The following is an 84,659-nucleotide window of genomic DNA, read 5'->3' on the forward strand; positions in this document are numbered from 1 at the left end:
TGCGCCGCATGGCCTTGCCGGGCAGTTGCGACAGGTCGCCCAGCGGCAGGGACTCCGCAGCCTGACGCAGGCCGTAGGCGGCGCGGCGAACCAGGGTGGCGGGGGAGAAGACGCCGACGAAGCCGTGGCCCACCGACACTTCGGTGTTGGCCAGCTCGCGCTTGAACCGGTAGTCGCCGGGGCCGAGATCCAGGCGGTGATAGGGCGTCGTCTCCATCCAGCGCAGGATGTCCTGGAAGAGAAGCAGGCCCGGCGAATAGCGCTCCGCCTCGGGATCGTGGGCGATCAGCCAGCCGTGGATGGTGCGCCGGCCGCGCAGGTGCAGATGGGCCGCCGCCAGGCGCTCGCCGAAATGCAGGGTGAAGAGCGTGCCGCCGAACTCCGGATCGCGGCTGGCGAAGAGATCGCGCACCAGGCGCTGGGTCCAGCCGGGGGCGAAGATGTCCGACTGGTGGGTGGCGCGCAGCTGGGCCCGTTTCCAGGCGATCAGCTGGTCGAAATCGGCGGCCGCACGGCTGAAGGCGGTGAAGCGGACAGGTCCCAGCTCGCGCTCGGCCTTGCGCCGCTTCTTGTCGCAATCCTTCAGCAGACCGACCCCGGCCGCGCGCCGTTCGGCGGCGTAGGCCTCGTAGCTCCCGCCGATATCAACGACGTGGGAGGCCATGTGTCCGCGGGCGAAGGGGGCGAAGGGGGCGCTGGCCTCCAGCATGTGGCAGAAGTCGAACCGCTGCACGCCCAGGGCGGCGACGATCTCGCGCGGGGCGACGGTGACCCCGGCCTCAGCCACCAGGCCCTGATAGTCGCACATGGGCGCGCCCGCCGGCAGGGCGGTGACGCCGGCGCCCTGCAGGGCCATGAAGCCCACATCGGCGCCCTCGCGGCGCAGCACCGCCACCCGCACGCCGTCGCGGCCCTGGGCGCGGTCGACCGCGCGGGCCCAGTGGGGCGAGAGGAAGGGGCTGTCGAAGACGACGTCCTGCTGGGCCTGCAGCTGCGCCCAGCGCTCCAGCCGCGCAGGCGTCAGGTCCTGCGGACGGACGACCTCGATCTGCAAGGCGGACATGGGCGCGATGATGCTCGAACAGGTTGAGACGTCGCCAGCCTACGCGCCGAAGAGTTTCCGGCAGGTTGCCGGCCGGCTCAGGCTGCGCCGTGGCGCTCCCAGTCCGGGTCGAACTCCGAGACCAGATGGCCGGGCGCCACCTCGGTCAGGCGGGGGATGTAGATCGGGGCCGTCGGATCGACCGTCACCTTGGAGGGCAGGAAGCGCAGGGCGGCGCCGGGATCGAGCGGGCTGGGCGGCTCGCCCGTCAGCTTCAGGCGCTTGCGGCTGCGCTCGTAGTCGGGGTCGGGGATCGGCGCGGCCGACAGCAGGGCCTGGGTGTAGGGGTGCTGCGGGTCGGAATAGAGCCTGTCGCGCTCGGCCATCTCCATCACCCGGCCGAGATAGAGCACCATGACCCGGTGGCTGATCTCGCGCACCACGGCCAGGTCGTGGCTGATGAAGATCATGGCCAGGCCCATCTCCTTCTGCAGCTCGATCAGAAGGTCGATGATCTGGGCGCGGATGGAGACGTCCAGGGCCGACACGGCCTCGTCGCAGATGACCAGCCTGGGCTTCAGGATCATGGCCCGGGCGATGCCCACGCGCTGGTTCTGGCCGCCCGACAGCTCGTGCGGGTAGCGGTTGATCAGTTCGGGCGCGAGGCCGGCGCGCACCATCATGGCCCGCACTTCGCCGTCCCGTTCGTCGCGGCCCATGCCGGGGCGGAAGATCTTCAGCGGCTCGGCGATGGAATCGCCGATGGTCATGCGCGGATCGAGGCTGGCCAGCGGGTCCTGGAAGACGATCTGCATGTCCTTGCGCGCCGCCCGCAGGGTCTCGCGCTCGGCATGGGTGATGCCCCGGCCCATCAGGGTCACCGCGCCGTCCGTCGGCTTGATCAGGTTGAGCACGGCGCGCGACAGGGTGGACTTGCCGCAGCCGCTCTCGCCGACGACGCCCAGGGTCTCGCCCTGGCGGACCTCGAAGGAGACGCCGTCCACCGCCCGCAGCTGGCGCTCGCCGCCGAACAGGCCCTGGCGGATGGGGAACCAGACCTTCATGTCCTTGGCCGCCACGATCACCGGCGCGTCATCGGGCACGGGCGCGATCGTCGGCCGGCCGCCGCGGTCGGCGCGGTCCAGGCGCGGAATGGCCTCGAGCAGGTCGCGGGTATAGTCGGTCTTCGGCGCGGCGAAGATCTCGCGCACCGGGCCTTCCTCCACATACTGGCCGTCCTTCATCACGCAGACGCGGTCGGCCAGGCGGGCGATGACGCCCATGTCGTGGGTGATCAGCACCATGGCCGTGCCCGTCTCGCGGCCCAGCTCGGCCATCAGGTCGAGGATCTCGGCCTGCACCGTCACGTCGAGCGCCGTGGTCGGCTCGTCGGCGATGAGCAGCTCGGGCCCGCCGGCCATGGCCTGGGCGATCATCACCCGCTGGCGCATGCCGCCGGACAGTTCGTGCGGATACTGCTTCAGCCGGCGCGCGGCGTCGGGGATGCGGACATGGTCGAGCCACTGGCGGGCGCGGGCCATGGCGTCGGCCTGGGACAGGCCCAGATGCAGGCGCAGGGGTTCGGCGATCTGCTCGCCGATCCGCACGTGCGGGGTCAGCGCCGTCAGCGGATCCTGGAAGATCATGGTCATCTTCGAGCCGCGGATGCGGTTGAGAGCGCGGGGCTTCAGGCCCAGGATCTCCTGGCCCTGGAAGCGGACCGAGCCCGTCGCCCGGCCGTTCTGGGCCAGGAGGCCCATGACCGTCATGAAGGTCTGGCTCTTGCCCGAGCCGCTTTCGCCGACCACGCCCAGCGTCTCGCCCCGGGCGACCTTCAGGGAGACGCCCCGAACCGCCGGGACCGGACCGTCATGGGTGTCGAAGGTGACCTTCAGATCATCGATCGCCAGGACGGGCGGGGCGGCTTCAGACGCGGACAAGGGCGGACTCCGGAAATTGAGCGGTCGACCATAGACCTCGCGGCCCGCCTTGTGAAACAACCGCGCCGCCCAAGCCGCCCTTCGAGCCAGACCATGCCCGTTTCCGCCGAGAAGCCGACGCGTCCCGCCCTCTTTCTCGACCGCGACGGGGTGCTGAACCTCGATCACGGCTATGTCTCGCGCTGGGAGGACTTCGCCTGGGTCGAGGGCGCGCGCGAGGTGGTCGCCGCCTTCAACCGCGCCGGCTGGTGGGTCTTCGTGGTCACCAACCAGTCGGGCATCGGCCGGGGCTACTACACCGAGGACGACATGCACGCCCTGCACGCCCGCATGGGCGAGGCCCTGGCGGAGGCGGGCGCCCGGATCGACGCCTTCTACTGGTGCCCCCATCATCCGGAGGCGGCGGAGGCGCGGTTCCGCCATCCCGATCCGCCCGACCGCAAGCCCAATCCCGGCATGTTGCTGCGGGCCATGGACGAGTGGCCGGTCGACCGTGAGGCCTCCTTCATGATCGGCGACAAGCCCGGCGACATGGAAGCCGCCCGCCGCGCCGGCGTGCGCGGCCACCTGTTCGAGGGCGGCGATCTGCGGGCCTTCCTCGAGGGGCTGGGCCTGCTGCCCTAGGAGCGGAAAGCTGCGCTCCCCAAGGCTCGCCTTGCTCGCGCCTCCAGGATGAGGGGCTAACGCCCCTCCATCTTCTCCAGCATGCGTTCCAGCGTCGGCAGTTCGTCGGCCTCGCCCGGCGGCTTGTCCCAGCGGATGCGGCTGATGCGGGGGAAGCGCATGGCGACCCCGGACTTATGGCGGGTGGAGCGCTGCAGGCCCTCGAACGCCACCTCGAACACCAGCCCCTTGTGCGGCTCGGCGCGCACCGAACGGACCGGTCCGAAGCGTTCGATGGTGTTGTCGCGGACGAACTTGTCGATCTCCTTCAGCTCCTCGTCGGTGAAGCCGAAATAGGCCTTGCCGACCGGGGTGAGCATCCGCCCGCCGTCCGGAGCCTGCGTCCAGACGCCGAAGGTGTAGTCGGAGTAGAAGCTGGAGCGCTTGCCGTGGCCCCGCTGGGCGTACATCAGCACCGCATCGATCAGGAACGGGTCGCGCTTCCACTTGAACCAGGGGCCCTTGGGCCGTCCGGCCTCGTAGATCGAGGTCTTTTCCTTGAGCATCAGCCCCTCGGCGATCTGCGGATCGCCCGCCGGCGGGTTCGCGCGCAGGTCGGCGAGCTCGCCCCAGCTCTCGAAGGGCTGCAGGGGCGACAGGTCGATGCGGTCCGATCGCAGGCGGCCGATCAGCGCCTCCAGCCGCGCCCGGCGCTCGACGAAGGAGAACGTCCGCAGGTCCTCGCCGTCCAGCGCCAGCAGATCGTAGGCCCGGACGCCGGCGGGGAAGCCGCGCAGCATCTTTGCATCGACCGTCTTTCGGTTCAGCCGCTGCTGCAGGTCGCCGAAGGGGGCGACCACGCCCTCGCGCCGGACGAGCAGTTCGCCGTCCAGGGCGCCTTCGAAGTCCAGCGCCGCGACCACGTCGGGAAAGACCGCCGAGATGTCGTCGCCCGTGCGGCTGTAGAGCCGCTTCACCCCCGCCTCGCTGACCGCCTGGATGCGGATGCCGTCCCATTTCCACTCGGCGACATAGTCCGCCGGATCGAGCCTGGCGAAATCGACCGCCTCGTCGATCGCCTGGGCCAGCATGACCGGCCGGAAGCGCCCCGGCGCGTCGGGAGAGGGCCGCTCGCCATGGCCCTCCAGCCAGGCGAACAGGTCCTCGTAGGGCGCGTGCAGGGCGTGCCAGACCTCCTCGATCTGGGCGATCTCCACCCCGCCCAGGTCGGCGCAGGCCTGTTTGGCCAGCCGCGCCGACACGCCGACCCGCAGGCCGCCGGTCATCAGCTTGAGCAGCGCCCAGCGCGAGGTGGGCTCCAGGGCGTCCAGCCAGCCTTCGATCAGCCGCTGCACCTCGGCCCGGCTGGCCCCGCGCAGGGCGTCGACCACCTCCGAAAGCTCCGGCTCGCGGTTGGCGCCGGGGCGCTGCGGCCAGACCAGGGCCACGGTCTCGGCCAGGTCGCCGACATAGTCGTAGGACCAGCGGAAGAGGGTGGCGTCCATCCGCGCCTCCACCGCCTTGCGGATGAAGGCCGGCTTGGCCGCGGAAAAGGCGAGGTCGCCGGTCAGCGCCGCCAGAGCCCAGCCGCGGTCGGGGTCGGGCGTCTTGCCCAGATAGTCGCGCACCAGGGTCAGCTTGGCGTTGCGCGAGGCGGTGTAGGACAGGCGGTCGAGCAGGTCGGCGAAGGCGCGCATGGAAGGTCAGGCGCCTCCCGCTCGGCAAGGCGCGCGCACGCGGCTATAGCCGAAGAGGTCCCGAGCCCCGGAGGAGCCCCGCCCATGGCCGATGTCCAGGTCACCTGCGCCGTGCGCCAGCCGCGCAAGAACCCGCACGAAGGGATCACCCACCTGGGCGGCCACGGCTGGAAGAAGACCAAGGCCGAGATGATCGCCGCCATCGAGGGGCGCAGGGACACCTTCCACCTGATGGCGGGCGGCGAGCGGGCGGAGATCGGCGTGCTGAACGGCCCGAACGGCAAGTATCTGCGCGCCTACGCCCAGGGGCAGTGGAACGACGCGCTCCTGAAGCTGCCCATGTGCATCTAGAGGACGCCTCACTCGCCCTCCTCCTCTTCATAGCCCACCAGGGCGAGCGCCCGGGCCGGGATTCCGTGCAGCTCGGCCCAGCGGGCCAGCGCCTCCTCCCGGCCATGGGTGATCCAGAGTTCGCCAGGACGGATCTCGTCCACCGTCGCGGTCAGTTCGTCCCAGTCGGCGTGGTCGGAGATGATCAGCGGCAGCTCCACGCCCCGCTGGCGGGCGCGGGCCCGCACCCGCATCCAGCCCGAGGCGAAGGCCAGCACCGGATCGGCGAAGCGGCGGCCCCAGCGGTCGGCCAGCGCCGAGGGCGGGCCGATGACGATGGTCCCGGCGAAATCCTGCTTCTTCTCCGTCGTCGCCGGACGAAGCTCGCCCAAGTCGATCCCGTGGGCCTCGTAGAGCCGGTTCAGCCGCTCGAGCGCGCCATGGACGTAGATGGGCTGGTCCCAGCCGGCCTCCCGCAGCAGGGCGATGACCCGCTGCGCTTTTCCGAGCGCATAGGCCCCGACCATGTGCGTCCGCTCAGGGAACTGGGCGACCGAGCGCAGAAGGCGGGCGATCTCCTCCCTGTCGTCGGGATGGCGGAAGACCGGCAGGCCGAAGGTCGCCTCCGAGATGAAGACGTCGCAGGGAACGGGCTCGAAGCCTGCGCAGGTGGGATCGCGCCGTCGCTTGTAGTCGCCGGAGACCACCATGGTCAGGCCCTTCCACCGGACCACCGCCTGGGCCGAGCCCAGGACGTGCCCGGCGGGGACCAGCGTCACCTCCACGTCGTCGCGGGCCACGCTCTGGCCGTAGGCCGCCGGCTGGCGGGCGCGGGCGAAGCCTTCGCCGTAGCGCTCGCCCATGATGGCCAGGGTCTCCGGCGTGGCCAGCACGGCGCCATGGCCGGCGCGGGCGTGGTCGGAATGGCCGTGGGTGATCACCGCCCGGTCCACCGGCCGGACGGGGTCGATGTAGAAGTCGCCCGGCGCGCAGTAGAGGCCCTCGGGCTTGGGGCAGAGCAGGTCCTGCGGCTTGATCATGGCCATCTCAGATGGGCCCAGGCGCGTCCGCGCGCCACATTACGAACCGTCCACTTCATTACACAGTATTCATATTGTGAAATCGAGCTCATGACCAAGACTTAACAAGCATTCCGGAGATGTCGGAACTATACACACGGTCATCGGAACGCGGCGACGCGCTCCACCACATCAGACCCGAAAGAGACACCGACATGACCCGCCTCCCCGTCCTCGGCTTCGCCAACCTCGCCCTGGCCGCCACGCCCGTCCTGGCCCTCGCCCTGGCCGCCTACACCAACGCCCTGCCGCTGTTCTGATGAGCGGCGGGGCCCCGCCCCCCGCTCCTTCCCCAAACGCCCGAGCTTCGCTTTTCGTTGACCGCCGCGACGGCGCCTGTTTAGGGGCTTAGGCCATGGCCGAGCCCCCCGACTTCTTCCAAGCCATGAGCGGCGCCCTCGACGAGGACGCCGCCCGCCAGATGGTGATGCGCACGCCGCAGACCGAGGCCCTCGGCTTTCAGTTCCTCTCCGTCAGCCCCGGACGCGGCGCCATCCGCGCGCCCTGGCGCGCCGAACTGGTGGGCGATCCGGAGACCCAGGTGATCGCCTCGGGCGTCGTCACCACCCTTCTCGACCATGTCTGCGGCCTGTCCATCCGGGCCGCCGAGGCCGTGCCCCAGGGCACGCTCGACCTGCGCATCGACTATATGCGCCCGGCCCGGGCCCGCGCCGACCTGGTGGCCGAGGGCCATTGCTACAAGCTCACCCGCACCATCGCCTTCGTCCGCGCCCAGGCCCATGACGGCGATCCGGACGATCCGGTGGCCACCGCCCAGGCCGCCTTCGCCCTGCGGGAAGGAGGCGCCGCATGGGGGAGGTGAACCTGCCCGCCGAGCGGCTGGCCGCCTTCCTGGCGCGCACGCCCTACGTCGCCTTTCTGGGCATGAAGGCCGAGCTGGCCGGCGACGAGATGACGGCCGTCCTGCCGTTCTCGCCGCACCTGATCGGCAACACCCTGCTGCCCGCCCTGCACGGCGGGGTGCTGGGCGCCTTCATGGAGATGACGGCGCTCGCCCAGCTGGCCGTGCTCACCGGACAGCCGCGGCCGGCCAAGACCATCGACGTGACCATCGACTATCTCCGGCCGGGCCGGGCCATGGCCACCTATGCCCGCGCCGAGGTGAAGAAGGCCGGGCGGCGCATCTCTTCCGTCCACGTGGAAGCCTGGCAAGAGGCCCGCGCCAAGCCCGTCGCCGCCATCCGCGGCCACTTCCTGATGCAGGGCGAGGGCTGAGGGCGGCAACCCCCGCGACAAATGCCGCTTGAGGCGCCGGCGGCGGCGCGCTACCGCCTCGGACCATGCTGTCCGGACTCTCCCATCAGGCCCAGGGGGCCAAGAGCTGGCCCTTCGAACAGGCCCGCCTCATCCTCGCCCGCATCCTGCGCCTGCGTCTTTCCGACGCCGAGCGCGACCTGGCTTCAAGCCTGATCCACGAGGGCAAGGCGGCGGAGGCCGTCGCCACCTTCCCGGCGCTCGCCAAGCCCGTCGTCTTCCAGTGCGGCTACGGCGCCAGCGGCCTGCCACACCTGGGCACCTTCGGCGAGGCGACGCGGCCGACCATCGTGCGCACCGCCTTCCGGGCGCTGACGGCCGACGCCATCCCGACCACGCTGATCGTCTTCTCCGACGACATGGACGGCCTGCGGAAGATCCCCGACAACGTGCCCAACCGGCAGATGCTGGAGGAGGATCGCGACAAGCCGGTCACCCGCGTGCGCGATCCCTTCGGCGAGCACGAGAGCTTCGGCCACCACAACAACGCCCGCCTGCGCGCCTTCCTGGACGGCTTCGGCTTCGACTACACCTTCATGTCGGCCACCGACTGCTACACCTCGGGCCGGTTCGACGCGGTGCTGCTGCGCGTCCTGGAGCGCTTCGACAAGATTCAGGCGATCATGCTGCCGACCCTGGGCGAGGAGCGGCGCGCCACCTATTCGCCCTTCCTGCCCATCAGCCCCAAGACCGGCAAGGTGCTGCAGGTCCCGACGCTGGAGCGCAATCTCGAGAAGGGAACCATCGTCTTTGCGGACGAGGACGGGACGCGGACCGAGGTCCCCGTCACCGGCGGCCATGTGAAGCTGCAGTGGCGCCCCGACTGGGCCGCCCGCTGGACGGCGCTGGAGGTCGACTTCGAGGCCTCGGGCAAGGACTTGGTGGATTCCGTGCGGGTCTCCAACAAGGTCTGCCAGGCGCTCGGCGGCACGCCGCCCGAGGCCTTCCACTTCGAACTCTTCATGGACGAGAACAACCAGAAGATCTCGAAGTCCAAGGGCAACGGCCTGACCATCGAGGAATGGCTGCGCTACGGCGCGCCCGAAAGCCTCGCCTACTACATGTACCAGTCGCCGAAGTCGGCCAAGCGACTCTATTTCGACGTCATTCCCAAGGCGACGGACGAGTATCTGCAGCAGCTGGATGCGCTCAACCGCAAGCGGGCCGAGGGCGACGACGCCGCCCAGCTCGACAATCCGGCCTGGCACGTCCACCGCGGCGATCCGCCGGAGAAGGGCTCGCCGGTCAGCTTCTCCCTGCTGCTCAACCTCGTCTCGGCGGCCGACGCTTCGACGGCCGACATCCTGTGGGCCTTCATCAGCCGCTACATCCCCGGCGCGACGCCACAGAGCGAGCCCCTGCTGGCCAAGCTCGTCGGCTATGCGCTGAACTATTACGAGGACTTCGTGAAGCCCACGAAGGCCTTCCGCGCGCCGACCGACCAGGAGCGGGCGGCGATCGAGGACCTGGCCGCGCGGCTGCGGGCCCTGCCGGCCGGCGCCGACGCCGAGGCGATCCAGAACGAGGTGTTCGAGGCGGGCAAGGCGGGCGGCTTCGAGCCCCTGCGCGCCTGGTTCCAGGCCCTATACGAAGTCCTGCTCGGCCAGAGCCAGGGCCCCCGCTTCGGCTCCTTCGTGGCCATCTTCGGGATCGAGCGGACCCTGGAGCTGATCGACAGGGCGCTCGCCGGGGACCTGGTGAAGGGCTGAGGCGGAGCGGCCGCAGACTCCCTCAGTCGCTTCGCGACAGCTCCCCCTGGAAGGGGGAGCGTCTTCGCACGGGGTCCCTCAAAACTGCTGAGCAGATCCTCCCCCTTCTTCAGGGGGAGGTGGCCCGGAGGGCCGGAGGGGGTCAGCGGCCTCTCCGCCTTACGATCCCCAGTCGCCGTCGATCCAGCCGCCGGCGCCGATGGGCATGCCCGGAGGCGCTTCGGGGCGGGTCTCCTTGGCCTTGGCGAGGCGGCGGAGCTCCTCGGGATCCTCGATCAGGGCGATCAGCCGCTCGCGGTGGGCGCGGGTGACGGCGTCGCCGCTGCGGCCCGCGAGCTTGGCGGCCGCACGGTCCAGCGCCGCCAGGGCGAGCGCCGCCACCGCCGGCGGGGTCTCGGGCTCGCCGGCCAGCCGGCCGAGATCGAGCACCGCGCGGGCCTGGGTGCGGTGGGCCACCGGCAGGAGGGCGGCCTCGGCCGGGTTGTTGAAGACCTGATCGACCAGGGCGTTCAGCACCTCGGCCCCGCCGGGCAGGGCCGGATCGAGGCGGTTCTGCTCCACCAGGCGCGCCAGGCGCTTGGGGTTCAGCAGGACGTCGAGGGTGAGGCCCGCGGCCGTCTCGGCGGCGGCGAGATTGTCGAAGACCGGGCCGCCCAGGGTCGGGAAAACCTCGATCTCCGTCTGCCGGTCCCAGGCGCCTTCCTGGCCGGCCGACAGCAGCGGCAGGAGGCCGGCGGGCGTGGTGAGCGCCGCAGGCTCCAGCGTCGCCAGCAGGGCCGACACCGCCTGCCGCTGGGCCGCCGCCGGGACGGGGGGCGAGGCCTCGGTCCCGTCGCCGATGACCGAATAGGCGTAGTCCACGCCGCCGACCAGCTTGCCGGCCGCCTCGATCTGATAGCGGTGCAGCAGGAAGATCGGCACGTACTTGCGCCGCAGCATGGAGACCGGCTCGCCCGGGTGCAGGGCGGCCAGGCCGAAGTTGGACAGCGCCACGCGGCGCACCGCCATCATGCGCGAAAGCTCGGCGGCCGGATCGGCCCCGTCGTCCCACAGGCTGGCCCAGGGTTGGCCGACCGCCAGGCCCCGCGCATCGGCGTCGGAGATGTAGCGCAGGCCGCCCTTGGCGTTCTGGTTCAGCAGGGCCTGCCCCGCCTCGCCGCCGGGCCCGTACAGCCAGGCGATGGAGAGCTTGTCCCAGTCGCCGATGCCCACGGCGTAGGCGTCGGAGAGGTCGATGCGGCCGTCCTTCAGCAGAATGCGCGGCGGCGGATAGTCCATGACGCTGGCGCGCCCCTGGGTGCTGGCGGCGAAGTTGTGGGAGAGGCCGAGCGAATGGCCCACCTCGTGGGCGCCCAGCTGGCGCAGGCGGGCGAGCGCGGCCTGGGCGGGATCATTTCCGCCGCCGGTCCCGACCTTGTCGGCGCCGACCAGGCCTTCGAAGATCAGCATGTCCTGGCGCACGCGCAGGGCGCCCAGCACCACCGAGCCCTTCAGGATCTCGCCCGTGCGGGGATCGGTCACCGCCTGGCCGTAGGACCAGCCGCGGGTCGCCCGGTCGGCCCAGTTGATCATGCTGTAGCGCACGTCCAGCGGATCGGCGCCCTCGGGCAACAGTTCGACGCGGAAGGCGTCCTTGTAGCCGGCGGCCTCGAAGGCCTGGGCCCACCAGCCGGCCCCCTCCATCAGGGCGCTGCGGATCGGCTCGGGCGCGCCGCGGTCCATGTAGAAGACGATGGGCTTCTTCACCGTCGAGACCGCCGCCGTCGGATCGGTCTTCTCCAGGCGGAAGCGGACGGCCGTCTGTTCGACGATCGGCTGGCCGAGCGGGGCGGCGAAATCCAGGTGGAGCTGCGAGAAGGAGCCGCCGCGCGGATCGAAGGCCAGCGGCTGGTAGCCGGGCTCGGGCAGCTTCACGAAGGAATGGCGCACCGCCACGGTGAAGCGCCCGGCCTCGGGGGCGATGTTGGCGACCTCGTCGCCCGGCTCGTCGGAGGCGAAGGTCTGGCGCGCCTCCAGTTCCACATTTTCAGGGAAGGCCCTGGCCGCGGCGGCGTCCACGAGGGTGAGGTCGGCGACCTGGCGCCAGCCCTTCTCGCCGGCGGCCTCCAGGGCCTTGGTCACGCCGTTGGCGTCGGCGGTGAGGAAGCTGGAAATGTCGATCAGGATCCGCCCGGCCGCGTCGGTGGAGACGATGTCGCCGGCCCAGACGGTGGAGGGCGCGAAGGCCTCTCGCGCGGCGGCCTGCTCCTCGGGCGGGGCGCCTTCGGCGCGGAAGCGGTGGTTCTCGTACTCGGCCACGACCTTGCCGCCCATCCGGCGGAAGGCGAGGATGCGGCCCGGCTCCACCCGTCCGCGGTCGAGGCCGATGGGCGCCGAGCCCAGCCCCGTGCGCAGCGAGGCCATATGGATGTAGCGGCCGCTGACGCCGTTGGCGTCGGGCGGCGGCAGCAGCATCAGAACGCGGCCCTTCTCGGCGTCGACATAGAGGGGAATGAGGCCGTCCAGGCGCTGCAGGCCGGCCACAGCCTGGGCCATCGGCTGGGGCGCGGCGAGGCTCGGAGCCGGCGCGCAGACGAGGACAGCCGCCGCCGCAGCAGCCGCGAAGAGAGAATTCCGGAACACCTGTACGCCCCCCGATCAGAACCGCGGCCAGCCTAGGCGGCGCCGCGCGGCGGCGTCCATGCCCGCGGCGCTGGAAGGGCCGCCAAACCTGCGGTTGCCTTGACGTTGACGTAAGATGCCACTTACATCGTCAGCCAAAATCAGGACGCCGAAAACAGGCCCAAACCGGAGACGCCCACCATGCCCACCGACCTGCGCCGCCCGCAACGCACCTATACGATCCGCCAGCTCTGCCTGGAGTTCAAATGCACGCCGCGCGCCCTGCGCTTCTATGAGGACAAGGGTCTGCTCGCCCCCGCCCGCGACGGCATGAACCGGGTCTATTCCTACAAGGACCGCGCCCGCCTGAAGCTGATCCTGCAGGGCAAGCGCGTGGGCCTGTCTCTGGCCGAGATCGGCGAGATCCTCGACCTCTACGACCTGGACGACGGCGGCGCGGCCCAGATGGCCAAGTCGCTGCGCAAGTTCAAGGAACGCATCCTGGCCCTGGAATCCCAGCGCGAGGACATCGACCGGGCCATCAACGAACTGAAGACCGGCTGCGACAACCTGGAGCAGAAGCTGGCCGCCACCCGGCCCGACCTGCTGCCGCGCGCCGCCGACTACGACCAGATGCTGCGCCAGCGCCTCGACGGCCTGGAGCATGTGGGCGCCAAGTAAGGCCCCGCCTCGTTCAGACACCTGATTGCGTCGGGCCGGACCGCCGGCCCGACGCCTTTCGCTGGAGTTTCCATGCCCTACAAGCCGCCTGTCGCCGACCACCTCTTCCTGCTGCGCGACGTCCTCGGCATCGGCCGCTACGGCGATCTGCCGGGTTTTGCGGAGGCGTCGATGGACACGGTGGCTCAGATCGTCGAGGAGGCGGGCCGCTTCACCAGCGAGGTGCTGGCGCCCCTGAACAGCGTCGGCGACAAGCAGGGCTGCACCTGGCGTCCGGACAACACGGTGACCACGCCGGACGGCTTCAAGGCGGCCTACAAGGCCCTGGTCGAAGGCGGCTGGCCGGCCCTGGGTTCGGAGACGGAGTTCGGCGGCCAGGGCCTGCCGCACGTGGTCAACCTCGCCTTCTCGGAGATGTCCTCCTCGGCCAACATGGCGTTCTCCATGTATCCGGGCCTGACGCACGGGGCCTATTCGGCGATCCTGAACGGCGGCTCGCCCGAACAGAAGGCGCTCTACCTGCCCAAGCTCGCCTCGGGCGAGTGGTGCGGGACCATGAACCTGACCGAGCCGCACTGCGGCACCGATCTTGGCCTGCTGCGCACCAAGGCGGTCCCGCAAGCCGACGGCTCCTACCGCATCACCGGCCAGAAGATCTGGATCTCGGGCGGCGAGCACGACATGGCCGACAACATCGTCCATCTGGTCCTGGCCAGGGTCGAGGGCGCGCCCGCCGGCACGCGCGGCATCAGCCTGTTCATCGTGCCCAAGTTCATTCCCGACGCCGACGGCAAGCCGGGCGCGCGCAACAGCGTCTTCTGCGCCGGCCTGGAAGAGAAGATGGGCATCCACGGCAACGCCACCTGCGTGATCCAGCACGAGGAGTCGCAGGGTTGGCTCGTGGGCGAGGAGAACCAGGGCCTGCGCCTGATGTTCGTGATGATGAACGAGGCCCGCATCGGCGTGGGCCTGCAGGGCATCGCCCAGGCCGAGGCCGCCTACCAGGCCGCCGCCCAATTCGCCAAGGAGCGGCTGCAGGGCCGCTCGCTCACGGGGCCGAAGAACCCCGACGGCCCGGCCGACCCGATCATCGTCCATCCTGACGTGCGCCGCATGCTGATGGACAGCCGCGTCATCATCGAGGGCGGCCGCGCCTTCCTGTTCTGGACCGCCCTGCACGGTGACCTGGCGCATGGCAGCCCGGACGAGGCGGTGCGCCAGAAGGGTTCGGACTACATGGCCCTGATGACGCCGGTGGTGAAGGGTTTCCTCACCGACCGGGGCTTCAAGGTCTGCTCCGACGCCATGCAGGTCCACGGCGGCTCGGGCTTCACCGAGCACTTCCCGGTCAGCCAGTACCTGCGCGACTGCCGCATCGCCCTGATCTACGAAGGCACCAACGGCGTCCAGGCGCTGGACCTGGTGGGCCGCAAGCTCGCCGCCGATGGCGGCCGCGGCGTCATGGGCTTCTTCGCCGAGATCGACGCCTATGTGGCCGCCCACGAGGACGACAAGGCGCTGGCGCCGATCATCGCAGGCCTCGCCAAGGCCAAGGAAGAGCTGCAGGACGCCACCATGTGGCTGATGGCCAACGGCCTGGCCAATCCGGACAACGCGGGCGCGGCCTCGACCGACTACATGCACCTCTTCGGCCTCACCGCGCTCGCCTACATGTGGGCGATGATGGCCCAGGCCGCGCAGGCCAGGATCGCGGCCGGCGAAACGGACGCCTTCTATGCGACCAAGCTGACGCTCGCCCGCTACTACGCCGAGCGCATCCTGCCGGAGACCTCGGCCCATCTGGCCAAGCTGAAGGCCGGCGCCGACACCCTGATGAGCCTGCCGGCCGAGGCCTTCTGATGGCGACCTATCGTGCGACCGTGGACTGGCGGCTGACCGAGGGCGAGGACTTCCTCGCCGGCCGCTACAGCCGCGGCCACGACCTCGCCTTCGACGGCGGAACCAAGGTGGCGGGCACGGCCTCGCCCCACGTGGTCGGCAACAAGTGGTCGGTGGCCGGGGCGGTGGATCCCGAGCAGATGCTCGTGGCCTCCCTCTCGGCCTGCCACATGCTGACCTTCCTGCACCGGGCCCGCCTCGCGGGCTTTGCGGTCAGCGCCTATGCGGACGAGGCCGAGGGCGTGATGAGCGAGATCGCGCCCGGCCGTCAGGCGGTGACCAAGGTCACCCTGCGTCCGAAGATCGAATGGTCCGGCGCGGCCCCCGACGCCGAGACGCTCGAGCGCCTGCACCACGAGGCGCACGAGGAATGCTTCATCGCCAACTCGGTGAAGACCGAGGTGGTGGTGGCATAGGCGCATCACCGGCAGCCTTGCGCGCCGCAGGCGCAGCAGGCGCCGCCAAGTGGTGACACGAAGGGCACGAAGGGGCGCGAAGGACACAGAGCGGGCGGCGTCACCCTTCGTGCGCTTCGTGAGCCCTTCGTGTCCTTTGTGTCACCTCTTCGACTCGCCCTGGCGGGCGGCGGGCCGAAGCGGCGCTGAGTCCAGCAGCGCTTTGAGGCGGGCCTTCAGCGCCGCCTCGTCCTTCATCTCGCACTCCCAGACCGTCTCGACCCGCCAGCCGGCGGCCTCCAGGGCCTCGCGAGCCGCAGCGTCGCGCGCGCGGTTGCGGCCGACCTTGGCCAGCCAGTAGTCGCGGTTGGCCTTGGGCACGCGGCTTCCGCGGGCGCAGTCGTGGCCGTGCCAGAAGCAGCCGTGGGCGAAGACCACGAGCCGGCGCCCCGACAGCACGATGTCGGGCGAGCCGGGCAGGTCCTTGCGATGCAGGCGGTAGCGGGCGCCGAGCTGCGTGAGCATACGCCGCAGCGTCTTCTCGGGCGCGGTGTCCCGCCCCTTCACCCGGGCCATGACGGCCGAGCGCTTTTCCGCGTCGTAGACGTCGGTCATGACGTCGCCGATCGGGCGCCCGGTCGCCGCAGGCCTCAGATTCCCTCGAAGAGGGCGGTCGAAAGGTAGCGTTCGGCGAAGCTCGGAATGATGGCCACCACCGTCTTGCCGGCCATGTCGTCGCGGCTGGCGACGTGGAAGGCGGCCGTCAGCGCGGCGCCGGAGGAGATACCCACCGGAACGCCCTCTTCCCGGGCCACGCGACGGGCCATGGCGAGGCTGTCGTCGTTGGAGACCTGGACCACCTCGTCGATGACGCTGCGGTCGAGGATGGAGGGCACGAAGCCCGCGCCGATGCCCTGGATCTTGTGCGGGCCCGGCTGGCCGCCGGAAAGGACCGGCGAGGCCTCCGGCTCCACGGCGATCATCTTCACCGAAGCCTTGCGGCCCTTCAGCACCTGGCCGACGCCGGTGATGGTGCCGCCGGTGCCGACGCCGGCGACCACGGCGTCCACCTTGCCGTCCGTGTCGTTCCAGATCTCTTCGGCCGTGGAAACCCGGTGAACCAGGGGATTGGCGCCGTTGTCGAACTGCTGGGGCATGACCGCGCCGGGCGTGGCCTCGACGATCTCGCGCGCCCGGGCGACCGCGCCGGCCATGCCGCGCTCGGCCGGGGTGAGCTCCAGCTTGGCGCCCATCAGGGCCAGCATCTTGCGCCGCTCGATGGACATGCTCTCGGGCATGACCAGGGTGAGCGGATAGCCCTTGGCCGCCGCCACGAAGGCGAGCGCGATGCCTGTGTTGCCGCTGGTCGGCTCGACGATGGTGGAGCCGGGCTTCAGCACGCCCTGGACCTCCAGCGCCTCGATCATGGAGACGCCGATGCGGTCCTTCACCGAGGCGATCGGGTTGAAGAACTCAAGCTTGGCCAGGACCTCGGCCTTGGGCTTCAGCGCCGCGGTCAGGCGCGGCAGCCGGATCAGCGGCGTGTCGCCGATGGTGTCGATGATGGAGTCGTAGACCTTGCCCCGCCCGGCGCGCTTGTAGCGCGCGGCGTCGTAGGTGGTGTCGGTAGCGCCGTCCATGAGACTGCCCTTCGAAAATTCGCGTTCTGAGGCCCTTTGAACGCGAACTTAGGGGTTCGGGACGCAAATGAAAGCCGCTCATTCGGCGGCGAGCGCCGATCCTTCCGCCGCGAGCAGCGGGCGCAGGAGGTTTTCCGACAGCCAGCGGACCACCGGAACCGCCACGCCGTCGCCGACCACGTGCAGGGCCTGGGTCGCCGAGGCGGGCAGGGCGTAGGCCTCCGGCAGGCCCATCAGCCGGGCTCCCTCCCGCGGCGACACCAGGCGCGAGCGAAGACCGGCCTCGTCGCCCACCAGCAGCATCTGGCGCGAGGACCCGCCCGCCGGCGTGCGCAGGCAGCCGGCCAGGCCGTCGAGGCGCACCTCGGCCCGCTGCACCCGCACCCCATCCTCCACGCGGATCCGGCGATAGGCGGCGCCGACGGCGCGACCCTTCGAGGCCTGCTCGGCCTCGAAGCGGCGGCGGTGCAGGGGCGACATCTGGGCGAGAAGCGCCTGGGTCTGGAGCGAAGAGCGCCAGGTCACCGCCTCGTCGGGCTCCAGCAGGGCGGCGAGATCGGTGTTGCGGGCGGGCGGCGCCGGCAGCCGCCACCAGATCCAGCGGCGGGCCAGATCGTCCGGCAGGCGGGCCTGAGCCTGGCGCACGCCGCGGCCGTGGAAGGCGCCCTCGCCCTGCAGGCCGGCCGGCGGCGGTCCGCGTACGGCGACGACGAAGACGCGCGGACGCGACTGCGGAACGAAGGCCGCGGCGTCCATCTCCAGCGCCCCGAAGCTGTAGCCTTCCTCCGCCAGGGCCCGGCAGAGCGCCTCGAAGTCGGCGCCCCCGTGCGAGGTGAGCAGGCCGACGACGTTCTCGATGACGATGGTCCGCGGCGCGCGGCCCTGCGCGTTCAGGGCCTGCATCAGCTTCCAGAAGCCGAAGAAGGCCGAGGAGCGGCCGCCCGCCAGTCCCGCCCGCGCGCCGGCGAGGCTGAAGTCCTGACACGGCGAGGAGGCCCAGGCGAGGTCGGCCTGGCCGGGCAGGTCGCCGGCCGTCAGCTTCCACACGTCCCCCTCGCGGAAGTGCTCGGCGGCGTCGGCGAAATTGGCCCGGTAGGCGGCGGCCTTCACCGGGTCGAAATCGTTGGCGAACAGGCAGTCCCAGCCTTCGCCCAGGCCCAGGCGCGCCATGCCGCCGCCGGCGAAGAACTCATAGAAGGCAGGGCGGCGGTTCCGACTCATGGCCGGTGAGTCTAGCCTGACCCGGCCCACAGGAAAGGAGCTACGGCATGCGCATCTTCGCCACAGCCCTGATCGGCGGTCTCGCCGGCGCCGCCCTGGCCGCCTGCCAGCCCCAGTCCCCCGACGGATCGGCGGCTCCGCCCCCGGCCGACGCCCCGCCGGCGGCCAGCACGGCGGCCGCCGTGCCCGAAGCCTTCCAGGGCGAGATGCTGGCCCGCGGGACCGAGCCCTTCTGGCTGATCCGGATCGGGCCGGAGACGATCACGCTTGAGCGGCCCGACTTCGATCCCGTCACCGCCCCGAACCCGGGGGCGGTCATGGAGGGTCCGGCCGCGGTCTGGCGGGCGACGACCGCCGACGGCCGCCGGCTTTCCGTCATCCTGCGCCAGGGCGAATGCTCCGACGGCATGTCGGACCTGCGCTACGCCTATGTGGCCGAGGCGAGCCTGGCGGGCGAGACCCTGCGGGGCTGCGCGGGCAAGGCCGACGCCATGCCGCGCGAGGGGGCCTGAACACGGCGAAGGCCGCCTCCCCGGGGAAGCGGCCTTCGGCGCGCCTAGCCGAGATCGAGGGTTGCGATCTGCGGCTCCTGTTGCGGTTCGGCCGTGGTTCTGGGCGTTGGAAGCGCGAAACCGACGACCACCGCCGCAAGCGCGGCGACGATCAAAAATACCTTGAGCGCCATGACTTGGGTCCTCCGATTCTCTTCGGACTTGGGCTCGGGCTCAACTGCATGAGCATTGGTTACGAAACGTCCCCGAAATGGGCGGGTTCCGGCCCGTCTTGTCGCGGGGCCCGGCGCCAGCCCCTTGACCTGCGGGCGCATTGAGGCGGCTAATTCCCCCAAGGACGGGCGAAAGACCCGCCGGACTGGGAGGCAGGAATGGAACGGGCTTACGATCTCGTCGTGCGCGGCGGGACGGTGGCGGACGGCACGGGCGCGCCGCTCTTCGAGGCCGATGTGGGGGTGCGCGACGGCCGCATCGCCGCTGTGGGCGAGATCTCCGGCCGGGGGGCGGAGGAGATCGACGCCCGCGGCCGTCTGGTGACCCCCGGCTTCGTCGACATCCACACCCATTATGACGGCCAGGCCACCTGGGACGAGCGGATGCAGCCCTCGTCCTGGCACGGCGTGACGACCGTGGTGATGGGCAATTGCGGCGTCGGCTTCGCCCCCTGCCGACCCGGCGACCACGACCGCCTGGTGCGTCTGATGGAGGGGGTGGAGGACATTCCCTTCCCCGTCCTGACCGAGGGTCTGCCCTGGAACTGGGAGAGCTTCCCCGACTATCTCGACGCGCTGCAGGCGCGCCGGTTCGACGTCGACATCGGAACCCAGCTGCCGCACGCGGCCCTGCGCGTCTATGTGATGGGCGAGCGCGGCGGCGCCCGCGAGCCGGCCAGCGAGACCGACATCGCCGCCATGGCCCAGCTGGCCGAGCGCGCCGTCCAGGCCGGCGCCCTGGGCTTCTCCACCTCGCGCACGCTGAACCACCGGACCAGCGACGGCCAGCCGACGCCGACGCTCACGGCCGGGGAGGACGAACTGACGGGGATCGCGCTCGGCATGGCCCGGGCCGGCAAGGGCGTGCTGCAGGTCGTGTCCGACTTCGCCGATCCGCAGGCCGAGTTCGCCATGCTGCGGCGGATCGTCGAGCGCTCCGGCCGGCCGCTCTCCTTCTCCCTGACCCAGCACGCCCGCGCCCCGCAGTCCTGGCGCATCCTGCTCGACGCCCTGGCGGAGGCGACCGCGGCGGGCCTGCCCATGAAGGCCCAGGTCTGCGGCCGGCCGGTGGGCGTGCTGTTCGGCTTCGAGCTGACCCTGAACCCCTTCAGCCACCACCCGGCCTGGAAGGAGATGGCCGGCCTGACGCTGGCGGAGAAGGTCGCCCGCCTGCGCGAACCCGCCGCCCGCGCCCGCCTGCTCTCCGAGCCGCCGGCGGCGGAGCCGGGCTTCGCGACCACCATGACCCGCAACTGGGCCAACATGTACCTGATGGGCGAGACGCCGGACTACGAGCCGACCCCCGACCGCACCGTGGCGGCCCTGGCGCTCGCCCGCGGGACGACGCCGTCGGAGGTCGCCCTCGACCATCTGCTGTCGAACGACGGCCGCGGCATGCTCTACCTGCCCTTCCTCAACTATGCCGAAGGGTCGCTGGACCCCAGCTACGAGATGCTGGGCCATCCCGACGCGGTGCCCGGCCTGTCGGACGGCGGCGCCCATGTGGGCATGATCTGCGACGGATCCTTCCCCACCTCCAACCTCACCCATTGGACGCGGGACCGCACGCGGGGGCCCCGTTTCGACCTGGAGGCCATGGTGCGGATGCAGACGAGAGACACCGCCCGCGCCGTCGGCCTCTACGACCGCGGCATGGTGGCGGCCGGCCTGCGCGCCGACCTGAACATCATCGACTACGACCGCCTGACGCTGGAGGCGCCCAAGGTGGCCTACGACCTGCCGGCCGGCGGTCGGCGGCTGGTCCAGCGGGCGCGCGGCTATGTGGCGACGATCGTCGCCGGCCAGATCACCTATCGCGACGGGGAGCCCACCGGCGCCCTGCCCGGCCGCCTGCTGCGCGGCGCCCAGGGCCAGGCCATGGCCCTGGCTGCGGAATAGGGGCGAAGGGGCGCGGCCGGATCCCTAGGCCGCCGCCCACTGGTTGGGATCGAGGGCGACCGGATCGTCCAGGGCCATGTCGTCCCAGTCGAGGTCCGGCGGGGGCGAGGAGGCGGCGGCGATCACCGCCTGCAGTTCGGCCGCCGAGGTGACGCCGACCAGGACCGTGGTCGCCTCGGGACGGGAAAGCGCGAAGCCCAGCGCCGCCTGTAGCGGGTCGGAGCGGCCCTCGGCGATCATGCGCCGCGCGCGCGAAATGCGGCTGGCCGCCGCCTTCAGATGGGCGGGAGCGCGGTCGGGCGGCAGGAAGATCAGGCCGTTCAGGAAGATGGAGCGCAGCTGCACCTCCACGCCCATGCCAGCCAGGGTGGCGAGGGTGCCGTCGATCAGCAGCCGCTGGTCGAGCAGGCTGGCCGGCGCCTGGATTACGTCGGGCCGGAAGCGGCGGGCCAGGCCCACAGGATCGTCGGAGGCGAAGACCGAGACGCCGATGCGGCGGCAGACGCCGGCGTCGCGCAACTGCTGCAGGCGCGTCCACATGGCCATGCCGTGCGGCCCGAACAGCTCCGAGGCCGAGGGCACCAGGATGCTGTCGGCCTGGGCGACGTTCAGCCGGCGCAGGGCGGCGTGAATATCGGCCTCCACCGCGTCGGCGCCGCGGTCGGCCCGGATGGTGGTGACCGAAACGCGGAACGGGTTCGGCTGGGGCAGGGCCTGGCCGATCGTGGTCTCGCCCTGGACCGAGCGGCCGGCGACATCGAACACGGGCACGCCGGCGCGCGCGGCCACCGAAAGGATGTCACGCACCTCGGCCTGGACGGGGCGCCCGCGGACGGTGGCCTGGTCGAGGACGAACTGGCCCGAACCGAGGCCGAGCTTGCTGAGCGGAGAGGTCATGGGCGGGCGCACGCTCGAAGGACTGCACTTGTCGGCCGCCATGCTTATCTGTCAGGCCTAAAGAACCCGTATCTGGAACCTTTCGCCGGGGTTAATCCGTATGATGAACGAGGCCTTACCAGAGTGGCCCGCCTTCGGCCTCGCCGACGACGTCCGGCCCGCCCTGCGCGCGGCGGCGGCGACCGGAAAGCCCCTGGTCCTGGCCACGCTGACGGCGCTCGGCGGCGGCGGTCCGCGGCCGGTCGGAACCCAGATGGTCTTCGGGCACGGGGTGGTTTCCGGTTATTTTTCCGGCGGATGCGTCGAGTCCGACGTCGCCGCCCACGCTCAGGCCTGTCTGGCGGACGGCGCCCCGCGGACGCTCGTCTATGGCGAGGGCAGTCCCTGGCCCGACATCCAGCTGCTCTGCGGCGCGCGGATCGAGATCTTCCTGGAGAGGGTCGCCGCCGACGACCCGGCGCTCGCCGAACTGCTGGCCGCCCAGAATGGGCGCAGACCCTGCGTCTGGCTGAGCGACGGGCGCGTCCGCCGGTGCGTGGCCCCCGAGGCGGCCCAGCCCTGGGCGGGCGCCATCCGCCGCGACCACGAGCCGACCCCGCGCCTGGCGGTGGTCGGAAGCGATCCCGCCGCGCTCGCCATCGCCGGCCTGGGCGCGCAGTCGGGCTTCGAGACGACCCTGATCCGGCCCAAGGGTCCGGAGACGCCCCCGCCCCTGGCCGGCGTCGCCTATCGCCGCGAGGAGGCCGGCCAGGCGCTGGCCGATCTGGGCCTCGACCCCTGGACGGCGGTGGCGGTGGCGAGCCACGACCTCGTCACCGACCAGTCGGCCCTGCTGGCCGCCCTGCCGTCGCGCGCGGCCTATGTGGGCCTGCTCGGCGCCCGTGCGCGGCTGCCGGAGCGGCTGGCGAAGCTGCGGGCGCTGGGGGTTTCGGAGCCGGCCATCGGCCGGCTGCACGCGCCGATCGGGCTCGACATCGGCGGCAAGGCGCCCTGGGAGGTCGCCGTCTCGGTGATCGGCGAGATCATGGCCCTGCGTCACGCCCGCCTGAGCGGCAGCACCTCGACGAGCCCGCCTGCGGGAACGGCCGCCGCGCCCGGCGGCCGGCGCAGCAGCGCATCGGCGCCGGCGAAGACGCTGACCAGCGAAGAGTCCTGATCCCGGTAGGGCCGGGCGGCGAGCGTCCCGTCGGCATAGGTCAGACGCGCCCGCATCCAGTGCTCGCGCAGGCCGTTGGCGGCCAGCGGCTCCGCGGCGAAGGCGCTGACCGTCGCGAAGCCGTCCGCCGCGCCCTGATAGGCGTCGAGAACGGGTCTGAGGAAGAGCTCGGCGCAGACGAAGGCCGAGGCCGGATTGCCCGGCAGGCCCAGCATGCGGCGCCCGTCGCCGAGCACACCGAAGAAGGTCGGCTTGCCCGGCCGCACCGCCACGCTCGCCACGCGCAGGGAAAGCCCCAGGGCCTCGCCCGCGGCGCGGACCAGATCGTGGTCGCCGACCGAAGCGCCGCCGACGGTGACCACCAGATCGCACTCGGCGTTTCGGAGAGCCTCGACCACGGCGTCCAGTTCGTCGCGGACGGGCTTCAGCTTGGTCGCCTCGGCGCCCCAGCCGCGGACCATGGCGACGAGCGCCGGCGCGCCGGAATCGTAGATCTGGAACGGTCCCGGCTCGGCGGGCGCCTCGACGATCTCCTCGCCGGTGGAGAGGATGGCCACCTTCGGCGCCCGGGCGACGGAGATCTCCGCGCGGCCGGCCGAGGCGGCGAGCGACAGGCGCCAGGGATCGATCCGCTGGCCGGCCTTCAGCAGCACCTCGCCGGCCGCGAAGTCGCCGCCGCGCGGCCGCAGGTGGCGGCCCGCCTCCGTCTGAGGAACCTCGACAGCCTCGCCGTCGCGGGTCGCATCCTCCTGGATGACGATGGCGTCGGCGCCCCGGGGCAGGGCCGCCCCGGTGAAGATGCGCACCGCCTGACCGGCCGAGAGTGCGCCGCCATACCCATGGCCCGCGGCGCTCTCGCCGACGATGGCGAGACGGCCGGGCGTGTCGGCCGCGCGCACGGCCCAGCCGTCCATGGCCGAGGCGTCGAAGGGCGGCTGGTCGCGGCGGGCGGCGACGTCCTCGGCCAGCACCCGGCCGACGGACTGAGAGAGCGGGACGGTCTCGGCCGGAAGCGGCGCGATCTCGGCCAGCATGCGGGCGCGCGCCTCCTCGACGGGAAGCAGTTTCACGCCGCGCTCCAGTCGCCCGAGGCGCCGCCCGACTTGGCGGTCAGCCGCACCGCCTCGATGACCATGCCCTTCTCGGCGGCCTTCAGCATGTCGTAGATGGTCAGGCAGGCGATGGAGACCGCGGTCAGGGCCTCCATCTCCACCCCGGTCTGGCCGCTGGTGCGCACCCGGGCGGTGACGGAAAGCCCGCCTTCGGCCTCCGCCACGCGCACCTCCACCTTGGACAGCATCAGCGGATGGCAGAGCGGGATCAGCTCGCTCGTCCGCTTGGCCGCCATGATGCCGGCGATCTCGGCCGTGGCGCGGACGTCGCCCTTCTTGGCGTCGCCGGACAGGGCGAGCGCCAGGGTCTCCGGCGTCATGCGCACGAAGCCCTCGGCCACCGCCTCGCGGGTGGTGACCGCCTTGTCCGAGACGTCGACCATATGAGCACGGCCGGTCTCGTCGATGTGGGTGAGCCGGCTCACCGCTCGCTCAGGCGCGGCATGAGTTCGACCATGTTGCAGGGGCCGTGCCGGCTGTCGAGCTGGGCTGCGATCACCTTGTCCCACCCGTCCTTCACCGCCCCGTTGGAGCCGGGCAGGCAGAAGACGAAGACGCCGCCCAGAATGCCGGCGACAGCCCGGCTCTGCAGGGTGGACAGGCCCACCGTCTGATAGCTGACCATGTGGAAGACGACCGAGAAGCCGTCGAGGGTCTTGTCGAACAGGGGGCCGAGGGCTTCGGGCGTCACGTCGCGGCCGGTGATGCCCGTGCCGCCGGTGGTGATGACCACGTCCACCTCGCCCGAGGCGACCCAGGCCTTCACCTGGGCGCGGATGGCCTCCACCTCGTCACGAACAATGGCGCGGGCGGCGAGCGTGTGTCCCGCCCCGGTGATGCGGTCGGCCAGGACCTGGCCGGAGGTGTCGGAGGCTTCGTCGCGGGTGTCGGAGACGGTCAGCACTGCGATACGCACGGGGACGAAGGCCTTGCTTTCGTCGATCTTGCCGCCGGGGGCGAAGGCAGGGGCGTTCATGCTCGGCTCCTCCTGGGATTGGCGCCTGTTCTACCGCCTGCGCCGGCGCCCGTCACCCGAAGGGGATCAGAGGGCGGCCAGCACCGCGTCGCCCATCTGGACGGTGGACAGCGTCCCGCCCAGGTCGCGCGTGCGGGCGCCGCCCTCCAGCGCCTTGACCACCGCGGACTGCAGCCGGTCGGCGGCCTCCGGCCGCTCCAGCGACCAGCGCAGGGCCATCTCGAAGGACAGGATGGCGGCCAGCGGATTGGCCACGCCCTGGCCGGCGATATCCGGCGCCGAGCCGTGGATGGGCTCGTAGAGGCCAGGCTTGCCCGGCGCGCCCAGCGCCGCCGAGGGCAGCATGCCGAGCGAGCCGGTCAGTTGGGCCGCGGCGTCGGACAGGATGTCGCCGAACAGGTTGTCGGTGACCATGACGTCGAACTGCTTGGGGTTCTTGACGATCTGCATGGCCGCGTTGTCGGCCAGGATGTGCTCCAGCTCGACATCGGCGAATTCGCGCCTGTGCAGATCGGTGACCACCTCGCGCCACAGCAGGCCGGAGTCCATCACGTTGGACTTCTCCGCCGAATGGACCTTGTTGCGGCGGCCGCGGGCCAGTTCGAAGGCGACGCGGGCGACCCGCTCGATCTCGGCGGTCGTATAGACCTGGGTGTCGACGGCGCGCTTGCCGCCGCCGGGCAGGTCCTCAATGAAGCGCGGTTCGCCGAAATAGATTCCGCCGGTCAGCTCGCGCACGATCATGAAGTCGAGGCCCTCGACCAGTTCGCGCTTCAGCGACGAGGCGTCGGCCAGCGGCCCGAAGCACAGCGCCGGGCGCAGGTTGGCGAAGACCTCCATGCCGGCGCGCAGGGCGAGCAGGCCGGCTTCCGGCCGCTTGTCCCGCGGCACGCCCGCCCACTTGGGCCCGCCGACGGCGCCCATCAGCACGGCCCTGGACGACTTGGCCAGCGCCAGGGTCTCGGCGGTCAGGGGTTCGCCCGACTGGTCGTAGCTGATCCCGCCGAACGGCCGCGCCTCGACCTTCAGGTCCGGGGTGAGCGCTGCGATCACCCGGCGAACCTCCGCCGTCACTTCCGGGCCGATGCCGTCGCCGGGCAGGAGGAGAAGGTCGGTCATGGAGATGCGCCCCGTCGTCTGGTCTTGCGGGCGGAACCTAGATCGCCCGATGCGAGGCGACCTCGTAGGCGAAGAGGCGGCGGTCGGAAACCCCGAACTGCGGCCAGGCCGCGCGCCAGGCGGCCATGTGCGCGGTCTGGAAATGGGCGTCGATCGCCGCCGGGTCGCGCCAGACCTCGAAGACGCGGATCAGGCCGGGCTCGGCCACGTCCTCGGCATAGGCGTATTCGACGCAGCCGTCCTCGGCCCGGCTGGCCTCCAGCATGGCCTGCATGTGGGGCCGGAAAGCTTCGAGGTTCTCGGGCGGAACGCGCACCGTCCCGGCGATGATGAGGGGCATGGTGGGTTCTCTTGCGGTCGGGGGAGGATCGGAGGCCGCAAAACCCCCTCCGGCCCTCCGGGCCACCTCCCCCTGAAGAAGGGGGAGGATCTGCTCAGCGGTTGCGGGGAGCTCGACGCGAAGATGCTCCCCCTTCCAGGGGGAGCTGTCACCGAAGGTGACTGAGGGGGTCTGCGCCTTCAGGCCCGCTCCAGCCAGGGCTGGTCCAGCGCCCGGCGGCTTTCATAGACGTCGATGTCGGTCGCCCGCTGCAGGGTCTCGCCGATGGCGTCCAGGCCGTTCAGCATCTTGTGCTTGCGGGCGGCGTCGATCTCGAAGCGGTAGACCTCGCCCGAGGGGGAGGTGACCGTCTGGGCCTCAAGGTCGACCGTGACCATGTGATTGCCGCCCCGGGCCTCGGCCATCAGGGCGTCGACCTCGGCCGCCTTCAGGACCACCGGCAGGAGGCCGTTCTGGAAGCAGTTGTTGTAGAAGATGTCGGCGAAGCTGGTGGAGATGACGCAGCTGACGCCGAAGTCCAGCAAAGCCCAGGGGGCGTGCTCGCGGCTCGAGCCGCAGCCGAAGTTGTCGCCGGCGATCAGCACGCCGGCGTCCTTGTAGGCCGGCTGGTTCAGCACGAAGTCGGGCTTCTCCCGGCCCTGCTCGTCGAAGCGGAAGTCATAGAAGAGGCCGCGCGACAGGCCCTCGCGCTCCACCGTCTTCAGGAACTGTTTGGGGATGATCTGGTCGGTGTCGATATTGGCCAGCGGCAGGGGCGCGGCCTTGGCGTCGAGCTTGGTGAAGGGCTTCATGGGGATCAGTCCTCCTGCGGCGCGCCGGGCGCGGTCTGCTGGATCATCAGGGCGGGAAGGGCCGGCGCGCCCTCGCGGACGGTGAAGACCTGGGTGCCCGGCTTGCGGCCGCGCTTCAGGTCCGAGACGTTCCAGCCGCCGGCGGCCAGACGCGCATGCACGGCGGCGGGATCATCGATCCGCCAGGCGAGACCGCCGGAGGTGTCCGGACCGTCGCCGCGCGGGGTCTTCAGGCCGGCGGCGAACTCCACCACGGCCGAACCGCAGCGGAAGAAGAGCTGGCGCACGCCCCAGTCGGCGTTGGACCGGTCGAGCCGCAGGTCGAGGCTAAGCTTGGCGCCATAGACGGCGATGGCCCGCTCCGGATCGGGGGTGCGCACCACCACGTGGTCGAGTTCGGTGACCGCGGCGGCTTCGTCGCCCTCGGCGGGGGACAGGGGGAAGGGCTGGCCGTCGCGCGGCGGGGCGACCAGCAGGATGTTGATCCCGCCCGTGTCTTCCGCCTGCAGGGTCGAGGTCGTCCAGTAGCGCTTGCGGCCGTCCAGATGGGTGGTGCGGACCGGTCCCGGATCGCTGGCCCTGAGGCCGCGCCGCCGCACGAGCTTCACCGCCGCCTCGATGTCCTCCACCCGGAAGGCCAGGGCCCAGAGGCCTTCGCCGTGGGCGTCCAGGTGGGCGCGGATGACCTCGCCGAAGGCGCCGGGGTTCGCATCGTCCGGCGCGATCACGTCGAGCGCCATGTTGGGCAGCTGGAACCAGGCGTGCCTGGCCCCGCCGTCGCCGCCCACCCATTCGGGCGCGCGCCCCAGCAGGCGTCGATAGGCGTCGACCGCGGATTCGAGATCGCGGACGGCCAGGGCCACGTGGTCGAGGCCTGTGACCACCTCGCCCGGCATCAGATGAAGTCGCGCACGTCGGCCAGGCGGCCGGCGATGGCGGCGGCCGCGGCCATGGCCGGGCTGAGCAGGTGGGTGCGTCCGCCGCGGCCCTGGCGACCCTCGAAGTTGCGGTTCGAGGTCGAGGCGCAGCGCTCGCCCGGCGCCAGGCGGTCGGGGTTCATGCCCAGGCACATGGAGCAGCCCGGCTCGCGCCATTCGAAGCCCGCGGCCTTGAAGATGGCGTCGAGGCCTTCTTCCTCGGCCTGCGCCTTCACGAGGCCCGAGCCCGGCACGACCATGGCCTTGACGTGGGGGGCCACCAGCCTGCCTTCGAGGAAGGCCTTCTGGACCACCTGGGCGGCCGAGCGCAGGTCTTCGATGCGGCTGTTGGTGCAGGAGCCGATGAAGACGCGGTCGATCCTCGCCTCGGTGATCGGCTGGCCGGCGGACAGGCCCATATAGTCCAGGGCCCGGGCGGCCGAGGCGCGCTTGTCGGCGGTCGCGAAGCTCGCCGGGTCGGGCACGGTCCCGGTGATCGGCATGACGTCCTCGGGGCTGGTGCCCCAGGTCACCAGCGGGGCGATGTCGGCCGCATCCAGCCGGATCTCGCGGTCGAAGACGGCGTCCGCGTCGGTGAAGAAGGTCTTCCAGTGGGCCAGCGCCATCTCCCAGGCGCCGCCCTTGGGGGCCGCGGGCCGGCCGCGGATATAGTCGAAGGTGGTCTCGTCGGGGGCCACCAGCCCCGCCCGCGCCCCGGCCTCGATGGTCAGGTTGCACAGCGTCATGCGCCCTTCCATGGACAGGGCGCGCACGGCTTCGCCGGCATATTCGATGACGTGGCCGGTGCCGCCGGCCGTGCCGATGGCGCCGATGACGGCGAGCGCGAAGTCCTTGGCGCCGACGCCCGGCGCCGGCGTCCCGTCGATCACCACGCGCATGTTCTTCGACTTGGCCTGGCGCAGGGTCTGGGTGGCGAGCACATGCTCGACTTCCGACGTGCCGATGCCCTGGGCCAGGGCCCCGAAGGCGCCGTGGGTCGAGGTGTGGGAGTCGCCGCAGACGATGGTCATGCCCGGCTGGGTGCGCCCCTGTTCGGGGCCCACCACATGGACGATGCCGTTGCGCAGATCGCCCATGGGGAAGAATTCGATGCCGTTGTCGGCCACGTTGCGCTCCAGCGTCTGGAGCTGCAGCCGCGCCTCCTCGTCGGCCACGGCGGCGACGCCGAGCGCCTGGCCCTCGGTGGGCACGTTGTGGTCGGCCACGGCGAGCGTCCGGTCGGGACGGCGCACGGGGCGGCCGTTGGCGCGAAGGCCGGCGAAGGCCTGCGGCGTCGTGACCTCGTGGATGAGGTGCAGGTCGATGTAAAGGATCGCTTCGCCGTCCTGCTGTGCGACGACGTGGGCGTCCCAGATCTTGTCATAGAGGGTCTTGCCGGCCATGGCCGGCTATGTAGGTGGCCAAGACCCGTCACGTAAAGGTCGCAGTAGCGGCGGCGGCAACCATGCGAAGGTCTGTCGCGTTGCCGACGATTCACCAGCCGGGGAGGGCCAGGGCGCAATGAGTGTCGAGACGGAGCCGCAGGACGAGAAGGAGCTCGACCGCGCCACCGCCTTGATGATGGTGGATTCGGCGGCCGCCACGGCGGTGACGGCGGTCACCTCGGGCATCGTCCTGGCCGCCTTCGCCCTCTATCTGGGCGCCTCGAACTCGGTCATCGGCCTGCTGGCCGCCCTGCCCTTCCTGACCCAGCTGATCCAGGCGCCGGCCGTTCCGCTGGTGGAGAAGCTGCGCCGCCGGCGCGTCATCGCCGCCACGGCCGCCTTCTGCGCCCGGCTCAACCTGCCGATCATGGCCGCGATCGCCCTCCTGCCCCACAGCGGCTGGAGCCTGACGGCGCTGGTCGTCACCCAGCTCCTGATCGGTTCGCTCGGCGCGGTGACGAGCTGCGCCTGGAATTCCTGGGTGCGCGACCTGATCCCGGAGGAGCGGCTGGGCGCCTTCACCGCCCGGCGCACCGTGGTGGCCACCGCCGTCACCCTGACGGTCACGGTCCTGTCGGGCCTCTCTCTCGACCGGGTCGCCGAGGCCGAGCGGGGGATCGTCTTCGCCGGCTTCTTCGGCGTCGCCTTCGTGCTGGGCATGATCAGCGTGGCCGCCCTGCTGCGCACGCCCGAACCGGCCATGCCGCCGCCGGCGCCCGGCGTCAGCCTGCTGCGCCTGCTGCGCGCGCCGCTGCGCGACGAGAACTTCCGCCGTCTGATCTTCTTCCTGTCCAGCTGGCAGTTCGCGGTGAACCTGGCGAGCCCCTTCTTCACCGTCTATTTCGTCACCCAGCTCAACTACCCCATCACCTTCGTGATCGTGCTGAGCGCGGTCAGCCAGGTGGCCAACATCGCCGTGCTGCGCATCTGGGGCCGGCTGTCGGACGCCTTCTCCAACAAGTCGGTGCTGCACGTGGCGGCCCCGGCCTACATCATCTGCATCGCCGCCACGGCGCTCACCTCCCAGATCGACGACCGCCAGCTGCAGGCGGCCTATCTGATCGCCCTCCACGTGGCCTTCGGGGCGGCGGCGGCGGGCACGGGCCTGGCCACGGTCAATATCGCGCTGAAGCTCGCCCCGCGCGGGGCCGCGACGGCCTATATCGCCGCCAACACCCTGATCACCTCCCTGGCGGCGGCCTCCGCGCCGATCCTGGGCGGCCTCTTCGCCGACTTCTTCGCCGCCCGGGAGCTGCAGCTGCTGATCCGCTGGTCGCAGCCCGGCGCGGACGTGGACGTGCTCCACTGGGCCTTCAACAACTGGGACTTCTACTTCCTGCTGTCGGCCCTGCTCGGCCTCTACGCCATCCACCGCCTGACCCTGGTGCGCGAGGCCGGCGAGATCGAGCAGATGGAGATGGTCCACCAGGTGATGAGCGAGGCCAGGCGGGTGGTCGCCAACCTCTCGCCCGTGGCCGGCCTGCGCACCATGCAGGCCTTCCCGGCCGGCCGGCTGATGGAGCGCCGCCGCCGGCGGCGGCCGGAGCGGGAAGCCGAGCAGCAGGCGCTGGCCGAGGCCGCCGCCGAGCCCGCCTAGCCTGGCCGCGGGCGGCTGACGTAAGGGAAGCTTCGCCGAACATTGTGCGGCGAAGGTCGAGACCCCATCATCCTGTGGTCATGCCGTCCTATTCCGCCGCCGACTGGGATCTGTTCCAGAGCCTCCACGCCGTCCTTCAGACCGGCAGCCTGTCCGCCGCCGCCCGGGCGCGCGGCCTGACCCAGCCGACGCTGGGCCGCCATATCGAGGCGCTGGAGCAGAAGCTGGGCTCGCCCCTCTTCCTCCGTTCGCCCCGCGGGCTGCAGCCGACAGAGCTGGCGCTGGAGCTCGCGCCTCGGCTGGAGGACATGGCCGCGGCCGCCGCGGCCGCCCTGCGCGACGTGGCCGGCGCCGCCGACCAGGACGGCGGCGTGGTGCGCCTGACGGCCAGCGAGGTGATCGGCTGCGAAATCCTGCCGCCCATCCTGGCGGACTTTCAGGCCAAGCACCCGCAGATCGAGATCGAGCTGATCCTGTCCAACCAGCTGGCCGACCTGACGCGCCGTGACGCCGACATCGCCATACGCATGGCCCGGCCGACCCAGAACACCCTGGTGGCGCGCAAGATCGGGCTGATGCGGCTGAACCTCTATGCGGCGCCGGAGTACGTGGCACGCCGGGGCCGGCCCTGCTCGGTCGAGGAGATCGACGACCACGTCATCATCGGCTTCGACAGCGACACGCCCAAAATCCAGGGACGGGTGGATCTGGGCCGGCCGATCACGCGCGACATGTTCAGCATCCGCACCGACAGCCAGGTGGGTCAGCTGGCCGCCGTGCGCGCGGGCCTTGGCATCGGCGCCTGCCATTCCGGCCTGGCGGAGCGCTACGGCCTGCAGCCGGTGCTGCCCGACCGCTTCTGCATCGAGATGGAAATGTGGCTCTGCATGCTGGAGGGCCTGCGGACCACCCGGCGCATGCGGCTTATGTTCGACCATCTGGCCAAGGGCCTGGCGGCCTATGTCGATCCGAGAGGTTCGACCGCCGCCTTAAGCGGTCACCAGACGCCGTAGGGATCGGCGAAGGGCTTGCCCAGCGCCTCGGCCACCGCCGGGTGGGTGATCTGGCCGGCAAGGACGTTGAGGCCCCTGGCCAGGTGCGGGTCGGCCTTCAGCGCGTCCAGCCCCTTGTCGGCGAGCGCCAGGCCGAAGGGCAGGGTGGCGTGGACCAGGGCTTCGGACGAGGTGCGCGGCGCCGCGCCCGGCATGTTGGCCACGCAGTAGTGGACGACGCCGTCCACCACATAGGTCGGATCGGCGTGGGTGGTGGGGCGCGAGGTTTCGAAGCATCCGCCCTGGTCGATGGAGACGTCCACCAGCACCGAGCCGGGCTTCATGCGGGCCAGGTGCTCGCGCTTGACCAGCTTCGGCGCGGCGGCGCCGGCGGTCAGCACCGCGCCCACCACCACGTCGGCCTTGATCACCTCCTCCTCCACCGCATCGAGGGTGGAGTAGCGGGTGAGGATGCGTCCCAGGAACATGTCGTCCAGCTCCCGCATGCGCGGGATGGAGCGCTCCAGCACCACCACCTCGGCGCCCAGGCCGGCGGCCATGCGCGCGGCGTTCATGCCGACGACGCCGCCGCCCAGGACGCAGATGCGCGCCGGCCGCACGCCAGGCACGCCCGAGAGCAGCAGGCCCATGCCGCCGTTGTGCTTCAGCAGGGTCTCCCCGGCCGAGAAGACGGCGATGCGCCCGGCCACCTCCGACATGGGCGCCAGCAGCGGCAGCCCGCCGGCGCGGTCGGTCACGGTTTCATAGGCGATGGCCGCGCAGCCCGAGGCCAGCAGGCCCTCCGTCTGGGCCGGGTCCGGCGCCAGGTGGAGATAGGTGAAGAGGATGTGGTCGGGGGTGAGCCTCGCCCATTCGGCGGCCTGCGGCTCCTTCACCTTCACGATCATCTTCGCCTGCTCGAAGACGGCCGCGGCGTCCGGGGCGATCGTCGCGCCGGCCCGTTCGTAGAGATCGTCGGTGAAGCCTGCGCCCTCGCCGGCGCCGGCCTCGACGATCACCTCGTGGCCATGGGCCACATATTCGCGCACCGCGGTGGGCGGCAGACCGACACGATGTTCGTTGGGCTTGATCTCGCGAGGCACGCCGACGCGCATGTGTCCCTCCCACGGGGCATTTTGTTGCAGTCGGAATGAGGTCTGCGGGCAGAACCTTGTTTCGTCAACCCAGCACGCAGGCCGCCAGTCCGTCGCGACGAACGGTTCCGGCCGCCGCCTGGATCCGCCCGGCGCGCCGCCGGACGTAGGGACCGGGCCGATCGGCCTTGTAGCGCAGGGGGCTGGGGAGGACGGCCGCCAGCCGGGCGGCCTGCTGCGAGGTGAGATCGTCGGCGCTGCGGCCGAAATTGGCCTTGGCGGCGGCCTCGGCCCCATAGATCCCCGGGCCGAACTCGATGGAGTTCAGATAGACCTCCATGATCCGCCGCTTGCCCCACATCACCTCGATCAGGACGGTGAAATAGGCCTCCAGCCCTTTGCGGACATAGGAGCGGTCGGGCCAGAGGAAGACGTTCTTGGCCGTCTGCTGGCTGATGGTGGAGCCGCCCCGAACGCGCGAGGACTGCTCGTTGTGGGCCATGGCCTTGCGGATCGCCTCGAGGTCGAAGCCGTGATGGCTGCAGAAGTTGGCGTCCTCGGCCGCGATCACCGAGCGCACCAGGTTGGGCGACATCGTGTCGATCGACCGCCACTCGCGGCGCAGGCCCTGGCCCTCGAACAGGCGCTGCACCATCAGGAAGGTGATGGGCGGCGGCACGAAGCGATAGACCGCGACGCTGAACACCGGCCCGACGAAGCCGATCAGCAGCCCGAGGATCAGGAGCGTGCGGACGAACCGCCCGAAGGCTCCGCCCCGGCGCTCGGGGGCCTCGGGCGCGGCGTCGGCCGCAGCCTCCTGGCGTTCGTCCTCTGAAGGTGGAGTGTCGCTCACGCTCGGCCGTCCTTGCCTTGACCCTAGGCGCGGCTGCTAGCGATGGAAAGATCGGCGGACAAGACGCAAAGGCCAAGCTCCATGAATGTGACGCAAGCCGTGGCGCAGCGGGTTTCCATCCGCGCCTTCAAGCCCGACCCCGTTTCCGGCGCCCTGGTGCGCGAGATTCTGGAGGCCGCCGCGCGCGCCCCCTCCGGCGGCAACCTTCAGCCCTGGCGCGTCCACGCGCTGGCCGGCGCGCCGCTCGAGGCGCTCAAGGCGAAGGTGCGGGCCAGTCCCTTCGGCGAGACGCCGGAGTACGACGTCTATCCGCCCAACCTCTGGGAGCCCTTCCGCACCCGGCGGTTCCAGTGCGGCGAGGACCTCTACGCCACCATCGGCATCCCGCGCGAGGACAAGGCCGCCCGCCTGGCGCAGCTCGCCAAGAACGGCGAGCTGTTCGGGGCCCCGGTCGGCCTCTTCTTCAGCCTCGACCGCAAGGTCGGCCCGCCGCAGTGGTCGGACGTGGGCATGTACATGCAGACGGTGATGCTGCTGGCGACCGAACGGGGCCTGTCCACCTGCGCCCAGGAATACTGGGCCCGCTATCCGCAGACCCTGGCCGAGACGCTGAACCTGCCGCAGGACCACATGATCTTCTCCGGCATGGCGCTCGGCTATGCGGACGAGGCCGCGCCCATCAACACCCTGCGCACCCGCCGCGACCCCTTCGAAGCCTGGGCCGAGATGCGCGGCTTCGAGGACTGATCCCGCGCGCAGCGCGAGCAGAAGAAGGGTCACAAAGGGCACAAAGAAGGCGAAGAGCACCAAGGGCGAAGCCGCTCCCCTTCGTGTCCTTTGCGATCCTTTGTGTCCTTCGTGTCGCCTCTTTAAAGGCGCGCCTGCGGCGCTAAAGCCTCAGGGCGCCTCGGCCATGCCGGCGGCGCCGTCCTCGTCGCCCCAGGCCACGCGCTTGCCGTCCGGGGTGATGGAAAGGGCGGTGATCGGCGGGCCCTTCTCGGCCTTGAGCATCTCGATCTTCTGGCCGGCCAGGTCGCAGACCCAGACCCGGCCGTCCTCCAGGCCGGCGGCGACGCGCTGTCCGGTCGGCGGCGCGGCGACGCGGGAGACGAGGGTGGAGGCGTCGAAGCCGACCTCGGCGGCCTGCTTGCCCATGGGCCCGGTGGAGCCGCCGAAGGGCCAGATCACCACCCCTTGCGCGCCCGAGGTGGCCATCATCTGGCCCTTGGAGAGGAAGACCAGGCTCTTCACCTTGGCCGGATAGCCGCCCATGCGCATGTTCTTCTCGTCGGCCACGCGCCAGCCGTGCAGCTGGTTCTCCTGCATGGAGGACATCAGGAACTTGCCGTCGGGGCTCCAGACCAGGGCGATGTGGCTGCCCGCCCATTCCAGGATGGTCGGCTTCTGCTCGGCGATGCGGGCGAACCACAGCCAGGCGCCGTTATAGGTGGCCACGGCCAGGCGGCGGCCCTTGGGGTCGAAGGCGAGCTCGGCCACCGACTTCTCGTGGGCGAAGGTGCGGGCGAAGGCGGGGTCGGCGGCGTCGCGGACATGAACTTCGCGGCCGGCGGAAAAGGCGATGAGCTTCGATTCGGCGCTGGCGGCGACGGCATCGATCCACTTGCCCCGCAGGCTGGCGATCTCCTCCGCGCCCGAGGGACGCGACCAGACGACACGGCCGTCGTCGCCGCCCGTGACGATCCCCTCGCCCGACGGATGCGGCGCGGCGCAGAGCACGGCGCCGTCATGGGCCTCGACGACCTCTCCCGATTCGAAGCGGACCGTTCCGTCGCCGAGGGCGAAGGCGGCCTGGAGCGGGCCCTGGGGGGACTTGGAGAACAGGGCGGCGGTGACATAGGCGTCGAAGGCGTAGGGCATTTTGCTGCAATAACCGCCGAACGCCGGTCTTCACAGCGCAAAGCGGCGCCGCGATTTGCAGCGGCGACTGCGCCGCCAGGGGCGCCTGGGCGCGGGCGAGAGCCTGCTGCGGCGCTTCCCTGGCGTGTTGAGGCTTTACAAGCCGCTTTCCACAAGCGAATGGTCATGCCGAAACGGAAGGCCGCGTGGGCGCGGCCCAAAGGGAAGGAATTTCATATGGCGGCGAAGCTGTCCGGCGGAGGGGGGTCGAGGTTCGATCTCGGCCAGAACAGCGACATCAACGTCACGCCCTTCGTCGACGTGATGCTGGTGCTCCTGATCATCTTCATGGTGTCGATCCCGGCCGCGACCGTGTCGATCAAGCTCGACCTGCCGCCGGCGATCCCGCCGCCGCCCGGCACCGTGGTGGAAGAGCCCGTCCTGATCAACGTGCAGCAGGGCGGCGACCTCTACATCGGCGAGACCCCGACCACGCTCGCCAGCCTGGGCGCCGACCTGGCCCGCGAGCTGGCCGTGCCGGTCCCGACGGAAGAGCGCGTCTATGTCCGCGCCGACCGCACCGTGAAGTACGGCGAGTTCATGGCGGTCATGAACCAGCTGCAGACGGACGGCTACTTCCTGGTCGCGCTGATCAACGAAGAGATCTGATCTCTTTCGGACCAGGCCTGAAACCTGAAACGCCCGTCGGTTTTCCGGCGGGCGTTTTGCTGTCTGCGACCGCCCTCGTCCTTCGCGGCCCCGTTCGCGCAGGGCGCCTCGAAGGACGGGCGCCGCCTCAGGCCGCGCAGGCCTCGAAGCCGGCCTTGAGCTCCGCCTCGTCCAGGTTCCGGCCGATGAAGACCATGCGGCTGAAGCGCTTCTCGTCCTCGCGCCAGTCGCGCTGGAAGTCGCCCTCCAGGATCATGTGGACGGCCTGGAACACCAGGCGGCGGTCCTCGCCGGCGATGTCGAGAATGCCCTTGGCGCGCAGGATGTCCGGCCCCTGCGCCTGCAGCACCTCGTTCAGCCAGTGGGTGACCTTGGTCCCGTTCAGCGGCCGGTCGAGCGTGAGCGAGACGCCGCGTATGCCGGCTGCGGCGACGTGGTCGTGCGGATGATCATGGCCGTGGTGGTGATGATCGTGATCGCCGTGATCGTGATGATGGTCATGGTCGCAAGTCTCGTCGTGCACGTGGCCCGGTTCGCCATGGGCCGGATTGAGGAACGCCGGATCGATCTCGTTGATCCGGGCGAGATCGAAGCTGCCGCGGCCGAGCACCTGGTCCAGCGGCACGTTCGACCGCTGCGCGCGATGGATCGGCGCCAGCGGGTTGATCCGACGGATCTGGGCCTCGACCGAGGCGAGTTCGCCTTCAGTGACGAGGTCGGTCTTGTTCAGGATGATCTGGTCGGCGAAGGCGATCTGCTCCACCGCCTCGTGGCTGTCGGCCAGGCGCAGGGGCAGGTGCTTGGCGTCGACCACGGTGGTGACCGAATCGAGCTGCGCCTTGGCGCGGACGTCGTCGTCGACGAAGAAGGTCTGGGCCACGGGGCCGGGATCGGCCAGGCCCGTCGTCTCGACGATGATGGCGTCGAACTTGCCCTTGCGCTTCATCAGGCCGGAGACGACGCGGATCAGGTCGCCGCGCACCGTGCAGCAGACGCAGCCATTGTTCATCTCGAAGACTTCTTCGTCGGCGCCGACGATGAGGTCGTTGTCGATGCCCACCTCGCCGAACTCGTTGACGATGACGGCGTAGCGCTTGCCGTGATCCTCGCTGAGGATCCGGTTGAGGAGCGTGGTCTTGCCGGCGCCGAGATAGCCGGTCAGCACGGTCACGGGGGTCTTGTCGGTCATGGCTCTCATCTAGTCACTGCCAGGGCCGGTGGGAACAGGCCTGTGCGCGACGATCGTCGTTCGGCCGCTTGACGCCCGGACGACTGTTATAGAATAACATCCGCCCGCCCACCGGGCGTCGTCACCGGAATGCCCCGCTTGCCGCCCCAGGACCAGGACCGCCCGCCCGAGCCCGCGATGGACGCCTTCCGCGTCGACCGCACCTATCTGGGCGCCCATCACGGCCGCAACGAGCGCCGCGCCTGGCTGGCGGCGGGCATCTGCGCCGTCACCTTCCTGGTGCAGATCCTGGGCGGCCTGGCCTTCAACTCCATCGCCCTGCTGGCCGGCGGGGTGCACATGGCCGCCCATGTCGCCGCCCTGACCATCGCCGGCCTCGCCTATCTTCTGGCGCGCCGTTACGCCAAGGATGGCCGGTTCGCCTTCGGCACCGGCAAGATCGGCTATCTGGCGGCCTTCACCAATGCGGTGGCCCTGGCCATCACCGCCGCGGTCCTGGCGGGCGAGAGCGTCATGCGGCTGACGCAGCCGGAGACCGCCGACTTCCACGGCGCGACCCCGGTGGCGGTCTCGGTCCTGGCCATCAATCTTCTCTGCATGTGGCTGCTGCGGCCGGCGGAGGCGCCGCAGGAGGCCGCCGAGGACGGCGACCTGAACCTCTCGGCCGCCCACCTGCACCTGGCCGCCGACGTCGCCGTCTCCGTCCTGACCATCGCCGGCCTTCTGGCCGGGGAGCACCTGGGCTGGACCTGGGCCGATCCGCTGGCCGGCGCCCTGGGCGCAGTCCTCGTCGCCCGCTTCGCCTGGGGCCTGGCGCGGCGCTCGGGCGCGGTCCTGCTCGACATGTCGCCCAATCCCCGGCTGGCCGCGGAGATCGGCGCGCGGCTGGAGGCGGCGGGCGGGCATGTGGCCGACCTTCACCTGTGGCGGCTGGGGCCCGGGCACCACGCCGCCATCGCCGTGGTCCGCGACGAGGCCGGCCGCCCCGCGGCGCACTACCGGGCCGCCCTCGCCGACCTGCCGGGCCTGAGCCACGTCACGCTTGAGGTGCGGCCCGAAGCGCCTCATAGGGACAGGGAAATCCCCGCCGACGCGTTGACTCGCAAGTCCGCGTCTGTATAAGTCCGCGGCTCTCGCCCGCGGGCCATCTCGCGGGCGTAATCCTTTTTGCATTAAGTCCAAGGCGCGAACCTATGTACGCGGTGATCAAGACCGGCGGCAAACAGTACCGGGTCCAACCGGGCGACCTGCTCGTGGTGGAAAAGCTGGACGGCGAGCCGGGCGCCGATGTCGCGTTCGGCGACGTCCTTATGGTGGGCGACGGCGACTCCGTGACCCTGGGCGCGCCCCTCGTGGACGGCGCGTCGGTCTCGGCGACCCTCATCGAAACCCGCAAGGGCGAGAAGGTTAAGATCTTCAAGAAGATCCGCCGCCAGGGCTATCGCCGGACCCGCGGTCATCGCCAGCTCGAAAGCGTGCTGCGCGTCACCGCCGTGGCCGGCGCCGGCAAGACCGACAAGTGGGACGGCGAGGTCGACCTGACGCCCAAGGCCGTGCTCGACGCCCGCGCACGGAACCTGAAGCTGGCCGAGCCTGCTCCGGTCGAGGCCAAGCCCGCCAAGGCGGCGCCGAAGAAGGCCGCCGCCCCCAAGGCCGAGGCCGACGAGGCTCCGGCTGCGGAAGCCAAGACGGCCGCGCCGAAGAAGGCCGCCGCCCCGAAGGCTGAAGCCGGCGAGAAGAAGGCTGCGCCCAAGAAGGCCGCGGCCAAGAAGGAATCGGACGCCGAATAAGGCGGCCCACAAGGTCTAGGAGAGCACCATGGCTCACAAGAAATCCGGCGGCTCCTCGCGCAACGGTCGCGACTCGGCCGGCCGCCGTCTCGGCGTAAAGAAGTTCGGCGGCGAAGCTGTGCTCGCCGGCAACATCCTCGTGCGCCAGCGCGGCACCAAGTACTGGCCGGGCGACAATGTGGGCATGGGCAAGGACCATACCCTCTTCGCTCTCGAGGCCGGCGCGGTGAAGTTCGTCACCAAGCGCGACGACCGTACCTACGTCACGGTGGTCCAGGCCGAGGGGGCGAGCGCCGAATAGGCGGAACCCTCCTTGAGACCGGTTCCGCCTCCCATCACCTGAGGCGGACCGGACAGGAAAACTCCGAACGGGGAGTCCGGCCGCCGGACTCCCCGTTTTCGTTTTCCGATGGGCTCCGGGAGAGGGCCCGGGAGGGAAGGATGAGCACTCTCGACGATCCCGTCATCTCGACGGCCCGGCTGCGGCTGCGGGCGCCGGGTCCCGACGATGCGCCCCGGCTGGCGCAGCTGGCCAACGACCCGGGCGTGGCGCGCATGACCACGCGCATGCCGCACCCCTACGGCCTCTCCGACGCCGAGGACTTCCTCGGCCGCTGCGGCCGGAAGGACGCCGCCCGCGAACGCGTCTTTGCGCTCGAGCGGGAGGGCGAGGGCCTGATCGGCATGGTGGGCTTCCATCCCAACGAGGCCGGCCGGACCGAGATGGGCTACTGGCTCGGCCGTCCCTACTGGGGCCAGGGCCTGGCCACCGAGGCCGCCGACGCCGCTCTGGTCTGGGCCAGCGAAGGCTGGAGGCGGCGCTATGTCATGGCCGGCCACTTCGTGGACAATCCGGCCTCGGGAAACGTGCTGTGCAAGACGGGCTTCCTCTATACGGGAGACGTCGTGCCGCTCCATTCCCTGGCGCGGGGCGAGCCCGCGCCGACCCGCATGATGGTCTGGCTCGCCTAGATTTGTGTTATTGCGAGGCCCCGCCGCCCGGAAGGCGCGGCGGGCCCAAGCCCCTGGAACGCCGATGAAATTCCTCGACCAGTGCAAGATCTACATCCGCTCGGGCAACGGCGGCGGCGGGGCGGTCTCGTTCCGGCGGGAGAAGTATATCGAATATGGCGGCCCCGACGGCGGCGACGGCGGCCGCGGCGGCGATGTCTGGATCGAGGCGGTGGACGGGCTGAACACCCTGATCGACTACCGCTACCAGCAGCACTTCAAGGCCGGCACCGGCGAGCACGGCATGGGCCGCAACCGCCACGGCGCGGCCGGCGAGGACGTGGTGCTCAAGGTCCCCGTGGGCACCGAGGTGCTGGACGAGGACAAGGAGACCCTGATCGCCGACCTCGACCATGCGGGCCAGCGCATCCTGCTGCTCAAGGGCGGCAACGGCGGCTGGGGCAACGACCGGTTCAAGGGACCGGTCAACCAGGCGCCGCGCCACGCCAATCCCGGCCAGCCGGGCGAGGAGCGCGCCATCTGGCTGCGCCTGAAGCTGATCGCCGATGTGGGGCTGGTGGGCCTGCCCAACGCCGGCAAGTCGACCTTCCTGGCGGCGGTCTCGGCGGCCAAGCCGAAGATCGCCGACTACCCCTTCACGACGCTGGCGCCGAACCTGGGCGTCGTCGACCTGTCGCCCAACGAGCGCTTCGTCATCGCCGACATTCCCGGCCTGATCGAAGGCGCCTCGGAAGGCGCGGGCCTGGGCACCCGCTTCCTCGGCCATGTGGAGCGCACCGCGGTGCTGATCCACCTGGTCGACGGGACGCAGGAGGATGTGGCCGGCGCCTATACGACCGTGCGCCAGGAGCTGGAGGCCTATGGGGCGGGCCTGACCGACAAGCCCGAGATCGTGGCGCTGAACAAGATCGACGCCCTGGACGAGGCGACGCGCACCGAGCGGGCCGCCGAACTGAAGGCCGTCTGCGGAACCGAACCGCGCCTGATCTCCGGCGTCTCGGGCCAGAACGTCACCGAGGTGCTGCGGGCGGCCTGGAACCAGGTTCGTGAACGGCGGGCCGCGGAGAAGGCCGAGGCCGAGGGTCCCGCGCCCGAGGGCTGGACGCCGTGAGCGTGCTCGCCAACGCCCGGCGCATCGTCATCAAGGTCGGCTCGGCCCTGCTGGTCGGCGCCGACGGGACCCCCGACCGCGCCTGGCTGGGGGCGCTCGCCGCCGACCTCGCCCGCCTGCGCGCCCGCGGACAGCAGGTGCTGATCGTCTCCTCCGGCGCCGTGGCGCTGGGGCGTCGGCGGCTGTCCCTTCCCAAGCGGGCCCTGACCCTGCCGGAGAAGCAGGCCGCCGCGGCCGCCGGCCAGTCGGCCCTCATGCGCGCCTGGGAGGAGGCGCTGGAGCCGCACGCCCTGTCGGCCGCCCAGATCCTGCTGACCCGCGACGACACCGAGGTCCGCCGCCGCTGGCTGAACGCGCGCGCCACGGTGGAGACCCTCCTGGACCTGGGCGTCGCGCCCGTGGTCAACGAGAACGACACGGTGGTGACCGAGGAGATCCGCTACGGCGACAACGACCGCCTGGCGGCGCGCGTCGCCCAGATGATCGGCGCCGACGTGCTGGTCCTGCTGTCGGATATCGACGGCCTCTACACCGCCGACCCGCGGCGTGATCCCGCCGCCAGCCATATCCCGCACCTGACCGAACTGACGCCGCAGATCGAAGCGATGGCCGGCGGCGCCAACGCCGGCGCCGGCGTCGGGACCGGCGGCATGGCCACCAAGCTGGCGGCCGCGCGCATCGCCCAGTCGGCCGGCTGCGCGACCCTCATCACGCTCGGCAAGCGCCCCGCGCCGCTGGGCGCCGTCGAGGCCGGCGAAAAGGCGACCCTGATCGAATCCGCCGCCACGCCCGGCGCGGCCTACAAGGCCTGGATCGCCGGAACCCTGGCCCCGGCCGGCGCCCTGATCGTCGACGACGGGGCGGCCGCGGCGCTGCGGCAGGGCAAGAGCCTGCTGGCGGCCGGCGTGCGCGCCGTAGAGGGGCGGTTCGGCAAGGGCGATGCGGTCGTGGTCCGCACCCAGGACGGGCTGGAGATCGCCCGCGGCCTGTCGCGCTATGACGCGGCCGAGGCCGAGCGCATCTGCGGCCGGCGCTCGGACGCCATCGAGGGCGTGCTGGGCTACACCTCCGGACCGGTGATCCACGCCGACGACCTCGCCGTGCTGGCCCCGCCGGCCCGGGCCTGAGCGGCCTGAAGGCGCGCGCGGCATTTGCCCGCGCCCGGAAAGGGGCCTAGGTAAGGCTCGTCTTGAGCATAAGGGACGGACACGGATCATGGATGGGGCGGGCCGAAGCCAGGGCGGCGTGCGCAGCGATCGTCTGACGGCGCTCGCCCCCGGCATGACCGTCATCTATGGCGGCGACAGGATCGCCGTCGTCAGCGAGGCGCTCGCCGCCCGCTTCCGCCCCGGCGACCGGCTGCTGGTCCTGCAGGACTCCGGCGACCTGCTGCACGTTCCGGCCGCCGAACACGCCGTCGCCACGGCCGCGGTGGACCGGGCCCAGGCCGCCTTCGCCCGCATGGGCGCCGTCTCCGACGATCAGATCAGCGCCTTCTTCGAGGCCTTCGCGGCGAGGCTCGCCGACGACGCCGTCTGGACGGCGATCGCTGAGGCCAACGCCCGCGACGTGGAAAGCGCCCGCGCGCGGGGCCGTTCGACCACCCGGCTGGAGGTCTCCGACCCGATGCGGGCCGACATGATCGCCGGCCTGCGCGCCTGGGGCGCCGCCCAGCCCGCCCGGGGCCGGGTGGTCGAGGCCGTCGCCCACGAGGGCTGGCGCGTCGAGCAGGTGACCGCGCCCCTGGGCGTGGTGGCCTTCGTCTTCGAGGGGCGGCCCAACGTCTTCGCCGACGCCACCGGCGTGCTTCGGGCCGGCAACACCGTCGTCTTCCGCATCGGCTCCGACGCGCTCGGCACGGCCCGGGCCATCGTCGCGCACGCGCTCGATCCCGCCATCGCCGAATCCGGCCTGCCCGAGGGCGCTGCGGTCCTGGTGGATTCCGCCGCCCACGCCGCCGGCTGGGCCATGTTCTCCGACGCCCGGCTGGGTCTCGCCGTCGCGCGCGGCTCGGGCCCGGCCGTCGCCCAGCTGGGCGGCATCGCCCGCCAGGCCGGGGTGCCGGTCAGCCTGCACGGCACGGGCGGCGCCTGGATGGCGGCCGACGAGAGCGCCGAGCCTGCGCGCCTGTTCGCCGCCGTCTTCCATTCGCTGGACCGCAAGGTCTGCAACACCCTGAACACCTTCTGCGTGACGCAGGGCGCCGCCGAGCGGCTGATCCCCGTCTTCCTCGAAGCCCTGGAGCGGGCGGGCGAGCGGCGCGGCCACGGCTGCAAGCTGCACGTGGTCGAGGGGGACGAGGCCCGCCTGCCCGCCGACTGGCGCGGGGCCCGCATCCTGGCGCGCCGGGCCGAAGGCGACGTGGAGGAGCCGAAGGTCGAAATCCTGCCCGAGGCCGAGCTTGGCCGCGAATGGGAGTGGGAAGCCACGCCGGAAGTGACCCTGAAGGTGGTGTCCGACCTTGACCACGCCGCCGAGCTCTTCAACCGCCACAGCCCTCAGTTCGTCGCCTGCCTGATCAGCGCCGACGCAGCCGCCCACGAGCGCTTCTATCAGGCGGTCAACGCCCCCTTCGTCGGCGACGGCTTCACGCGCTGGGTGGACGGCCAGTACGCGCTCAACAAGCCGGAGCTGGGCCTGTCCAACTGGGAGTTCGGCCGGCTGTTCGCCCGCGGCGGCGTGCTGGCCGGCGACGGCGTCTTCACCCTGCGCGCCCGGGTGCGGCAGGCCGACCCCCACCTCGACCGCGGCGGGGTTGCGACCCCGGCGCGCCAGAGCTGAGCAAGCCCTTGCCCATGTGGTTCGCCGGCCCCGCCCGCCGCCTGCCCGCCGCCGGGCGGCCGGCGGCCCTGCGGCTGGGGTTCAAACTCACCCCCGGCATGAAGGTCGGCCTCTTCGGCGGCTCCTTCAATCCGGCCCACGAAGGTCACGCCCATGTGGCCGAGACCGCGCGGCGGCGTCTGGGGCTGGACCTCGTCGTCTGGCTCGTCTCGCCGCAGAATCCGCTGAAGTCGAACCACGAGACGGCGCCCCTCTCCGAACGGCTGGCCGGCGCGCGGGCCTTCGCCCGCCAGAACGGCATGAAGGTCTCCGACGCCGAGACCCGGCTGGGCTCGCCCTACACCATCGACACCATCCGCACCCTCAAGGCGCGCCATCCCGGCGTGAAGTTCGTCTGGATCATGGGGGCCGACAGCCTGGCCACCTTCCATCGCTGGCGCGGCTGGACGCAGATCATGCGCGAAGCGCCGGTGGCCGTGGTCTCGCGCCCCTGGATCTCGCTGAAGAGCCGATCCTCCCCGGCGGCCCGCCGTTTCGCGCGCTATCGGCTTCCGTCCAGCCAGGCGCGCACCCTGGCCGACCGCGCCCCGCCGGCCTGGGTCTTCCTGCGCGGACCGCTCAACTTCCAGTCCTCGACGGCGCTGCGCGAACGCATGCGGCGATCCGGACTCTAGGACCCTGCGCAAGGCCGCTGACCGCCGGTCGCGATCGTGATAGGGTGCGGCCTTGCGAGGGCCTAAGAGGAGTTTCCCGCTGAAGAGTGACGCCGCGCAGCGCGCGCAGGAGAGCGCCGGACCTGCCGCCGCCTCCCAAGACCCCCAGAGTCGCATCGCGGCCCTGGAAGACCTGATCCTGACCCAGCTCGACGACGACCAGGCGCAGGACGTCGTGGTCATCGACCTGAAGGGCAAGAGCTCCGTCGCCGACGGGCTGATCGTCGCCTCCGGGCGGTCGCAACGGCATGTCGGCGCCATCGCCGACCACCTGCTGCGGACGCTGAAGGAGCACGGCTATGGCCGGGCCCGCGTCGAGGGCCTGCCCCACTGCGACTGGGTCCTGATCGACACCGGCGACGTGATCGTCCACCTGTTCCGCCCGGAAGTGCGGTCCTTCTACAATATCGAGAAGATCTGGTCGGTGGACGCCTCGGGCCACGCGGTCGCCGCCTCCTGACGAGGCCGCTTGCGCGTGACGATCCTGGCGGTGGGGCGCCTGCCCCGCTCGCCCGAGACCGAACTGGTGAAGCTCTATGTGGAGCGCGCCACCGCCGCCGGGCGCGCTCTGGGTCTGGGCCCCGTCGAGGTGGTCGAGGTCGAGGGCCGCAAGACCGGCAAGGCCGGAGAGGCGGAAGCGCTCCGCCCCCATTTCAAGGACGCTCACGTCCTGGTCTGCGACGAACGCGGCCGGGCCCTGCCATCGCGCGACTTCGCCGCGGAGGTCGCGCGCCTGCGGGACGACGGCGTCCGCCGGCTGGTCCTGGTGATCGGCGGGGCCGACGGGCTCGACCCCGGCCTGATGGCGGAGGCGCAGGGCCGCATCGCCTTCGGGCCGCAGACCTGGCCCCACGCCCTGGTGCGCGCCATGCTGGCCGAGCAGGTCTATCGCGCCGTCACCATTCTGGCCGGAAGCCCCTATCATCGTGACTGAGGCCCCCCATCGATCCCGTCGGCCGCGCCCGGCGGCCTTTGCGGCCGGGCTGGCCGGCCTGGCCGCCCTGGTCTCGGCTGTCCTGGTCTCAGCCGCCGCGGTCAGGGCCGCCGCGCCGGACGACGCGGCCAAGCTTTCGGCGCTGAACGCCCGCGAGCAGGCCCTGAACGCCGAGCGGGGGCGCAACACCAACCAGCTCGCCCGCCTGCTGTCGGTTCTTCAGCAGTTCAAGCGCGACCCGCCGCCGGCCCTGCTGGTGCGGCCCGACGACGCGCGCGACGCGGTCCGCGCCGCCATCCTGGTCAAGGCCATGGCCCCGGAGCTGCAGCGCCGCGCCCAGGCCTATGCCGCCGAGGCCACGGACATCGCCCGCCAGCGGCGGCTCGCCGCCGTCGCCAACGAGACCCTCTTCACCGCCGAGAGCGAGCGGGCCGACGAACGCCCCACGCCGCAGGCCGTCGATCCCGACGGCGCGGCCCTGCGGGGTTATGCCGCGTCGGGCGCCGAGCAGCTCTTCGAGGGCCCCTTGAGCCCGCCCGACAGCCTGGTTTCGCCGGCCGAAGGTCCGGTGACCCATCGCTTCGGCGAGGCCCTGCACGGCTCGGCCAGGTCGCAGGGGCTGACCATCCTCACCGCCCGCGGCGCCCGTGTGCAAAGTCCAGGCGCCGGCCTCGTCCAGTACGTCGGCCCGGTGCGCGGCTGGGGCGTCATCTTGATATTAAGGATGAGCGGTGGATACCATCTGGTGCTGGCGGGCCTCGATCGGGCCACGGTGGATGTCGGACAATCGGTCGCGGCGGGTGCGCCTGTCGGATGGATGGCCGATGGTGGAAACTCTCCCTCGGAGCTCTATCTGGAGGTCCGTGAGAAGGGGGTTCCGGTGGATCCTTCCCGCTGGCTGAAGACCGAAGCGGGGTGATCCCACCTTGCGGGGGCGGCAACGCACAGGCGGCGCAAAATCGCCGCAAAGGGAGCCTCAGGCTGGGCCTATGAAGAAGTATCTGATGATCGGCGCGGCGGCCTTCGTCCTCGGGGCGGGGTCCATGGCCTATGTGAGCCAGCAGGCCCAGGCCTCGGCTCAGCAGCCGCGGGCCCAGACCTACCGCATGCTCGAACTGTTCGGCGACGTGCTGGACACGGTCGAGCGGCAGTACGTCACCGAGATCGACGAGACCAAGCTGATCGAGTCCGCCATTGACGGCATGCTGACCTCGCTCGACCCGCACTCGGGCTATCTGAACCCCGAGAGCTTCGACGAGATGCGCGACCAGACGCGCGGCGAGTACGGCGGGCTGGGCATCGAGGTGACCAGCGAAGACGGCGTGGTCAAGGTGATCTCGCCCATGGACGACACCCCGGCCGCGCGCGCGGGCGTCAAGGCCGGCGACTACATCACCGCCGTCAACGGCGAGAGCGTGCTGGGCATGACCGTCTCCGACGCGGTCAAGCAGATGCGCGGCAAGCCCGGCGAGGCGGTGACCCTGAGCATCGCGCGCGAGAAGAGCGATCCCTTCGACGTCGAGATCGTGCGCGAAGTGATCAAGCCCAAGTCCGCCGTGGCGCGGATGGAGGGCGACTACGGCTATCTGCGCGTCTCGGCCTTCAACGAACGCACGACCGAGGAGGCCGAACAGGCCTTCGGCGCCCTGCGCGCCAAGAACCCGGACATGAAGGGCCTTATCCTCGATCTGCGCAACAATCCCGGCGGCCTGCTCGACCAGGCGGTCGGCGTCTCCGACCTGTTCCTGGAGAACGGCGAGATCGTCTCCCAGCGCGGCCGCGACGCGCGCGACGTGGAACGCTACAACGCCCGGCCCGGCGACATCGCCGAGGGCCTGCCCATGGTGGTCCTGATCAATACGGGATCGGCCTCGGCGGCGGAGATCGTGGCCGGCGCCCTGCAGGATCGCAAGCGGGCCGAGCTGGTCGGCCTGACCTCCTTCGGCAAGGGTTCGGTGCAGACGGTCATCCCGCTTCGGGGCGGCATGGACGGCGCGCTGAAGCTGACCACGGCGCGCTACTACACGCCGGCGGGGCGCTCCATTCAGCAGACCGGCATCGAGCCGGACCTGGAGGTGGCCTCGACCCGCGACGAGGCCCAGGCCATCGCCAACCGCGCCTTCCAGTTCAGCGAGGCCTCGCTGCGCAACGCGCTGAACGCCTCCGAAGGGCTCAAACGCCGCGGGGCTCACGAACCGGCCGAAGCGCCGCCGGAGGACTTCGACGAGGCCAAGGACTTCCAGCTCGTCCGCGCCCAGGACGTGCTGAAGTACGGCTCCGTGGCGGCCACGCCCAAGCTGCCCAAGCCGCAGGCCCGCCTGGCCGAGGTGATCGGCGTGAAGGACAAGGTGGCCGCCGCGCCCGCCAAGCCGAACTGACGAGCGCCGTCTTGCGCGGCGCCCTCTTGCAAGGGGGCGCCGAAGCCGCCCATTAAGGCCTTCGTTAACCCTGTTGGCCGAGTCTTCGGCCAGAGGTTCAGCGACCGTGGCCATGTTCTCCAAGAAGTCCGCAGCGTCCGCACCGGCGACGCCGGAGCGGTCCCGACCCGCCGCCGTGGCCCAGCTGCGCGCGGCGGTGGCCAATCCCTATGTGGGCGCCAGCGGCGCGGCCTTCCTCTTCCTCGCCACCCTCGCCGTCCTGGTCATGATCATCGGCGATCCGCAGGCCGGGGCGCCGGTCGTCCGCCTGCCCCTGGCGAAAGCCGTGGTGGCCGCGGCTCCGCCCGGCTGGCGCGAGGCCCTGACCATGGACGGGGCCGGCCCCGGCGTGACGGAGGAGGTGTTCGAGCTGTCGGAGGCGCCGGTCGAGGGCGAGCTGGCCGGCGAGGCGGTGATCACCCTGCCCGGCGGCCCGGGCCGCAGCCGGGTCCCCCTGCCGCCGGCGCCGATCGCCGGCCTTTCCGCCCCCGGCCCGAACGGTCCGCTGCCCGTGATCGCTCCCGACGGCCGCACGCCTGCCGAGGCCTATGCCCGGCCCTTCCGGTCGAACGGCAAGCCCAAGGTGGCCATCGTCGTCGGCGGCCTGGGTCTGAACGCCCGGGCGACGCGCGACGCCATCGAGCGGCTGCCGGGCGAGGTCACCCTGTCCTTCGTGCCCTATGCGGAGGGCCTGCAGGGCTGGATCGACCTGGCCCGCGAGCACGGCCACGAGGTGCTGCTCGAGACGCCGATGGAGCCCGTGGACTATCCCGACAACGATCCCGGCCCCTACACTCTGCTGGCCAGCTCCGGACCGGCCGAAACGACCAAGCGGCTGGAATGGCTGCTGTCGCGGGCCACCGGCTATTTCGGCCTCACCAACTATCTCGGCTCCCGCTTCCTGAACGCCGACCCGGCCATGGCCGCCTTCACCACGGCGCTGAAGGCCCGCGGCCTCGCCTTCGTCGACGACGGCCAGGCGGCGGGGCGCGGCATGGGGATTCCCCGCGCTTCGGCGAGCCGCATCATCGACGATCAGCTGTCGGGCGAGGCGATCGACGAACAGCTTCTGGCCCTGGAGGCCCAGGCCCTGGAGCGCGGCCAGGCCCTGGGCTCCGGCTTCGCCTATCCCCTGACCATCGCCCAGGTCGCCGACTGGGCGCGCGAGGTCGAGCAGCGCGGCTACCAGCTGGCGCCGGCCTCGGCCCTGACCCGCCGATGACCTCCGGCGTCGCGCTTCCGCCCCACCTGGCGCCCTATCGGCCCAATGTCGGCGTCGTCCTCTTTCATCCGGACGGCAAGGTCTGGCTCGGCCGGCGCGTCGGGGCGCCGGGACCGTTCAACTGGCAGTTCCCGCAAGGAGGCGTCGATGCGGGCGAGGACCTGCAGGCGGCCGCCCTGCGCGAACTGGTGGAGGAGACCGGCGTCCGCTCGGTCACCGTCCTGGGCCGCACCGACGGCTGGCTGACCTACGACTTCCCGCCCGAGCATTCCGGCCACGGGGTCGGCAAGGCGTGGAAGGGGCAGCGGCAGGTCTGGTTCGCCGCGCGGTTCGACGGCGCGGAGTCCGAGATCGACCTTCAGGCCCATCCGCCGGTGGAGTTCGACGCCTGGCGCTGGGCCTATCTGTCCGAGGCGCCGGACGTGGTCGCGCCCTTCAAGCGAGAGGTCTACGCCCAGGTGGTGCGGGCCTTCTCCGTCTTCGCCGCCGGCTGATGGCCGCCCCCGTCATCATGATCCACGGCGCCTTCTGCGGCGGCTGGACGTTCGACGCCTTCCGCCGCCCCTTCGAGGCGGCCGGCCGCAAGGTGCTGACCCCCGATCTGCGCGGGCATGGCGCCGGAGAGGGGCTGCAGGCGGTGGTCGGCCTCTCCATGCTCGACTACGCCCACGACATCGCCGACCTGGCCGCCGGCCAGGACGAGCCGCCCGTCCTGGTCGGCCACTCCATGGGCGGGCTGGTGGCGATGCTGGCGGCGCGCCGCACGCCGGTGGCCGGGCTCGTCCTGCTGGCGCCCTCGCCGCCCTGGGGGGTGGCCGGCTGGAGCGTCGAGGAGGGCGTCACCGCCTTCGGCCTGCACCTGCTGGGGCCCTTCTGGGCCCAGGCGGTGACCCCCGACCGCGGCATCATGCTGCGCTACAGCCTCGACCGGGTTCCGCCGGGCGCGCGGCGGCCGATCCTGGAGCAGCTCAGCGCCGAGAGCGGCCGCGCCCTCTGGGAGACGCTGAACTGGTGGCTCGATCCGATGATGACCACCAGCCTGGGCGCGGGCCCGCCGGCCGCCCCGGCCCTCCTGCTGGTGGGCGAGAAGGACGTGGTGCATCCGCCGGCCACAGCGCGGCTGACCGCCGAGCGCATCGGGGCCGAGCACCGGATCCTGCCCGGCATGAGCCACTGGCTGCCGGGAGAGCCCGGCTGGGAGGACGTGGCGGGCCAGAGCCTGGCCTGGCTGGAGACCAGCCAGGCCGCCTGACCGCTCCGGGGCGGAACGAGCCCTAGAAGGTGCGTTCGCTGTAGAGCAGGGTCGCCTGATCGTAGCCGCGCTCCAGCGGCGAGTCGTCGGGCTTCTTGAGCTGCACGAAGACCATGCCGGTGGACTCGGAGTCGGTGTAGTGCTCCCAGGCCATGGTCACCCGCTTGATGTTGTCGGGGCCCACCGCATAGTCGTTGCGCTGCAGGACCAGTTCCGGCTCGTGCAGGAAGGCCCAGATGTTCAGGGCCTCGACGATCGGCTCTTCCTCGCCGACGGGATAGTTGATCTGCATGTTGCAGACATTGTCGTTGGCGCCCTTGGGCAGGACGGTGATGCTGTAGTCGCGGCCGCCGAGGCTGACCTCATAGGCGCCGGAGCGCCGGTTGCGCTTCATCCCCAGATCCTTGCCGACCTCCTCCACGGTCTTGCCCTCCTGAACCATGGGAATGCAGGCGCGGGTGAGGACCGAGAGGACCGCCGCCCCGTTGCCGGTGGTCGGCAGGGTCGGCTGTTCCACCGGAGCCGGGGCCGGGGCGGCCGGGGCCGCGGCGGGCGGAGCCGCCGTCTCGCCGGCCGCGGCGGGCGCGGGCGAAGTCCCGGGTTCCGGCGCCATGCCCGCGCCGTCCTGGGCGAGGGCCGGACCGGCGAGGCCGGTGAGCAGGATAAGGCTGGCGATGACGTTGCGCATGGCGGAGTTCCCCTGACTCGAAGCTCAAAAGAAAAACGGCGGCATCACACTAAAGCGAAGCCGCCGTCGCAAGGCCTGTCACGGCCGTTTGAGGTTCCGCCGGCCGATTTGCCGGTCCCGGAGCCTCAGGCGGAGACCGCCACGGCCTGTTCGGCCAGGATGGTCAGGCCCGAGGCGGTGACGTCGGCGAAGCCGCCCTTCACCTCGTAGACGGTTTCGCGGCCCTCGTTACGCACCACGACGCGCCCCTCGCGGAGCGTCGCCATGAAAGGCGCGTGGCCCGCCAGGACGCCGAAGTCGCCTTCGGAGCCCGGCGCGTCCACCTGGTCCACCGCACCGGAGAAGAGCTCCCGCTCCGGCGAGACGAGGGAGAAGTTCAGCTTCTCGGCCATGATCGCTTAGGCTTCCGCGGCCAGACGCTCGGCCTTGGCCACGGCGTCTTCGATGGTGCCGACATTGTAGAAGGCCGGCTCGGGCAGGTGGTCGTACTCGCCGTCGCACAGCGCCTTGAAGGACCGGATGGTGTCTTCCAGGCTCACGAAGATGCCGGGCGTGTTGGTGAACTGCTCGGCCACGTGGAAGGGCTGCGACAGGAAGCGCTGGATCTTCCGGGCGCGGGCGACGATCAGCTTGTCCTCTTCCGACAGCTCGTCCATGCCCAGGATGGCGATGATGTCCTTCAGCGCCTTGTACTGCTGCAGGATCTCCTGGACGCGACGGGCGACGGCGTAGTGCTCCTCGCCGATCACCAGCGGGTCCATGATCCGGCTGGTGGAGTCCAGCGGGTCCACGGCCGGGAAGATGGCCTGGGCGGCGATGTCGCGCGACAGCACGGTCGTGGCGTCCAGGTGGGCGAAGGAGGTGGCCGGGGCCGGGTCGGTCAGGTCGTCGGCGGGCACGTAGATGGCCTGGACCGAGGTGATCGAGCCCTTGGTGGTCGAGGTGATGCGCTCCTGCAGGTTGCCCATCTCCGTGGCCAGCGTCGGCTGATAGCCCACGGCCGAGGGGATGCGGCCCAGCAGAGCCGACACTTCCGAGCCGGCCTGGGTGAAGCGGAAGATGTTGTCGATGAAGAGCAGGACGTCCTTGCCCTCGACGTCGCGGAAATACTCCGCCTGGGCGAGGCCGGTCAGGGCGACCCGGGCGCGGGCGCCGGGGGGCTCGTTCATCTGGCCGTAGACCAGGGCGCAACGGCTGTCGCCGCCGCCGCCGGGCTGGTTCACGCCGGACTCGATCATCTCGTGGTAGAGGTCGTTGCCCTCGCGGGTCCGCTCACCCACGCCGGCCAGCACGGAGTAGCCGCCGTAGGCCTTGGCGATGTTGTTGATGAGCTCCTGCATGGTCACGGTCTTGCCCACGCCGGCGCCGCCGAACAGACCGATCTTGCCGCCCTTGGTGTAGGGGCAGAGCAGGTCGATGACCTTGATGCCGGTGACGAGCACTTCGGCCTGGGTCGACTGCTCGGAGAAGCTCGGGGCTTCGCGGTGGATGACGCTGGTCGTCTCCGCCGCGATCGGGCCGGCCTCGTCGATCGGCTCGCCGATGACGTTCATGATGCGGCCGAGCGTGGCCGGGCCCACCGGAACGGTGATGCCGGCGCCGGTGTCGACCACTTCCTGACCGCGGGTCAGGCCCTCGGTGGTGTCCATGGCGATGGCGCGCACGGTGTTCTCACCCAGGTGCTGGGCGACTTCCAGCACCAGGCGGAAAGGGGCGCCCGTCCGCTGGTCGGTGTTGGTCGTCTCGAGCGCGTTCAGGATGGCGGGCAGGTGGCCGTCGAACTCCACGTCGACGACGGCGCCGATGATCTGGGCGATGCGGCCCTTGGCCACGCCGCCGGACACCTGGGCGGAGGCCGCGCCGGCGGCCGGGGCGGCCGTGGACTTGCGGGCCGCCGGCTTGCGCGCTGTGGTCTTGGCCGGAGCCGCGGCGTCAGCCGCCGCAGCGGCCGGGGCCTTGGCCGCGGCGGTCCGCGCGGCCGGCTTCTTGGCGGGAGCCTTCGGGGTCGTAGCCATGGGTTTCTGTCTCTTGCTCTAGAGCGCCTCGGCGCCGGAGATGATCTCGATCAGCTCCTTGGTGATCTGCGCCTGGCGGGTGCGGTTGTACTGCAGGGTGAGGCTGGCGATCATGTCGCCGGCGTTGCGGGTCGCGTTGTCCATCGCGCTCATCTGGGCGGCGTAGAAGCCGGCCTGGTTCTCGAGCATGGCCGAGAAGAGCTGGACGGTCAGGTTGCGCGGCAGCAGGGTCTCGAGAATGCCCTCTTCCGACGGCTCGTACTCGTAGACCGCGCCCTTCAGGTCGACGGGGGCCGCCTCGTCCGAAACCTCGGCCGGGATCAGCTGACGCACGCTCGGCACCTGGCTGACCACCGACTTGAAGCGGCTGTAGACCAGGGTCACCACGTCGACCTCGCCGGCGTCGAACAGCTCGGTCACCTTGTCGGCGACCGCCTGGGCGACATCCATGGACGGGTTGGTCCCGGCCTCGAAGGTCTCGATGATCTTGCCGCTGTGCAGGCGGCGCAGCTGGTCGCGCGCCTTGCGGCCGACGACGATCAGCTTCACGTCCTTGCCCGCCGCCGTGAGGCTGGCGATCCGCTCGCGCGCGGCGCGCACGATGGAGGAGTTGAAGCCGCCGGCCAGGCCGCGGTCGGAGGTGGCGACCACCAGCAGGTGGCGGTCGTCACGGCCGGTCCCCGCCAGCAGGCGCGGCGCGCCCTCGCCCGACACGCCCCGGGCCAGGTTGGCGATGACCGAGGCCATCCGCTCGGCATAGGGCCGCGCGCTCTGGGCGGCGTCCTGGGCGCGGCGGAGCTTGGCCGCCGCGACCATCTGCATCGCTTTCGTGATCTTCTGCGTGGCTTTCACGCTTCCGATCCGATTGCGCATTTCCTTGAGGCTGGCCATCCCTTCGGGTTCCCGGCTCGGCCTTAGGCGAAGGTCTTGGTGAAGGCGTCCAGCGCGCTCTTCAGCTCGGCCTCGACATCGCCGTCCAGCGCCTTCTTGGTGCGGATGGCGTCGAGCAGGCCCTGATGCTTGCCGTGCAGGTAGCTCAGCAGTTCGGACTCGAAGCGGCCCACATCGGCCACCGCGATGCCGTCGATATAGCCGCGGGTGCCGGCATAGATCACCGCCACCTGCTCTTCCACCTGCAGCGGCGCGTACTGGGGTTGCTTCAGCAGCTCGGTCAGGCGCTCGCCGCGGGCCAGCATGCGCTGGGTCGTGGCGTCGAGGTCGGAGCCGAACTTCGCGAAGGCGGCCATTTCCCGGTACTGGGCGAGCTCGCCCTTGATCGGACCGGAGGCCGTCTTCATCGCCTTGATCTGGGCCGAGGAGCCCACGCGGCTGACGCTGATGCCGACGTTCACCGCCGGGCGGATGCCCTGGAAGAAGAGGTCGGTCTCGAGGAAGATCTGGCCGTCGGTGATCGAGATCACGTTGGTCGGGATGTAGGCCGACACGTCGTTGGCCTGGGTTTCGATGATCGGCAGCGCCGTCAGCGAACCGGAGCCGTTGTCCTCGTTGAGCTTCGCCGCGCGCTCCAGCAGACGGGAGTGCAGATAGAAGACGTCGCCCGGATAGGCTTCGCGGCCCGGCGGGCGGCGCAGCAGCAGGGACATCTGGCGATAGGCCACGGCCTGCTTGGACAGGTCGTCATAGATGATGACGGCGTGCATGCCGTTGTCGCGGAACCACTCGCCCATGGCGCAGCCGGCGAAGGGCGCCAGGAACTGCAGCGGGGCGGGCTCCGACGCCGTGGCGGCGACGACGATGGTGTAGTCCAGCGCGCCGCGCTCCTCGAGCGTCTTGACGATCTGGGCGACGGTCGAGCGCTTCTGACCGATGGCCACATAGATGCAGTAGAGCTTCTGGCTCTCGTCGCCCGTGGCGTTGACGGCCTTCTGGTTCAGGATGGTGTCGACGGCCACGGCGGTCTTGCCGGTCTGACGGTCGCCGATGATCAGCTCGCGCTGGCCGCGGCCGACGGGGATCAGGGCGTCGATAGCCTTCAGGCCGGTCTGCACCGGCTCGTGCACCGACTTCCGCGGAATGATGCCCGGGGCCTTGACGTCGGCGCGGCGGCGTTCGGTCGCCGCGATCGGGCCCTTGCCGTCGATCGGCTCGCCCAGCGGGTTGACAACGCGGCCCAGCAGGCCCTTGCCGACCGGCACGTCCACGATCTCGCCAAGGCGGCGGACCTCGTCGCCCTCGCCGATGGCGCGGTCGTCGCCGAAGATCACGACGCCGACATTGTCGCGCTCGAGGTTCAGGGCCATGCCCTTCACGCCGGCCTTGGGGAACTCGACCATTTCGCCCGCCTGGACGTTGTCGAGCCCGAAGACGCGGGCGATGCCGTCACCGACGGACAGAACCTGGCCGACGTCGGAGACGTCGGCTTCTTCGCCGAAATTGGCGATCTGCGACTTGAGAATGGCCGAAATCTCGGCGGCGCGGATATCCATGTCTTTTACGCTCTCTTGAGGGCGAATTTCAGCGAGTCGAGCTTCGTACCCAGCGAAGCGTCGAACAGACGGGAGCCGACCCGAACCTTGATGCCGCCGAGAATCGACGGATCGACGTGGGTCTCGATTTCAGGGTCCTTGCCGAGCGCCTGGCGCAGGGCCGCAGCGACGCCCTTGGACTGAGCCGCGGTGAGCGGCAGGGCGGTGGTCACCTGGGCGGCGACGACGCCGCGATGCTCGGCCGCCAGGGCGGCGAAGGCGGTGATCACCGCCGGCAGGACCGAGGCCCGGCCATTGGCCGAGATCAGCCCCAGGAATTTGCGCGTGAGCGGATCAAGTCCGGCCCGGTCGGCCACGGCGGCCAGCCCCTTGCCCTTGTCGCTCGCGCCAAAGGCCGGGGAGGCCAGCAGCATGCGCAGGTCGCGGCTGTCGGCCAGCATGGCCTTCAGCGACTTCAGGTCGGCCTCGACCTGAGCGATCTTGTTCTCGTCTTTCGCGAGATCGAACAGGGCCTGAGCATATCTGCCGCCCACATTCGATGCCTTGGAATCGTCCGCCACTCTGTGTCCGCCCGGTGCGTGTCAAAAGCCGCGGCGAGGAGATACTCGCCCCAGCTAAAGGCTTGAATGCGCTTGGGAAAGCACGTCGCCGAACTGGGCTGTGCGCCCCCCGGCCCTAAGCCGCGCGCCTGATAGCACGCGATTTTGGGCGCCGCAACCGAACCAGCGCCCAGGAAGACCGCCAATTCGCCTAGGCCGGCGTCGCCGCAACCGCCCGGCGGAACACGGCCGAGCCGCTGGCCGCCAGGGCGCCGTCGGCCTTCACCACCCGCCCGTGGGCGAAGACGAGGGTCCGCGTGGCCCGGTCGATCCAGGCCTCCACCGTCACCTCGTCCCCGGCCGCGACAGGCGCGCCGTAGTCCAGGGTGAGCGAGACGGCCGCCACGTCCTCGCCGCTTGCGCGCGCGAGCGCGGTTTCGAGGAGCACGGCGCAGGCGGCCGGCTGGTCCGGCACCCGGGCGGGACCGGAGATGGGGGAGGAGGAGCTCGTCATGGCCGCGCTCCTTTAAGGATGTGGGCGAAAAAGAAAAGGGCGCCGGTCCGACCGGCGCCCGAAGTTGGCAGGCTCGACAATAGGCGGCTGGGAGGCCCGTCCTAGCGGTTGGCGACCTGCGTCTTGGGCAGGGCCGCGGCGTTGCAGGCGCCCAGCTGTTCGGAATCGAAGGTCTTGGCGCCGCGCTCGAAGGCGGTGACGGCGCCGAACTTCTTCGCCACGTCCTTGCAGGTCGAGGCCGCGAAGGTGCGCGAGGTCGGCGCGTTGGCGATGCATTCGCCGTCCTGGCAGACGAAGACCGCGCCGCCGGCCACCAGCTGGACCCGTTCGGCGACCGGGGTTTCGAGCTTGACGGTGACGACGGGCTGGGCGGCGGCGGCCTGGCCGGCGAGGGCGAGCGAGACGAAGGCGGCCGCAGCGGCCACAGTGGTACGGAACATCATTTCAGCACTCCAGCGTTGGGGAGGTCGGCGCAGGGGCGCCGGCTCAGGATCTCAGGCCGGCGATATCCCCACCGCCGCGGCGCCTGAACTAAGCATCGCTAAGATAACGGTGTTAAGATCGGCGGCAACCGCGAATTGCGCAGGGCCGCCATGCAAGTTTGCAGAGGCGCCGGGAGGCAAGCGCGCTCCGGCCGCGACGATCGGCGGCGCCGCGGCGTCGTGGAATCGCCGCGTTCATCCCCCATCAATCATGTCGCGCGTCTTGTTCGCCTTGCGCTAAGGACGCGCGAACGCGCCCGCGCGGGCGCAGGACGAGACGACTTAGGACGACGAATGGCCAACTCCCAATCGCCGGGACCCAACAGGCCCGGCCGCGGCGGCAAACCCAAGCGCACCCCGCTGCAGGCGGCGCTCTACTGGGGCGCCGTGCTTTCGGTCTGGGGCCTCATCTTCGTGGCCGCCTTCTTCGCCGTGTTCGCCGTCGACCTGCCCGACACCTCCAAGCTCTACGACGTGGAGCGGCAGCCCTCGATCTCCTATCTCGACCGGTCCGGGGCGCTGATCGCCGTGCGCGGCTCGCAATATGCGCCGCCGGCCGACCTGGACGAGCTGCCCGACTACGTGCCCAAGGCCTTCATCGCCATCGAGGACCGCTGGTTCTACTGGCACTTCGGCTTCAATCCCTGGGGCATCATCCGCTCCCAGATCTACAACATGACCAATGACGGCGGGCCCCTGCGCGGCGGCTCGACCATCACCCAGCAGCTGGCGCGCAACCTCTTCCTGACCGCCGACCAGACCTATCGCCGCAAGGCCCAGGAACTCATCCTCGCCGTCTGGCTGGAGCTGAAGTTCTCCAAGAAGGAGATCCTCGAGCTCTATCTGAACCGGGTCTATTTCGGCGCCGGCGCCTACGGCATCGAGGCCGCCTCGCAGCGCTATTTCAACAAGCCCGCGTCCGAGCTGACGATCGGGGAGTCGGCCCTGCTGGCCGGCATGATGAAGGGCCCCTCGCGCTACAGCCCCGTCTCGGCCACCGATCGGGCGGCGCGCCGCGCCACCATCGTGCTGGACGAGATGGTCCGCCTGGGCGCGATCACGCCCGAACAGCGGACCGAGGCCTTCAACAACCCCGTCCGCGTGAACCCGACCCTGGCCAACCAGCGGGCCCAGTACTTCGTCGACTGGGTGGACGACCAGGTGCGCTCCCTGGTGGGCGAGCCCATGGACGACCTGGTGGTGGAGACCACGCTGGACCTGCCGATCCAGACGGCGGCCGAGAACGCGCTTCGCCGCGGGGTGGCCGCCGGCGCCGACCAGGGGGTCGGTCAGGGCGCGCTGGTCGCCCTCGACGGCGAGGGCCGGGTGCGCGCCTATGTCGGCGGCACCGACTACGCCGAGACCCAGTTCGACCGCGCCACCATGGCGCGGCGCCAGGCCGGCTCGGCCTTCAAGCCCTTCGTCTATCTGACGGCCATGGAGCAGGGCCGGACGCCCAATGTCCGCGTCGTCGACGCCCCCATCAAGATCGGCGACTGGGAGCCCAGAAACTACACCAACGATTATCGCGGCGAGATGAGCCTGCAGCAGGCCCTGGCGCTGTCGATCAACACCGTGGCCGCCCAGCTGGCCAACGAGGTGGGCACGGGCAATGTCGCGGCCACCGCGCGGCGCCTGGGCATCACCTCCAAGATCCAGCTCGATCCGTCCATGGCGCTCGGCGCCGTCGAGGTCAGCCCCCTGCAGATGGCCCAGGCCTACGCGCCCTTCGCCAATGGCGGCTTCAAGGCGACCGGCTACGGCATCGAGCGCATCCGCACCTCCGACGGCCGCGTGCTCTACGACCACAATGTGGACAAGCCGCAGCGCCAGTCGGTGATCGGCTCCCCGGCCCTGCAGTACATGAACCAGATGCTGCGCCAGGTGGTGTCCAGCGGCACCGGCACGGCCGCCCGCGTCCCCGACTACGACCTGGCCGGCAAGACGGGCACCACCAACGACTACCGCGACGCCTGGTTCGTCGGCTATACGGGCGGCTTCGTGGCCGCCGTCTGGGTGGGCCAGGACGACAACACCCCCATGCGGCGCGTGTCCGGCGGCGGGGTCCCGGCGCGGATCTGGAAGGACTTCATGAGCTCGGCCCTGCCGCGGCTCAACGCCCAGCCCATTCCCGGGGGCACGGTCGAGGCCCCGCCGGAGGCGCCGCAGGCCGATCCGATCGGCGACCTGCTGGACGGCGTCGGCTCCATGATCGGCGGCGACGATCCGGCGCCCTCCCCCGCGCCCGCGCCGGCGGACCCCGAACCGATCCCCTTCTAGGACGCCTGCGACAGGGATGCTCGCCCCACGGGGCGAGCATGACGCGTGCGGGCGGAGGGCGCACCCGGACCTGCGGGCGCATCGCGCGACTGCGGACAGAAACGAAAAGGCCGGCCGGGGCGCCTCGCCCCGACCGGCGCTCTCCTCACACGCGGACGCAGGATCAGAAGGTGGCGCGGACGCCGATCTTGCCGGTCCAGGAATACTCTTCGTACTGCAGCAGGCGCTTGCCGTTCGGGCCGTTCTGATAGGCCACGTAGGGCTCGTCGCCGAGGTTCACCAGCTCGGCCACGATCTGGAAGTTCGAGGTCACCTTGTACTTGGCCGACAGGTCGTACTGGATGTGGTCCTCGACATAGCGGTCGGTCTCGTCGTCGCCGCCGAGCTCGTCCAGGTACATGTCGCGATAGCTGGCCGCCAGGCGCAGGCTGACCGGCCCCTTCTCGTAGCCGAGGGTGGCGTTGAAGGTGTTCTCCGCCGAGGCCGGCAGCGGGATCTTGCGGCCCAGCACGTCGCCCTCGGAGTCGGTGTAGGTGTAGTTGAAGCCGACCAGGAAGCCGTCGAGCGGTTGCGGCAGGAAGGCCAGGACCTGCTGGTAGTTGAACTCGAAGCCCTTGACGGTGGCTTCCTCGCCGTTAATCGGGATCACGGCCTCGTCATAGGGCACGCCGTTGAAGACGCCGTCCTCGAACTCCGCGTCGACGATGAAGTTGTCGATCTTCTTGTAGAAGACCCCGCCCGAGAGCACCGCCTCGGGCGCGAAGTACCATTCGGCGGAGACGTCGAAATTCCAGGCCTCGAACGGCTGCAGGTCGGGGTTGCCGAACTCGCCTTCGCGCTCGCCGGCGTCGCTCTCCTCGATGATGAAGCGCGGCGCGATCTTGCCGATGCCCGGGCGCACCACCGAGCGGAAGGCGCCGCCGCGCAGGATCAGGTTCGGCGCGGCTTCGTAGCGGATGGTCGCCGAGGGCAGCCAGTCGGTGTAGTCGCGGCTGAAGCTCTGCGGCGTGACGAAGACGGTGTCGTCGGCCAGGACGACGCCGTTGCGGGTCGCGCCGGCCTCGACCAGCTCCACCAGATTGCCACGGATGTCGTTCTGCGTCTGCTCGACGCGGACGCCCCCGACCATGCGCAGCGGTCCCGACCGGTAGCGGGCGAGCACATAGCCCGCATTGATGTCCTCATCGACGCTGTAGTCGGCGATGGCGGACTCGAAGGCCGTGTCCAGATCGCTCAGCTCGTAGTTCGCCGCGTTGCCGTAGAAGTGGCCGGCGGTGGCGCCGGGCGCCGGCACGGGATCGATGGGAGCCAGGCCATAGTCCTGGCGGCCCAGCACGTCGGCGAGGGTATAGCTGCCCGAATAGCCGTCATAATAGTCGAGCTGCAGGTCGTAGGTCTTCGACCGGCGGCGGGCCTTGGCGCCGGCCTGCAGCTCCAGCTCGCCGGAGTCGAGCACGAAGGACCGGGCGACGTCGAACTTCACGACCGCCTCTTCGTCCTCCGACAGGCTGAGCTGCGTGTGCTCGAGCCGGTAGAAGCCGTAGCGCGACGGATCGAGGAAGCGGGCCTCGCCCGAGATCACGTCATAGGTCGGCTTTTCCATGTCGGAATAGTCGAAGGCGACCTCCAGGCCCGCGCCGTTGAAGCGCTGGCGGAAGCGGGTCGGATCGAGCGAGCCGGCCTCCTTCTCGCGCGCCTTCGAATAGGCGGCGGAATAGTCGAAGGTCCACGGACCGGTCTCGGTCTTGCCGCCGACCACGTAGGAGTGGATCGTCTGGCTCTCGAAACGGTCCTTCAGGTCGCGGATGACGGTGATGCGGTCGTCGGCCGAGTTGAACACCGCTGTCGTCGCCGTGCCGCTGCGCGGGTCGCCGTCCATCTCAAGGATCAGCCGCTTGCGGTATTCGTGATCGTCGAACTGGCTGGCCAGGACGCGGGCGTAGAGGTCAGTGGTGTCGGTCAGCCGGTAGTCGAACGAGAGCGAGCCGCCCAGGCGCTTGCGGGTGACGTCGTAGTCGCGGAACTCCAGCGTCTTGGCCGAGACGACGCCGCCGGTCTCGTCCCAGTCGTCAGCCTCGATGTTGTCGGTGGCGAAGCTGCGCTTGTAGTAGGACAGGCCGCCGGCCACGCCGAGCCGATCGCCGAAGGTGCGCGAGAAGTCGGCCGACACCTTGGGCGACCAGTCGCCGGTGGCGTCGTTGTAGGAGCCTTCCGCCGCCACGGCGAAGAAGGGCTTCAGCCGGTCCAGCGCGCTGGTGGTGTTGATCTCGATCGACGCGCCGATGGTGTCGGCGTCCATGTCCGGCGTCAGCGTCTTCTTGATCTCGATGGATTCGACCAGCTCGGACGGGATGACGTCGAGCGCGACGGAGCGCACGTCGCTCTCCGGCGCCGGCACCCGCGCGCCGTTGATGGAGGCGGCGTTCAGGTTGGGATCAAGGCCGCGCACGGCGATGAAGCGGCCCTCGCCCTGATCGTTCAGGACGTTGACGCCCGGCGCCCGGCGCACGGCCTCGGCCACGTTCTGGTCGGGGAACTGGCCGACGGCGTCGCGGGTCAGGACGCTTTCGACGCCCGCCGCCTGGCGCTGACGCGACAGCGAGGAGTTGAGGTTGCCGCGCTGGCCCACCACCAGCAGCTCGGCCACCGTGCCCTCCGGCGGAGCCACGGCGATGTCGACGCTGGCCGCCGGCTCGGCGACCGTGACGGTCGTCGTCGTAACCGCGCCGCCGGAATAGGTGGTGCGCAGGGTGTAGGTCCCCGCCGGCACGTCCACGAAGCGGAAGGCGCCGCTGGAGTCGGTCTCGGCCGAGCGGTTCAGCTCCACGATGGTGACCAGCGCGCTCTCCAGGGTGCGGACCCCGGACGCATCGCTCACCTGGCCGCTCAGCACCGCCGCCGACGCCTGGCCGGCGGCCGCCAGGGCCAGGGCCGAAATGCCCGCCATCCACAGACGACGCTTGAACTTGTCGCGCATGATCTACCCCTCTTCTGGCGCTTTGCGCCTGTTGGAGGGGCCTCTGACCTAGAAGCGTGACAATGACGGCAAAATGCCGTGACGTTTGGGTGACGCGGCGGCGGCGCCACAGGCCGCCGCCGCCGCCCCGACCTAGAACCGGTAGGTGGCGCTCATCCGCACCGAGTGGACGTTGAACTCGTCCTGGGTGCGTTGAAGGTCCGTCCCCGAGGCGCTGACGGCGGTGAACGGGCCGCCCGCCGGGCCGCCGGCGGCGCGGACCGTGGGGCCCTCGTCGTCCAGCCGGGTATAGAGGTATTCCAGGCCCAGGCTCAGATCGTCGGTGACCTTGCGCTCCACGCCCGCCCCGGCCTGCCAGCCGTGGGCGCCGTCGTCCTCCTCGCTCATCGTGAAGGTGTTGGCGGTGTTGGTGGTGTGGAAGCCGTGGTCGACGTCGCCATAGGCGTAGCCGCCGGTGACGTAGGGCAGGGTGTCGCCCATCGCGTAACCCACGCGGGCGCGGGCGGCGAGCAGGCCCTTCAGCTCGCGGGTCAGGGTGTAGGCCGCCGGCGTGGTGGAGAAGGCGGTCACATTGTCCTGCACGTCGACGCGCGTGGCCTCGCCGACGACGCCGGCCACCACATTGCCGAACTGCCAGTCATAGCCGGCCCGGGCGCCGAACTCGAAGCCGCCCTCCTCCTCGTCGCAGCCGGGGCCGGGCGTCGGGCTGTAGGTCCCGCCGTCGCAGAAGCCCGGGGAGAAGGCGTCGGCGCCGGAGCCGGTGCGCACCGTGTCGCCATAGGTCCCGTCGAGGTCGGTGTCGAAGGCGATCGTCTCGTCGTCGTTCTCCGCCTGCCAGCCATAGCCGGCCACGCCGCCCACATAGGCGCCGCTCCAGTCGCCCGCGCTCTGGGCCAGGGCCGGGGCGCCGACGGACAGGGCGCCGATCGCCGCGGCGGTGCAAAGCATGGTCTTCATACGCGTACTCCTCAGATACTCGATGGCCCCCACAGGCCAGGCGGAGCAACGCGAGGAGTCGGCGGAACGATGCGAAGCCGTCTCCTGTGACGCTTCGTGTTCGGACGAAGTGTGGCGCGCGGGAGACAGTTTTCCCGCGGAGGTGGACGACGGGAGCGGGATCGCCTCAGGGAGAAGGATCAGCCCAGGCCGTGGCCGCCCAGGGGCCTGGTCTCGGCGATCGTGTCCATGCCGGCGATCAGGGGGCGGCCCTGGGCGATGGCGGCCTGGACCGAGGGCAGGGACAGAGAGGCGCGGTGGGCGTCCTGGCTCTCCCAGGCCTCGGTGATCCAGAGGACGTCCGCATCGGCCGGGTCCTCGGCGACGACGTAGCTGAGGCAGCCGGGCATGCCGGAGACACCGTCCAGCAGGATGGCCGCCAGCGCCGCCCGTTCCCCGGGTTTGGCCGTCATCTTGCCGATCAGTCCGTACATGGCGCCCGCCTCTGCAGGTCCGGCCAGGACCGGCGCGCCGAAGCCGGCGGCCAGGCCGCCCGCCACGACCGCGCGTCGGTCAGGCCCTGGAATGTTCATGGGAAGCCGCCCGCCCGGCCAAGAGCCGCTGGCGCACCCGACACGATTCGAACGTGTGACCTTTGCCTTCGGAGGGCAACGCTCTATCCAGCTGAGCTACGGGTGCATTCGCCTGCGAGGCGGAGGCGTTCTCTAGCCGAAAGGGGCGCTTTCCGCAAACGGGAAGCTGGGGGCGGCGAGGTATGACCGGCGCTGGCGCGCCGGCCCCCTCCGGCCCTCCGGGCCACCTCCCCCTGAAGAAGGGGGAGGATCTGCTCAGCGGGTTTCACAAGCGCGGTGCAAAAATGCTCCCCCTTCCAGGGGGAGCTGTCGCGAAGCGACTGAGGGGGTTTGCCGCCCTCAGGCCAGTTCCGGCTCGGGGGCGCGGTCGGAGGTCAGTTCGACGAAGACGTCCTCCAGGTCCGGGTCCTCGGTGGCGATGTCCTTGATGTGCAGGCCCGCGGCGCGGACGGCGGCCAGCACCTGCTCCACGCTCGCCTCGCCCGTGCGGTAGGAGACCTGGAAGGCGCCGGCCGAGCGCAGGCGCGTCTCGAAGCCCGGCAGGTCCGGCGCGGCGGTGACCGGCTCCTCGGGCGTGACGAGGACGTTGCGGGTGTCGAGCCGGCCCAGCAGCGAGGCGGTGGATTCGCAGGCCACCACCTGGCCGCGGTTGACGATGGCGATCTGGTCGCAGAGCTCCTGGGCCTCTTCCAGATAGTGGGTGGTGAGCACGATGGTGACGCCCTTGCGGTTCAGCTCGACCACATAGTTCCAGAGCTGGCGGCGCAGCTCCACGTCGACGCCGGCGGTGGGCTCGTCGAGGATCAGCACCGGCGGATTGTGGACCATGGCCTTGGCCACCATCAGGCGCCGCTTCATGCCGCCCGACAGCTGGCGGACATAGGCGCCGGCCTTGTCGGCGAGGCCGAGGGCGCGGAGCAGCTCGTCGGTGCGGCGCTCCTTGCGCGGCACGGCGTACATGCCGGCCTGGACCTCCAGCGATTCCCGGGGCGTGAAGAAGGGGTCGGCGGCGATCTCCTGGGGGACCACGCCGATGGCCGCGCGGGCGTCGCGCGGGCGCTCGTCGATGTCGCGGCCCCAGATCTTCACCGTGCCCGAGCTCTTCTTCGTCAGGCCGGCCAGGATGTTGATGAAGGTGGACTTGCCCGCGCCGTTGGGGCCCAGCAGGCCGAAGATGGAGCCGCGGGGCACGGCCAGGTCGACGCCGCGCAGGGCCTTCATCTCGGGCGAGGTCTTGGTGGCGGGATAGGTCTTGACCACGCCGCGGGCCTCGATGGCGAATTCCGGCAGATCCATCTGGCAGCTCCCCTGGGTGTGGCGGATGTTCGCGCGGCGGCGGCGTTGACGCGCCGAGGCCGGCTCGCATACCTAGGCGCAGGCGCCCGTCGCGCCAAGCTTTTGGCCGGAGAATTCACCCCTATGGCCCGTCTCGTCGAGAACCGCGGCGCAAGCGCGCAAGTCCAGCCCGAGCCCATGCCGGCCAAGCCGGCGCTCGCCCCGGCTGCGCCGGCGCCGGAGGTGGTCCATGTCCGCACCGGCCGCGTCGCCTGCGACGGCGTCGGCGGGGCGCTCGGCCATCCGCGCGTCTGGCTGGAGATGGGCGAGGCGAGCTTCGTCGAATGCCCCTATTGCGACCGCCGCTTCGTGCTCGCCGCCGAGGCGGGCGAAGGCCCGGAGAACGAGCGCCTGGCGCCCGGCGTCTATGAGGGCCCGCACGGGCACTGAAGGCGTCCCGGTCAGGCGGCGATCTCCAGCGCGTCGCCCGGCCTCGCCATCGCCAGCACCGCTTCCAGATCCGGGCGCGAGAGGGCGATGCAGCCTTCGGTCGGCTCGTAGTCCGGCCGCGCCAGGTGCAGGAAGATGGCCGAGCCGAGCCCCGGGACCGGCGGATCGTCGTTGTGGCCGAGCACGACGACGAGATCGTAGAGATCATCCTCCCGCCAGAGCGCCTCGTGGCTCGCGCCATAGGGCCGCTTCACCGGGCGATTGTAGGCCGGGTCGTCCGGCGCGTCGCACCAGCCGTCGTCGGGCGCGATCGGGCGGACCGGCAGGGCGGTTCGCGGCGCCTGGCCCTTGTCGGGGCGATAGAGCACATGGCGGATCGGCCAGGTTCCGATCGGCGAGGCCCCGTCGCCCTCGCGCTTGTCCGCCGCCGCGACCATGCCGGAACGGCCGATGGCGCAGCGCATTTCCTGCGTCCCGGCGGAAAAGCGGCCCGTCGAATCGGCGTTGAAGATCAAGCCTGGCCTCCTAATTTGCTTTTCCGGGGGCTCCGACGCGGTGCATGTTTGATTCATGGCGCAAAAGAAGACCTTGCTCATCATCGACGACGACGCCGACCTGCGCGGCGCGGTCGCCGAACAACTCCAATTGCATGAGGAATTCGCCGCCGTCGAGGCGGCCACCGGCGCGGAGGGCGTGCGCGCGGCCCAGGAGGCCCGGCCCGACCTGATCCTGCTCGATGTCGACCTGCCTGACATGAACGGGCGCGAGGTCTGCCGGCAGGTCCGCGACAAGGGCGTGCAGGCGCCGATCATCATGCTGACGGCGGCGGCCTCCGACGAGGATACGGTCCAGGGCCTGGAAGCCGGGGCCAACGACTACGTCACCAAGCCCTACAAGTTCGCCGTGCTGCTGGCCCGCATCCGCGCCCAGCTGCGCAGCCACGAACAGTCGGAGGGCGCGGTCTTCCACCTGGGCGGCTACGAGTTCCGCCCGTCGGCCAAGGTGCTGGTGGACGCCAACCAGAAAAAGATCCGGCTGACGGAGAAAGAGACCAACATCCTGAAGTACCTCTACCGGGCCGGCGAGAAGCCGGTGTCGCGCGAGGAGCTTCTGGCCGAGGTCTGGGGCTACAACGCCGGCGTCACCACCCACACGCTGGAAACCCACGTCTACCGGCTGCGGCAGAAGATCGAGCCCGATCCGGGCAACGCCCGCCTGCTGCTGACGGAGGCCGGCGGCTACCGGCTGGCGCCATAGGGTCCGGAACCGCACCCGCCGGCCAGGCGGCTGAGGAGAGCGCAGGCATGGAAGCCCAGGAACTGCATCGCGGGCGTCTGATCGACCACCTGCAACTGGTCGTCGCCGATCTCGCCGCCAGCCGCCGCTTCTATGGCGCGGTGGCCGACGCGCTCGGCGTGCCCATCGGCGGCGAGGACGAGACCTATTTCTGGATCGACGAACTCTTCGTCTCCAGCGCCGACAGCGAAGCGGCGCTCGGCAAGCTGACCGGCCGCCACCACCTGGCCTTCCAGGCCGCCGACCCGGCGATGGTTCGGGCCTTCCACGCCGCCGCGATCGCCGCCGGCGGGACCGACAACGGCGCCCCGGGCGAGCGGCCCTACCACCCTGGCTATTACGCCGCCTTCGTCCTCGATCCCGACGGCAACAACATCGAGGCCGTCTATCACGGCGAGGCCGCGCGCTCGGCGGCGAGCGTGAAGATCACCTTCTAGAGGGCGAAATCCGCGCTGACCGGCGCGTGGTCGCTGGGGCGTTCCCATTCGCGGACATCGTCGTGCACGCGGGAAGCGGCCGCGCCGGCGCGGAAGGCCGCCTCGCGCAGGCCCGGCGTGACCAGGATGTGGTCCAGGCGCAGGCCGCGGTTGGACTTGCGGAAATCGGCCGCCCGATAGCTCCACCAGGAGAACAGCTTCTCAGGCTCCGGGACCGCAGCCCGCGGCAGGTCGATGAAGCCGAGGGAGGCCTTGAGCGCCTCCATGGCCGCCACCTCGACGGGCGTATGGCTGACGATGCGCGACATCTGCCGGTGGCTCCAGACGTCGAACTCGCCCGGCGCCACGTTCAGGTCGCCGGTGACGATCAGCGGATCCTTGGGGTCGCGGCGGGCGAGTTCGGCGGTCAGGGTCTCGAAGAAGTCGAGCTTGTGGTCGAACTTCGGATTGAGGGCCCGGTCAGGGACGTCGCCGCCGGCCGGCACGTAGAAGTTCTGGATCTCGACGCCGGCGACGCGGGCGGAGACGCAGCGGGCGTGGCCTTCCCTGCAGGCGTTCAGCACCGCGACGTCCTCGATGGGAAGGCGCGAAGCGATGGCGACCCCGTGCCAGCCCTTCTGGCCGGCGATCTTCAGGTGCGGCAGGCCCATCTGCTCGAAGGCCTCGCGCGGGAATTCGCCCTCGCGGCACTTGATCTCCTGCAGGCAGAGGACGTCGGGCGCCTGCTCGTCGACGAAGCGGGCGACCTGCTCGACGCGCAGGCGGACGGAGTTGATGTTCCAGGTGGCGAGACGGAGGCGCATGGCCGAGCCTTTAAGGCGGTCCGGGGCATAAGAAAACGCCCGGGGACTGGAGAACCCCGGGCGTCAAGGCAGTCGTCTCTCATGCCGCCGCCGGGAGGGGATAGGTTCCGGCACGGCGCCGACCTCAGGCGCGCAGCCCGACATCGACGATGCGTGTCATATTTGCCACTGGCAGGCGAAAAGTCAAGTCCGAGTCACGGAGAATCTTGCCTGTTGTGAGATTGTCACATTCGCGCTCGGCCGGGACGGAGATTCCGCGGGTCCTTCAGGACGAAAAGCGACTCGTCCAGACCCGACACCTTCTCCAGGCTGGTGAGCCGGATGCGCGTCGACTGGCCCTGCGGATCGGTGATCGTCCAGCCGATCAGCCGCAGCGGGGCGTCGGCGAAGGTCAGCGTGATCTGGCCGTCCGCCTCCTTCTTGCCGTCGCGTGCGGTGATGGAGAAGCCGTCGGCCAACCGGCTGACGCGGGTCACCTGCACGCCGCGGTCCAGACGGATCTGGCGCGCCAGGAAGAGGGACAGCGGGGTCGCGCCGAGGGGATAGCTCTCGAAGGTCTTGAGCTTCTCGTTGGCGATGGAGACCAGGTCGCCGTCGGAGACGACCAGCAGGCCCGAGGGCGGCGCATAGTCGAAGCGCGCCTTGCCCGGGCGCTTCAGATAGATCTGGCCCTGGGTGGTGACGCCGCGCGGATCGGTCTGCACGAAGGCGCCCTTGGCCTGGGACAGGCCTTCCAGATAGGCCACGGCCTTGTCGACCAGGGCCTTGTCAGCGGCGGAGAGCTGGGCGGCCGCCGGGGTGGCGGCGAAGAGGCCCCCGGCCAGAGGCGCGGCGGCGAGGCCGAGCGCGAGGCTGCGGCGGGTCAGGTTCGGGGCGGGGGTGCGGATCATGACAATCGGCTCCTTCATTCGGCGAACAGCCTATGCGGCGCCCGCGGCGTCAATAGGGCGGCGCGCCCGTCCCGCGCCGGAGGACCGATCAGAACGGCCCCGCTTGGCGAACGTTCCGCGCGGCTTCGGCCGCCAGACCTAGCCGGACGGGGATGAATGGGTCATGTCCGGACGGTTCAGGAGACTTGACCCATGACCAGCCTGTGCCGCGACCGCGACTGGATCGACGCCGCCGTCCAGACCATCGAGGCGGACTTCAACCGTTCGGCCGACACCCATCTGCTGCGGGCGCCGGTGGCCGGGCCGGTCGCCCTCTATGTGAAGGACGAGTCGACGCATCCCACGGGCAGCCTGAAGCACCGGCTGGCGCGCTCCCTCTTCCTCTACGCCCTGTGCAACGGCTGGATCGGGCCGAAGACCACCGTCGTGGAGGCGTCCAGCGGGTCGACCGCGGTGTCGGAGGCCTATTTCGCCCGCCTGCTCGGCCTGCGCTTCATCGCCGTGATGCCCCGCTCCACCTCGGCCGAGAAGGTGGCCCAGATCGCCTTCCACGGCGGCGAGAGCCACTTCGTCGACGGTCCCGGCGAGGTCTATGCGGAGAGCGCCCGCCTCGCCGCCGACCTCGCGGGCCACTACATGGACCAGTTCACCTATGCCGAACGGGCCACCGACTGGCGCGGCAACAACAACATCGCCGAATCCATCTTCAGCCAGATGGCTCAGGAGCCGCACCCCGTCCCCGCCTGGATCGTCGCCGGCGCCGGCACGGGCGGCACGACCGCCACGCTCGGCCGCTTCATCCGCTATCACCGCAGCTCCACGCGACTCTGCCTGGCCGACCCGGAGGCCTCGGTCTTTCACCGGCATGTGGCCGACCGGACGGTCACGACCCATGCCGGCCGGGGTTCGATCATCGAGGGCATCGGCCGGGCCCGCTGCGAACCCTCGTTCAATCCCGAGCTGATCGACCGGGCGATCGCCGTGCCCGACGCCGCCAGCATCGGCGCCGCCCGCGTGCTGTCGCGCCGGCTCGGCCGGCCCTGCGGCGGCTCGACGGGGACGAACCTCTGGGCCTGCGCCCAGGTGATCGAGGCCATGGCCGCCCGCGGCGAGGCGGGATCGGTGGTCACCCTGCTGTGCGACTCCGGCGAGCGCTATCGCAGCACGCTGGGCGACCCGGCCTGGCTGGCGGCCGCCGGCGTCGAGGCGGGTCCCTACGAGGACGCCATGGAGGCCTTTTTCGACACCGGCCGCTTCAGCGCGCCCTAGTTCGGCGGGAAGGCCTGGCGCTGGCCGTCCAGCTTGTGGACCACGCCGCGGCGCATGACGAAGGTCACCCGCTCCAGCTCGGTGACGTCGTCCAGGGGGCTCCTGGCCACCGCAATGATGTCGGCGGCCTTGCCCGGCTCCAGCGTTCCGATGGCGGAGGACAGGCCCAGCAGGTCGGCGGCGTCGACGGTGGCGGTGCGGATGGCGCGGGCGGGCGTCATGCCGGCCTCGACCATCATCTTGAACTCCGTGGCGTTGTCCCCGTGGGCCGAGACGCCGGTGTCGGTGCCGAACGCGATCTTCACGCCGGGCGCGGCGAACTGGTCGATGTGTTCGGCGAAGGCGATGCGCGCGGCCTCCTCGGCCTTGGCCAGCACGGCCGGCGGCCGCTCGCCGGCGCGGGCCTGCTGCACGGCGGCCTCCGGGGCGATCATGGTCGGCACCAGATAGGCGCCGGTCTCCCGGAAGAGGGCGAGGCTCTCCGGATCGGTGAAGGTGGCGTGCTCGACCGAGTCCACCCCGGCGCGCAGGGCGGCCATGACGCCGTCCTTGCCGTGGGCGTGGGCGGTGGCCTTGCGGCCGAAGGCGTGGGCGGTCTCGACGATGGCCTTCATCTCGTCGTCGAACATCTGCCGGCCAAGCCCGCCGGCGACGTTGGAGAGCACCCCGCCCGTGGCGGCGAACTTGATCACCTGGGCGCCCTGGGAGATCTGGATGCGGACGGCGCGGCGGCAGTCCTCCGGCCCGTCGCAGGTGTTGACCGCATGTTCGCGCTCGAACTCGGCGTACTCGCGGGCCAGGCCGTTGGCGCCGTCGCCGTGGCCGCCGCTGATGGAGATCATGCGGCCGGCGTTGACGATGGTCGGCCCCTCGATCAGCCCCTTCTCGATCCCGTCGCGCAGGGCGGTGATGGCCGGCGGATCGGAGCCCAGGTCGCGGATGGTGGTGAAGCCGGCCGACAGCGTGCGCCGCGCATTGTCCAGGCCGATGACGAAGCGGTCCTCGGCGTCGCGGTTCATGGCCTCCAGCCGGGCGGCGACCTTGTCATCGTCGGAGAAGATGTGGACGTGGGAGTCGATCAGGCCCGGCAGGACGAACTGGTCCGACAGGTCGACCAGCCGCGCACCGGCCGGCGGGGCGGAAAGCCCGGCCTCGATCCGCTCGATCTTGCCGTCGCGGACGATCAGGGTGGAGGCCCCCTTCGGCGCCTGACCCGGCCGGTCCAGCAGGGCGCCGGCGTGGATGTAGGTGAGCGACCCCTGTCCGTGAGTCTGCGCCAGGGCCGGCGCAGCGGACAGGCAGAGCGCGGCGACGAGCGCCGCGGCGGCGGACTTGAACATGGAAAGGGCCCCCGAAATGACAGGGGCGTCACTCTAACGCCGGGCAGGCCTGCGTCCAGCCGCCCTCACCAGGGCTTCCACCAGGGCTCGACGTCGAGCGCCGGATCGCCGGGCTTCACCTCCTGCTGACCCCAGGACATGACCATCAGGAACTTGTGGCTGCGCATCTGGGTCTGGCCGGACACGCGGCGGATCACCTTGGCGGGGGCGCCGGTGCGGGGGTCGTAGGCGAAGGCGGAGAACTCCGCCACGCCCGATCGCTCGGTCTGGCTGTAGAGGGACAGTTCCGGCACGGTGAAGGTGGAATAGCGGTCGCCGGTGGGCAGGGTCAGGGCGGGAACGCCCAGCACCCGCTGCATCTGGTCGATGGAGAGCGCCCCCATGCGCACCTCCACCACGAGGTCGGCCGCCTCCCGGTTCTGGGCCAGGGCCAGGCCGCTGGTGAGAATCCTCTGGCGCAGGGCGCTGATGGCGTAGGGCGCCCATTCGCCCACGAAATTGACCGGATCGAGGTAGACCCGCGTCCCGGGCGCCGCCTCGATCTTGAAGTCCGACGCGGCCCGTTCGGCGGCGTGGGCGACCAGGAGCTGTTCGGTGGCGGTGCGGCCGGGGCGGGTCTGCACGGCCGAGGCGCAGGCTGAGAGCGCAAGCGCGGCGCAGGCGAGGACTGGAACGGTCTTGAGTCGCATCGGTCCTCCTCTCCCCCCGGGGCCGGGGTTTCAAAGCCGTTTCGACCATCCGGGGCAAGGCCGGGCGGCCTGAGCGGCGGCCTCTGCCGGCGAAAACCGCCGCCGGCGGCCCCGATCGGGCGGTTTGCGGGCGCCCGGCCGGCGAACGGCGTTCGCGACGGGCGGCGGACTTGTCAGGGCGGCGGACCGTCCCGACCTTCGGCCCGCGCCCTCCGGAGATCGCCCATGCCCGCCTTCGTGCCGCCCGACTTCGACATTCCCCGGCGCCTGGAGACGCCGGACTTCATCCTGCGGCCCCTCACCATCCACGACCTCCTGAAGGACTATGCGGCGGTGATGACCAGCGTGGAGCGCCTCCAGGGCGTGTTCGGCCCCGGCTCGGACTGGCCCCGCCCCGACATGACCCTGGAGGAGGACCTGGCCGATCTGGGCTGGCATCAGGTGGAGTTCGAGCGCCGCACCTCCTTCGCCTTCACCGTCATGGCGCCCGACGAGGGCCAGTGCCTGGGCTGCGCCTACCTCTATCCCTCGGAGCGGGCCGGCTTCGACGCCAAGGCCTATTGCTGGGTCCGCGCGTCGGCCGCCGATCTGGATGCGGCGCTCTTCGCCGCCTTCGGGGACTGGCTGCTGAGCGCCTGGCCCTTCGCCCGTGTGGCGTTTCCGGGGCGGGAGATCGCGTGGGCGGACTGGACCGCGGCCGACCTCAGCGGGTCTTGATGACCCGCGGCTTGTCCTCGAGAAAGCCGCGCGGCCTGCCGAAGGTGATCAGGTCGTCGCCAGCGAAGACGCCCGCCGTGATGGTCAAGGCGGCCTCCGGTCCCGACGCCTTGCGCCATACCACGGATCGTCCCGTCCGCCAGGGATCAGCGGCTGAGCCAGCGCCGCGGCCGCAGCTCGCCCAGGTCGCGCCGTTCGCCCGGCGCCAGGCCGAGGGTCTTCATGCGCGCGGCCGAGAGCTCGGCCATGGCCTCCACCGGCTCCTGGCCGCCGACGGGGCTCGCGCAGACCTGCTCGCCCAGGCCGATGGCCATGTCCACCGCCGTCCATTCGGCTTCCGCCCGCTCGGCGCGTCCGACGGCGAAATAGCGGCGGGCGGGGGCGCGGGCGCCGGGGCGTTCGAGAAGGACGGCGATCACCCAGCCGGCCATGTGGCGGAATCCTTCCTGGAGGCGGACAGCACGAGAGGCGCCGCGGGCGGCGGCGCCTCCTGCCGGGGCCTGAACTGGGCCGCCGCGGGGTCGGGGTCAAGCCCGCCCCCCGGCTGCGGATCGCCTCAGAGGCTGTAGAGGGTGTCCACCTCCTCCCAGTTCTCGATCTCGCGCGCCTCGGCGTCGCGCAGATACTCGTCGCCGCGGGTGGTCAGGACGAGCGAACGGCCCTCCTCGAACAGCAGCACGTCGTTCAGCGGCACGCCCACCGTATCGGTCTCCAGGTAGGAGGGACGGCGGTCGAGGGTGTGGCCCTCCAGATCGATCATCGCGTAGTACTGGTTGTCTTCCGTGCTGCGGATGATGTCTTCGATCATGCCCACCCGCTCGCCGTTGAGGTTCACCACCGGCTGATGGTCGAGGCTGTCGGCGTCGATCGGATTGGCGGTCAGGTAGTAGGTGACCGTCATATATTCCGGATCCCCGCGTCTATGCCTGGGGCGACCTGCGCCTCGCCGGCGCCGATTCCCGGCTGATGGCCCAGGGCGTGGTCAGCCTGTCAGCCGACGCCGGTCCGGCCGTGGCGGGCTCGGGAACGCGGCGCGGGGCCGGGCCGGTGACCGCCTCGACCGACGCCGCCCAGCCGAGCTGAGCGGCCTCAGGCGACCGCGGAAATCTGCCAGCAGGCGGCGCGGAAGCGGACCTGATCGCCTTCGACGAAGGGCTGGAAGGCCCGCCCCACCGCCTCGGTCACCCGTTCCCGCATCTCGGGCTCGAGCTGCGGCAGGACGAGGCCGAGCGGTCCGAAGCGGGTGAGGTAGGGCATGAGCTCGGCCTTCGGCAGGGCGCAGTCGGCGTCGAAGGGGTGGAGGGCCGGTTCCGACCAGCCCGCCGCGTCCAGGATCGCCCGCACGCGCGCCGCTTCGGCGAAGGCGAACTGGCCGGGCCCGCCCGCGGGCCTCGGCGGCATCTGCGGCAGCAGGGGGGCCGCGGCGCGCTCGGCCGTGGTCATGAAGGGATTCTCCGCCGCGCTCCGCCAGGCGATGAGGTGCAGGCGCGCGCCCGCACGGCAGGCGCGGCGCAGATTGGCGAAAGCGGCCGCGGGATCGTCGAAGAACATGACGCCGAAACGCGACACCACGCGGTCGAAGACGCCTGGCTCGAAGCCGCAGGTCTGGGCGTCGGCGCAGACGAACTGCGCGGCCGAGCCTTCCGCCGCGGCCAGGCGCCGGGCGTGGGCGATGAGCGGTTCGGAGATGTCGAGGCCCGTCACCCGCGCCGCCGGGCCGAGCCGCCGGGCGATGGCGCGGCTGACCGCCCCGGCCCCGCAGCCGACGTCGAGCACGGCCTGCGCGCCGGCGGCGCCCTCCGCCAGCGGGCGGGCCATGGGCGCCAGGATGTCGTCCATCAGGGCCTGCGCCTGCACCCAGGCGTGGCCGGCGGGGCCGTTCCAGAGCGCCGCCTGGTCGGCGTTGGGGGTCGGCGGGGCGGGGTCGGCGGCCATGTCGGGATCTCCTTGCGTTTGCCTTCGCGGCGGCTCGCAGGGAAGCTTCCCACTTCAAGTCGACTTGAGGTCAAGACCATGGGCGATCTCGACATCTCGCAGGTGGCGGGCCGTTCCGGCCTGCCCGCCTCCACCCTGCGCTACTACGAGGAGAAGGGGCTGATCGCCTCCATCGGGCGGCGGGGCCTGCGCCGCCTGTTCGATCCCGGCGTGGTCGATCGCCTGGCGCTCATCTCCCTGGGCCGGGCGGCCGGGTTTTCGCTGGAGGAGATCGGCGCGATGCTGGCGGGCGGCGGCTCGCCGCAGATCGACCGCGACGCCCTGCTGGCCAAGGCCGACGAACTGGAGGCGCGCATCGCCCGCCTCTCCGCGGTGCGCGAGGGCCTGCGCCACGCCGCCGCCTGCCAGGCGCCGAGCCATATGGAGTGCCCCACCTTCCGGCGGCTGCTGAAAGCCGCCGCGCGGGGCGCCTTTCCCGCGGCCAGGGGCGGAGCCGCCCAGATTCGCTAGACGCCGCGGGCGGAGACGACCGCCTCGACCACGTGGGCGCGGTAGAGGACGGCCAGGAGGTCGGTCTGGGTGATCACGCCCACCAGCACCCGGTCCTCGTCCACCACCATGGCCTCGTGCGCCGCGCCGCTGGACAGCAGGGGCATCAGCGCCTCGATGGGCGTGCCCGGCCGCACCTTGTGGACGAAGGGGTCGAGGACGGCCTCCACCGGCTTGCCCGTTCCCGCCGCCAGTTCGGCCCGCCGGGCCATGCCGACGCAGCGGCCGGCCGCGTCGATCACCGGGGCGGCGCGCAGGTCGTGCTCGCGCAGGAAGGCCAGCGCGCTTTCGCAGCTCTGGTCGGCCAGGACCTTGATCACGTCCCGGGACATGACCTCGCCGCAGGCGATCTCGGCGTGCAGGCGCCGGTGCGCCTGCAGCTCCACCTGGCGGAAGAGGGCGTCGAGGTCCTCGCGCGCCACGTCCAGCAGTTCGCCGTACTGGGCGAGCGCCGCGTCGAGATCGGCCGGCGTGTAGCCGAAGCGGCGGTCGGGCGCCGGGTCGGCCGTGTCGTGGGGACTGGGCGCGGCGGCGACGCGGTGGGGATAGGCGTGACCGCTCAGGCGGCCGTAGGCCATGCCGGCCAGGACCAGCAGCGCCGAGCAGACGCCCACCGGCGCCAGGGCGTAGCCGTAGCCCAGGGGCTCGCCGCCGCCCGAGAGCGCCAGGGCCGCGCCGAGCGCCACCGCCCCGCCGGGGGGATGCAGGCAGCCCAGCAGCGACATGGCGAAGATGGCGGCCGCCACGGCGCAGGCCGCCGCCAGGGCGGGATGGCTGATCAGGAGCGTGCAGCTCACCCCCGCCAGGGCCGAGACGACATTGCCGCCCAGCACCGCCCGGGGCTGGGCCAGCGGACTGGCGGGCACGGCGAAGACCAGCACGGCCGAGGCGCCGATGGGCGCGACGATCAGCGGATCGGCGCCGATCTGTCCCTCCACCAGCAGCCGGGCCAGTCCGCCGGCGGCCGCGACGCCCAGGAGCGCGCCGGCGGCCGCACGCAGCGGCTCGCGCAGCCGCAGGGGCGCCGGCGCGCGGGGAAGCAGCGTTCGGGGGAGATTCATGGCGCGCTTCTGCCCGCGCCGGGCGCGGAGCTCAAGGGCGGCGGGTCCAAGGGCGGCGGGCGGTGTTCGGCCGCACCGGCCTTGCCGGACGGCGGCTGGCCTGCGAAACCCTGGAACCTGAACGTGGAGCCACGATGGAGAGGGCCTTGGACAGCAGGCATCAGGCGCAGCCCGCCGCGGGCGGGGCCGCCGCACCTCCGGTCCTTTCGGCCGTCATCGCCGTCCTGAACGAGGCCGAGAACATCGAGGCGGTCACCGCCGACTGCCTGGCGGGCCTGGCCGGCGCGGCGCCCTTCGAGATCGTCTATGTGGACGACGGCTCCACCGACGAGACCGCCGCCGTGATCGCCGACCTGGCCGCCCGCCATCCGGAGGTGCGGCTGGTCCGCCACGACCGCCGCTGCGGCAAGTCGCAGGCGGTGCGCACCGGCGTCCTGGCCGCCCGCGGCGAATGGATCGGAACCCTGGACGGCGACGGCCAGAACAGCGCCGGCGACCTGATGGAGATGCTCCGCCTGGCGCAGGGCGCGGGCAAGCTCAGCCCGCTGGTGGCCGGCATCCGCGTGCGGCGCGACGATCCCTGGCCGCGGCTGGTGGCGACGAAGATCGCCAACGGCTTCCGCGCCCGCGTGCTGGGCGACCGCTGCCCCGACACCGGCTGCGGCGTGAAGCTCTTCCGCCGCTCCGATTTCCTGCGCCTGCCCTGCTTCGAGGGCATGCACCGCTTCCTGCCCGCCCTGTTCCAGGCCTATGGCCACCCGCTGATCAACCATCCGGTCCGGCACCAGGCGCGGCTGCACGGGACGTCGAAATACACCAACCTCGGCCGCGCCCTGGTGGGGATCTGGGACGTGCTGGGCGTCATCTGGCTCGTCCGCCGCACCCAGGCGCCGGCGCCGTCGGTGCTGGACGCCGCGGAGAGCCGGGCGTGAGGCGCGACGCCGAGCGGCTCGACTGGAAGCAGGGCCTCCTGCCGCTGGCCGCCGCGCTCGCCCTCTTCCTGCCGGGCTTCTCCACCCTGCCGCCGGTGGACCGCGACGAGTCCCGCTATGCGGTGGCCACCACCCAGATGCTGAAGAGCGGCGACTTCGTCGACATCCGCTTCCAGGAGGACGCCCGCCACCTGCAGCCGGCCGGCGCCTACTGGCTGCAGTCGGCGACCGTGGCCGCCTTTTCCGATCCCGACGCGCGGGCCATCTGGGCCCACCGCCTGCCCTCCCTGGCCGCGGCCCTCGCCGCCGTCCTCGCCACGGCCGCCTTCGCCAGCCTGTGGCTCGGCGCCCGCGGCGGGCTTCTGGCCGGCCTGCTGGTGGCGTCCTGCATGTCGCTGGGCTTCGAGGCGCGCATCGCCAAGACCGACGCGGCCCTGCTGGCCGCCGTGACGCTGGCCCAGTTCGCCTTCATGGCCCTCTATACCGGCCGCAGCGCGAGCCGCGGGCTCGCCGCCCTCTTCTGGGCCGCGCTGGGCTTCGGGGCGCTGGTGAAGGGGCCGATCATCCTGATCGTCACCGGCCTCTGCGCGCTCGTCCTGCTCGTCTGGGACCGGCGGCCGAAGCGGTTCGCCAGCCTCCGCGCCGCCTGGGGCGTTCCGCTGGCGCTTCTCATCGCCCTGCCCTGGTACGTGGCCATCGGCGTCGTCACCGACGGCGGCTTCTTCCAGACGGCCATCGGCGACAACCTGCTGCACAAGGTGGGCACGGGTCAGCAGTCGCACGGCGGCCCGCCCGGCTATCACCTGATCGGCTTCGTCCTGATGTTCTGGCCCGGCGCCCTGCTGGCGGCCGCCGCCCTGCCCTTCGTCTGGCGCCATCGCGACCGGCCTGAGGTGCGCTTCCTGATCGCCTGGATCGTGCCCGCCTGGCTGGTCTTCGAGTTCGTCTCCACCAAGCTGCCGCACTACGTCCTGCCGCTCTATCCGGCCATCGCCATGCTCACGGCCGCCGGCGCCATCACGCCCGGCGAGCCCGGGCCGAAATGGACGCGCTGGCTCTTCTTCGCCTATCTCGTCCTGTGGATCCTGGTCAGCGGCCTCCTGATCGGCCTCGCCCCCGCGGGCGCCGTCGTCTATGGCGGCCGCCTGCCGCCCCTGTCGGTCGTCCTGGCCGTTCTCGCCGCGGTCGCGCTCGTCCTCATGCTGATGGCGCTGGCCCGCGGCCGCCGCGACCGGGCGATCGTCGCCGGCGCCGTCGCGGCCTTCTTCGTGACGGCCAACACCTACGGCCTCGTCCTGCCTGGCCTGACGAACCTGTGGCTCAGCCCGCAGATCGCAGAGGCCGCCCGCGCCGCCCGGCCGGATTGCGAGAGCGTGCGCATCGTCACCACGCCCTATCACGAGCCCAGCCTCGTCTTCCTGAACGGCTCGGCCAACACCACGCTGGCCGACACGCCGGACCAGGCCGCCCAGGCCATGCGGGGGGCCGGGTCCTGCGCCGTCGCGGTGGTCGGCGCCGAGCAACAGGCCGCCTTCCTGTCCCGCGCTGCTGCGCTTGGCCTCAGCCTGACGCCCGCCGGCAAGGTGACGGGCCAGAACTATTCCGACGGCGCCGAGCTGGACCTCACCCTCTACGTCCCCGGCGGCGCCTGATGGAGCCGCAGCGCCCCCGGCCAAAGGCGGTTGTGGCGGCGCTGGCCGTGCTCTTCATCGTCACCGGCCTGGGCTTCGCCGCGCCGCTGCTGCCGCTGGACGGGGCGCAGGCCCTGGCGCAGCGGCTCGACGCCTTCAGCGACCGGCCCTGGGCGCCGGCCGCGGCCGTGGCGGCCTATTTCGTGCTGGCGACGCTCGGCGCGCCGCAGGTGGTGCTGATCGGGGCGCTGGTCCTGGTCTTCGGCCCCTTCGGCGGCTTCCTGTGGAGCTGGACGGGCAAGATGGCCGCCTGCGCCTTCGGCTTCCTGATCGGCCGCCGCTACGGCGCGGGCCTCGTCCAGGCCTACCAGTCCGACCAGCTCGCCCGCTTCATGGCCGCGCTCGGCCGCCACGGCTTCTGGGTCAGCGCCGGCATCCGGCTCGCCCCCACCGTCCCCTCGGTCCTGATCAACATCGCCGCCGGCGCCACCCCCATCCGCTTCTGGCCCTTCATGGCCGGCACGGCGCTCGGCAGCGTGCCCAAGATGGCCCTCTATGCGCTGGGCGGCGCGGCCCTCCTCGAAGCCGTCCGCGACGGCGGCGTCCTGCCCTGGCTGGGCGTGGCGGCGGTAGTCGTCGCGCTGGTGGTCTTCCCGCTGGCGGTGAGGCGCTGGCGGGCGCGGGCCTAGACTTCAGCTTGGGCGAAGGCCTGGAATGGCGGAGAGGGTGGGATTCGAACCCACGGTACCCGTAAAGGTACGCCGCATTTCGAGTGCGGTGCTTTCGACCACTCAGCCACCTCTCCTTGCCGGCGCGTGTGGGGCCTGGATCGGCAGGCCCGCTGAGCGAGGCGCGGAACCTACTCAGGTCGCGCCGGCTTCGCAAGCGGCGGATCAGCGCGGATGCAGGATCATCTGCGTACAGCGGAAAAGGGCGATCACCTTGCCCTCGCCGTTGGTCGCCTCGGCGTCCCAGACCTGGGTCGTGCGGCCCCCGTGGACCAGGCGGGCGCGGCAGGAGACCCGGCCGTCGCGGGCCGTGCCGAGATAGTTGGCCTTCAGCTCGATCGTCGTGAAGCCGGTGGCGCCTTGCGGCAGGGAGACCACGCAGCCATAGCCGCAGGCGGTGTCGACGAGGCCGATGATGCTGGCCGCGTGCAGGTAGCCGTTGGGCGCCATGTGGTGGGCGGCGACGTCGAAGTGGGCGGCGAGCTCGCCGTGGCGGGCCTCGTCCACCACCACGCCCAGCAGGGCCGGCAGGGTTCCGGCCTGGGCGGCGTTCAGCTGGGCGGCGCGATCGGTCTCTTGGGCCATGGGGGCGGCTCCTTGCGGCGGGACCTTCGGCAGATGGGGAAGCGCGGGCGCCGCCGGAAGGGCGCCGGCGCGGGCCCGGGCGGCGCAGGGAATGGTTTCACTTGAAACATCGGCGAAACGCCCCCCGGTTAGGCCGCTTGCGAAGCGTGACCGGAGGGGCGTTGCTATGGAACTGAGGCGGGGGATTATCGCGGCGGGCGTGGCGCTGGCCCTCCTTGCGGGCGGGGCCGTGCGGGCGGACGAGCCCGTGGCGGTGACGCAGCACCAGATGCGCGCCGGCGGGCAGACCCTGGTCTATTCCGCCGAGGTGGGCCGCCTCCCGATCGCCGATGTGGCCACCGGCGAGCCGCACGGCTTCATGGGCTACATCGCCTATCGCATCCCCTCGACGGACGGAGCGCCGCGGCCGCTGACCTTCGTCTGGAACGGCGGGCCCGGGGCCAATTCGACCACCCTGCACTTCGAGGTGGTCGGACCCTACCGCGGCGAAGGGACGGCCCTGGTCGCCAACGCCGAGACCTGGCTTTCCTTCACCGACCTCGTCTTCGTCGATCCCATCGGCACGGGCTTCTCGCGGCCAGCCAAGGCGGAATATGCAGACGAGTTCTACGGCACGGTGGGCGACGTGGCCTCGGTCGCCGAATTCGTGCGGGCCTGGCGGATCGCGCACAAGGCCGAGGCCGCGCCCACCTGGCTGGCCGGCGAGAGCTGGGGCGCCGGGCGGGCCGCCAGCGTGGCGCACGAGCTGCTCAAGCGCGGCGCGCCGGTGGAGGGGCTGATCCTCATATCCGGCGGCTCGGGCCTGCGCGATGTGGGCCCGCCCCGCGCCCTGGCCACGGCCCTGCGCGCCGCCGATTGGGCGCAGGCCGCGCTCGCCCACGGCAAGCTGGCGGCCGACCTGCCGAAGGATCCCGAGGCCCTGCGCCGCGCCGCCGAGGGCTGGGCGCGGGAGACCTACGCCCCGGCGCTGGAGCGGATCGACGCCCTGTCGGCCGCCGAGCGGGAGGCCGTGGCCGCCGGCCTGTCGCGCTTCATCGGACTGCCGGCCGGCGAGATCGACCGCGCCACGCTCACCGTCTCGCCCCGCCAGTATCGCGAGGGCCTGCTGAAGGACCAGGGCAAGACGCTCTACGTCTTCGACGTGCGGCGCACCGACAGCGGCGACGGCGATTTCGACCCCGCCATCCTGCGCTACATCCGCCACGACCTGAACTATCCGAGCCCGCTGCCCTATGTGGGGCTGGAGCCGTGGGAGGCGGGTTATGCGCCCGGCGGCGCCTATCCGCAGAGCGTCGGCGCGCGCTGGAACTACGCCACCGCGCCGGTGACCGAAGACGAGGTCAAGGCGGCCATCGCCAAGGCGATCAAGGACGGCGGCGGTCCGCCCCAGCTCGGCCCGCCCCTGCCCGGCACGGCCGAGGCCGTGGCGCTCGATCCGTCGCTGAAGGTGCTAGTGGCCGCCGGCTGGCACGACTCGCTCAACAGCTGCGCGGCCAACCGGGAGGTCGAGGCGCGGCTGACGGGGGCGGTGGCGCAGGCGGTGTCGTTCCGCTGCTACGCCGGCGGCCACATGTTCTACCGCGACCCGCCCTCGCGCCTGGCCTTCAGCCGCGACGTGCGGGCCATGATCGAGGGGCGGTGACCGGCGCCGGGCGCTCTCCGGTCACGGCTGCGGCCAAACAAAAACCCCGGCGGGGGTCCGCCGGGGCTTCGAACTTCCGTTCCGCTGCGGGGGCTTATCGACGGTCGCCGAAGAGCTGCAGGAGGAATTGGAAGAGGTTGATGAAGTTGATGTAGAGGCTGAGCGCGCCGTAGTTGGTCGCCACGCCCATGGCCGCCTGGTCGCCGCCCAGCTGGTAGTAGGTCATCTTCAGACGCTGGGTGTCGTAGGCGATCAGGCCGGCGAAGATGAGCACGCCCAGGACGCTGATGATGAACTGCATCATCCCGTTCTGCAGGAACATGTTCACCACGCTGGCGATGATCAGGCCGAACAGGCCGACGATCAGGAAGCTGCCAAAGCCGGTCAGGTCCTTCTTGGTGGTGTAGCCCCACAGGGACAGCGCGCCGAAGGCGGCGGCCGTGATCAGGAAGGTCGAGGCGATGGAAGCGCCGGTGTAGACCAGGGTCAGAACGCCCATGCCCGCGCCGATCAGCGCGACGATGGTCCAGTAGAGCATCCCGGAGCTGCGGGGGCTGGCGTTGCGCAGGGCGAACATGCCGAACAGCATCACAGCCAGCGGCGCGAACGCCACGATCATTCCGAGAACGGTCATACCGGCCAGGCGCCCGTCCGGCGTGACCGTGTACATCAGGTCGCGGACCGGGGGGAACTGGCCCGTCAGGAAGGCCAGGGCGGCCGACAGGACGAGACCCAGCGCCACCTTGTTGTAGACGCCGAGCATGAAAGCGCGAAGACCCGCGTCCACCGACATGTCGGCGCGATCCGCGGGGACCGTGCGCGCGTAGCCGCGGTTGAAGTCGCTCATCGAGGCAAAGCCCTTTCTTCTGCGCGTCCTGGATTGGACGCCCCCTCAATATCGGGACGCAAGAGCCCCATGACAAGACAAACCGGCCGCATTTCCCCTTTGAAACGAAGGGGCTTTCCGCGGCGTTGGACGATCCGCCGCCCCGCGGCTAAGGCTTGCCCATGCTCAGACTCTTCGCCGCCCTGGCCGTGCCCGAGGAGATCGCCCAGGCGCTCTCCGCCCGGCAGCACGACCTGCAGGGCGCCCGCTGGCGACCGCTGGAGGCGCTCCACATCACCCTGCGCTTCTTCGGGGAGATCCGGGAGGACGTGGCCGACGACCTGGACGGCGAACTGTCCCGGATCGCGGGCGCGCCCCTGTCCCTGGAGCTGGAGGGCGTCGGCGCCTTCGGCGAGGGCCGCGACGTCCATGCCGTCTGGGCCGGCGTGGCGGAGAACGCCGCCCTGCGCCAGCTGGCCGGCCGCTGCGAGGCCGCCGCCCGCCGCGCGGGGCTGTCGCCCGACCGCCGCACCTACCGGCCGCACGTCACCCTGGCCTATCTGACGCGGCCCGACCCGGCCGACGTCGCCGCGTGGATCCAGCGCCACAATCTCCTGAAGTCGCCCCCCTTCGAGGTGAGCCGCTTCGGCCTCTATTCCAGCCAGCTGTCGCCCAAGGGCTCCAGCTACCGGCTGGAGCAGGACTATCCGTTGCGCTGAGGCGCCTCAGACCTTGGCGGCGTGGTCCTTCAGCACCCCCAGGGGCACGATCGCCAGGGTCTCCTCGTGGGTCGCCTCCAGGACCACGCCCGGCGCGCAGCCGGCGTCCAGGGCCTCCTTCCAGCGCGGCGCGCACAGGCACCAGCGGTCGCCGGGCTTCAGGCCGGGAAAGGCGCTTTCGGGGACGGGCGTGGTCAGGTCGTTGCCCACCTGGCGCGAATAGGCCAGGAACTCCGCCGTCATGACCGCGCAGACCGTGTGCAGGCCCAGGTCGTGCGGACCGGTCTCGCAGCAGCCGTTCCGGAAGAAGCCGGTGACGGGATCGAGCGAGCAGGCCTGCAGCTCTCCCCCCAGGACGTTCTTGGCGCCGGCGTCGTATCGGATGGTCATGGGCTTATCCTAAACGCTAAGACGGGGGCCTCGCCAAGGCCCTGCGCCATGGCCTTCCGGAGGAGACGCATGGACCCCGCCACCGCCCGCCCC

The 84,659-nt window shown here is 71.1% G+C and carries 87 protein-coding genes, 2 tRNA genes and 1 pseudogene; 42 read left to right on the forward strand and 48 right to left on the reverse strand.

Features of this window, described 5'->3' with window-relative positions; all coding sequences use genetic code 11:
- Positions 1–1,063 (reverse strand): GNAT family N-acetyltransferase (locus tag H2041_RS15060; protein WP_293414022.1); only part of this gene is annotated, 1,063 nt, incomplete at its 3' end.
- Between the two features lie 77 nt (positions 1,064–1,140).
- Positions 1,141–2,982, reverse strand: a complete 1,842-nt coding sequence (locus H2041_RS15065; protein WP_293414024.1) for a dipeptide ABC transporter ATP-binding protein — start codon at positions 2,980–2,982, stop codon at positions 1,141–1,143.
- 93 nt (positions 2,983–3,075) lie between these two features.
- On the opposite strand from H2041_RS15065, the gene H2041_RS15070 reads away from it, so the two are divergent.
- Positions 3,076–3,606 carry an HAD family hydrolase gene (locus H2041_RS15070; RefSeq protein ID WP_293414026.1) on the forward strand — a complete coding sequence of 177 codons (531 nt, stop codon included), beginning with the start codon at positions 3,076–3,078 and terminating at the stop codon, positions 3,604–3,606.
- A gap of 56 nt (positions 3,607–3,662) precedes the next feature.
- Here H2041_RS15070 and H2041_RS15075 read toward each other — a convergent pair whose 3' ends face one another.
- On the reverse strand, positions 3,663–5,282 hold the full coding sequence (locus H2041_RS15075) for a cisplatin damage response ATP-dependent DNA ligase (RefSeq protein WP_293414028.1): 1,620 nt from the start codon (positions 5,280–5,282) through the stop codon (positions 3,663–3,665).
- 84 nt (positions 5,283–5,366) lie between these two features.
- Here H2041_RS15075 and H2041_RS15080 point away from each other — a divergent pair, with 84 nt between their 5' ends.
- Complete coding sequence (locus H2041_RS15080; RefSeq protein ID WP_293414030.1) at positions 5,367–5,633, forward strand: DUF3892 domain-containing protein; 267 nt, start codon at positions 5,367–5,369, stop codon at positions 5,631–5,633.
- 8 nt (positions 5,634–5,641) lie between these two features.
- On the opposite strand, the gene H2041_RS15085 is transcribed toward H2041_RS15080, so the two are convergent.
- The gene (locus H2041_RS15085; protein WP_293414032.1) at positions 5,642–6,652 is read right to left on the reverse strand and encodes a ligase-associated DNA damage response exonuclease; all 1,011 of its coding nucleotides are present in this window, start codon (positions 6,650–6,652) and stop codon (positions 5,642–5,644) included.
- A 394-nt stretch (positions 6,653–7,046) separates the two neighbouring features.
- Between H2041_RS15085 and H2041_RS15090 the strand changes: the two genes are divergently transcribed.
- The 3 genes from H2041_RS15090 to H2041_RS15100 all read left to right on the forward strand — a co-directional run bounded on the left by H2041_RS15090 (position 7,047) and on the right by H2041_RS15100 (position 9,675).
- Positions 7,047–7,514: a PaaI family thioesterase gene (locus tag H2041_RS15090; protein ID WP_293414034.1), complete on the forward strand. Its 468-nt coding sequence runs from the start codon at positions 7,047–7,049 to the stop codon at positions 7,512–7,514.
- A complete protein-coding gene (locus H2041_RS15095) occupies positions 7,502–7,927 on the forward strand; it encodes a PaaI family thioesterase (RefSeq protein ID WP_293414036.1) in 426 nt (141 codons plus the stop codon). Before H2041_RS15090 ends, H2041_RS15095 begins: the two co-directional genes overlap by 13 nt.
- Positions 7,928–7,992: 65 nt before the next feature.
- Complete coding sequence (locus H2041_RS15100) at positions 7,993–9,675, forward strand: lysine--tRNA ligase (protein ID WP_293414038.1); 1,683 nt, start codon at positions 7,993–7,995, stop codon at positions 9,673–9,675.
- A 159-nt stretch (positions 9,676–9,834) separates the two neighbouring features.
- Here the strand turns inward: H2041_RS15100 and H2041_RS15105 are convergent, their stop codons facing one another.
- The gene (locus H2041_RS15105; RefSeq protein WP_293414040.1) at positions 9,835–12,297 is read right to left on the reverse strand and encodes a zinc-dependent metalloprotease; all 2,463 of its coding nucleotides are present in this window, start codon (positions 12,295–12,297) and stop codon (positions 9,835–9,837) included.
- A 180-nt stretch (positions 12,298–12,477) separates the two neighbouring features.
- On the opposite strand from H2041_RS15105, the gene H2041_RS15110 reads away from it, so the two are divergent.
- From H2041_RS15110 to H2041_RS15120, 3 genes are all read left to right on the forward strand, one after another.
- Entirely contained in the window at positions 12,478–12,957 is a 480-nt protein-coding gene (locus tag H2041_RS15110; RefSeq protein ID WP_293414042.1) for a MerR family DNA-binding transcriptional regulator, read from the forward strand.
- Between the two features lie 72 nt (positions 12,958–13,029).
- Entirely contained in the window at positions 13,030–14,817 is a 1,788-nt protein-coding gene (locus H2041_RS15115) for an acyl-CoA dehydrogenase C-terminal domain-containing protein (protein WP_293414044.1), read from the forward strand.
- On the forward strand, positions 14,817–15,272 hold the full coding sequence (locus tag H2041_RS15120) for an OsmC family protein (protein WP_293414046.1): 456 nt from the start codon (positions 14,817–14,819) through the stop codon (positions 15,270–15,272). Before H2041_RS15115 ends, H2041_RS15120 begins: the two co-directional genes overlap by 1 nt.
- 141 nt (positions 15,273–15,413) lie before the next feature.
- Here the strand turns inward: H2041_RS15120 and H2041_RS15125 are convergent, their stop codons facing one another.
- From H2041_RS15125 to H2041_RS15135, 3 genes are all read right to left on the reverse strand, one after another.
- Positions 15,414–15,866: a very short patch repair endonuclease gene (locus H2041_RS15125; RefSeq protein ID WP_293414048.1), complete on the reverse strand. Its 453-nt coding sequence runs from the start codon at positions 15,864–15,866 to the stop codon at positions 15,414–15,416.
- 35 nt (positions 15,867–15,901) lie between these two features.
- The gene (gene cysK / locus H2041_RS15130; protein WP_293414050.1) at positions 15,902–16,891 is read right to left on the reverse strand and encodes a cysteine synthase A; all 990 of its coding nucleotides are present in this window, start codon (positions 16,889–16,891) and stop codon (positions 15,902–15,904) included.
- Positions 16,892–16,969: 78 nt separating this feature from the next.
- Positions 16,970–18,112, reverse strand: a complete 1,143-nt coding sequence (locus H2041_RS15135; protein WP_293414052.1) for a DNA cytosine methyltransferase — start codon at positions 18,110–18,112, stop codon at positions 16,970–16,972.
- 47 nt (positions 18,113–18,159) lie between these two features.
- Between H2041_RS15135 and H2041_RS15140 the strand changes: the two genes are divergently transcribed.
- A complete protein-coding gene (locus H2041_RS15140) occupies positions 18,160–18,624 on the forward strand; it encodes a hypothetical protein (RefSeq protein ID WP_293414054.1) in 465 nt (154 codons plus the stop codon).
- Positions 18,625–18,668: 44 nt separating this feature from the next.
- Here the strand turns inward: H2041_RS15140 and H2041_RS15145 are convergent, their stop codons facing one another.
- Complete coding sequence (locus H2041_RS15145; protein ID WP_293414056.1) at positions 18,669–18,797, reverse strand: hypothetical protein; 129 nt, start codon at positions 18,795–18,797, stop codon at positions 18,669–18,671.
- A 198-nt stretch (positions 18,798–18,995) separates the two neighbouring features.
- Here H2041_RS15145 and H2041_RS15150 point away from each other — a divergent pair, with 198 nt between their 5' ends.
- Positions 18,996–20,735 carry an amidohydrolase family protein gene (locus tag H2041_RS15150; protein WP_293414058.1) on the forward strand — a complete coding sequence of 580 codons (1,740 nt, stop codon included), beginning with the start codon at positions 18,996–18,998 and terminating at the stop codon, positions 20,733–20,735.
- Between the two features lie 24 nt (positions 20,736–20,759).
- Here H2041_RS15150 and H2041_RS15155 read toward each other — a convergent pair whose 3' ends face one another.
- Positions 20,760–21,632, reverse strand: a complete 873-nt coding sequence (locus H2041_RS15155) for a bifunctional regulator KidO (RefSeq protein ID WP_293414060.1) — start codon at positions 21,630–21,632, stop codon at positions 20,760–20,762.
- 100 nt (positions 21,633–21,732) lie between these two features.
- On the opposite strand from H2041_RS15155, the gene H2041_RS15160 reads away from it, so the two are divergent.
- Positions 21,733–22,788 (forward strand): XdhC family protein, encoded by a 1,056-nt coding sequence (locus H2041_RS15160; protein ID WP_367133958.1) that lies wholly within the window; start codon positions 21,733–21,735, stop codon positions 22,786–22,788.
- On the opposite strand, the pseudogene glp reads toward H2041_RS15160, so the two are convergent.
- The 8 genes and pseudogenes from glp to leuC all read right to left on the reverse strand — a co-directional run.
- Positions 22,674–23,858: pseudogene (gene glp, locus H2041_RS15165) on the reverse strand (gephyrin-like molybdotransferase Glp); the annotation flags it as partial. The gene H2041_RS15160 and the pseudogene glp sit on opposite strands and share 115 nt — an antisense overlap.
- Positions 23,855–24,325, reverse strand: a complete 471-nt coding sequence (moaC, locus tag H2041_RS15170; protein ID WP_293414063.1) for a cyclic pyranopterin monophosphate synthase MoaC — start codon at positions 24,323–24,325, stop codon at positions 23,855–23,857. The gene moaC and the pseudogene glp, both read right to left, overlap by 4 nt.
- Positions 24,322–24,876 carry a molybdenum cofactor biosynthesis protein B gene (gene moaB / locus H2041_RS15175; RefSeq protein WP_293414065.1) on the reverse strand — a complete coding sequence of 185 codons (555 nt, stop codon included), beginning with the start codon at positions 24,874–24,876 and terminating at the stop codon, positions 24,322–24,324. Before moaB ends, moaC begins: the two co-directional genes overlap by 4 nt.
- 66 nt (positions 24,877–24,942) lie before the next feature.
- Positions 24,943–25,995 (reverse strand): 3-isopropylmalate dehydrogenase, encoded by a 1,053-nt coding sequence (gene leuB / locus H2041_RS15180; protein ID WP_293414067.1) that lies wholly within the window; start codon positions 25,993–25,995, stop codon positions 24,943–24,945.
- A gap of 37 nt (positions 25,996–26,032) precedes the next feature.
- Positions 26,033–26,335 (reverse strand): putative quinol monooxygenase, encoded by a 303-nt coding sequence (locus H2041_RS15185; RefSeq protein WP_293414069.1) that lies wholly within the window; start codon positions 26,333–26,335, stop codon positions 26,033–26,035.
- A 179-nt stretch (positions 26,336–26,514) separates the two neighbouring features.
- On the reverse strand, positions 26,515–27,126 hold the full coding sequence (gene leuD / locus H2041_RS15190) for a 3-isopropylmalate dehydratase small subunit (RefSeq protein WP_293414071.1): 612 nt from the start codon (positions 27,124–27,126) through the stop codon (positions 26,515–26,517).
- A 5-nt stretch (positions 27,127–27,131) separates the two neighbouring features.
- Positions 27,132–28,022 carry a VOC family protein gene (locus H2041_RS15195; RefSeq protein ID WP_293414073.1) on the reverse strand — a complete coding sequence of 297 codons (891 nt, stop codon included), beginning with the start codon at positions 28,020–28,022 and terminating at the stop codon, positions 27,132–27,134.
- A complete protein-coding gene (leuC, locus tag H2041_RS15200) occupies positions 28,022–29,446 on the reverse strand; it encodes a 3-isopropylmalate dehydratase large subunit (RefSeq protein WP_293414075.1) in 1,425 nt (474 codons plus the stop codon). The genes H2041_RS15195 and leuC overlap by 1 nt, the downstream gene beginning before the upstream one ends.
- Positions 29,447–29,564: 118 nt before the next feature.
- Here leuC and H2041_RS15205 point away from each other — a divergent pair, with 118 nt between their 5' ends.
- Both H2041_RS15205 and H2041_RS15210 read left to right on the forward strand, forming a co-directional pair.
- The gene (locus tag H2041_RS15205; RefSeq protein WP_293414077.1) at positions 29,565–31,085 is read left to right on the forward strand and encodes an MFS transporter; all 1,521 of its coding nucleotides are present in this window, start codon (positions 29,565–29,567) and stop codon (positions 31,083–31,085) included.
- Between the two features lie 80 nt (positions 31,086–31,165).
- Positions 31,166–32,098, forward strand: a complete 933-nt coding sequence (locus tag H2041_RS15210; protein ID WP_293414078.1) for a LysR family transcriptional regulator — start codon at positions 31,166–31,168, stop codon at positions 32,096–32,098.
- Here the strand turns inward: H2041_RS15210 and ald are convergent.
- A complete protein-coding gene (gene ald, locus H2041_RS15215) occupies positions 32,083–33,192 on the reverse strand; it encodes an alanine dehydrogenase (RefSeq protein ID WP_293414080.1) in 1,110 nt (369 codons plus the stop codon). The genes H2041_RS15210 and ald overlap by 16 nt on opposite strands.
- A 64-nt stretch (positions 33,193–33,256) precedes the next feature.
- Positions 33,257–33,910 carry a monofunctional biosynthetic peptidoglycan transglycosylase gene (mtgA, locus tag H2041_RS15220; protein ID WP_293414177.1) on the reverse strand — a complete coding sequence of 218 codons (654 nt, stop codon included), beginning with the start codon at positions 33,908–33,910 and terminating at the stop codon, positions 33,257–33,259.
- A 195-nt stretch (positions 33,911–34,105) separates the two neighbouring features.
- Here mtgA and H2041_RS15225 point away from each other — a divergent pair, with 195 nt between their 5' ends.
- Entirely contained in the window at positions 34,106–34,771 is a 666-nt protein-coding gene (locus tag H2041_RS15225) for a nitroreductase (RefSeq protein WP_293414082.1), read from the forward strand.
- Positions 34,772–34,921: 150 nt separating this feature from the next.
- Here H2041_RS15225 and H2041_RS15230 read toward each other — a convergent pair whose 3' ends face one another.
- Positions 34,922–35,902 carry a WD40 repeat domain-containing protein gene (locus H2041_RS15230; RefSeq protein ID WP_293414084.1) on the reverse strand — a complete coding sequence of 327 codons (981 nt, stop codon included), beginning with the start codon at positions 35,900–35,902 and terminating at the stop codon, positions 34,922–34,924.
- 216 nt (positions 35,903–36,118) lie between these two features.
- Here H2041_RS15230 and H2041_RS15235 point away from each other — a divergent pair, with 216 nt between their 5' ends.
- Positions 36,119–36,550, forward strand: coding sequence for a biopolymer transporter ExbD (locus H2041_RS15235; protein ID WP_293414086.1), 432 nt, complete (start codon positions 36,119–36,121; stop codon positions 36,548–36,550).
- Positions 36,551–36,677: 127 nt separating this feature from the next.
- On the opposite strand, the gene H2041_RS15240 is transcribed toward H2041_RS15235, so the two are convergent.
- Entirely contained in the window at positions 36,678–37,739 is a 1,062-nt protein-coding gene (locus tag H2041_RS15240; RefSeq protein WP_293414088.1) for a GTP-binding protein, read from the reverse strand.
- A gap of 177 nt (positions 37,740–37,916) precedes the next feature.
- Here H2041_RS15240 and H2041_RS15245 point away from each other — a divergent pair, with 177 nt between their 5' ends.
- From H2041_RS15245 to H2041_RS15315, 15 genes are all read left to right on the forward strand, one after another.
- On the forward strand, positions 37,917–38,861 hold the full coding sequence (locus H2041_RS15245; RefSeq protein WP_293414090.1) for a cation diffusion facilitator family transporter: 945 nt from the start codon (positions 37,917–37,919) through the stop codon (positions 38,859–38,861).
- Positions 38,862–38,932: 71 nt separating this feature from the next.
- On the forward strand, positions 38,933–39,529 hold the full coding sequence (gene rplU / locus H2041_RS15250; RefSeq protein WP_293414092.1) for a 50S ribosomal protein L21: 597 nt from the start codon (positions 38,933–38,935) through the stop codon (positions 39,527–39,529).
- 28 nt (positions 39,530–39,557) lie between these two features.
- On the forward strand, positions 39,558–39,830 hold the full coding sequence (gene rpmA, locus H2041_RS15255; protein ID WP_293414094.1) for a 50S ribosomal protein L27: 273 nt from the start codon (positions 39,558–39,560) through the stop codon (positions 39,828–39,830).
- Positions 39,831–39,970: 140 nt separating this feature from the next.
- Complete coding sequence (locus H2041_RS15260) at positions 39,971–40,501, forward strand: GNAT family N-acetyltransferase (protein ID WP_293414096.1); 531 nt, start codon at positions 39,971–39,973, stop codon at positions 40,499–40,501.
- A 64-nt stretch (positions 40,502–40,565) separates the two neighbouring features.
- On the forward strand, positions 40,566–41,612 hold the full coding sequence (gene obgE / locus H2041_RS15265) for a GTPase ObgE (protein WP_293414098.1): 1,047 nt from the start codon (positions 40,566–40,568) through the stop codon (positions 41,610–41,612).
- The gene (proB, locus tag H2041_RS15270) at positions 41,600–42,739 is read left to right on the forward strand and encodes a glutamate 5-kinase (protein WP_293414178.1); all 1,140 of its coding nucleotides are present in this window, start codon (positions 41,600–41,602) and stop codon (positions 42,737–42,739) included. The genes obgE and proB overlap by 13 nt, the downstream gene beginning before the upstream one ends.
- A gap of 118 nt (positions 42,740–42,857) precedes the next feature.
- On the forward strand, positions 42,858–44,393 hold the full coding sequence (locus H2041_RS15275) for an aldehyde dehydrogenase family protein (protein WP_293414099.1): 1,536 nt from the start codon (positions 42,858–42,860) through the stop codon (positions 44,391–44,393).
- 14 nt (positions 44,394–44,407) lie between these two features.
- The gene (locus H2041_RS15280; protein WP_293414179.1) at positions 44,408–45,067 is read left to right on the forward strand and encodes a nicotinate-nucleotide adenylyltransferase; all 660 of its coding nucleotides are present in this window, start codon (positions 44,408–44,410) and stop codon (positions 45,065–45,067) included.
- A 52-nt stretch (positions 45,068–45,119) separates the two neighbouring features.
- A complete protein-coding gene (gene rsfS, locus H2041_RS15285) occupies positions 45,120–45,566 on the forward strand; it encodes a ribosome silencing factor (protein ID WP_293414101.1) in 447 nt (148 codons plus the stop codon).
- Positions 45,567–45,575: 9 nt separating this feature from the next.
- A complete protein-coding gene (gene rlmH, locus H2041_RS15290) occupies positions 45,576–46,040 on the forward strand; it encodes a 23S rRNA (pseudouridine(1915)-N(3))-methyltransferase RlmH (protein WP_293414103.1) in 465 nt (154 codons plus the stop codon).
- Entirely contained in the window at positions 46,033–46,959 is a 927-nt protein-coding gene (locus tag H2041_RS15295) for a peptidoglycan DD-metalloendopeptidase family protein (protein ID WP_293414105.1), read from the forward strand. Before rlmH ends, H2041_RS15295 begins: the two co-directional genes overlap by 8 nt.
- 70 nt (positions 46,960–47,029) lie before the next feature.
- Positions 47,030–48,418, forward strand: coding sequence for a S41 family peptidase (locus H2041_RS15300; RefSeq protein WP_293414107.1), 1,389 nt, complete (start codon positions 47,030–47,032; stop codon positions 48,416–48,418).
- A 112-nt stretch (positions 48,419–48,530) separates the two neighbouring features.
- The gene (locus H2041_RS15305; protein ID WP_293414181.1) at positions 48,531–49,679 is read left to right on the forward strand and encodes a divergent polysaccharide deacetylase family protein; all 1,149 of its coding nucleotides are present in this window, start codon (positions 48,531–48,533) and stop codon (positions 49,677–49,679) included.
- Positions 49,676–50,173 (forward strand): RNA pyrophosphohydrolase, encoded by a 498-nt coding sequence (locus H2041_RS15310; protein ID WP_293414109.1) that lies wholly within the window; start codon positions 49,676–49,678, stop codon positions 50,171–50,173. Before H2041_RS15305 ends, H2041_RS15310 begins: the two co-directional genes overlap by 4 nt.
- The gene (locus tag H2041_RS15315; RefSeq protein WP_293414110.1) at positions 50,173–50,931 is read left to right on the forward strand and encodes an alpha/beta hydrolase; all 759 of its coding nucleotides are present in this window, start codon (positions 50,173–50,175) and stop codon (positions 50,929–50,931) included. Before H2041_RS15310 ends, H2041_RS15315 begins: the two co-directional genes overlap by 1 nt.
- 22 nt (positions 50,932–50,953) lie before the next feature.
- Here the strand turns inward: H2041_RS15315 and H2041_RS15320 are convergent, their stop codons facing one another.
- From H2041_RS15320 to H2041_RS15355, 8 genes are all read right to left on the reverse strand, one after another.
- Positions 50,954–51,619: a hypothetical protein gene (locus H2041_RS15320; protein WP_293414112.1), complete on the reverse strand. Its 666-nt coding sequence runs from the start codon at positions 51,617–51,619 to the stop codon at positions 50,954–50,956.
- 125 nt (positions 51,620–51,744) lie between these two features.
- Positions 51,745–52,011, reverse strand: a complete 267-nt coding sequence (locus H2041_RS15325) for an ATP synthase F1 subunit epsilon (RefSeq protein WP_293414114.1) — start codon at positions 52,009–52,011, stop codon at positions 51,745–51,747.
- A 6-nt stretch (positions 52,012–52,017) separates the two neighbouring features.
- Complete coding sequence (atpD, locus tag H2041_RS15330; protein WP_293414116.1) at positions 52,018–53,634, reverse strand: F0F1 ATP synthase subunit beta; 1,617 nt, start codon at positions 53,632–53,634, stop codon at positions 52,018–52,020.
- Between the two features lie 18 nt (positions 53,635–53,652).
- On the reverse strand, positions 53,653–54,525 hold the full coding sequence (locus H2041_RS15335) for a F0F1 ATP synthase subunit gamma (protein WP_293414118.1): 873 nt from the start codon (positions 54,523–54,525) through the stop codon (positions 53,653–53,655).
- Between the two features lie 23 nt (positions 54,526–54,548).
- Positions 54,549–56,081: a F0F1 ATP synthase subunit alpha gene (gene atpA, locus H2041_RS15340; protein ID WP_293414119.1), complete on the reverse strand. Its 1,533-nt coding sequence runs from the start codon at positions 56,079–56,081 to the stop codon at positions 54,549–54,551.
- Positions 56,082–56,086: 5 nt separating this feature from the next.
- A complete protein-coding gene (locus H2041_RS15345) occupies positions 56,087–56,641 on the reverse strand; it encodes a F0F1 ATP synthase subunit delta (protein WP_293414120.1) in 555 nt (184 codons plus the stop codon).
- A gap of 190 nt (positions 56,642–56,831) precedes the next feature.
- Entirely contained in the window at positions 56,832–57,134 is a 303-nt protein-coding gene (locus tag H2041_RS15350; protein WP_293414121.1) for a hotdog domain-containing protein, read from the reverse strand.
- Between the two features lie 101 nt (positions 57,135–57,235).
- Positions 57,236–57,574 (reverse strand): hypothetical protein, encoded by a 339-nt coding sequence (locus H2041_RS15355; RefSeq protein WP_293414123.1) that lies wholly within the window; start codon positions 57,572–57,574, stop codon positions 57,236–57,238.
- 336 nt (positions 57,575–57,910) lie between these two features.
- Between H2041_RS15355 and H2041_RS15360 the strand changes: the two genes are divergently transcribed.
- Positions 57,911–59,896, forward strand: coding sequence for a transglycosylase domain-containing protein (locus H2041_RS15360; protein WP_293414125.1), 1,986 nt, complete (start codon positions 57,911–57,913; stop codon positions 59,894–59,896).
- Positions 59,897–60,059: 163 nt separating this feature from the next.
- Here the strand turns inward: H2041_RS15360 and H2041_RS15365 are convergent, their stop codons facing one another.
- The 5 genes from H2041_RS15365 to H2041_RS15385 form a co-directional block, all read right to left on the reverse strand.
- Positions 60,060–62,873, reverse strand: coding sequence for a TonB-dependent receptor (locus H2041_RS15365; protein ID WP_293414127.1), 2,814 nt, complete (start codon positions 62,871–62,873; stop codon positions 60,060–60,062).
- A gap of 132 nt (positions 62,874–63,005) precedes the next feature.
- Complete coding sequence (locus tag H2041_RS15370) at positions 63,006–63,830, reverse strand: outer membrane beta-barrel protein (RefSeq protein WP_293414129.1); 825 nt, start codon at positions 63,828–63,830, stop codon at positions 63,006–63,008.
- A gap of 179 nt (positions 63,831–64,009) precedes the next feature.
- Entirely contained in the window at positions 64,010–64,402 is a 393-nt protein-coding gene (locus H2041_RS15375) for a putative quinol monooxygenase (protein WP_293414131.1), read from the reverse strand.
- 29 nt (positions 64,403–64,431) lie between these two features.
- Positions 64,432–64,508: transfer RNA gene (locus H2041_RS15380), tRNA-Arg, on the reverse strand.
- 233 nt (positions 64,509–64,741) lie between these two features.
- Complete coding sequence (locus tag H2041_RS15385; protein WP_293414133.1) at positions 64,742–65,698, reverse strand: ABC transporter ATP-binding protein; 957 nt, start codon at positions 65,696–65,698, stop codon at positions 64,742–64,744.
- A gap of 177 nt (positions 65,699–65,875) precedes the next feature.
- Here H2041_RS15385 and H2041_RS15390 point away from each other — a divergent pair, with 177 nt between their 5' ends.
- On the forward strand, positions 65,876–66,127 hold the full coding sequence (locus H2041_RS15390) for a zinc-finger domain-containing protein (protein WP_293414183.1): 252 nt from the start codon (positions 65,876–65,878) through the stop codon (positions 66,125–66,127).
- Positions 66,128–66,138: 11 nt separating this feature from the next.
- Here H2041_RS15390 and H2041_RS15395 read toward each other — a convergent pair whose 3' ends face one another.
- Positions 66,139–66,642, reverse strand: a complete 504-nt coding sequence (locus H2041_RS15395; protein ID WP_293414135.1) for a L,D-transpeptidase family protein — start codon at positions 66,640–66,642, stop codon at positions 66,139–66,141.
- 55 nt (positions 66,643–66,697) lie between these two features.
- On the opposite strand from H2041_RS15395, the gene H2041_RS15400 reads away from it, so the two are divergent.
- Entirely contained in the window at positions 66,698–67,384 is a 687-nt protein-coding gene (locus H2041_RS15400; protein ID WP_293414137.1) for a response regulator transcription factor, read from the forward strand.
- Between the two features lie 47 nt (positions 67,385–67,431).
- Positions 67,432–67,860 (forward strand): VOC family protein, encoded by a 429-nt coding sequence (locus tag H2041_RS15405; protein WP_293414139.1) that lies wholly within the window; start codon positions 67,432–67,434, stop codon positions 67,858–67,860.
- On the opposite strand, the gene xth is transcribed toward H2041_RS15405, so the two are convergent.
- Together xth and H2041_RS15415 are read right to left on the reverse strand one after the other, a co-directional pair.
- Positions 67,857–68,663, reverse strand: coding sequence for an exodeoxyribonuclease III (gene xth / locus H2041_RS15410; RefSeq protein ID WP_293414141.1), 807 nt, complete (start codon positions 68,661–68,663; stop codon positions 67,857–67,859). The two genes, H2041_RS15405 and xth, sit on opposite strands and share 4 nt — an antisense overlap.
- A 224-nt stretch (positions 68,664–68,887) precedes the next feature.
- Positions 68,888–69,553, reverse strand: a complete 666-nt coding sequence (locus H2041_RS15415) for an outer-membrane lipoprotein carrier protein LolA (protein WP_293414143.1) — start codon at positions 69,551–69,553, stop codon at positions 68,888–68,890.
- Between the two features lie 192 nt (positions 69,554–69,745).
- Here H2041_RS15415 and H2041_RS15420 point away from each other — a divergent pair, with 192 nt between their 5' ends.
- Positions 69,746–70,822, forward strand: coding sequence for a PLP-dependent cysteine synthase family protein (locus H2041_RS15420; protein ID WP_293414145.1), 1,077 nt, complete (start codon positions 69,746–69,748; stop codon positions 70,820–70,822).
- Here H2041_RS15420 and H2041_RS15425 read toward each other — a convergent pair.
- Positions 70,819–72,162 carry an amidohydrolase family protein gene (locus tag H2041_RS15425; protein WP_293414147.1) on the reverse strand — a complete coding sequence of 448 codons (1,344 nt, stop codon included), beginning with the start codon at positions 72,160–72,162 and terminating at the stop codon, positions 70,819–70,821. The two genes, H2041_RS15420 and H2041_RS15425, sit on opposite strands and share 4 nt — an antisense overlap.
- Before the next feature lie 65 nt (positions 72,163–72,227).
- A complete protein-coding gene (locus H2041_RS15430; protein ID WP_293414149.1) occupies positions 72,228–72,851 on the reverse strand; it encodes a DUF6655 family protein in 624 nt (207 codons plus the stop codon).
- A gap of 225 nt (positions 72,852–73,076) precedes the next feature.
- Here H2041_RS15430 and H2041_RS15435 point away from each other — a divergent pair, with 225 nt between their 5' ends.
- Positions 73,077–73,568, forward strand: coding sequence for a hypothetical protein (locus H2041_RS15435; protein WP_293414151.1), 492 nt, complete (start codon positions 73,077–73,079; stop codon positions 73,566–73,568).
- A gap of 146 nt (positions 73,569–73,714) precedes the next feature.
- Here H2041_RS15435 and H2041_RS15440 read toward each other — a convergent pair whose 3' ends face one another.
- The 3 genes from H2041_RS15440 to H2041_RS15450 form a co-directional block, all read right to left on the reverse strand.
- A complete protein-coding gene (locus tag H2041_RS15440; protein ID WP_293414153.1) occupies positions 73,715–73,999 on the reverse strand; it encodes a hypothetical protein in 285 nt (94 codons plus the stop codon).
- A 125-nt stretch (positions 74,000–74,124) separates the two neighbouring features.
- Positions 74,125–74,469 carry a PRC-barrel domain-containing protein gene (locus H2041_RS15445; protein ID WP_293414155.1) on the reverse strand — a complete coding sequence of 115 codons (345 nt, stop codon included), beginning with the start codon at positions 74,467–74,469 and terminating at the stop codon, positions 74,125–74,127.
- Positions 74,470–74,657: 188 nt separating this feature from the next.
- Positions 74,658–75,503 carry a class I SAM-dependent methyltransferase gene (locus H2041_RS15450; RefSeq protein ID WP_293414157.1) on the reverse strand — a complete coding sequence of 282 codons (846 nt, stop codon included), beginning with the start codon at positions 75,501–75,503 and terminating at the stop codon, positions 74,658–74,660.
- A gap of 78 nt (positions 75,504–75,581) precedes the next feature.
- Here H2041_RS15450 and H2041_RS15455 point away from each other — a divergent pair, with 78 nt between their 5' ends.
- On the forward strand, positions 75,582–76,013 hold the full coding sequence (locus H2041_RS15455) for a helix-turn-helix domain-containing protein (RefSeq protein ID WP_293414159.1): 432 nt from the start codon (positions 75,582–75,584) through the stop codon (positions 76,011–76,013).
- Here the strand turns inward: H2041_RS15455 and H2041_RS15460 are convergent.
- Positions 76,010–77,113 carry an HPP family protein gene (locus H2041_RS15460; protein ID WP_293414161.1) on the reverse strand — a complete coding sequence of 368 codons (1,104 nt, stop codon included), beginning with the start codon at positions 77,111–77,113 and terminating at the stop codon, positions 76,010–76,012. The two genes, H2041_RS15455 and H2041_RS15460, sit on opposite strands and share 4 nt — an antisense overlap.
- Before the next feature lie 146 nt (positions 77,114–77,259).
- Between H2041_RS15460 and H2041_RS15465 the strand changes: the two genes are divergently transcribed.
- Genes H2041_RS15465 through H2041_RS15475 form a run of 3 tightly spaced genes read left to right on the forward strand, consistent with a single transcriptional unit; the run spans position 77,260 to position 80,365 of the window.
- On the forward strand, positions 77,260–78,045 hold the full coding sequence (locus tag H2041_RS15465; protein WP_293414163.1) for a glycosyltransferase family 2 protein: 786 nt from the start codon (positions 77,260–77,262) through the stop codon (positions 78,043–78,045).
- Complete coding sequence (locus H2041_RS15470) at positions 78,042–79,697, forward strand: glycosyltransferase family 39 protein (protein ID WP_293414165.1); 1,656 nt, start codon at positions 78,042–78,044, stop codon at positions 79,695–79,697. Before H2041_RS15465 ends, H2041_RS15470 begins: the two co-directional genes overlap by 4 nt.
- Positions 79,697–80,365 (forward strand): TVP38/TMEM64 family protein, encoded by a 669-nt coding sequence (locus H2041_RS15475; RefSeq protein ID WP_293414167.1) that lies wholly within the window; start codon positions 79,697–79,699, stop codon positions 80,363–80,365. Before H2041_RS15470 ends, H2041_RS15475 begins: the two co-directional genes overlap by 1 nt.
- Before the next feature lie 26 nt (positions 80,366–80,391).
- Here the strand turns inward: H2041_RS15475 and H2041_RS15480 are convergent.
- Both H2041_RS15480 and H2041_RS15485 read right to left on the reverse strand, forming a co-directional pair.
- Positions 80,392–80,481: transfer RNA gene (locus tag H2041_RS15480), tRNA-Ser, on the reverse strand.
- 88 nt (positions 80,482–80,569) lie between these two features.
- A complete protein-coding gene (locus H2041_RS15485; RefSeq protein ID WP_293414169.1) occupies positions 80,570–80,989 on the reverse strand; it encodes a PaaI family thioesterase in 420 nt (139 codons plus the stop codon).
- A gap of 199 nt (positions 80,990–81,188) precedes the next feature.
- On the opposite strand from H2041_RS15485, the gene H2041_RS15490 reads away from it, so the two are divergent.
- Complete coding sequence (locus H2041_RS15490; protein ID WP_293414171.1) at positions 81,189–82,631, forward strand: peptidase S10; 1,443 nt, start codon at positions 81,189–81,191, stop codon at positions 82,629–82,631.
- Between the two features lie 94 nt (positions 82,632–82,725).
- On the opposite strand, the gene H2041_RS15495 is transcribed toward H2041_RS15490, so the two are convergent.
- Positions 82,726–83,478, reverse strand: coding sequence for a Bax inhibitor-1/YccA family protein (locus H2041_RS15495; protein ID WP_293414173.1), 753 nt, complete (start codon positions 83,476–83,478; stop codon positions 82,726–82,728).
- Positions 83,479–83,639: 161 nt separating this feature from the next.
- On the opposite strand from H2041_RS15495, the gene thpR reads away from it, so the two are divergent.
- Entirely contained in the window at positions 83,640–84,176 is a 537-nt protein-coding gene (gene thpR / locus H2041_RS15500; protein ID WP_293414175.1) for an RNA 2',3'-cyclic phosphodiesterase, read from the forward strand.
- A 6-nt stretch (positions 84,177–84,182) separates the two neighbouring features.
- Here thpR and H2041_RS15505 read toward each other — a convergent pair whose 3' ends face one another.
- Positions 84,183–84,566 carry a DUF2237 domain-containing protein gene (locus tag H2041_RS15505; RefSeq protein ID WP_293414176.1) on the reverse strand — a complete coding sequence of 128 codons (384 nt, stop codon included), beginning with the start codon at positions 84,564–84,566 and terminating at the stop codon, positions 84,183–84,185.
- Between the last annotated feature and the right edge of the window lie 93 nt (positions 84,567–84,659).

Source organism: Phenylobacterium sp. (assembly GCF_013911965.1).
GTDB lineage: Bacteria > Pseudomonadota > Alphaproteobacteria > Caulobacterales > Caulobacteraceae > Phenylobacterium.

Excerpts from the sequence above, each read along its gene's own strand:
- H2041_RS15070 (WP_293414026.1), top strand. The coding sequence starts at position 3,076 with ATGCCCGTTTCCGCCGAGAAGCCGACGCGTCCCGCCCTCTTTCTCGAC.
- H2041_RS15075 (WP_293414028.1), bottom strand. The coding sequence starts at position 5,282 with ATGCGCGCCTTCGCCGACCTGCTCGACCGCCTGTCCTACACCGCCTCG.
- H2041_RS15080 (WP_293414030.1), top strand. The coding sequence starts at position 5,367 with ATGGCCGATGTCCAGGTCACCTGCGCCGTGCGCCAGCCGCGCAAGAAC.
- H2041_RS15085 (WP_293414032.1), bottom strand. The coding sequence starts at position 6,652 with ATGATCAAGCCGCAGGACCTGCTCTGCCCCAAGCCCGAGGGCCTCTAC.
- H2041_RS15090 (WP_293414034.1), top strand. The coding sequence starts at position 7,047 with ATGGCCGAGCCCCCCGACTTCTTCCAAGCCATGAGCGGCGCCCTCGAC.
- H2041_RS15095 (WP_293414036.1), top strand. The coding sequence starts at position 7,502 with ATGGGGGAGGTGAACCTGCCCGCCGAGCGGCTGGCCGCCTTCCTGGCG.
- H2041_RS15100 (WP_293414038.1), top strand. The coding sequence starts at position 7,993 with ATGCTGTCCGGACTCTCCCATCAGGCCCAGGGGGCCAAGAGCTGGCCC.
- H2041_RS15110 (WP_293414042.1), top strand. The coding sequence starts at position 12,478 with ATGCCCACCGACCTGCGCCGCCCGCAACGCACCTATACGATCCGCCAG.
- H2041_RS15115 (WP_293414044.1), top strand. The coding sequence starts at position 13,030 with ATGCCCTACAAGCCGCCTGTCGCCGACCACCTCTTCCTGCTGCGCGAC.
- H2041_RS15120 (WP_293414046.1), top strand. The coding sequence starts at position 14,817 with ATGGCGACCTATCGTGCGACCGTGGACTGGCGGCTGACCGAGGGCGAG.
- H2041_RS15125 (WP_293414048.1), bottom strand. The coding sequence starts at position 15,866 with ATGACCGACGTCTACGACGCGGAAAAGCGCTCGGCCGTCATGGCCCGG.
- cysK (WP_293414050.1), bottom strand. The coding sequence starts at position 16,891 with ATGGACGGCGCTACCGACACCACCTACGACGCCGCGCGCTACAAGCGC.
- H2041_RS15135 (WP_293414052.1), bottom strand. The coding sequence starts at position 18,112 with ATGAGTCGGAACCGCCGCCCTGCCTTCTATGAGTTCTTCGCCGGCGGC.
- H2041_RS15140 (WP_293414054.1), top strand. The coding sequence starts at position 18,160 with ATGCGCATCTTCGCCACAGCCCTGATCGGCGGTCTCGCCGGCGCCGCC.
- H2041_RS15145 (WP_293414056.1), bottom strand. The coding sequence starts at position 18,797 with ATGGCGCTCAAGGTATTTTTGATCGTCGCCGCGCTTGCGGCGGTGGTC.
- H2041_RS15150 (WP_293414058.1), top strand. The coding sequence starts at position 18,996 with ATGGAACGGGCTTACGATCTCGTCGTGCGCGGCGGGACGGTGGCGGAC.
- H2041_RS15155 (WP_293414060.1), bottom strand. The coding sequence starts at position 21,632 with ATGACCTCTCCGCTCAGCAAGCTCGGCCTCGGTTCGGGCCAGTTCGTC.
- H2041_RS15160 (WP_367133958.1), top strand. The coding sequence starts at position 21,733 with ATGATGAACGAGGCCTTACCAGAGTGGCCCGCCTTCGGCCTCGCCGAC.
- moaB (WP_293414065.1), bottom strand. The coding sequence starts at position 24,876 with ATGAACGCCCCTGCCTTCGCCCCCGGCGGCAAGATCGACGAAAGCAAG.
- leuB (WP_293414067.1), bottom strand. The coding sequence starts at position 25,995 with ATGACCGACCTTCTCCTCCTGCCCGGCGACGGCATCGGCCCGGAAGTG.
- H2041_RS15185 (WP_293414069.1), bottom strand. The coding sequence starts at position 26,335 with ATGCCCCTCATCATCGCCGGGACGGTGCGCGTTCCGCCCGAGAACCTC.
- leuD (WP_293414071.1), bottom strand. The coding sequence starts at position 27,126 with ATGAAGCCCTTCACCAAGCTCGACGCCAAGGCCGCGCCCCTGCCGCTG.
- H2041_RS15195 (WP_293414073.1), bottom strand. The coding sequence starts at position 28,022 with ATGCCGGGCGAGGTGGTCACAGGCCTCGACCACGTGGCCCTGGCCGTC.
- leuC (WP_293414075.1), bottom strand. The coding sequence starts at position 29,446 with ATGGCCGGCAAGACCCTCTATGACAAGATCTGGGACGCCCACGTCGTC.
- H2041_RS15205 (WP_293414077.1), top strand. The coding sequence starts at position 29,565 with ATGAGTGTCGAGACGGAGCCGCAGGACGAGAAGGAGCTCGACCGCGCC.
- H2041_RS15210 (WP_293414078.1), top strand. The coding sequence starts at position 31,166 with ATGCCGTCCTATTCCGCCGCCGACTGGGATCTGTTCCAGAGCCTCCAC.
- ald (WP_293414080.1), bottom strand. The coding sequence starts at position 33,192 with ATGCGCGTCGGCGTGCCTCGCGAGATCAAGCCCAACGAACATCGTGTC.
- H2041_RS15225 (WP_293414082.1), top strand. The coding sequence starts at position 34,106 with ATGAATGTGACGCAAGCCGTGGCGCAGCGGGTTTCCATCCGCGCCTTC.
- H2041_RS15230 (WP_293414084.1), bottom strand. The coding sequence starts at position 35,902 with ATGCCCTACGCCTTCGACGCCTATGTCACCGCCGCCCTGTTCTCCAAG.
- H2041_RS15235 (WP_293414086.1), top strand. The coding sequence starts at position 36,119 with ATGGCGGCGAAGCTGTCCGGCGGAGGGGGGTCGAGGTTCGATCTCGGC.
- H2041_RS15240 (WP_293414088.1), bottom strand. The coding sequence starts at position 37,739 with ATGACCGACAAGACCCCCGTGACCGTGCTGACCGGCTATCTCGGCGCC.
- H2041_RS15245 (WP_293414090.1), top strand. The coding sequence starts at position 37,917 with ATGGACGCCTTCCGCGTCGACCGCACCTATCTGGGCGCCCATCACGGC.
- rplU (WP_293414092.1), top strand. The coding sequence starts at position 38,933 with ATGTACGCGGTGATCAAGACCGGCGGCAAACAGTACCGGGTCCAACCG.
- rpmA (WP_293414094.1), top strand. The coding sequence starts at position 39,558 with ATGGCTCACAAGAAATCCGGCGGCTCCTCGCGCAACGGTCGCGACTCG.
- H2041_RS15260 (WP_293414096.1), top strand. The coding sequence starts at position 39,971 with ATGAGCACTCTCGACGATCCCGTCATCTCGACGGCCCGGCTGCGGCTG.
- obgE (WP_293414098.1), top strand. The coding sequence starts at position 40,566 with ATGAAATTCCTCGACCAGTGCAAGATCTACATCCGCTCGGGCAACGGC.
- H2041_RS15280 (WP_293414179.1), top strand. The coding sequence starts at position 44,408 with ATGTGGTTCGCCGGCCCCGCCCGCCGCCTGCCCGCCGCCGGGCGGCCG.
- H2041_RS15300 (WP_293414107.1), top strand. The coding sequence starts at position 47,030 with ATGAAGAAGTATCTGATGATCGGCGCGGCGGCCTTCGTCCTCGGGGCG.
- H2041_RS15305 (WP_293414181.1), top strand. The coding sequence starts at position 48,531 with ATGTTCTCCAAGAAGTCCGCAGCGTCCGCACCGGCGACGCCGGAGCGG.
- H2041_RS15310 (WP_293414109.1), top strand. The coding sequence starts at position 49,676 with ATGACCTCCGGCGTCGCGCTTCCGCCCCACCTGGCGCCCTATCGGCCC.
- H2041_RS15315 (WP_293414110.1), top strand. The coding sequence starts at position 50,173 with ATGGCCGCCCCCGTCATCATGATCCACGGCGCCTTCTGCGGCGGCTGG.
- H2041_RS15320 (WP_293414112.1), bottom strand. The coding sequence starts at position 51,619 with ATGCGCAACGTCATCGCCAGCCTTATCCTGCTCACCGGCCTCGCCGGT.
- H2041_RS15325 (WP_293414114.1), bottom strand. The coding sequence starts at position 52,011 with ATGGCCGAGAAGCTGAACTTCTCCCTCGTCTCGCCGGAGCGGGAGCTC.
- atpD (WP_293414116.1), bottom strand. The coding sequence starts at position 53,634 with ATGGCTACGACCCCGAAGGCTCCCGCCAAGAAGCCGGCCGCGCGGACC.
- H2041_RS15335 (WP_293414118.1), bottom strand. The coding sequence starts at position 54,525 with ATGGCCAGCCTCAAGGAAATGCGCAATCGGATCGGAAGCGTGAAAGCC.
- atpA (WP_293414119.1), bottom strand. The coding sequence starts at position 56,081 with ATGGATATCCGCGCCGCCGAGATTTCGGCCATTCTCAAGTCGCAGATC.
- H2041_RS15350 (WP_293414121.1), bottom strand. The coding sequence starts at position 57,134 with ATGACGAGCTCCTCCTCCCCCATCTCCGGTCCCGCCCGGGTGCCGGAC.
- H2041_RS15355 (WP_293414123.1), bottom strand. The coding sequence starts at position 57,574 with ATGTTCCGTACCACTGTGGCCGCTGCGGCCGCCTTCGTCTCGCTCGCC.
- H2041_RS15360 (WP_293414125.1), top strand. The coding sequence starts at position 57,911 with ATGGCCAACTCCCAATCGCCGGGACCCAACAGGCCCGGCCGCGGCGGC.
- H2041_RS15365 (WP_293414127.1), bottom strand. The coding sequence starts at position 62,873 with ATGCGCGACAAGTTCAAGCGTCGTCTGTGGATGGCGGGCATTTCGGCC.
- H2041_RS15370 (WP_293414129.1), bottom strand. The coding sequence starts at position 63,830 with ATGAAGACCATGCTTTGCACCGCCGCGGCGATCGGCGCCCTGTCCGTC.
- H2041_RS15375 (WP_293414131.1), bottom strand. The coding sequence starts at position 64,402 with ATGAACATTCCAGGGCCTGACCGACGCGCGGTCGTGGCGGGCGGCCTG.
- H2041_RS15385 (WP_293414133.1), bottom strand. The coding sequence starts at position 65,698 with ATGGATCTGCCGGAATTCGCCATCGAGGCCCGCGGCGTGGTCAAGACC.
- H2041_RS15390 (WP_293414183.1), top strand. The coding sequence starts at position 65,876 with ATGCCGGCCAAGCCGGCGCTCGCCCCGGCTGCGCCGGCGCCGGAGGTG.
- H2041_RS15400 (WP_293414137.1), top strand. The coding sequence starts at position 66,698 with ATGGCGCAAAAGAAGACCTTGCTCATCATCGACGACGACGCCGACCTG.
- H2041_RS15405 (WP_293414139.1), top strand. The coding sequence starts at position 67,432 with ATGGAAGCCCAGGAACTGCATCGCGGGCGTCTGATCGACCACCTGCAA.
- xth (WP_293414141.1), bottom strand. The coding sequence starts at position 68,663 with ATGCGCCTCCGTCTCGCCACCTGGAACATCAACTCCGTCCGCCTGCGC.
- H2041_RS15415 (WP_293414143.1), bottom strand. The coding sequence starts at position 69,553 with ATGATCCGCACCCCCGCCCCGAACCTGACCCGCCGCAGCCTCGCGCTC.
- H2041_RS15420 (WP_293414145.1), top strand. The coding sequence starts at position 69,746 with ATGACCAGCCTGTGCCGCGACCGCGACTGGATCGACGCCGCCGTCCAG.
- H2041_RS15425 (WP_293414147.1), bottom strand. The coding sequence starts at position 72,162 with ATGTTCAAGTCCGCCGCCGCGGCGCTCGTCGCCGCGCTCTGCCTGTCC.
- H2041_RS15430 (WP_293414149.1), bottom strand. The coding sequence starts at position 72,851 with ATGCGACTCAAGACCGTTCCAGTCCTCGCCTGCGCCGCGCTTGCGCTC.
- H2041_RS15435 (WP_293414151.1), top strand. The coding sequence starts at position 73,077 with ATGCCCGCCTTCGTGCCGCCCGACTTCGACATTCCCCGGCGCCTGGAG.
- H2041_RS15440 (WP_293414153.1), bottom strand. The coding sequence starts at position 73,999 with ATGGCCGGCTGGGTGATCGCCGTCCTTCTCGAACGCCCCGGCGCCCGC.
- H2041_RS15445 (WP_293414155.1), bottom strand. The coding sequence starts at position 74,469 with ATGACGGTCACCTACTACCTGACCGCCAATCCGATCGACGCCGACAGC.
- H2041_RS15450 (WP_293414157.1), bottom strand. The coding sequence starts at position 75,503 with ATGGCCGCCGACCCCGCCCCGCCGACCCCCAACGCCGACCAGGCGGCG.
- H2041_RS15455 (WP_293414159.1), top strand. The coding sequence starts at position 75,582 with ATGGGCGATCTCGACATCTCGCAGGTGGCGGGCCGTTCCGGCCTGCCC.
- H2041_RS15460 (WP_293414161.1), bottom strand. The coding sequence starts at position 77,113 with ATGAATCTCCCCCGAACGCTGCTTCCCCGCGCGCCGGCGCCCCTGCGG.
- H2041_RS15475 (WP_293414167.1), top strand. The coding sequence starts at position 79,697 with ATGGAGCCGCAGCGCCCCCGGCCAAAGGCGGTTGTGGCGGCGCTGGCC.
- H2041_RS15485 (WP_293414169.1), bottom strand. The coding sequence starts at position 80,989 with ATGGCCCAAGAGACCGATCGCGCCGCCCAGCTGAACGCCGCCCAGGCC.
- H2041_RS15495 (WP_293414173.1), bottom strand. The coding sequence starts at position 83,478 with ATGAGCGACTTCAACCGCGGCTACGCGCGCACGGTCCCCGCGGATCGC.
- thpR (WP_293414175.1), top strand. The coding sequence starts at position 83,640 with ATGCTCAGACTCTTCGCCGCCCTGGCCGTGCCCGAGGAGATCGCCCAG.
- H2041_RS15505 (WP_293414176.1), bottom strand. The coding sequence starts at position 84,566 with ATGACCATCCGATACGACGCCGGCGCCAAGAACGTCCTGGGGGGAGAG.